Raw genomic sequence first — 115343 nt, 5'->3', positions numbered from 1 at the left:
AAACTGAAGATTCTAAAAAACAAATTCTGTTTGAAGGAATTAAAGCTTTTAAAAACTACTTAGAAACTAAAATTGTTATCGAATAATTTAAAATTTCACTATAAAGTCTGCACTTTCTTAGAAATACTTCTCCTTTGTGGAATAAAATCTTTGTGCATATTCTGCCTAAATAATTACATTTACAAAAAAATAGCATTATGGTATTAAGTAGATTTTGGTTAGTTATTTTTATTTCTTCGATTGTTTTTATTGTAGTCAGTTTATTTACTGCCAATACTTATACGATTGATTCTGTTTTAAATGGAAAGAAAGACGATCCTGTTTTAGTTTCTGAAAAATATATTCATGAACTTCCGGCTTTTCTTAGAGACAGCATTAAAAAAGCACCGGATCAAACCATGATTATCAATCGTGACACACTTAATGCTGACACGACTTATGTTTATAAAAGCAAGACTGTAAAAATATACAGCGGTCTTCAAAAATCTGATGGTTTACTGCCAACTTGTAAAAGTACTTTAGTTGATTTAATCCTGCCGCTTATTGCCTATTTGGCTTTCTTCTGTGGATTAATGGAACTTTTAATCGTTTCCGGAGCTTCTGGAAATCTGGCAAAACTATTAAGTCCTGTTTTTGTAAAAGTATTTCCAAGTATTCCTAAAAATCATCCTTCAATATCGTACATGACTTTAAACTTTGCTGCCAATTTCCTCGGATTAGATTCGGCTGCAACTCCATTTGGATTGAAAGCCATGGAAAGTTTACAGGAAATAAATCCCGATAAAGACAAAGCGAGCGATGCGCAAATCATGTTTATGTGTCTTCACGCTTCAGGTTTAACTTTAATTGCTACTTCGATTATCGGATATCGTGCGGCTGCAAATGCAAGCAATCCTGCCGATGTTATGCTGCCTTGTATCATTACTTCTTTCATCGGAACTATTGCTGCGTTTTTAATTGTGGGAATTAAACAAAAAATCAATTTCAAAAGCGCTTCTCTTCTTATCGTCTTAATGGGATTAATTGCCGCCATTGTTGGTTTGCTGATGTATGTTAATCATTTGGACTTAATTGGAAAAAACTATTTTACCTCTAACCTTTCGGGATTAATTTTAATTGCCATTATTGCTTTTACTTTGATATTTTCATTTAAAAACGAAAAGAAATTCAGCGAAGCTAATACAACTGTTTTTGACACTTTTGTCGTTGGTGCAAATAATGGTGTTAAAACCGGAGTTACTATTTTTCCTTATGTTTTGGGAATGCTGGTAGCTATTTCTTTATTCAGAAACAGCGGTTTATTTGAAATTATCAGCGACGGAATTGCATTTATTTTTTCGAATATGGGAGTAAGTAAAGAAATCACAAATGCGTTACCTGTGGCCATGCTTCGTCCTTTTAGCTCTGCTGGTTCCCGTGGATTCTTAATTGACTCGATGAACACTTTTGGAGCCGATTCTCTAACGGCAAGATTAAGCAGTATTTTTCAATGCAGCGCCGAAAGTACTTTTTATGTAATCGCAGTTTATTTTGGTTCGGTTAATATCAAAAATACCCGTTATGCGTTAGGCACCATGCTTTTAGTGGATCTTATTTGCGTGATTACGGCAATTTTTGTGGCAACTTGGTTTTTTTAAATTATGTGGCATGTATCAAAATTAATCTGTTTGCTTATTGGAAATGGTCTTAAATGGATTTATTATGGAGGAAAAAAGCCAATGAGTGAAGTTGCAAAAGAAGACAATGAGATAATTGGATTTGTAATAATCGCTTTTATTTTCTTCTTTTTATATTCATCTAACAAATCAAAAATATAATTAATGAAATTGAAATATCTTTTCATTCTATTAGTTTTTACAAGCTGTCAAAAAGAACAAAAGACAGCTCAAACAGCTGATTTAAATCATACGCAAATTCCAGAAATAGCTGTTGCAGATACAAAAGAAGCCGAAGAACGCTCCCTAAAAACAGACACAATTCTTCTTTCAAACGAAAAAGATGCTGAAGTGACTCATATCTTAGCCAATCTTATCGATCAAAAAGCAGACAAAGACAGCGTTATTACTTCAAAATTCAGACTTGACTTTTATCGGAATAAAAACAAAGCAGCATCTTCAAAAGTTAGTATTAGAAATTACGAAAAAGGTTCTGAATGGAGCGGATCTAACGGATTGACATATTCTTCAGATAAAAATTCTTCTTTTATAAAAATTGATTTCGGATATCCGGCTTGTGGATATACGTACGAAAACTATCTCTATTATTTCAAAAAAGGTAATTTACAGCTTGTACATCAATGGCAATCCATGTCAGACAGCGGCTGGGGAACCTGGACAGAATTTATGGGGGATGTTTCGGGAAAAGATCCTGAGAATTTTTACTGCAAAATTGTTTCTTATGGTCCAACAGACGACGATTCTGAAGATTCGGGAATTGTAACTTATTCTGACTCGACTTCATTTTCACTAAAAGGAAATCATTGGAAAAAGAAATTACTGTCGGCAAAAGACAAACCTTATTTTGAAAAGAAAATGACTTTTAACGAGTTTCACCGGCAAGATTAAACACACAAAAACTGGACTGAAGTCCAGCTCTACAATATTGATCGAGCCGTTGGCTCTTTTTTAGTTGTGCAAACAAGATAATGGATATAAAGTTCCGCAGGAACGATTCATTTTGTAGGGCTGGACTTCAGTCCAGTTCAAATATATAAATGAAAGGTTTGATTTTTTTTGTAAGAAAATTTATATTTTTATAAAAATTACAACCGTTAATAATATAAAATGTCAAACACCTTTCATCAAGTTTATATCCAAGCAGTTTTTGCAGTTAAGTATAGAGAAGCACTAATTACAAATGATTGCAAATCTAAAATATTAAGCGTAATAGGAAATCTAATAAATGAAACTGGCTGTAAAACTATAATAGTAAATGGAACTGAAGATCATGTTCATTGTCTTCTAGCTCTTAAACCAACTGTTTCTGTTTCGGATTTGATGAAAGTTGTAAAAGGCAAATCTTCAAAATACATCAATGATAATAAACTGACAAAATACAAATTTGAATGGCAGGAAGGTTATGGTGTATTTTCATATAGTAAATCTCACATTGATGCTGTTTATAAATATATTGCCAATCAAGAAGAACATCATAAAAAACAAACTTTCAAAGATGAATATTCCTCATTTTTAAATAAACGTGATGCTAAATTTGATGAAAGATGCATTTTTGAAAATTTAATATAATTCTAAACCATACCACATCGATCTAAACTGGACTGAAGTCCAGCCCTACAATATGAATCGTTCCTGCGGAACTTTATGTGAAATTATCATCATGCTTGATGTTATACAAATGGACTGAAGTCCAAGCCTACAAAATAGACAGTTCTTCCAGAACTGGAAAAAAAAGAGCCAACGGCTCGAACCATATTGTAGGGCTGGACTTCAGTCCAGTTTAAATATAATAAGCACGTACAAGCCCCTTATTCAAATTCTTTCTTAGATAAATAATTTCTAACTTTGTAAAAAACAAAGAAATGATTGATTTTATATACCAAGATCCTTACCCAATTTTAAAGGATGATACGCAGTACCGCAAAATTACTTCTGATTTTGTAAAAGTGGAACAATTTGGAGAACGCGAGATTTTAACCGTTGATCCAAAAGGTCTAGAATTACTGGCTGAAGAAGCCTTAACCGATGTTTCGTTCATGCTTAGAACGACACATTTGCAAAAACTAAGAAACATTCTTGATGATCCTGAAGCAACAGACAATGATCGTTTTGTAGCTTACAATTTACTTCAAAATGCTTCGGTTGCTGCCGAAGGTCAATTACCAAGCTGTCAGGATACGGGAACAGCAATTGTAATGGCAAAAAAAGGCGAAAGTATCTTTACGGGTGTTGATGATGCTGAATGGTTAAGTAAAGGAATTTTCAATACGTACCAAAAACGTAATTTACGTTATTCTCAAATTGTGCCAATTTCGATGTTTGAAGAAAAAAATTCAGGATCGAACCTTCCGGCGCAAATTGATATTTATGCTAAAAAAGGAACTTCTTATGATTTTCTTTTTATGGCAAAAGGTGGTGGTTCTGCAAATAAAACTTACTTGTATCAACAGACCAAATCGCTATTAAACGATAAGTCTATGGATGCTTTTGTAAGAGCAAAAATTAAAGATTTAGGAACTTCGGCTTGTCCTCCTTATCACTTGGCTTTGGTTATTGGGGGAACTTCTGCGGAAGCAAACTTAAGTGCTGTTAAAAAAGCATCTGCAGGATATTATGATCATTTGCCGACTTCTGGAAATATGGCAGGTCAGGCATTTCGTGATTTAGAATGGGAAGCACGAGTTCAAAAAATCTGTCAGGAAAGTGAAATTGGAGCTCAGTTTGGAGGAAAATATTTCACACATGATGTTCGTGTAATTCGTTTACCTCGCCACGCTGCTTCATGTCCGGTTGGATTAGGAGTTTCTTGTTCTGCCGACAGAAATATCAAAGGAAAAATTACAAAAGACGGAATCTTTGTTGAGCAGTTAGAAGTAAATCCAAAACAATTTTTACCAGAAACAGCTCCGCATTTAGAAGCTCCGGTTGAAATTGATTTAGATCAGCCAATGGCAGATATTTTGGCTAAACTATCTCAATATCCTATTAAAACACGTTTAAAGCTAAACGGAACTGTAATTGTTGCCCGTGACATTGCACACGCAAAAATTAAAGAATTATTAGATGCCGGAAAACCAATGCCGGAATACTTTAAAAACCATCCGGTATATTATGCAGGGCCGGCAAAAACTCCGGAAGGAATGGCTTCAGGAAGTTTTGGACCAACAACTGCCGGACGTATGGACGTTTATGTAGATGAATTCCAAAAACATGGCGGAAGTATGATTATGCTTGCCAAAGGAAACCGTACTAAACAAGTTACAGATGCCTGCAGCAAATATGGCGGATTCTATTTAGGCTCTATTGGAGGTCCAGCGGCTATTTTAGCGCAAGATAATATACTAAAAGTTGAAGTTGTTGATTTTGAAGAATTAGGAATGGAAGCCGTTCGTAAAATCACCGTAAAAGATTTCCCTGCTTTTATTATTACTGATGATAAAGGAAATGATTTCTTTGAAAATTTATAAGTTTTTGCCACAAAGGCACTAAGACAGTAAGATTTCTTAAAATAAAAACCGCCCAATGAGGCGGTTTTTATTTATGTCTTACTTAAAAATTTCTTTGTGTCTTAGTGCCTTTGTGGCATTAAAAAACTAAGCGCTTTTATCTTCTTTTTCAAAAGCTATAAAATGCGATATCTCTCCTTTCAAATTATAAATTGGAGTTGCATCGACACTGCATTTATAAGTTCTGCCGTCTTTTTTATAGTTTTGGATTGTTTTCTTAAAAGGTTCTTTCAATTTTATTGCTTCTTGAATTTCTTTCAAAACAGTTTTACAAGTCGCCGGACCCTGAAACATTTTAGGTGTTCTGCCTAAAACTTCTTCCTCATAATATCCTGTCATTCTCTTGATTCTGTTTGATGCAAAGACGATTTTTAAATCTAAATCGGTAATAAGAACTACTTCGTCTTTAATTCGTTCCTCGATTTTAAGGTTTTTATCGTTCCAGGTAAATTGACTTGAGATTTTATTTACCTTTTTCATATCGGCAAAAAAGGCCTTCAATTCATTTAAATACTCATAATGAAGATCTAAGGCCAAAATAGGCACCCAAGTCCGGTTTGTTGATTCTTCAGAGCTATTCTTTTTCATATTAAATGAATTTTAGAAATCCTTTCTCTCAAACTTACAACTAAAGTTACAAAATAAATTACGGGAAAACCTCATTTAGTAAATTTTTACTAAAATTAAAATGCAAACTTTAATTGTACCACAACGGCCTTTTTTTCTTCGTTATTCAGGTTGTTGAGCGAAATTCCAAGCAATCGAACAGAATCTTTCATTTTTTCCTGATACAGCAGTTCTTCTACAATCTCCATAATCAAACTTTTATCTGAAATAAAATACGGTAATGTTTTACTTCTTGTCTGCTGGGTAAAGTCGCTGTATTTGATTTTTAGTGTAACTGTTTTACCCGAAATATTGTGTTTTTTTAGTCGCTTTTCTAATGAAACAGCAATTCTTTCCAACTGTTCAAGCATGAAGATTTCTGAAGATAAATTAACATCAAAAGTATGTTCTGCAGCTACAGATTTAGTAATTCGATATGACTTTACTTCGCTGTTATGAATTCCGCGGACTACTTTATAATAAAAAGCTCCGGATTTCCCGAAATGTTTTTCCAGAAATTCCAGCGATTTACCTTTAAGGTCCAGTCCGGTAAAAATTCCGAGCTGGTACATTTTTTCAGTAGTAACTTTACCAACTCCATAGAACTTTCGAATTGGCAATTCTTCCAGAAAAGGTATAATTTCGTCTGGATTTACCGTTTTTTGTCCGTTTGGTTTATTGACATCACTGGCAATTTTGGCCACAAACTTATTTACAGATATTCCTGCCGAAGCTGTCAATCCAACTTCATTTAAAATCCGGAGTCTGATTTCCTTCGCTAATAAACTGGCACTTGGATTTCCTTTTTTATTTTGGGTTACATCGAGATAAGCTTCATCGAGCGAAAGCGGCTCAACTAAATCTGTGTATTCGTGAAAGATTTTATGGATTTTAGAAGAAATCTCTTTATATCGGTCAAATCTAGGTCGCACAAAGATAATTTCAGGACAATATTTTTTCGCCAAAACACCGCTTATGGCACTGCGTACACCAAATTTCCTGGCTTCGTAACTTGCTGCTGAAACTACTCCTCTATTTTCTGAACCTCCAACAGCAACAGGTTTCCCGCGTAGAGCAGGATTATCCATCTGCTCTACCGAAGCATAAAAAGCATCCATATCAATATGGATTATTTTTCGATATGTTGGCACATCTGACATTATGCAAATTTAAACAGTAAAGCAATAAAAAGAACGCTGCCAATAGTTATAAATAGTATCAATTTTTAAAGATTAACAACTAAATGATCCTAAACAAATCATTTTATTTATTTTTGTAGTTTACTCGAAATTTTAAAAAATGCGAACATTTGTTATAGGCGACATACATGGAGGATTACTCGCACTTGAACAAGTGTTGAAAAGAGCCGAAGTTACTACACGAGATACTCTTATATTTTTAGGCGATTATGTTGACGGCTGGAGCCAGTCGGCAGAAGTTATTGATTTTTTAATTGACCTTAAAACTAAACAAAACTGTATTTGCATTAGAGGAAATCATGATCAGCTGGCTTTAGACTGGCTGGAAAACAGACATGAAGATTTAGATGAAGAAATGTGGTATAAACATGGCGGAAAAGCCACTGTTGAAGGGTATTCTAAAATTTCTCCGGAAAGAAAAAAAGAACATATCGCCTTTTTTGAATCACTGAAAGATTATTATCTCGATGATGAAACCCGCCTTTTTGTTCACGCAGGATTTACCAATTTAAATGGTGTTGTCTGGGAATACTTTCCAAAATTATTTTATTGGGACAGAACACTTTGGGAATCTGCATTAGCTTTAGATCCAAATTTAAAACCGGATGATTTATATTATCCAAAACGTTTTACGATTTATAAAGAAATTTATATTGGCCATACTCCTGTTACCAGAATTGGAGAAACGGTGCCTATAAACAAAGCCTGTGTATGGAATGTTGATACAGGAGCAGCTTTTAAAGGCCCTTTAACTATCATGGATATAGATACGAAAAAATTCTGGCAAAGCGAACCATTAAATGAATTGTATTCTAACGAAAAAGGTAGGAATTGAGATATAAAAAATTAAATTTGCACAGCAAAATAATTAATATTTAAGTTTATGAAAAAAGTTATCACATTATTGTTTTTGGTATCGTTCGGATTTATTCATGCGCAGAAAGCTTTTACCGGCAAAGGCGATATGAGAGTAAACGTAGGTGCTAATCTACAAGATGGAGGTTCAGGAATTCAGGGATCTATTGATTTTGGTTTAGGAGAAAATTTCTCTTTTGGATTTGTTTCCAGTTATTTACTTGGAGTAGATAATTACAATGGTTTCTACCACGGAGGCCCAACTTACTACACTGATCACAAGCCAGAATTTCAGGATCGTTTTGATGCAAAAGCAAGAATTAATGCTAATTTAAGCAGTGTTATTGGGGTTGAGCAGTTAGATGTTTATCCTGGTTTAAGTTTAGGTTTACGCAACTTTGGAGGACACATTGGCGGACGTTACTTCTTTACTGACGGATTTGGTGTGTTTACAGAACTTGGCTTTCCAATTGCAAAATATAGTAACGAGAATGATGTATTTGATCATTTAAACAATCAGGTTACTTTTAGTTTAGGAGCTTCTTTCAATTTGAACTAGTTTTTTTAACCACAAAGATTTACGCTAAGTTTGTCGTTTTAATCTCGCTAAGATGCAGATTCGCAAAGTTTTATAAAAAAAACCGCTCAATTGGGCGGTTTTTTCTTTTTTATATTAAGATGACTTAAACTTATTTACTTAGTAAAATACTCCAGTCTGCTCCGCTGTAAATTTTATGCTTTACCGAGAAACTGCCTTGATTTACAGCTAGTGAAAAATTTAAAAGGCTGTTAAAATACGTAACGTCTGTTCCTGCCGGAACTTCTCCAAAAGTATTTACTAATTTTAGTTTTCCTTCGTAAGCTTTTTTAGTTCCGTTGAAAATCTGGATTTTAACAAAATCTCCTGCTTTCAAACCAAGATTAGCAAAAGTCTTTTTGTCAATATTTGTCCAAACATTTCCGTATTGAATATCCAGAATTGGAATTCCGCCTTTTATAACGCCGTTTTCAAATACTGGTTTTTGGTAATCAATTTTAACTACTTCACTTGGTAATTTTGGTCCAACTTCTTCAAAAGTAATCGTTTTTGATGCTAAACGCGCTCCGGTAAAAGCATATACATCACGTCCGTGAAACGTATAGGATTCATTTGAATTCTGGCGACGGTTTTTTACCTCATCAATTTCACGAACTTCCTGAATTCCTAATTGTTCTGCAATTAGAGTCAAAGTTCCGTTATCCGGAGTTACAAAATAATGCCCGGATTTTGTCAATAAAACTACAGAGTGTCTTGCGGTACCAACTCCCGGATCACAAACTGATACAAAAACAGTTCCTGCTGGGTAATACTGCGCTGTCTGCGACAAACGATATGCTGCTTCCCAAATATTAAAAGCCGGGATTTCATGTGTTAAGTCAAATATTTTCAAATCAGTCGAAACACCCATTGCAACACCTTTCATAGCAGAAACTGCTCCATCTTTCAAACCAAAATCTGATTGAAAAACCAATACATTATTTTGCGAAAAGCCATTAAATGTTATAGCAAGCAAAAAAAGTAATACTTTTAATTTCATTTTTTCTCTTTTTAAATTTACGCAAAGATATTTCATTAAAATCAAAAAATGATATGACTAACTTATAAAAAACAAGATTATATAAATTGATTTTAGTTTTTTACAATTACATTTGCATTTTATTCTTTATCCTATATAAATAGTAGGTAATTTATTTTTGCATTCCTTTTATTATAAAACCATTTTATTATGAGAAAAAAACTAAAACTGATCATAACTCTCGTTCTTACTTTGTCGAGTAGTTTATTTTTTGCCCAAAATCAAGAAATTAACGGAACCATTACAACCGAAACAGGAATTCCGTTAGAATTTGCAACAATTCTTGTAAAAGGTTCTCAAATAAGTACTACGAGCGATGCGCTGGGGAAATTTAAAATTAAATCTTCAACAAATAACCCAACACTTATTATATCGCTATTTGGCTATCAAACCAGAGAAATTGTGGCAAAAGATCATTTTGTAGATATTCAGCTGGTTTTAGAAAATAATAGTTTAGATGAAATTGTGGTTGTTGGAAGCAGAAACCCAAAGAAAAGCAAACTGGAAACTGCAGTTCCTGTTGATGTTGTAAATCTGGCGAAAATTAGAAACACAACACCTCAGACTACAACAAATGATATTTTAACTTATTTGATTCCGTCTTTTAATTCAAACAGACAATCTTCTGCAGATGGAACAGAACATATTGATCCGGCTTCTTTAAGAGGTTTAGGCCCAGATCAGGTTTTGGTTTTAATTAATGGGAAAAGAAGACACACAACTTCATTGGTAAACTATCAAAATACGGTTGGAAATGGTTCTGTAGGTACAGATTTAAGTGCAATTCCTGCTTCGGCAATTAAACGAATTGAAGTTTTGCGTGATGGAGCGGCAGCGCAATATGGTTCTGATGCTATTGCAGGTGTTATAAATTTGGTTTTAAAAGATAATGCGGGTTTAGAAGCAAATGCTACTTATGGTTCAACATCGAGAGATGACGGACAAACTACCAATTTAAACCTGAATTACGGAACAAAAATTGGTAATAAAGGTGGTTTTATAAACTTTACTGGTGAATTTAATGACCGTCAGAAAACAAATCGTTCTCAAAATAACACTTTGATTATTTTTGATCAAACTTCTATAGGCAATGGCCCTGGTACAACTTCTTATGATTTTGCAAACGATCCTGCAGCATCTCGTCAGTTTGATGATAATTTATTAGCTCAAAATGGTTTAAAACGTGATGATTTCAATTTCCAGATTGGTGATGCTAAAATCCAAAATTTACAAGGTTTCTTTAATGCTTCGATTCCATTAAACGATCAAATTGAGTTTTATGCTTCCGGAGGTGTGAGCCACAGAAAAGGAACGGGTTACGGGTTTAGACGTTTACCAAGTGAAACAGAAAGTGTTGTGGCTTCAATTTTCCCTTTTGGTTTTCAGCCTGAATTAAACTCTGTTGTTACAGATCTTTCTTCTTCTTTTGGTTTCAAATTTAAATTTGGCGAATGGAAACTGGACTTGAGCAATACTATCGGTGAAAATAAATTTGTTTATGAGGTATCAAACACAAACAATTTTTCTTTAGGCGATGCAAGCCCGACAGAATTTAAAGCGGGAAATCATTCTTTTCTTCAAAATACTGTAAATGCCGATATTTCGAGATTGTATAAAGATATTTTCAACGGATTGAATGTTGCTTTTGGTGCTGAATATCGTTTTGAGAAATACAAAATTGTTCCTGGTGAAGAGGCTTCTTATATCGACGGCGGCGCACAATCCTTTCCCGGATTTTCTCCTTTGAATGAAGTGAACGAAGATAGAAACAGTGTGGGTGTTTATGCTGATGTTGAAGCAGATATTACAGATAAATTTTTAGTTGGAATTGCTGGGCGTTATGAAGATTATACTGATTTTGGAAATACGATTAATGGAAAATTATCGCTGAGATATAAAATTCTGGAAAATCTTTTTGTTCGTGGCGCTATTAGTTCTGGTTTTAGAGCGCCTTCTTTACATCAGCAATATTTTAATAATATTGCAACGGATGTTGTTGACGGGGAACTTTTGAATTCGGGTATTTTTAGAAATGACAGCGATGTAGCGAAACAGCTTGGAATTCCGAAATTGAAAGAAGAGACTTCAAGAAATTATAGTTTTGGGGTTGTTTTTTCTCCAACAAAACAATTGCATATTACGGCTGATTATTACCACATTAGAATTGATAACAGAATTATTTTGACCGGAAATTTAGGAAATGATGCTTACGGAGACCCAGTTCCTGAACTTCGTGATTTGTTTGCTCAATATGGTGCGCAAACGGGGCGTTTCTTTACAAATGCAATTAATACTACTACAAACGGTCTTGATGTGGTTATTGATTATGATTTAAATGCGGGACGTGGTAAATTGAATCTTTCATTATTATACAATTACAACAACAATCAGGTTGATAATCAATTAAACAATATTCCGTCGATATTTAATGGTCAGGAAGATGTGTATTACGGGCCGCAGGAAAGAAGTTTGATCGAATCGAATACTCCTAAACACAAGGGGACTTTTGCTGTAAATTACAATATCGACAAATGGAACTTTTTATTGAGAAATACTTATTTTGGAGAAGTTATTCGTGACGGCTTCCCTTTTGGAGGAATCCAGAAACACAACGGGAAAGTGGTTACAGACTTGACTCTTGCATACAAAATAACTCCAAAAGTTCAGATTTCTTTGGGTGCGAACAATTTATTTGATGTTTTCCCGGATAAACAAATCTACGAGAACAGTTATTTTGGAGTGTTTAAATATGCACCGGTTCAAATGGGAACTACGGGGGCTTATTATTTTGGAAGAATGAGTTTTAGTTTGTAGGTGTTTAACCGCAAAAAGCGCTAAGGTTTTTATTTCTGTATGAAAGAATCTCGCAAAGCTTAATCGCAAAGTTTATTAATTGGCACCTGCTTTAGCTGGAGGAAGTATAAGATTTACACACAAAAGGGCTTTAGCCAAACGGTTATGTTTGGCTAAAGCCCTTTTTACTTTGCTTACTTTACATCCAGCTAAAGCTGGACGCTATTGAATTTTAAATATTAAACTTTGCTCCCGAAGCTTCTGGACTGCGGCTTTTCGAGATTAAAAAAGCCCCGCGGACTTTGCAAAAAACCTTAGCGAACTTTGCGTTAAAAATCTCTGCGAACTTTTCGGTTAAAAAAAGAAAAAAGCCCCGCAAACTGCGAGGCTTCTTATCTACTAATTCGGATTTTTATTTTTTAGCAAATTTCTTCACAATTTTCTTATCACCGTTATTTAATTCGATAAGATAAATTCCTGTGCTTAACTTACTTACATCTATTGAACCTGCAACTTGTCCTGAACCAAGCTGTTGCCCTAATGTATTTAAGATTTTATATGAATAACCTTTTTCTTCTGAAAGTGAAACGTTTAATTGGCTTTCAACCGGATTAGGATATACTGTAAGTCCAGATGCTTCAGTAGTTTCAATTAATCCTGCAGCAATTTCTTCTGCAGCAACTGTTCCAGAAGCTGTAATGTTTATAGAGTAATCTTCAACTTGTCCATAAGAGAAGCCTTCACAAGATGTTGGAACCCCATTGTATTTCATAGAAATTCTTAATCTTGTTGTTCCTAAAGCAGCTGTAGCAGGAATTGTAATTGTTCCTGTTACCGGAGTCGTTTTTGATGCAGTTTTAGTCCACACTGTTTCTCCAGAATCTGAAAAATCTCCGTCTTGGTTATAATCGATGAATACTCCATAACCTTCGTTATAAATTGTCGATGTCCAGCTTGGCGTTATTGTAATAGTATAAGCAGTTCCTCTTGCTGCATTTGTAGAAATAGCAGTATAGTTTTCATAACCAGTTGTTCCTGTTGAAGTATTATTAATAGTTCCAAAAACAACTTTACCAATTCTTTCGTCGGCTGCACTGTTTCCTTGAGAAGAACAATATGTTACAGAAGCTGCAGTTGTTGTTACGTTTACTGTATTACTGGCAGTTGAAATGTTTCCGGCCGCATCTTTAGCTTTTACACTAAAAGTATAAGCTGTTAAAGCCGTTAATCCAGTTACAGTATATGAAGTTGTAGTCGAAGAACCTTTAAGTGTTGTCCCTTGGTAAATATCATAACCTGTAACCGCAACATTATCTGTAGAAGCTGTCCATGTTAAATTTGTAGTTGTCCCTGTAGTTCCAGAAGCTGCTAAACCAGTTGGCGCAGATGGTGCAGTTGTATCAGTAGAGCCGGAATATGCGGCACCAACACCTATAGCATAAAAAGCATTTGTAGTTGCAATAACTTCTGCAGAACCAGCTCCGTATAAATCAATAGCCGACTGTATTCCGTAAGTTCTTGCATTAGCATAAGTTGAGTTTGCTCCTAAGTAAAAATCTTCTAAACGAAAAGCAATTTTTTCAGCTTTATCGATAGTGATTCCAGTTACATTATAAGCATTTCCAAGATCATTTGTTCCTGATTTACCTACTGATAAGATATAAAACCAGTGATTTAAAACACCTGAGTTTGTGTGTACTCCGCATTGATCGTTACTACTAGTTGGCGTACAGTTTACATTTACCCAATTCGTTCCTCCGTAAGTGTCCGGCTGTCCTTCTGCATTTGGATCACTCATAGAACGTAAAGCAATGTGTCCGCTTCTTCTTTCAATATCTTCACCCACCAGCCAGATTGATTTTGTTGGTGCTGAATGATATTCAATACAAGCCGCCCAGATATCAGAGAAAGCTTCGTTCATGGCACCAGACTCTTTTTGGTATGCTAAGTTTGCTGTATAAGTACATACGGCATGACCAATTTCATGTCCGGCAACATCAAGTGAAGTTAAAATATCAAATCCACCTGTACCGCTTCCATCTCCGTAAGTCATTACGCTTCCGTTCCAGAATGCATTATTATTGCTTGAATATCCGGCTGCAATTAAATTATAATGAACATAACTTTTAATTTTTGCACCGGCATTGTCAAAACTGTTTCTTCCATGAACAGATGACCAATAATCATAAGTCATTTCAGCTCCCCAATGTGCATCGAGTGCCCCATTGTCTTTGTTGGTGTTATTATATTCGGCTGCTGTCCAGTTATTATCAGCATCTGTAAAGTTTGTTGTTGGATAAGTAGCAGTTCTGGCAGAATTATAAGTTTGAATCCCTGTTCCGCGAGTCCCATCTAGCAAAATATAAGATGAACCGCTTAAAGTAGTTTGTATTGTCTGCGTTCCGCTGTAACGTGTTGCTGCATTTGCTGCAACAAATGCCATTTTTGATGCAGTTTCATTCTTTTTAGCTGTATCTGAAAATTTACTTCCATGAACATTATCATTTAAGTGTTTGATTGTTGCATTATAAAACAATGCTTTTCCTGTTTCGGCATCAATATAAAGATCACCACGGCTTAAAGGTTTTGTGGCATAAATATCAAATTTATAGGCAAGACGAACTTTATCTCCAGCTCTTTTTTGACCTTGCTGTTCCATGTCAGGAAGCAAAACCAATTCTCCTTTAGGTTTTTCGTAACCCAATTCTGCAGCATCTTGCGGTTTATCCCAAAGATATTCTGCTGCACGGGTATAACCCAATGCCTTATTAAAAGCATCTTGTGCAGAAAGTGAAGGAGAGAGTTTCGCATTTTCGATGTTGTAATACTCACCGTTCATCGAAACTAATTTTCCATCTTTTGAATGTAAAGTATAATTGGCAAATTCTACTTTAATTCCTTGTTCATACAGTTGAAATTTCTCATGTGTATAACCTTGTTTATCAGATTCTGTTTTAATTTTTGTAAAGGATTGAGAATCTTTTAAACCTAATTGTTCTTTGAAAACTTTTTGTGATTCAGAACTTTTGTAATTCGAAAGCTCATTAAACGTAATTAAGTTTGGCTGTCCGTTTTCTGAAACACTTTTCTGCCCGACACGTTTGTCGTCTGTTTGAACTTGGGCAAAGGCAGAAAAAGAAAAACTAAGAACAATTGCGGTCACAATAATTTTTGGTAATTTTTTTTTCATAATAAGTGGGGGTTTTTAGGTTTGGTTAAAATAATTTTCGAAAATCAATTAAAGTAAGTAAATACTTGAATTTCAAATAAAAGTATCTCAATTTTGTTAGATAATCGGTAAAATTTGCTGTTAATCGATAAAATGCAACATTTTTTACGTAAATTTAACTTTTATATAACAAAGCATAAGAATTTATCAACAAATATGTGCGAAAATTAATATATCAATTATTTTTAATGTACTGAAATACAGACAAAAGGCTTCAAATTGGTCAAAATAGAAATAAAAAAACCGCCTTTTGGGCGGTTTTTTTATTCTTAATATGTACAAATTGATTATGCTCTGGAAAACTTTCTTTTTAATCTAATGATAAACTCTTTCAATGTAATTTCATCATCTCTATTTGAATCATCTTCAACTAATTCAGAAATATCCTTTTTTCTATAAGGAAGAAATAAGAAGAAAGTAGAACTACTCGACTCATTTGTTGTTGTATTTGAAAACATAGCCAATAAGTAATAGAAAACCAAAAGCCTGACAAATATAAAAATCTTTCGAAAACCTTTATTTAAATGATATTTATTGTTTTCTCTGATAGCTTTAATAGTAAAATAAATCAGTTGAACGATAAAAAGCGGTATAAGAAAGTCTGATAAATATACTAAACTGTAAATATTAATTAAACACATTAACGACACTATTATAATCGAAATGGTCATATTTGCTATAAAAAAATAGCTTCCCCATTTAATATCTATTTCAAACTTTTCCAAATGTGCGTGTTTTTAGTTCACAGCAAATCTAAATAAAAGATTACTTGTTATTGGGTCTAAAATTATAAAAAAAGAGAATCTTCATTATGAAAGATTCTCTTTTATATAAATTAATTCAAGTTGCTAGTTAATAAAGTGTAGTCTCTACGGGACAAAATTGACATGAATAAACTGATTTCTACCAATATGTAATCTCTCCGAGATATTTTTTTGTTACTCCGTTAGGAGTTAAATATTGGCAGCAGAATAATAAAATCTGCCAGAAAAAATGAGGCTGTCTCAAAAGTCGAGACAACCTCTTTTTTATTCGGATACCTATCGGAGAAATTTTCCATTTACGCGATTCTCAACAGCTTGATTTTACTTTTGAGACAGCCTCTAAACTTTTTTAGAGCCGATTTATTTATTGAATTATTAAACTAGCAACTTTAATAAATTAGTTGAAAGATTAAAATCAGATATCCATTTCGGGAATTTCGCCTTCAATTATCAAATCTGCTTCGGTTGAAGCAACAATATGCTCAACTGAAATACCTGGCGCTCGTTCTAAGAGCTTAAAACCTTTTTCTGTTACTTCGATAACTGCAAGTTCTGTTACAATCTTTTTGACGCATCCTACGCCAGTTAATGGCAAAGTACATTTTTTTAAGATTTTAGATTCTCCTGCCTTGTTCACATGCATCATCGCAACAATTATATTTTCGGCGGAAGCTACTAAATCCATTGCGCCTCCCATTCCTTTTACCATTTTTCCCGGAATTTTCCAATTGGCAATATCTCCGTTTTCAGAAACTTCCATTGCGCCTAAAATAGTTAAATCTACTTTCTGGCTGCGGATCATTCCAAAACTAAACGCCGAATCAAAAAAACTGGCTCCCGGCAATGTTGTAATAGTCTGTTTTCCTGCATTAATAATATCCGCATCCTCTTCGCCTTCAAAAGGAAAAGGTCCCATTCCCAAAACTCCGTTTTCACTTTGAAATTCAACAGCAATATCTTCTCTGACATAATTTGCAACCAAAGTTGGAATCCCAATCCCAAGGTTTACAAAATATCGGTCTTTAACTTCTTTCGCGATTCTCTTCGCTATATCTTCTTTACTAAGTGCCATACTTTTAATGTGTCAATTTGGAAATTAGATAATGTACTTTGCGTAATCTAAATAATTATCTAATTATCACATTTTCTGATTATCTAATTCTTTACTCTTACGGTGCGCTGCTCAATTCTCTTTTCAAACTTTTCTCCCTGAAAGATACGCTGTACCATAATTCCCGGAATATGAATTTGATTTGGATCTAAAGTTCCAACGGGAACTAGTTCTTCAACTTCGGCAATGGTAATTTTTCCGGCACCAGCCATACAAGCATTAAAGTTTCTGGCTGTTCCTTTAAAAATTAGGTTTCCGGCTTCGTCACCTTTCCATGCTTTTACAATCGAGAAATCGGCTTTGAAAGCTTCTTCCATGATGTGCATTTTACCGTTGAATTCACGGACTTCTTTTCCTTCGGCAACTTCAGTTCCGTAACCGGCTGGAGTAAAAAAGGCAGGAATTCCGGCTTGAGCGGCGCGGCATCTTTCTGCCAAAGTTCCTTGTGGCGTTAATTCAACTTCCAATTCTCCCGAAAGCATTTGGCGCTCGAACTCTGCATTTTCACCTACATAAGATGAAATCATTTTTTTGATCTGTTTCTTCTGCAAAAGCAGTCCTAAACCAAAATTGTCTACACCTGCATTGTTTGAAATACAAGTTAAATCTGAAATTTGGGTGTTTACCAATGCTGCAATTGTATTTTCGGGAATTCCACATAAACCAAATCCGCCAAACATAACTGTCATTCCGGTTTCAATTCCTGCAATAGCATCCTGAACATTATTAACTTTTTTTGTTATCATAACAAATGGTCTTTATTACTGTAATATTTTTGATAAAAATAAGATTTTTAGATTTAATTATATCGATTTCGTAATCATTTTGATGAATTTTATTTTAGCTGTATATAAAGACATCTCGTATAGATTAAATATCGGTAGAAAATTTATTGGTCGTAGTGTTTTTTGTCCCGAAGGGCAATGTCATTAAGTTAAGCTTTTAGAGAATAAAATTAATTTCTCAAAGCCTTAACGCAATATTGTCATTTCGACCGAAGGGAGAAATCGCACTCGAGACTCGACAAAGATTGGCGATTATGCATGAGGAGTTTCTAGTGTGATTTCTCCCTTCGGTCGAAATGACAAAACCTTTACGACTTGGCGTCTTTGCGAGAGATTTATTCGCCATAGCGTTATAGATTTTTCCTAAACTTAATGACATTGCCCGAAGGGACTATACGTGAAGTTTATCAGGAATCTGAAAAGATGTAGTCCCTACGGGACACCTTCGAAATCTTCATTACTGCCAGCTACCGATATTTAACTCCTAACGGAGTTAAGCAACATGTTTTATAACGACGTCTCAAAAAAAATTGTATTCCAAAAAAAAATCCTCTTGTATTCTTCCATACTTAGAAGATCACAAGAGGATTTATTATTTAAAAAACCAAACTTAAACTATAGTTCAAATTCGTCTGTATTTTGCTCTGTTTCTGTTGTATCTTTTACAACAGCTGGTCTTTGGTAACAATCTACTTTTATAGAAAGATTTGCCGGACGTTCAAATTCTGATTTTGAGATTTGAAGGTTTTCATCTTTATAACAAAGTTTCATGAAATAAGCCCAAACTGGTAACGCTGCAGTTGCACCTTGTCCGTAGGTTAAGCTTTTGAAACGTGCTGAACGGTCTTCACATCCTACCCAAACTCCGGTTACTAAGTTTGGAACCATTCCCATAAACCAACCGTCTGACTGGTTTTGTGTTGTTCCTGTTTTACCAGCAATTGGGTTTTTGAACATATATGGATATCCTGTCCAGCGGTTATCTCCGCTTCCTCCGCCCTGCGTACGTAAACGTGCTCCAGAACCGGTTTCTGTTACACCTTCTAATAATTTGATTACTGCAAAGGCAATATCTTTATTTAAAACGTCGTGAGATTCTGGAATTGGCTCGTAAATAACCTCGCCGCTTTTGTTTTCAATTCGGCTTAAAAACTGAGGTTTTACATAAACTCCCTGATTTGCAAATGTGCTGTAAGCTGCAACCATATCTTCAACAGTAATATCTACAGCTCCTAATGCGATTGAAGGCTGTACCGGAATTTCAGTTTTTACACCTAATTTTCTAGTCAAATCTACAACGGCTTCAGGACCAGTTCTGTCAATCAATTTTGCAGAAACTGTATTGATCGAGTTTGCCAAACCTTGTTTTAAAGTTACCATTCCGCGGTATCTGTTGTCAGAGTTTCTTGGTTCCCAGTCTTCTGTTACGTGGTGGCGTCCTTTATGAATCATAAATGGCCCGTCAAGAATAGAGTCGCAAGGAGACATATTTAATTCTTCAATCGCCGTTGCATAAACAAAAGGTTTGAATGTAGAACCTACTTGTCTTGCTCCCTGACCTACGTGATCGTATTGGAAATATTTGTAATTGATTCCTCCAACCCAGGCTTTAATATTTCCTGTTTGAGGTTCCATTGCCATTAATCCTGACTGCAGGAAATGTTTGTAATAACGAATAGAATCAAGCGGTGTCATAATTGTATCGCGTTCTCCTTTCCAGGTAAACACACGCATTCTTGTTTTTACTTTGAAAGAAGCAATAATATCATCTTCGCTTTTATCCATTTCTTTCATTTGCGCCCAGCGAACAGAATTTTTCATTGCCTGCATCATGATTCTGTCTGTCTCTGCTTGTGTAATATTTACGAAAGGTGCATTTTTATTGTTTTTCATTTCAATAAAAAACTGCTGCTGCAAATTTTTCATATGCTCAGAAACTGCCTCTTCTGCATATTGCTGCATTCTTGAATCGATGGTAGTGTAAATTCTTAAACCATCTTTGTAAATATCATAATCAGATCCGTCTGGTTTTTTATTTTCAGTAACCCATTTTTTCATGTAATCACGAAGATATTCTCTAAAATATGTTGCCGTTCCTTCACGGTGGCTTTCTAATTTGAATTTCAACGCGATTGGTAAAGCCTGTAATCTTTCTTTTTCAGCCTCAGTAATCATTTTTGCTTTTGCCATCTGCGAAAGCACAACATTACGACGATTCTTAACTCCTTCAGGATTTCTAACCGGATTGTATAATCCTGAGTTTTTGAACATTCCAACCAAAATAGCTGATTCGTCCATTGTTAAATCTTTTGGATCTTTTGAGAAATAAGTCTGTGCTGCAGAACTTACTCCAACAGAATAATTCCCAAAGTCGTAAACGTTGCAGTACATAGCAAGGATTTCATTCTTGGTATATTGTCTTTCCAAACGAATGGCAATAATCCATTCTTTTATTTTTTGTACAATTCTAAAAGGAAGAAACTTCGAACCTTCGCCATGAAATAATTGTTTTGCAAGCTGCTGCGTTAATGTACTCGCTCCACCGTTTGTTCCTAAACTAGAAACGGCTCTTAGAGTTCCACGTCCGTCAATTCCTGAATGTTCGTAAAAACGAGCATCTTCTGTAGCAACTAAAGCTTCAACTAAGCTTTTTGGTAAATCGGAGTATTTAAGCTGCGATCTGTTAGTTTTGAAATATTTACCAATTACAACTCCATCTGAAGAAATAATTTCGGTAGCCAAATTAGAATCTGGGTTTTCTAAGTCTTCAAAAGAAGGCATTGAACCAAAAAATCCCCAAGAGGCAAATAAGAAGAAAGCCAGAACGCCTAAAAGCGAATAGGCAAAAATTCTCCAGAATTTTTTTTTGTAGTAATTAATATCCTTTACGGTATTGGTTTGATTGTTTTTTTTAGCAGCCATAACTATTTTTCTAATCTTTTTGTTCTATTCTAAAACCTACGTCTGTAATACCTTCTAAAGTCTCGACTCCAGGAATTTTACCTGATTCTCTAACTGCTTGTTTGATATGAACTTTGTACTTTCCTTTAAACTTGACATTTTCTTTGTAGTATAGTTTACTTTCTTTAATATCAGAAAAACCATTTCCCATTAATGTTCCGTCCGGATTTGCCATTTGGTACTCTAAAGTATCAACTTTTGTAAAACCGCTTGGCGTTTCCATAGCCACAATTAAAAATAAATTATTGAAAGGATAATTGTTGTTATCTCTCAAATTTACAAACAAATTGTACTTTTTGGTAGAATCTAAAACGGGCAGGTCAAAGGTTACAACGCTGTCTTTGTGCCAGGCACTTCCAACAGACTTGTACTCGTCGAATACTCTTTTTTTATCGCACGAAAAAAGAAGTATCGCTGCCAAAAGAAGAATCCCGCTATTTTTTATTCTCATTTTTTGTGATAATTATAGGTTTTCTAGGTTCAGCTGGTTTATTTTCATTTGAATTTGGCTTGTTCGAATTGTTGTTTTTATTCGGATTCTGCTTGTTCTTATGATTTGGTTTATTTGGGTTGTTTTGTTTATTCTGCTGCTGATTTGGATTTCCTCCAGCAGGTTTATTATTGTTATTATTACTTGCCTGTTTTGGTTTTTCAGGTGCTGCAGCAACTGCGTTTTCAGTATTTTTGCGTTTACGGTTTGGTTTTTTCTTTCTTTTAGGCTGATCGAAACGGGTTAAACTTTCCTGACCCATTGCGTTATTAAAGTCTTTTTCAGGCTCTAAGGTAACTTCGATTGCAAAATCTTCTAAAGAAGAAACTTTATTTTTTTGCTTATTTTCGGCTATAATTTCTTTTACCTGATCAATTTTTAAAACGTGCCAGTTGGCAAAATTATTAGTGTATGCAAACCACATTAATCCTTTAAAAATATCTTGTTTCTGGCAGACAGCATCTCCTTTTTCGGTTACCAATTTAGTATCGTAATCCGGAAAATCCTTCAATGCATCCATATAAGTATCTAACTCATAGTTCAAACAGCATTTTAGTTTACCACATTGCCCGGCTAATTTTTGCGGATTTAATGATAATTGCTGATAACGCGCTGCCGATGTATTGACACTTCTAAAATCAGTAAGCCAGGTAGAACAGCAAAGTTCACGGCCACAAGAACCAATTCCGCCCAGACGAGCTGCTTCCTGACGGAAACCTACTTGTTTCATCTCAACTCTGGTGCTGAATTCTTTTGCAAAATCTTTAATTAAAAGTCTAAAATCGACTCTGTCATTTGCAGTATAGTAAAAAGTTGCTTTTGATCCGTCTCCCTGGAATTCAATATCTGAAATTTTCATTTCTAGTTTATGCTGAATCGCCAATTCGCGGGCGCGAACTTTCATTGGTTCTTCGCGATCACGCGCTACAGACCAAATGTCAATATCTTTTTGAGATGCTTTTCTGTAAATTTTTGGAATCTCGTTACTATCAGGATTTACTCCTTTTTTCTTCATTTGAATTTTGACCAATTCTCCTGTCAAAGTAACAATTCCAATATCATGTCCCGGTGAAGCAACAGTTGCTACAATATCACCAATACTTAAAGTTAATTTTTCTGAATTTCTAAAGAATTCCTTACGTCCGTTTTTAAAACGAACCTCAACACAATCAAAAATCGCCTCTCCATTAGACGGACTCATGTTAGAAAGCCAGTCAAAAACCGTCAATTTATTGCAGCTGTCGGTGCCGCAAGTCCCATTATTTTTACAACCTTTTGGTGCGCCGCCATCTGAGGTTGAACAACTTGTACATGCCATAATTATATATGTAGTGCTGCTAAAACACAGCTTAAGTTCATAAACGTTTGATCGGTAAAGATAGTATTTTTTTTATTTGGCTATTTACAGATTAGTTCTAAAGGGATGTTAAATGACTAAACAACTGATTATTAAGCAAAAATATTGTAATCGAATTATCAATCGTACTTTGATTGTTTTATTTTGAAATCTTTAACTTACAATTTTATAAATTTTAAAACGTTATACTTCCTCCAATAAAAATTTAGGAATAACTTTGTACGCTTGTCAAAATTGTATTATGGCCAAGACAATAATTATTGATTTTTTAAACATGAAAACATTTCTTTTATTTATAATATTACTTCCTTTCGTTAGTTTGACTGCTCAAGTCAATGACAATAAGAAAGATACATTATTTTTTAGTATTGATAAATATTACACCTTATCTCCTTCGATCGAATTAAAGCTGTCGAATGAAAATTACAACAGGAAACTGGCGTTTGAAAAAATGCAGTTTAGACAGACTAATACAGATGGTTATATTTTTTTTAATACTGATTCTGTTTCAACAAAAGACATCAAACCCAAAAACATAGTCTCCATAAAAGATTATATTGAAAACAGAAAGTTTTATCATGACGGAAACTCTAATAAAATAGTAGATAAGTGGAAACTAAAAGATTCTTTAACAGACAAATACGTGATTTTTTTCGTTGGCAATAATGAACTAATACAAGCTAAAAGTTTAGAATATATCTCTTACTATCCTATACAGAAAGATTCAAGAATTATTGAGAATAGAAGAAAGGATACGCTTTTTTTTAAATTAGATAATAAATACATCTATGAAACCCAGCCTTCTACTACTCCAAAAAAGTATTTATTAAAAGACAGCGGCAAGTCTAAGACTGGTACATTTTTCTTTGAAGAATTTGACGAGCAAACCAGGCCCAAATTTAAATCTAAAAAAGCACTTGATTTAGAAAGTTTTATACATTCAACACGATTTTACAATGCAGAGCAGCAAATAATAAATGATCGGGATTTGTCTAACTATTTTAGCAATTATATTATTTTTCTAGACAAAGAGGTCGAAAATAAACACGATTACATTCAGATTAAATCTTCTGCAACTATAGAATAATCACACCGTTCAAACAATCCGAAAAAGAAATGAAAGGATTGGTTGAAATAAATATTAAAAACCCATATTTTAAAATAGTGAAATATGGGTTTTCTTTTTTTATGTAATATTATTTTCTAAGTCTCTTTAACGGTGATAATCTTTACCGGGCAAGCCTTAGCTGCCAATTCACAACTTTCTACAATTGTATGATTAGGCGATTTTAAAGTAAAAAATCCTTTTGCGTTTACAGAATGAATCAAAACTGATTTTCCGTCTTTTTTTGACATTTGAAAATGAACCGGATCCATCTCAACACAGTAATTACAACCAATACATTTATCTCTTTGTAAAGTAACAATAACCATTATGCCTCAACGATTTTATATAATTTGTCCGACATTCTAATTCTAAACGGAAGCTTAAAAGTACAATCGTCACCTTTTGTTGCTTTTTCTGCTTCAAAATCGTTTACAAACATTTTGTCGATAATCATTTCCTGAGCGCCTGTACTTGGTCCTGTTACCAAAATTTTATCTCCAATTTTGATGTCATAAGCTTCAATTTTAAATTGGCCAACATTGGCTTTTGGGAAATAGTGCGTTCCTTTTCCAACATAAACTTTTTTCTGCGTTGCTGCAGATCCCGGAATATCACTCCACTCTCCTAATTCCTGGCCCAAATAATATCCTGACCAGAATCCACGATTGTAAACGGTTTCTAAAGCCTGCATCCAAACTGCGGTTTTTTCTTTTGAAAATGTGCCATTATAATATGCATCGATAGCTTCGCGATACGTTTTGATAACGGTTGCCACATATTCTGGAGCACGGCCGCGGCCTTCGATTTTTAAAACCTGAATTCCCGAATCGATAACCTGATCTAAGAAATCAAGCGTACATAAATCTTTTGGCGACATCATGTATTCGTTATCCAATTCAATTTCAAAACCAGTTTCCTGATCGATAACCGTATATTTTTTTCGGCAGTTTTGTTTGCACGCACCGCGATTAGCAGATGAATTATGCGAGTGCAAACTCAAATAACATTTTCCCGAAACCGCCATGCATAAAGCTCCATGACCAAAAATTTCTATTTCAACTAAATTCCCGTTTGGGCCTTTTATCTGTTCTTTCTCAATTTGAGCCGCAATATTCTTTACTTGACGTAAGCTTAATTCCCGGCTTAAAACCATAGTATCGGCAAATAAACTGTAGAATTTTATAGTTTCTATATTCGTTATATTCAGCTGGGTTGAAATGTGAACTTCCATTCCAATTGATCGTGCCATAGCAATTACAGCCTGATCAGATGCAATTACAGCCGTAATATTGGCTTCTTTGGTTTTATTCAATAATGTTTTTACAACTGATAAATCGTGATCGTAAATAATCGTGTTTAAAGTAAGATAGCTTCGAACCTTTTTTGCCTCACATCTATTCGCAATTTCTTTCAAATCCTCAATGGTAAAATTCACCGTTGAACGTGCACGCATATTAAGCTGTTCAACTCCAAAGTAAATAGAATCTGCACCATTATCTAGTGCAGCCTGTAGTGACTCAAAATCTCCGGCTGGAGACATGAGTTCGATTTTGTTGGTATCTGTCATTTTTGATTTATTATTCAAATGACAAAAATAATGTGGGTATAGATGAGATTCCTATGATTTTTATCATAGTCTAATTTTAAAAATTATTCGCAGTATATCATTAAAAAAGCCCACGATTGAAACCGTGGGCTTTGTTCTATATTATCAAAATTTAACGTAAATGCCGCAACACTCATATTAAATTCAATCTAAAATCTTGTATATTTTATCAGACAATCTAATTCTGAAAGGAACCTCAAAAGTAACTTTATCACCAATTTTTGCTGTTGAAGCTTGAACTTCATTAACAATCATTTTGTCTAAAACCAATTCTTGATTACCTGTAGTTGGTCCAGAAATTAAGATTTTATCTCCAACGTTCAACTCTTGATTTTCAACAGTAAATTGCCCAACTTGTGCTTTCACATAATAATGCTCTGCTTTTCCAAGAAGTACTTTTTTCACTTTTACTTTCTGACGAATATCAACTGGTTTTTCGGCTGCTGCCAATACAGTATTTGGCAATTCGCCTGAATGTTTGAATTTTAGATTTTCAGATTTTCCTTTTCTGAATACTTTATTTCCAACTTGTTTTCCGGTTCTTAAACGAACCTGATCAACCAAAGGCATATGAATAATCTCTAAACATTCTGTAGAACAGCAGTTTTCCATTACAGCCTTACATTCATCACACTGAATAAACAATAAATGACAACCGTCATTTTCGCAATTTGTATGATTGTCGCAAGGTTTTCCGCATTGGTGGCATTGTGAAATAATATCATCGGTGATTCTTTCGCCAAGACGATTATCAAATACGAAGTTTTTACCAATGAATTTGCTTTCTAAACCTTCTTCTTTAAGCTGTTTGGCGTAATTGATAATTCCTCCCTCTAATTGAAACACATTTTTAAAGCCTTGGTGTTTAAAATAAGCACTTGCTTTCTCGCAGCGAATCCCTCCGGTACAATACATTACCAGATTTTTATCTTCTTTATGGTTTTGAAGCTGTTCGTTAATTATTGGTAAACTTTCTCTAAAAGTTTCAACATCTGGAGTAATCGCATTCTTAAAATGTCCCACTTCACTTTCGTAGTGATTTCTAAAATCAACAACAATCGTATTTGGATCATCTAAAATCTCGTTGAATTCTTTGGCTTTCAAGTGAACGCCAATATTTGTTACATCAAAAGTATCATCGTTCAAACCGTCGGCAACGATTTTATGACGCACTTTAATAGTTAATTTTAAAAAGGAATGATCATCATGTTCTACAGCTTCATTTAAACGAATGCCTTTCATGAAATCATAAACTTCAAGAGTTGCTCTAAAAGCCTCCAAATTTTCGGCAGGAATACTCATTTGAGCATTTATTCCTTCATTGGCAACATAAATTCGGCCTAAAGCATCAAGTGCGTTCCAGGCTAGGAATAAATCATCGCGAAATTTTTTGGGATCTTCAATTTTGGCATACGCATAGAAAGACAACGTAAGACGTTGTTTACCTGCATCATCGATCATGACAGCTCTTTCTTCTGCGCTCAAAGTGTTATACAGTTGCATGCTATAAACAGTTTTAAGTTAAGAATATATAATCGAATTCTATTTTTCTGAGCGAATTCGGGCGCAAAGGTAGGCTTTTCTTTGCAATTTTAAAACAATTAAAAAGCACCAGTTTTGAACCATATAGGTAATATAAGTTCATTTCATTTTTTCTTACAGATTCTAAATCCCATTATTTTGCTTTACAGATTTATTCCGCTGCTAAAAAACAAACATTGTTTATCAATACGTTACAAAATATTTCTTACATTTATAAAGCACAATTTTAACATTTATGATTATGAATGCTTTAAAACTACCCAAACCACTCTTCCCAATTCTTTTATTTTTAACCATCTTCAGCTCTTGCAAAAAAGAAGAAAAGAAAGCCCCGCCTCCCATGCAGGCACCGTTCGTAACTGTTAAAAGTGAAGATGTCCCCATCTATAAAGATTTTGCCGGACAGACTTTTGGAGATTTAGACATTGAATTAATCGCCAGAGTTGATGGAATTTTAACCGGAATTCATTTTAAAGAAGGTCAACGAGTTAAAAAGGGACAATTATTATACACCATTGATCCGCTGGAATACGATACAAAAGTGGAACAAGTGCGCGGCCAGGTAGCTGCAGCACAAAGCAATGTTGTAAATGCCGAAGAAGAATTAAAAAGAATTCGGCCGCTTGCAGATATGAATGCCGTTAGTAAAAGAGAATTAGATGCGGCTGTAGCCAAAGACAAAGCAGCAAAATCTAACTTAAACAGCATTCAGGCAAGTTTACGAAATCAGCAGATAGAAAGAAGTTACTGCAATATTCAATCCCCAATCGACGGCGTTATTGGTCTTTCAAATGCCAGATTAGGAGACTATATTACCAAAATTGGAAACGACTCTAAATTAAATACCGTTTCAAAACTAGAAAAAGTCAGAGTTCAGTTTACAGTTAGCGAATCCAATTACTTGCAATATCAAAAACAAGTCAAAGACGGAGAGCGAATTACGGATCTTGCATTAATACTTTCTGACGGAAGTACACATCCATACAAAGGAAGTCTCAATTTTTCCGACACCAAAATAGACCCAACAACAGGAACCGTAACCATTGAGGCACAATTTCCCAACCCGGACGGAACTTTACGATCCGGACAATTTGCTAAAGTTCGCGTTTTACTTCGAACTCAAAAAGATGCCATTGTGGTTCCTCAAAAAGCTGTAACCGAAATTCAAGGGCTTTTTCAGGTTTCTATTATTGACGATAAAAACACCATTCAAACCCGAATGGTCGAAGTTGGACAGAAAATTGGTGTCGACTGGATTATTACTAAAGGTTTAAAGCCCAACGAAAAAGTCGCCATTATTGGCAATCAGTTTATTCAGCCTGGATCAACTGTTGTCCCGGTTCCTTACGTAGCCGATAAAGATAAAAAGCAAATTGCATCATCTCTAAACAATTAAACTATGGATAATTTCTTTGTAAGACGACCAATCGTTGCTATCGTACTTTCCATATTTATTGTTCTTATTGGAGGACTTTCGATCCTGTCAACACCCATTGCACAATATCCTGAAATTGCACCGCCATTAGTCCAGGTTTCTACAAGCTACCGTGGAGCCAACGCACTAAATGTTGAACAAGCCGTTGCAACACCCATCGAACAAAAAGTAAATGGTGTTGAAAATATGCTTTACATGCAGTCGACCAATACAGGTGACGGAAGTATGACCCTTTCGATCACTTTTGATATGGGAACAGATCTGGACAATGCCACAATGTTAACCCAAAACAGAGTTGCCGAAGCCACCAACAAACTCCCAAATGATGTAAAAACAACCGGAGTTACAACCAAAAAGTCATTATCAATGCCCATGTTGATTTTATCTTTGTATTCTCCAAACAAAACTTTCGACAACAACTTTTTGACCAATTATGCGAGCATCAACATTGTAGATGCACTCGCCCGTATCAAAGGTGTTGGAGAAGTTACCCTTTACGGAGGAAGTAATTATGCCATGCGAATCTGGGTCAAGCCCGATATCATGGCCAAATACAACTTAACGGTTCCCGATATTATACGATCAATCCAAGAACAAAATGCCATTGCACCAGGAGGAAAATTTGGCGCTCCGCCAGCAACCGAAAACAATGAATTCACCTATAACGTAATGCTGAAAGATCGTTTGGTAAATCCCGAAGATTTTGAAAACATCATTTTAAAATCAAACATCAGCAATCAGCAGGTTCGATTGAAAGATGTTGGAACCGTAACACTCGGAACCGAAAGTTATGCATCAATTGCCAAACTCAACGGGAATCCCGCAGGAACTATCGGAATCAAACAAATGCCGGGTTCCAACGCTCTTGAAGTTGCCGAAAATGTAAAAAATACAATTGAACAGCTCAGCAAAAGATTTCCTCAGGATTTAAAATATGCCGTTTCTTTAGACACGACTTTGGCCATTTCAGAAGGAATCAGCGAAATCATGCATACTTTGGTCGAAGCCATTATTCTGGTAATTCTGGTAGTTTTTATATTCCTGCAAAACTGGCGTGCGACCTTAATCCCGCTTTTAACCGTTCCTGTTTCTTTGATTGGGGTATTTATGCTTTTCCCGTTACTCGGATTTTCTATAAATGTACTTTCCCTATTAGGATTAGTACTCGCCATTGGGATTGTCGTCGACGATGCCATTGTGGTTGTTGAAGCCGTAATGCATCACATTGAGCAGGGAATGTCTCCTCGTCAAGCTACAAATCAGGCAATGCGCGAAGTTTCGGGGCCGGTAATTGCAATTGCGATTGTGTTAACAGCCGTTTTTATTCCTGTTGCTTTAACCCCTGGAATTACTGGAAGATTGTATCAGCAATTTGCAATTACAATTGCTATTTCAGTGATTTTCTCTGCATTAAGTGCTTTGACTTTAAGTCCGGCTTTATGTTCTCTTTTGCTAAAACCCAATCAGGAAACGAAAGGCTGGCTCGGAAAATTCTTCAAATGGTTTAATGTTAAGTTTGGTGCTTTTACCAATAAATACACAGGATTTTCAGGATATTTAATTAAAAAAACAGCCCGAAGTTTAATTTTTATCGGAATTGTAGTTGGGGCTATTATTCTTTTGGGAGGAAAAATTCCGGGTGGATTTGTTCCCGAAGAAGACCAAGGTTATATGTTTGTCAATATTGAACTTCCCGGTGCTTCTTCTTTAGAAAGAACCAGTAAAGTCATTCAAAAAGTAGAACACATTTTATCTAAAAATCAAGGTGTTGAATATTATACTTCGGTTGCTGGTTTTAGTTTAATTAAAAACTCGGTGGCAACCAATAACGGATTTTTCTTCGTTGCCTTAAAAGAATGGAAAGAACGCGAACAAGATGTTTTTCAAATTTTGAAAGAAGTCAACGGAAAAGTGGTTTTCGGAATACCCGAAGCTACTGTTTTTGCTTTTGGGCCTCCGCCGATTACCGGAATTGGAAACGCTGCCGGATTCTCGATGATGCTTCAGGATAAAGAAGGAAATACTCCGCAGTATCTTTTCCAGAATGCACAGCAATTTATGGCAGAAGCAAAAAAACGACCCGAAATAGGAACCATTCGAACGACCTTCAACCCAAATGTTCCGCAGATTAGCCTTGATATTGATCGGGAAAAAGTATCAGAACTAAACCTTTCTTTATCCGATGTCAATCTTGCCATTGGTGCCAGTTTGGGCGGACAATACATAAATGAATTCAATAAATTTGGGCGACAGTATATTGTTTTGCTTCAGGCAGATCCAAGTTTTACTGTAAATCCCGAAGACATTAATAAAATCTTTGTCCGAAGTCGGGATAATAAAATGATTCCTATTACGAGTATTGCTGCAATCCGCAAAGAAAGCGGGCCAGAATTTACAACTCGTTTTAACTTGTATCGTGCGGCCGAAATTGGAGGAACGCCCGCTCCCGGATTTACTTCGGCGGAAGCCATGACTGCATTACAGGAAACCGCTGCGAAAGTTCTCCCGGCCGGAATGGGTTATGAATGGGCAAATATGAGTTATCAGGAAAAACAAGCCGAAGGAAAAGGAAATACGGTTTTTATCATGGCGTTGTTTTTCGTGTTTCTAATTCTTGCTGCACAATACGAAAGCTGGAAATTACCTTTCAGCGTTTTACTCGGAACTCCTTTTGCTGTTTTTGGTGCTTTCCTCGGCTTATATCTCTGTCGATTATTAAGTCCCGATTATGTAAATAATGTTTTTGCTCAAATTGGTCTTGTAATGCTGATTGGTCTCGCAGCCAAAAATGCTATTTTGATCGTAGAATTTGCCAAAGAAGAATATGAAAAAGGAATGCCGGTTAAAGAAGCCGCATTGTACGCTGCTAAATTACGTTTTAGACCGATTTTAATGACGGCTTTTGCTTTTATCTTGGGAGTTGTTCCGTTGTTAACTGCAAGCGGAGCCGGAGCTCAAGCCAGAAAAGTAATGGGAATGACTGTTTTTAGCGGAATGCTGGTCGCCACCGTTTTAGGTGTTTGTTTGATTCCGGTGTTATTTGTATTTATTGAAACATTCGGAAAGAAAAAATCTGAGAAAATCGATGAACCTAAAGAGGAAGAAAAATGAAAAATCTAAAAATACTTTTAGTGTTATTTTTGATGGTTGTTTTTCCTTACGGATGCATGGTTGGGCCAAAATATGTTAAACCCGAACAACCTCAGGCAGATACTTTCCGTTTTGGCGATCAATCCAGAGACACAACAAAATCTGTTACAACCATAAAATGGTCATCGATATTTAACGATGATGTCTTGATTGGCCTGATAGAAAAAGGAATTCAAAACAATTATGATCTTAAAATTGCTTTGGCGCGTTTAGAACAGGCAAAAGCTAATCTCGGAATCGCAAAAGCCGATTTATTTCCTGCTTTTCAATATTCTGGTCAGGTAAATAGTGCCGAAACGATTATGCAGCCATCATCGGCATTAGCCAATATGTCTTGGGAACTGGATTTTTGGGGAAAATACCGTCATCAAAATAAAGCTTTGCAAAACGAGCTTTTAGCCACCGATGAAGCCCGAAAAGTGATTCTGTCGAATATTGTCAGCACTATTGCCATTTCTTACTTTGAATTGCGTGATTTCGACAATCAATTGGAGATTACGACACATACTTTGGAAACCAGACAAAAGGCGTACGACATTATTAACGAACGTTTTATAAGCGGTTATGTTGCTGAATTGGATAAAGTTCAAATTGAACAGCAAGTCGCGATTGCCGAAGCGAATATTCCGTTAATCAAAAGACAGATTACGGCTCTGGAAAATTCAATTTCTATTTTGGTAGGGCAAGTTCCGCAGCCCATTCAGCGTGGGAAAACGAATAGCGAATTATTGATTTTAACGACTTTCCCTACTTCAGTTCCATCGGCTTTATTAGAAAACAGGCCCGATGTAAAACGTCAGGAATATTTATACAAAGCAGCTTATGAAAGAATTGGTGTTGCGCAGGCATTGCGTTATCCGTCTTTTAATATTGCTGCCGTTGCAGGTTTTACCAGCGTTATGGTAGGTGATTTATTTAACGATGGTTCTTATATGCAAAATGTTGGCGGAGGAGTTACGGGTCCAATTTTCAACTTCGGAAAAAACAAACGCCGCGTTGATGTAAACCGCCAATTGGCCGAAGAAGCAAAATTCAATTTCCAGAAAACATATTTAACGGCCATTTCTGAAGTAGAAAATTCCCTTCAAAACGTGGCAATGTTCAAAGAAGAATGGACTGCCCGAAACCGACAGGTTGTAGCCGCACAAAAAAACTATGATCTTTCAAACGCAAGATATTACAATGGTTATGTTTCATATCTGGAAGTTCTGGACGCTCAAAGATCTTTGTTTGAAGCGCAATTAAGTCTTTCGCAATTAACCCAAAAACAATTAAGTTCAATGGTTCAGTTGTATAAAGCATTGGGCGGAGGATGGAATTGATTTTTTTAAAGTTGCTAAGGTTCTGAGATGCTAAGATTCTAAGGTTTCTCAACATTTCTAATAGAAGTTTATCTTTTTCTTTTTTATATCAGGTTATCATTCCGTAGGAATGTTTCATCGGTAGAAAAAAAATAGGAATCACCCACATCTGCGTTCCGTAGGAACGTTTGATCTTGTTAGATTATAAAAAAATGATATCAAAACCAAACGTTCCTGCGGAACGTAAAATAATGATAACAATATAATTTTCTACTGATAAAATGTTCCTGCGGAACAAGGAAATATATAAAATGAAAAGAGGGCTGTTTCAAAATTGAAACAGCCCTCTTTTTAATCTTTGTACCTCTGTACCTTTGCCTCTTTGAACCTAAAATCTTAGAATCTCAGTATCTCAGAACCTTAGTAACTTAAAAATTAACAGAATTCATTAAACGCATCTTGCAGGTTCTCAGCAATTAATTCAGCTGGGCGGCCTTCGATGTGGTGACGTTCTAACATGTGAACCAATTCTCCGTTTTTGAACAAAGCCATAGATGGCGATGAAGGAGGAAAAGGAAACATATGCTGTCTTGCGGCATCAACTGCTTCTTTGTCAACACCAGCAAAAACTGTAATAAGGTGATCTGGTTTTTTAGCCCCTTCTAAACTCATTTTTGCTCCCGGACGTGCATTTCTTGCAGCGCATCCGCAAACAGAGTTTACAACAACTAAAGTGGTACCTTCGGCTTTGATAGCATTCTCAACAGCTTCGGCACTATGTAAATCTTGAAACCCGGCAGCTGTTAATTCAGCTTCCATTGGTTTTACCATTTCTAGTGGATACATATTCTTGTTCTTTTAAATTTTTACTTCTGAACTGCAAAGTTACAAAGTTTACTCGCAACTACTTAATTTGAAGTATAAAGTTTTGTTATAGTTCGATATTAAATTTTAAATCGCACAGAATATCTTAGAACCTTCTAAGGTCTTCCCTATTTTGTCCATTGCAGTATGTAAGACTATTAAACAGCTACTTGTTTTATTTTTTTATCAGGGAATTGATAATTGTATTGTTTCAAATGACTGTTTTTGCCTCTCTTATGTCTGGTTGTTAAAACAGTCGATTTATTTTGTTCCGCAATTTCGATGGTTGAAAGATAATTGGTCAAATACTTTTTCAGTATTTGTATTTTATCGACTTCTATAGAGTAAATTGTTTTTTTTCCTTCGTTTTTTATATTTACCAGACTTGCTTTTTTTAATTCCAGCAAGTGCTTGGATATTGTTGATTGTGCCAACGGAATTAAGTCAACAATTTCGCCACAGGTTCTATTATCTTTTCTCCATAAAAGAGTCATAATTTGAATTCTTGCAGGATGACCAAGTGCTTTGCAAATCTTCCCAATCGCCTCTGTTTCTATATCAAATTTTAAACGTTTCGCAGTTCCCATATTCCTACCAATTAATTTGTTATCGTAAATAACCGATCATATCAAGCCTAAGTTATTTTTCATAGCTTTTTGTTCATTCTTTTTTGTCCGTTTTTTACAGGTTATTTGTGAATGGATTTCGTGTTATTTTTCAAATACAAAATTAATGGCATCATACCTTTTGAATCGCTTCAAAAAGTTATTAAAATAAAAAAATAAGGTATTTTTTATGTAATCAAATCATGATTCAGATTACGGTTTTCAAAGTATCCACTACTTTTTGCGATAAAAAAATTTAAGAAGGAAACAGCACTCAGGTTTTACAGCTTTAGGCAGATTCTTCGCCCAAACATTTTTATCTGAATAAAATTCGGAACAATGCTTTTATAAAAGGTCTTTTCGGACATTTTAAAATCACTTGAAAATCTTCAAACAAACTTGTTTCTTCATCTAAAAATTTGAAAATCAATTTTGGTTTTCCTTTTTTGAACAAAGATGAAAAAATAGAATTTCCTAGTTCATTATGGCGATGCAGAATATCTAAAAGCAATAAATCATAAAACCAGAATCGGCTTTTTTTATGAAACGATTTCATATTGAGCAATCCCAAAGTTTTGGGAGAAGTATTATCACAAAGAAATTTTATTAATTCTGAAGATTTTTTATCTGAGTTTTTAAAAGTATAACCTGTACTTGCTTTTGTCCATCCGCCGGCAGTTCCAATGTTTAAAACTCTTTTGGTGTTTTTCTTCCAAAATGGATAACACGTCATCGGGATACTTCCCTGCTCCTTTTCTATAATTTCATAATGCCGAATTCCCAGTTTTTTTAAATACTTCTGAATTTCATTTTCGTATTCTTCTTCCGTAAGCAGCTTTTCTGAAAACAAAGTATATTCTACCAAAGCTTCTGTTGTAGAAACAGGCAGAACATACATAAATCTTGTATTGCCTTTTTGTTCCACCGAAAAATCCATGAAAACAACTTCATCCGGATTAAAAGCTTCATTTTCAGTTTTTATAAACCAGCCTAAAAAATGCTGCTGCAAAACGGGATATTTGTTTTGACCTTCGGCGAAAGCCTTAGTATAAATGCTGTTGAATAAATAATTACTGGTATATCTATTTTCTACAGTACCAACAAAAACATGAGTTTCGAGTTCGTTGATATCAGTTATTTTTTCGTTTAGAAAAGTAATATTCGAATGTTTTGAAATTTCTTCAAAAACAAAATTATAAAAATCAATTCCTCTAATTTTATTGTATTGATAAGGCTTCAACATCAAATTACGTTTAAAGCCTTCATTGGCAAATAAAGCTAAATCCCATTTTTTAGAAATAACAGAACTCCATACTAAATTTTCTTTTTCCCAAAAACACCAGGTTCTGTCGTTTATTTTCTTCGAATCCTGATCTAAAAGCAAAATAGATTTGTCACTGAGTTTTCCAGACAAAACCATTTTATAAATAGTCATTAAAGACGCAAGGCCTGTTCCGGTAAAAATGTAATCGTAGTGTTTAATTTGCGAAGAATTCATTCTCAAAAATAAGAAAATTTATTCTTTCAGTTTTTCTAAAAGAAGTTTAAAATCCTTTGGGCTTAAATAGTTGTTGTACTGTAGTATTATTTCGTTTTTTTCATTGAGAACACACAAAACCGGATATACAATTTGATTATTGATGGTTCCAAGCTGCAAAGCCAGTTCATGAACGCCCACATTATTTCCAGTAGGTTTATATTTAAACACCTGATTATTAAAAGTAATATCTCGTTTTTCTTCGGCATTAAAATCAATGAAATAGAAATCTGTGTTTAGTTTTTCGATAATTTCCTGATTTTTAAACGTCGTAGTTTTCATTCGCTGGCAAAACTGACACCAATCGGTATGAATAAAAACGATGATTTTTTGTTTTTGAATTTGCAGTAAACTATCTACTTCCTCAAAAGTTCTGCTTTTTAATTGGCCGAATCCTGTTGAAGTTATTCCGAAGAAGAGGAATATTATAAATAGCTTTTTCATGTTGTTGTTTTTTGGCCCGCAGATTTCACAGATTGAACGGATTATATATCTTTCGTATCATTAAACTGGACTGAAGTCCAGCTCTACAATATAGTTCGTTCCGTTGGAACTTAAAGAGCCATAGGCTCGATTCATATTGTAGAGCTGGACTTCAGTCCAGTTTAATTATGAATTGCATTATTTCAATTTATATTTTTATATAATCTGCGGTTCATAAATTTACCTCAAAGTATATCGTAATCCTATAAACCCGCGAATAGTCTGATTTTGCCCATAAACATACGTTGTGTCAAAAGTTAATCCGTATGGATTATCTGGCGTAACCATGACTTTTCCAGCCGAATCATATTGTACATTTTTATCAAAAGGATCATTTGTTCTCGAAATCAAAAACGGATTATTCTGTTTTGGAGTAAAGTTCAGCAAATTTTTGATTCCGCCGTAAAGTTCGAAATTCTTCCAGCCTGCATAGGTAAATTGAATATTCTGAATACTGTACCAAGGCGAATTAGGATTTCTCGGATCGTATTCATTCAACAAAGGCAGTTTCATCGGGCTGTAAACATTTCCGGTATAATCCAATAGTAAATTCCATGGCTCTATTTTATAAGATACACTCCAGGTTCCTGTGAAATTTTCCGTTAGAAAAGGCCTTTCAGAAATTCCGTCCTGAACATTTTTATTGTCTAAAACCGTAGCACCCAGAATAAACTTTAAACCATTAGTAAAATTAACATCTACATTTGTGCTGATTCCCTGACTGATAGCATAGCCATCAATATTATCATAAATGATTTTATTAGGATCTGTTTCATAATCTGAAATAATTTTATTGCTGAAACGAGTATAAAAAGCCGTCGTTTCAATTCCGATAAAAGTTCCGTTATTAAGGTTTATTTTCTGAATATAATTCAAGTTTACATTTACAGATTGTTCGGGTTTCAAATCATTTTTAATTACAACTTCCCGTGAGCCCGTAAGTGCAGCGTGATCTTCGGTAAATAAATTCACAACGCGAAATCCAGTTCCGGCATTTAATCTGAAAATCGTATTATCGTTTGCTTTAAAGCGATATGCAAATCTTGGGGTAAAAATCGAACCGTGAATCGAATTATAATCGTAGCGCGCTCCCAGCAAAACCTGGCTCTTTGGTGAAAATGTAATTTCATCCTGAACAAAAATTCCCGGTAACCAGGTACTTTCAGCATCTTTTGTTGCCGGAGTATTATCGTCATAATACGAATATCGATTCGCAATTCCGGCAAGTAAATCATTACGTCCAATCTTTTTATCCCAAGTCAATTGCAGGAAGCCTATTTTTTGATTCGCAATAAACGATGTTGTTCCGTATCGGCTGTCTTGATAATGCACATTTCCAGAAAAAGAAAGCATCAGTTTTTCTTCAAACGGCAATTGGTAACTTCCTATTAATTCTCCTCTTTTGGTATAAATACTTTCGCCGTAAATTTCATCTCCGCCACGATATTTCTTCTCCCATCGAACATCGCCGCCCCAGCGGTCTTCATACATTCCGCGTGCAGCAATCGTAAACAGCCGATTATTATTTCGCTGGAAACTCCATTTATTAAAAATCGAAATACGGTCAGAAAGCGTAACATCTGTAAAATTATCGTTGTCTTTATCAACGACCAGATCATAATTGAAATAATTAATCCCTAAAAGAGAAGTCGCTTTTTTGCCGACATTAAATTTCATTCCCAAATCAAGATTATTTTCAAAATAAGTAGTTGTAAAATAATCCGCAGAAAACATTGGGGCATTTGTTGGGTTTTTGGTGATAATATTGATCAATCCCCCAACAGCCTCACTCCCGTAAAGAGAAGAAGCAGGCCCTTTTACAATTTCTATACGTTCCACTAAAGAATTGGGAATTCCAGATAAACCATAAACCGTTGAAAGACTGCTCACAATTGGCATTCCATCAATCAAAACTAATGTATAAGGACCTTCGAGTCCATTAATATGAATATCACCCGTATTACAAACACCGCAATTAAGCTGCGGTCGAACACCGTTTATATTTTGAAGTGCATCATAAATACTAGGCGTTGGATTTTTTTTGAAAAAAACCGGCGAATAAACCTCAACCGGAACGGCACTTTCTAAACGTTTCACCGGTTTTAAAGTTCCCGAAACTACTACTTCGTTAAGCTGGTTTTCATTGTCTTCTAAATCAATATCAAGATTGAGATTTTGTCCTTTTGTAATTGAAAATCTTTGGGTCACGGGTTTAAATCCTGTCGAGGCTACTTGAATTTTTCCATCTTCAATAGCAACATTTTCAAAAACATAGTAACCTAAACTATCTGAAACTGTTTTTTGTTTTGTTCCCAATAGTTGAACATTTGCGGCTTGTAATTTTTGTCCGTTGCCAGTTATAAAACCAGATATTTTCGAGGTTTCCTGAGCAAAAGAAAAATGTAAGTTAAATAATATCAATATCCAAATTGAATTTTTCATCATGGTAAAATTAATTTTAGACAAAACTAAAAATTAAATTTGACAAATATTTACTTTAAATTTAGAAATTTATAACTTTATTTATGTCAATATGTTATATTTCTATTTTAACACATAGAAACATAGATTTTTTTTTGGACTGAATTAAGAGTTTCAAAAAAGCTAACTTTCACACATAGCCATGTTTGTTAATGCAAGTGAAACGCCTTTTCAGAGCTATAAAAACTATGTCTCTATGTGTTTAAAAAATACATCCGTTAAAAATCCTCATCAATAAGATCTTTATTGATTACGGTTCCAGCAAAAGATCCTGTAGAAACCGCAATGACTACAGATCGCATTTGTGTAGTACAATCTCCGCTTGCATAAACGCCTGTAATATTTGTTTTCTGCATAAAATCAACTTTTAACAAACCTTGTTCATTTATATCACAGCCCAAATCCGCTGGCAGCGGGCAGTGCTGCTCAAATGGCGGTCTTGCATAAATAGCTTTTACGGCAGCTTTTTCCTGATTTTTGAAGATGATGTTTTCTACGTATCCTTCTTTGTGGTCAAAAGAATCTATTTCTTCTTCAAAAATTTGAACACTGTGTTTTTTAAGTATTTCCGTTTGTTCTAAAGTCAAAGTTGATTTTCCGTTCGTGCATAATCTCAAATCTTTTGTCCAGTTCGAAATTAATTTTGCAAAATCAAATGCCATTTCACCGTTAGCAATAACAGCTGTTTTCTCATTTTTAACTTCATAACCATGACAATACGGACAATGTAAAACCGAAATCCCCCAACAGTCTGCAAAACCATTAATCTCGGGAAGCAGATCTTTAACTCCGGTTGCAAACAGGATTTTTCTTCCACTAAAAATTTCACCGGATTCTGTTGAAACTTCAAATCCGTTTTCTTTCCTGAACGCTTTTACTGCAAGTCCTTTATAAAAATGAACCGTTTTATAAAGATCAACTTGTAATTTGGCTTTCGCCGAAATCACAGCAGGCTTTTCACCATCTTGCGTAATAAAATTATGAGAATGCGGCGTTTGTCTGTTACAAGGTAAACCACTGTCAATAACCAAAACCTGACGCAGAGAACGTCCTAAACTCATTGCTGCAGATAACCCGCTGTAGCTTCCGCCAATGATAATCACATCAAAACTCTTTTGTTCCATAACTAATACTTTTTAATGATTTTGTTTTCTATGTAATTTGTAATTAATCAAATGTCCGATAATCATTCCAATTCCGCCAAAATAAATGAGATCCAAATGAATCTCTAAGAATAAATCTGTCAAAATACTGATCCAGATTAAACTCATTGAAACAATCAAAATTAACGAAACCAAAAGACTTGATTTTTTCGTAATTTTGAGAATTGCAAATAAACCTGTCGAAGCAAATACTAAATCGATAATTGGGTTGTGACTTATGCCCAAAGGAAGGATTGTTAAAAGTGGAAAAATCAAACAATGAACCAGGCAGATCGTCGCGCTTGAAATTCCTAAAATATCGTAAAAGGATGAGGTTATTTTCTTCATTTGTTGTACATTTACTTAATGCAATTTTGTTGCAAATATACATATAAAAATCAATTGCAACATTGTTGCGTTAAATTTTTTAATTCAAAATAAAATGAAAGTTACACGTAACACTACAGCAAAGACAGCCGTTTTAGAGGTTTTTGAGAAATCGAAAACGGCGCTGTCCCACACCGAAATTCAAAAACAATTGAACAATGTCTGCGATCGTGTTACTATTTATAGAATTTTAGATCGTTTGGTTAACGACGATATCATTCATAAAATTTCGAATCTTGACGGTACAGTAAAATATGCAAAATGCAATCATTCGCATCAAAGAGTACACATTCATAACCATGCTCATTTTAGCTGTGAGAACTGCCATGAAATTACTTGTCTCGAAACTGTAAAGCCAAGTTATATTATGCCCCACAATTATAAAGTAAACGAAATAAACTTCACCCTTTCGGGATTATGCCCAAAATGTTTGAATTCTAACATTTAAGTTTTAGACAAGTCTAAAAATATTGTTGAGCGAATATAATTTTTCTATATATTTGGTAAATCAATATTTTAAAAATGACCAAATCATTAGAAGAAGTTAACCAATCGGTTGCTACAGAACATAAAAAAACAGGTTTCAGGAAAATATTAGCCTTTTTAGGTCCGGCATATTTAGTAAGCGTTGGATACATGGATCCCGGAAACTGGGCGACAGATATTGCCGGCGGAAGTCAGTTTGGCTACACTTTAGTCTGGGTTTTATTAATGAGCAACTTAATGGCTTTGCTTTTGCAGAGTTTAAGCGCAAGGCTTGGTATTGTAACACAGCGCGATTTGGCGCAGGCTTCCAGAGAAACCTATTCAAAATACATTAACTATATTTTATACTTTCTAGCCGAAATTGCGATTGCAGCCTGTGATTTGGCCGAAGTTCTCGGAATGGCAATTGGGATTAATCTGTTATTTGGAATTCCGCTTTTTGAAGGCGTTTTGATTACCGTTTTAGATACTTTCCTTTTATTATTCTTAATCAATAAAGGAATCCGTAAAATGGAAGCTTTTATTATCGCTTTGGTTGCCATTATTGGTTTCTCTTTCATTTTCGAAATGATCTTTGCAGAACCGGAAGTTTCTAAAATTATTGCTGGACTTGTTCCTTCTATTCCAAATTCGGCTGCTTTATATATTGCAATCGGAATTATTGGGGCAACTGTAATGCCTCATAATCTTTACTTACACTCTTCTTTGGTTCAAACCAGAAAATTCGACCGAAGTCCGGCCGGAATCAAACAGGCTTTAAAATACAATTTTATAGATTCTACAATTGCTTTGAATCTGGCGTTTTTTGTAAATGCTGCCATTTTAATTCTGGCTGCTGCGACTTTCCACAAAAACGGAATGTTTGAAGTTGCCGAGATTCAGGATGCGCATAAATTCCTGGAGCCTTTACTAGGAACAAAATGGGCGCCAATATTATTTGCTGTTGCCTTGATCGCTGCGGGACAAAGTTCAACTGTAACCGGAACGCTTGCCGGACAAATTGTGATGGAGGGTTATTTACATTTACGTATTCAGCCTTGGGTTCGCCGAATCATAACACGTTTAATTGCTATTGTTCCGGCTTTAATCGTTATCTGGATTTATGGAGAAAGTGTAACCGGAAAATTGTTAATCTTAAGTCAGGTTATATTGAGTCTGCAATTAGGATTTGCAATTATTCCTTTGATTCATTTTGTGAGTGATAAATCAAAAATGAAAGGTTTTCATATTTCAAGGACTACTCAGGCTGTTTCCTGGATTATTGCTTCGATTATTGTTTCATTAAATGCGAAATTAGTTTATGATGAAATTACTTCATGGCTTGAAAATTCAAATAATCCGATAGTTTTATGGCTTACTGTTGTACCGATTGCTCTTGCTTTTTCTGCATTACTGCTTTATATTGTGTTCAAACCTTTTATTGTAAAAGCTAAATCGAAGTTTGTGAATCATTCTCCGCATAATTTAAAATTACAGTTTTCCCCAAAAGAACATCAAAGCTTAAAAAACATAGCGATTTCAGTAGATTTTTCACATGCCGATGAAGCGGCACTGAACCAGGCTTTTGAATTAGGCGGAATCGACACACAATATACCCTAATCCATATTGTAGAAACTGTTGGTGCATTAATGTACGGAGTTCAGGTACACGACTATGAAACTACAATCGACAAAAAATTATTATTAGAATATCAGGATATGCTTTCGAAGAAGGGTTTTAAAATTAAAACTGAACTCGGTTTTGGAAAACCAACCAAAGTAATTCCGAAGATTATAAACGAAGGAAATTTTGACATTCTCGTTATGGGAACTCACGGCCATACTGGATTGAAAGATATTCTTTTTGGCACTACGGTAGATAAATTGAGACATAAAATTTCAATACCTTTGTTGATTGTTAAAAAATAGTTCTTTTTAGAGAGACAAAGGTTCAGAGGTACAAAGTGACAAAGATTTTCCCTCAATCTAAAATCTAAAATCAACACTCTAAAATCTAAAATCGAATGACTTTCTCAGAAGAAAATTATCTAAAATCTATATATCACTTAACTGCAGCTTTAGAAACTGAAGTCAGCACGAACGCCATTGCAGAAATAATGGAAACAAAGGCCTCGTCTGTAACGGATATGCTGAAAAAACTGGCAGAGAAAGATTTGGTTAATTATAAAAAATACCAAGGGGTTTCTTTAACCGAAAACGGAAAACTGGCCGCTAAAATGATTGTTAGAAAGCATCGTTTATGGGAAGTGTTTTTGGTAGAGAAACTAAATTTCAGCTGGGATGAAGTTCATGATATTGCAGAGCAGTTAGAACATATCAAATCTGAGCAGTTAATTAACCGTTTGGATGATTTTTTAGGAAATCCTACTGAAGATCCGCATGGTGACCCAATTCCGGATGCTAACGGCCGAATTATTAAAATTGAAAAACAACTGCTTTCTGAATTATCAGAGAATCAAACCGGAGTTTGTGTTGGTGTAAAAGATACTTCTTCAGAATTCCTAAAATATCTCGATAAACAAGGAATTGCTTTGGGTTCTAAAATTGAATTTCTTTCTAAAGAATCTTTCGATTTATCAGTAAAAATCAAGGTCGCCGGAAAGGAATTGTCTATTTCGAATAAAATTGCTTCTAATTTGTTTGTGAAGCTGGTTTAGCTGGTTATTCCGCAGAGATTCACGAAGAAGTTTCGCGGAGATACACTAAGATTTTATTCTTTTGTCAGACTGAGCGAAGTCGAAGTCCAGCAAAGTGATTCAGCAAACGGGGCTTCGACTTCGCTCAGTCTGACAAATCAGATATGTTTGCCTAAAATTATTATTTAAACAATTCCTTTTTCAATCATTTCCAACATCACCGGCGACGCGTTTTTAAATGTAGGCGGCTGCTCAATAATACTTCCAGCATTCTTTTTATTTACTTTGAAAGTAACGTCATTATCTGTAGTAAACAAAAGTGCAGTTAGAAATGGTTTTTTGATATATGAACCTAAAACCAACAACGCTTCATCTAAAGTGTGAATGCTTTCGATTTCTTCTGTTTTATAACGAGAAGTCAATGAAATGGAGAACGTATTATCTTCATTTAAAACTAAACGAAAATAGATATTCTTAATCTCCGTATCGCCCATCGTTTTGGCCAAAGTCAGTTTGGCGAAAGTTCCTGCCTGGATGCTTTCTTTAACTCGTTCACAAAAAAGGGCAAATATTGGTTCGTACATTTTTTTAAGGCTCTAAGGTTCTGAGATACTAAGGCTCTAAGTTTTTTAAGCCTTTGTTTATTATTTTACCGCAAAGTTACACTAAGATTTATAAATTTTTTCTTTGTGAACCTCTGTGCTATCTCCGCGCAACTTTGTGGAATAACTTATTTTCCTGTAAATTCAGCTTTACGTTTTTCTAAAAACGCTGTAGTTCCTTCTTTAAAGTCCTGAGTTCCGAAACATTTTCCGAACGATTTTATTTCGGTGTCGAATCCGTTTTTGCCGTCTTCAAAATTAGCATTGATTGCTTTAATCGCTTTTGCAATTGCAAACGGAGCGTTTTTAATGATTTTTTGAGCAATTACGTTTGTAAATGATAAGAGTTCTTCTTGCGGTACTACGTGATTTACTAAACCATATCGTTTCGCTTCTTCAGCAGAAATCATCGCTGCGGTCATAATCATTTCCATCGCACGGCCTTTCCCCACTAATTGCGGTAAACGCTGTGTTCCTCCGTAACCGGGAATCAATCCTAAAGTTACTTCCGGCAGCCCCATTTTTGCATTGTCTGAAGCCACTCTAAAATGACAGGCCATTGCCAGCTCTAATCCACCGCCTAATGCAAAACCGTTAACAGCTGCAATAACCGGTTTTTTAAGGTTTTCGATATAATCAAATAAAGATTCTTGCCCTTCACTTGCTAATTGTGCGCCTTCTATAACAGTAAAATTGGCAAATTCCGAAATATCAGCTCCCGCTACAAAAGCTTTTTCACCGCTTCCGGTTAAAATAATAATGCGAACATCATCACTTTTTCCTAATAATTTAATTGCATTACTTAAATCACTGATTGTTTCTTTATTTAATGCATTTAGTTTTACAGGTCTGTTAATTGTAATTGTAGCAACTTTTTCCTCAATAGAAATTAAGATATTTTCGTAGTTCATGACGCTGAATTTAAGAGTTTGTAATAGGTAAAGAAACTCTAAATGTAGTTCCTTTTCCATAAGTTGATTCAAAGGTAATTGTTCCTTTGTAATTTTCTATAATGTTTTTTATAATTCCGAGTCCAAGCCCCATTCCGCTGGTTTTGGTAGTAAATTTTGGTTCGAAGATTCTTCCGATATCTTGTTTTTGGATTCCAATTCCGTTGTCTTTTACCGCAATTTCAACATTATTGTTTCGTCTTTTTACCGTAACCACAATCGATTTTTGAAACTGGCTTTCGGGAATTGCCTGTGTCGCGTTTTTAACCAAATTGGTAATCACACGAATCAATTGTGTACGGTCCATTTTCGAAATGATTTCTTCTTCGTCACTTTCAAAAGAAATATAATCTTCATTGAAAATATCCAAAGCCAATTCGACAACCTCAACTACATTCAAGGTTTCGTTTTGCTGTGCCGGCATCGAAGCAAAGTTTGAAAATGCCGAAGCCACCGCTGTCATGGTATCAATCTGTTGAATTAAGGTTTCAGAGTAATCATTCATTTTCTGCTTTACATCAGGATCATTCGGATCGAACTTTCTCTGGAAACTCTGTACCGTTAAACGCATCGGCGTAAGCGGATTTTTAATTTCATGCGCTACTTGTTTTGCCATTTCGCGCCAAGCTTCTTCACGTTCACTTTGCGCTAGTTTAATGGCGCTCGTTTCTAGTTTATCAACCATTCCGTTATAAGCTTTTATAAGGAAATTGACTTCTTTGCTATTGGCTTCTAAAACAATTTTTTCGTTTTTCTGATCCAGATTAGTTTCTTCCAATCTGTCGGAAATTGTTTTTAGGGATTTTGTGATATATGTCGAAAGGAAATATGCCAATGCAAAAGCCACAATCAGCATAAAAGAATACACCTGGCTTAAGCGAATCAGGAAAGTATTCAACTCATTATCGTAATATCCGTCGTCTTCTAAATATGGAAGGTTTAATATTCCGAGCGGTTTGAATTTTTCGTCTTTTATTAAACTATATGATGATCTGTTTTTGACTCCGTCGATAGTTTTAATATCTACAAAGCGTTTTTCGATTGAAGAACGAACTAGTTTTAGAATATATTCTGGAATTGGCGGTGCAATTTTATCAACGGCAAAAGACTCTTTGGAAGACTTCAGCAGTTTTCCGTCAAGGCTGTAGATATTAATTTCGATTTTATGAATCTGCGCTAATTCGTGGATTTTATCTTTAAAAATTAAATCCAAATTTTGGGTTTTAAGCGGATAAGTCGTTGTAGAAAGCACATAATTGATATGTTCTTTTACCGCATTCTCTTTTCTTTCTAAACGTTCCTGGTGATATTCTTTGGCCTCGGTTTTAAACTGAATAATCGAAATCGAAGCCAATAAAAAAGATGCCACAACAATCAATACAATCATCGACAGGAAAATCCTGGTACGAAGTGAAAGCATTGTCATTTTGATGTTTAGCATGTTCTATTTGTTTTGTTTGTTTCAAGTTTCAGGTTACGCTGCGAATTGCAGCTTGAAACCTGAAACTAAAAAAACTATTTTTTGCCACAGATTAAAAGGATTATGAGGATTAAAAAAATCATTTAAATCCTTTTAATCTGTGGCAAAAAAAAGAATTAGTGAAAATTCGTGAAATTGCTTCGCCTGTTCGTTATCGCTCGAGTCGTGGCAAACTCTTTTTATTTTTTTTCTCGAATTCGTTTATAAAATCTGAATCCCAGCATTATTAAAACCGAGAATAAAATGATTCCGATTACGCCGTAAATCCAGTTGATGGCACTTTTTAAAACTACTAAAAAGACAACGGCAAATAGGATAATGGTTGCTCCTTCATTCCATAAACGCATAAAATTATTGGAATATTTTACCTCATCGTTTTGTAATTGTTTAAAAATCTGATGGCATTTTCCGTGATATAAATATAAAAGAAAAACGAAGCATAATTTTACGTGCATCCACGGCATTTTGACCCAGGCATTTCCTAAATCGGTAAAAAACAGCATCCAGAAAGCAAAAATACTTGCCAAAACCGCCGACGGCCATGTAATAATGTACCACAAACGGTAGGCCATTATTTTGTATTGCGCCTGCAAAATTTCTTTTTCCGGAGATGGTTTTTCATTGGCCTCGATTTGGTAAACAAACAAACGCACAATATAAAACAAACCTGCAAACCAAGTGATTACAAATATAAGATGCAGTGATTTTAAATAATTATAGTACTCCATCATAAAGTCTTTTTTCTTTACTCTTTCTTCTATTCTCTATTTTGCCCAATCATTAATCCAGTTACTAACCGTCTGACACCATTCGTCATTATCATTCAAACATGGAATTGCCAAGAACTCTTCACCTCCTTTTGCTTCAAAATCTTCTTTGGCACGCATTGCGATTTCCTCTAAAGTTTCTAAACAATCAGTAACAAAAGCTGGAGTTACAACTGCAATTTTCTTGATTCCTCTTGACGGCATTTTGTCGATTTCAACATCAGTATAAGGTTCAAGCCATTTATCGCCCGCTAATCGTGATTGGAAAGTCACACAATATTTATCTTTCGGAATTCCTAATTGTTCTACAACTAATCGAGTTGTTTCATAGCAATGTGTTCTGTAGCAGAATTCAGCTTCAGGAGTTCCTACTTCGCAGCACATTTCGTTGGTTACGAATTTTTTATGTGATTTTGTTTTATCTGTTTTACGAACGTGACGCTCTGGAATTCCGTGGTATGAAAACACTAATTGGTCATAATCATATCCTTGCAGATTCTTTTGGATTGAATCTGCTACATTTTTGATATAATCCGGTTTATTGTAAAATGCCGGAACATCGCTAAATTTCATGTTTGGAAATTTCTTCTTGCGGATTTCTTCTGCTAAAACTAAAATTGTCAAAGTCGAAGCCATCGCATATTGCGGATAAAGCGGGAAAAGTAAAACTTCGGTAACGCCTTGGTCGTGCAGTTTCTGCAAACCTTTTTCAATTGTCATTGACCCGTAACGCATTGCCAGCTCAACCGGAACATTGGCTAAAGGCTGTACTTTTTTGTGCATTCTTTCAGAAAGAACGATTAACGGAGAACCTTCTTCCCACCAAATTTTCGCGTAAGCGTGTGCCGATTCTTCTGGTCTTTTTCTTAATATAATACCACGAACCAACAATGCTCTCAATAAATACGGAACGTCAATCACATATTTATCCATTAAAAATTCATCTAAATACGGTTTTACATCTTTTGGTGTTGGACTATCCGGTGATCCTAAGTTTATTAATAATACGCCTTTCATGTTTTTTGCTTTAGGCTTTAAGCTCTGGGCTTTAAGCTTTTTATTTGTTTTTAAAAATTTCGTCAAAAGTATGATTTGAAACTTTTTAGAAATATGATAATTATTACTTTTTAATTATTGTAGAATATCTAAAATCAATATTGTTAAAAATTTTCACGCAGATCTCGGAGATCTTGCAGATTTTTTAATTCGTGCCAATCGTGATATTTGTGGCAAATAAACTTAAACATTCGCATTAATAGACATCAAGTATTTTTTTGGAGTTGTTGCAAATTTTTTCTTGAATGCCGCTATAAAGTGGCTTCCGGTACTATAGCCAATTTTAAGTCCAACTTCGTTTACGTTATAAGAACCGCTGTCTAAAAGTTTTCGGGCGAAATCCATTTTGTAATCAAAAAGGAAACCGTAAACCGTGTCGCCGTAAATTTGTTTGAAACCCATTTTTAGTTTCTTCAAGTTCAAACCAATTTCATCTGCCAGTTCTTGCAATCCCGGAGGTTCAGCCATATTGGCGATGATAATTTCTTTGGCTCTTCGAATTTTTAAAACGTTATCTTCATCAATCAAAAATGGACATTGTTCTGCGTTCGGATCTTCGGTTCTGTTAAAATATAAACTCAACAATTCGTATCCTTTTCCTTTATAGTAAAGGTTTTTTATGGACGGATGAAGGTTGTAATGAAACAGCTGGCTTAAGACAATAGCCATAGAAGGACTGATGTTTCCTTCATTATAATATTTTTTGTCCTTATTATCAGGACTTAAAAAAGTAATATAATCTGCTTCGGCAGAAAATAACGCGTGAAATTTTTTTATGGAAACAATTACCGAAATCACCCAGGAATTTGGAGCAAGCTCTAAATTCAATGGTAATTCTTTCTGCGGATTGTATAAAAGCAGTGATTTTTCTTCTTTCAATTCTAAAGCATAATTGCCCTGATTGAACAAAAATTTAGCATTGCCTTTTATACCGAAGTGAAACTGTATCAGGCCTGTACCTATTTCGTGCTGCGCATAAAAAGGCTCTGGACCATCGTTTTGAAAACGGATCAGCGTAAAGTCGTCTTCAATTTTTATAACTTCTTGAGAACTCATAGCGATATTTTTTTGAAACTAAAACCAAAAGAAAAGCAAAATGTTATTTAGAATGACTCTAAACAAATCATTTCAAACAAGTTGATTTTGCTACAAAAGTACTCCTTTTTGTATAAAATCAGACGTTTAGAATCAAAAATTCACGCAGCGATACAAAAAGTACTTTCAGCGTTACTTTTATAAACAGTATAGTGATAATTTTGTTAAACTTTTATGAAAGTGAATTTATGGAAAACAATAATGTACCGAAACACCTTTATTTTTACTCAGTTGGTCTGAGTTATAAAAAAGCTGATGCTGAGGTCAGAGGTCAATTTAGTTTGGATGCAATTGCTAAAACGCGTTTGCTGGAACAAGCTAAAAACGATGGAATAGAAAGTTTAATAGTAACTTCAACCTGCAACAGAACTGAGATTTACGGTTTTGCAGAACATCCATTTCAATTAATAAAACTTATCTGCGACAACAGCAACGGCTCTGTTGATGCTTTTCAAAGAGTTGGTTTCGTTTATAAAAATCAAGAAGCAATTAATCATTTATTTCGCGTAGGAACTGGTTTAGACAGTCAGATTCTGGGCGATTTCGAAATTATATCTCAAATAAAAACCAGTTTTACCCATTCAAAATCAATGGGTTTAGCCAATGCTTTTATGGAAAGACTGGTCAATGCGGTAATTCAGGCGAGTAAAAGAATTAAAACAGAAACAGAAATCAGTTCTGGTGCTACTTCGGTTTCTTTTGCTTCGGTTCAATACATTCTTAAAAATGTTGACGATATCAGCAATAAAAATATTTTGCTTTTCGGAACAGGAAAAATCGGAAGAAATACTTGTGAGAATTTAGTGAAACATACTAAAAATGAACACATTACTTTAATCAACCGAACTAAAGATAAGGCTGAGAAACTGGCCGGAAAACTAAATTTGATTGTTAAAGATTATTCTGAATTACACTTAGAACTTCAAAAAGCTGATATTGTAGTTGTAGCTACCGGCGCGCAAAACCCAACAGTTGACAAAGCGATTTTAAACCTTAAAAAACCATTGTTGATTTTGGATTTGTCTATTCCGAAAAATGTTCATGAAGATGTGGAGGAATTAGAAGGCGTAACTTTAATTCACATGGATTATTTGTCTCAATTGACAGATGAAACATTAGAAAACAGAAAATTACATATTCCGGCGGCCGAAGCAATTATCGAAGAAATAAAAGAGGAATTCATTATCTGGATGAAAGGCCGAAAATTTGCGCCAACGATCAATGCTTTAAAAGAAAAACTAAATGCAATTAAAAATTCGGAATTAGATTTTCAAAGCAAAAAAATTGCTGGCTTCAATGAAGAGCAAGCAGAAATTATCAGTAACCGAATCATCCAAAAAATCACTACTCATTTTGCAAATCATTTAAAAGATGACGACACCATGGTTGATGAAAGCATCGAATGGATCGAAAAAGTCTTCAAAATAAAAGCATCTTAAATTTTATATTTTAAACCATATAAGTTATATAAGTTCATTTAATTGCAAACGCTTAATTTTTGTTTTTCAATCAAACTGCTTAAATTACTTATATGGTGAAATTCAACAAAATGGCTGAAAAAACAATCAGAATTGGAACGCGCGACAGCGAATTAGCACTTTGGCAGGCACATACTGTCGAGAAAAAACTAAATGACTTAGGTTATAAAACCTCAATTGTTGCGGTTAAATCTCAAGGTGATATTATTCTGGACAAACCGCTTTACGAACTGGGAATTACCGGAATTTTTACTAAAACACTAGACATTGCCATGATTAATGGTGATATTGATATTGCGGTGCACTCTATGAAAGATGTTCCAACGGCTTTACCAAAAGGAATTGTTCAGGGTGCAGTTTTACCAAGAGCCAATGTTCTTGATATTTTGGTTCATAAAGGAAATCCTGATTTCGACAATAAACCAAGTACGATTGCAACAGGAAGTTTACGTCGTCAGGCGCAATGGTTTAACAAATACCCAAATCATACGGTCGTTGATTTACGTGGAAACGTAAATACTCGCATGCAGAAACTGCAGGACAATGATTGGGACGGAGCTGTTTTTGCTGCTGCAGGTTTAGAGCGAATTAACTTAAAACCTGAAAACTATATTAATTTAGATTGGATGATTCCTGCGCCTGCACAAGGAGCAATGCTCGTTGTGGCAATGGAAAATGACAATTATATACTTGATGCGCTTTCGCAGTTAAATGATATCGAAACTGAAATTTGTACGTATATCGAACGTCAGTTTTTAAGAACACTTGAAGGCGGATGTACTGCACCAATCGGAGCTTTGGTAACATATAATGAGGACGAAGATACTTTACATTTTCAAGGTGTTTTGCTTTCTATTGACGGAAAACAAAAATTGGAAATCAATAAAACCGTTGATATTTCAGAATGGAAAAAATTAGGTTTCCATTCGGCGCAGGAGATTTTGAATAATGGCGGAACAGAATTAATGCAGAAGATTAAAGAATCCCTGAAAAAATAATGGCAAAATCAGCTCAGATATTATCTACGAAAATATTATCTCCTCTTCAAAAACAAGAGTTGACAAAAGCCTGTATCGAAGTAATCGAAGCCGATTTTATCAAAACCGAAAACAAACCTTTTGAACTTAAAAACCTCAACGAAAGTTTAATTTTCACCAGTCAAAATGCTGTTCACAGTGTTTTATCAAATCCAAAATCAGAAGAGCTTAAAAGTAAAAACGTGTATTGCGTTGGCTTAAAAACAAAAATCCTTTTATCTGAAAACGGATTTAATGTTGTGGCTTATACGGGTTATGCTTCAGATTTAGCAGAAATTATCACTTTGATTTACCGTAATGAAAGCTATACTTTTTTCAGCGGAAACCTGAGAAGAGATACTTTGCCAAACGCTTTAAAAGAAGCCGGAATAAAATTGAACGAAATTCAGGTTTACGAAACGTCATTACAGCCTCAAAAAATAAAATCTCCAGTTGATGCCATTTTATTTTTTAGTCCGTCTGGTGTTGAGAGTTATTTAAAAGATAATTCAATTAAAAAAGAAACCTGTTTCTGTATTGGCGAAACCACCGCAGAAGTTTTACATAAAATTACCAAAAACATCATTATTGCAGATCAGCCAACAATTGAGGATGTGATTGAAGATGTAATTAACGAATACAAATAGCAATAAGCTTTAGGCAGTAAGCCATAAGCTAAAAATTAAAATAACAAAACGCTTAAAGCCTAAAGCTTAAAGCCTAAAGCAAAGAAAAAAATGTTAAAAAACGACCTATTTTTAAAAGCATTAAAAGGAGAAACTGTTCAGCGTCCGCCAGTATGGATGATGCGCCAAGCCGGAAGATATTTACCGGAATTTATCGAACTACGTGATAAATACGATTTCTTTACACGTTGTCAAACTCCTGAATTAGCTGCAGAAATTACAGTCCAGCCAATTCGCAGAATTGCTCCGGATGCTGCTATTTTATTCTCGGATATTTTAGTTGTTCCGCAAGCAATGGGAATTGAAGTTTTAATGAAAGAAAATATTGGTCCGTTTATCCCAAACCCGATTCGTTCTATGGCAGATGTTCATAGAGTTTATGTACCGGATATTCAGGAAAGTCTTGGTTATGTAATGGATGCCATTAAATTGACTAAAGAAATGCTGAACGACGAAGTACCGTTAATTGGTTTCGCTGGTTCGCCCTGGACAATTTTTTGCTACGCTGTTGAAGGAAGAGGTTCAAAAAGTTTTGATATGGCAAAAGGATTCTGCTTTTCAAATCCGGTTGCTGCACATACCTTATTACAAAAAATCACTGATACTACTATTTTATACTTAAAAGAAAAAGTAAAAGCGGGAGTTGATGCTGTTCAGATTTTTGATTCTTGGGGAGGAATGCTTTCTCCTGTTGATTATCAGGAATTTTCATGGAAGTACATCAACCAAATCGTTGAGGCTTTGGCCGATTTAACTCCGGTTATTGTTTTCGGAAAAGGATGCTGGTTTGCTCTTGGTGAAATGGGTAAAAGCCGTGCTTCTGCTCTTGGTGTAGACTGGACTTGTTCGGCTAGAAATGCTCGTTATTTGTCTGGCGGAAATATCACTTTACAAGGAAATTTTGATCCGTCAAGATTACTTTCTCCAATTCCAACAATTAAAAAAATGGTTCACGAAATGATCGATGAGTTCGGAAAAGATAAATATGTTGTAAATTTAGGTCACGGAATTTTACCAAATATCCCTGTAGATCACGCAAAAGCGTTTATTGACGCAGTTAAGGAATACGGTATTTAGTAGTCAGTTTTCAGTCGCAGTATTCAGTTACAATTGGCTTTCCTGCAAGGTTTTCAAAACCTTGTAGGTATAAAATAATAAACTATTGAAATAAGAAAGAACACCTACAAGGTTTTGAAAACCTTGCAGGAGATGAAAATGGGAAAGAATGAAATTAGAAGTTCTGGAAAAAGATCGTTATTATCATATTTATAATCGTGGCATTAACGGAAATAACATTTTTGAAAATGATGCTAACAAACTTTATTTTTTAAAGCAATTAGCAAAATATTCTGGAGATAAAATATCGATTTTCGCTTATTGTTTGATGAATAATCATTTTCATTTAGTAATTCGCCTGAATGTTGAAGAAAAAGAGGTAACTCAGGCTTTTTCAAATTTATTCAATTCTTATGCTAAAGCTTTTAATAAACAAACCCAAAGAACAGGAAGTTTATTCGAAAAGCATTTTAAAAGAATAAATCTAAAAGACGAAAATTATCTAAAGCAGGTGATTATTTACGTTCACTTAAATCCGAAACATCATTTTGATTTAGATTTTAAAGATTTCAAATTTTCATCATATCAAGCTTTCTTATCTAGTAAAGAAACAAAAATGGAGCGGGACGAAGTTTTAACTTTATTTGATGATTTAGAAAATTTCATTTTTTGCCATAATCAAAAGAATAATCTTTTAAATGAAACTTATACTTTTGAATGATTCAGGTATGTCCTGCAAGGTTTCCAAAACCTTGTAGGTTTATTTAGACAATTTTTATATATCATATGTCCAATTAATACCTACAAGGTTTTGGAAACCTTGCAGGAAACGTATAAATAATGTTAAACAAAGGTTTAAGAGACGAAGAAAAAATCAGAATTGATAACGTTCTTAAAACATTAAGAACACTCATTTTTGTGCCTTATCCTTTGAGTCATTTACAAAAATCAGATATTGAAAATCAATTAAAAGAGTTTGGACTAAATATTCAAACGTTAATAGATTATTCTAATGAAGAGTTAATTACCTTATTAACCCGTCTTCATTTTGACTGGGAACAATTAGAACAATTTGGTGATATTTTAATAGAATTCTCAAAAGAAGAAAACCATAATTTTGAAGAAAAAGCTTTAGCTGTTTATCAATATATTCAACAGGAAAGCAAAGTTTTTTCTTTTGGAATAAATGCTAAAATTGCTTCGCTAAAAAACAAATAAAAATGAGTTTTACAGATTGGAAAACAGACCGAATTGAAAATATTCTTCCCGAAGAGTTTTATAAACTAATTGACAAGAACAAAAATCACATTAAAAAAACTTTTCCGGTAACATTAGCTAATTCTGACTCTTTAGAAAAAGCTCATAATTTCCTAACAGTCAGTCTTGAAAAAGAAAAAAACAAAGAAGGATTTCATTTTTATGCCCGAGATATGAAAACCAACAATTTGATTGGTTATTTATGTGTAAAAAGCGTTGATTTTCGTATTTCAAAATGTGAACTGGGGTATTTCATTGACGAAGATTTTCAAGGAAAAGGGATTACATCAAAAATGGTTTCATATGCATTAGACTTTTGTTTTAATGAATTGAAAATGAATAAAGTTTTCATATGTACTTCTGAAATCAATCTGGTAAGTCAGCGAATTGCATTAAAACATAATTTTAAACAAGAAGGAATTTTACGAGACGAATTTAGAAACGGTGACGGCGAATTGCAAAACACTGTTTATTTCGGCTTGCTTAAATCAGAATACAATACTCATGAAAGATAAATTTTACGCATACATACAAAACCTGCAAGATCAAATCTGTGCAGGATTAGAAGCTGTTGACGGAACGGCAAAATTCCGTGAAGATCTTTGGAAACGTCCTGAAGGCGGCGGAGGAAGAACACGTGTTATTGAAAACGGTGCTGTTTTTGAAAAAGGCGGTGTAAACATTTCTGCTGTTCATGGGAAACTTCCTGAAACCATGCAAAAAATGTTTGGTGTAGGCGAAGCTGATTTTTTTGCCTGCGGATTAAGTTTGGTTATTCATCCCCAAAACCCGATGACGCCAACAGTACATGCCAATTGGCGTTATTTTGAAATGTATGATGAAAACGGAAAAGTGATCGAACAATGGTTTGGCGGCGGACAAGATTTAACGCCTTATTATTTGTTTGAAGAAGATGCTAAACACTTTCATCAAACTTGTAAAACGGCTTGTGACAAACACAATCCGGAGTTTTATCCGAAATATAAAAAACAATGCGATTCTTATTTTTGGAATGCACACCGAAATGAAGCGCGTGGAATTGGCGGTTTATTCTTTGATTATTGCAAAGCAAATGAGCAAATGTCAATGGAAAACTGGTACAATTTTGTAACCGAAGTTGGAAATAGTTTCCTTGAGGCTTATGTGCCGATTGTGGAAAGAAGAAAAAACTTAGAATACACTCCTGAAAACAGAACCTGGCAGGAAATCCGCCGGGGCCGTTATGTCGAATTTAATCTGGTTCATGATAAAGGAACTTTATTCGGTTTAAAAACAAACGGAAGAATTGAAAGTATCTTGATGAGCCTTCCTCCGCATGTGCAATGGGTTTATGATCATCATGCAGAAGCCGGAAGCGAAGAAGAGAAATTAGTAAATGTTTTAGAAAATCAGCGAGAATGGATCTAAAAATGATTTATATAACGTTTTTTGTCAGCGTTTTTGGGTGCTTTGCCCAGAATGATTCGCTGCGAAATCCGTATTTTAAATCATATAATGATAAAATTACCGCCAGTATTTATTATTTAGATACTTCTAATAGTTTTCAGATCGCTTCGGATGATCAGGAACCCAAAACATTTCTTAATCTTATTCCGAATCGAAGAGAACAAATTGGTTTTAATCTGAATTATAAGATCATTGATATTTCGGTTGGTTTTGCGCCTAAATTTCTTTCTGGCAATAAAGGCGATTCTCATTCCAAGCATTTTAATTTTAATACCCGTTTTTACTATAAAAAATGGATGCAGTCGTTTACTTTCATTAATCAAAAAGGATTTTATGTCAGTGATGATAATGTAACAGCACAACTGCCAAGAATGCGTACTACGAAAATTGGCGGAACGACATCGTATGTTTTTAATGATAAGTTCTCTTTTAAAACATTGATAAGCCAAAACGAATGGCAGACTAAAAGCTCAGGAAGTTTTATCCCGACTTTCTCATTTTATTACACCAACATTGACTTAAATGCTCCCGACACAACACCGGGCGACATCTATGTATTTACACTGGCACCATCCTACTTTTATAATTTTGCAATTAGTGACCGTATTTTGATTGGAGCAGGAGTTGCTCTGGGTGCCGGAATTAATGATATTGACGGAGATACCTCAGCTTTATATCAGGCAGATTTAAATTTAAAACTGGCTTATAATAATGACCGTTTCTTTGGTTATGCAAGTCTTAATTCAGTAAGTTTTTCTCAGGATGATAAAGTCGATCCGCGGCTCAACGATAATATTGCCACTTTAAAACTTTCTCTGGGTTATCGATTTAATCCTCCAAAAGAAGTGAAAAAGGTTTATGATAAAGTAAATGATAAAATAGGTTTGTAATGTTTAATCTAAAATAAGAAATTATGGAAAAGGTGAACGTAGAACAGTTAAATCGCATGAATTCAGGAAAAGGATTTATTGCAGCATTAGATCAAAGCGGCGGCAGTACACCAAAGGCATTATCGCAATATGGTGTTGAAGAAAACAGTTATACAAATGACGAAGAAATGTATACTCTTGTACATGAAATGAGAACCAGAATTATTAAAAGTCCGGCTTTTGACAGCCAATATATTCTAGGTGCTATTTTGTTTGAAAACACCATGGACCGCAAAATAGATGGAGAATGGACTGCTGATTATTTGTGGAAGAAAAAAAACATAGTTCCGTTTTTAAAAGTCGACAAAGGTCTTGCTGATCTTGCAAACGGAGTTCAGTTAATGAAACCAATTTCAAATCTGGAAGAATTGCTGACACGTGCTGTAGAACGAAATGTTTTTGGTACTAAAATGCGTTCTGTTATTAAAGAAGCAAACGCCGTTGGAATCCGCGAAATCGTGGAACAGCAATTTGAAGTAGGGAAACAAATCTTTGCAAAAGGACTTATCCCAATTATAGAACCTGAAGTTGATATTTACAGCACAGACAAAACAAAATCAGAAGAAATTCTAAAAGAAGAAATCATAAAACAGCTTAATAAATTAGATAAAAATGTAAAAGTGATGCTGAAATTATCTATTCCAACTGTGAATGACTTTTACAGTGAACTAATTTCTGATTTACATGTTGTACGTGTTGTGGCTTTATCCGGCGGGTATTCCAGAGAAGAAGCTAATCAAAAACTGGCACAAAACCACGGATTAATCGCAAGTTTCTCAAGAGCATTGTCTGAAGGACTTACTGCTGGTCAGTCTGACGATGAGTTTAACTCAAAACTTAGCACAACAATTAAAGAAATTTACGAGGCTTCGATCCAATAACAAAACTGAGCTTTAAATATAAAAAATCCCCGAAAGTTTAAATTTTCGGGGATTTGTATTTTATGGATTTAAAACTATTTAGCTATTATTTCTTCTGCTAAATCTAAGGTTTGCAAAATGATATTTTTGTCTGACTTTAAAGCGTTTAATTTAAGAGCAAAATTCAATTTGTTGTTGATCATTTTTTTAGGAGCTTCCATTGTTATGTCTGAAAATTGTTCTGAAACCCTATTTAATTTACTTACTTCTTCTAATTTAGCTTCTTCAGATTTACTGTATGCCTGAATCAGTTCGGCAATATTTAATTTAGCAAACATGTAATTTTTCTTCAAATCATTTTTTGCCTCTTTCGTAAATGTTCCATATTCAGTACCAAAATATTCTAATGTATTCGAAACCACAACAACATCTTTATCTTTTCTGATAAATACATCTCCATATTCTTTAGTTCCGGTAATGATATAATAATTATCTTTTTGAACCAGCATCTTTTTACGAATACCTAATTGTATCAGTTTATCAGCAAAAGTTGGGTGCGTGGAAGTAAAAATCAGAGAAAATAACGGAATTGATTTCTTTATCTTTTTATCTTTTACAACCTCTTCATAATTTTCATCATAGTCATACGATTTTGTCACAACCTCAACTTCTTTAAAACCATATAAAAAGGCACTTAAATCACCATCAAAAAGTGTTGCTGTCGCTTCTTCATCTACTATTGTCGAAATTAAATCGGTAATAATGGTGATGTCTTCTTTTAAAAGTTTTGGACTTTGAAATATATCTGCGGTTAATGATGGAAATTTTTCAAGTGCTGCTTTTGTATTGATATGATAAGACATATAGACCAAAGGTTTCTGCGCAGGAAAATAATTAAACACATTCTTATTTATTTTTCTATTCGTGATTTTGCCCATAATTTCTGCAAACTCTTGAGAATATTCAATAACTTCTTCTACTCGTGCGTTATTGCTGTCAAAATAAAAATCTAGATTAATACCTTTTATAAAATTTTCGAAGTTCTTCTGCATTGGCAAAAATTTATCATAACCTCCAAATATTGCCATTGGATAATTGTACACAGAGTATAAACTTGTCATTGCAGAACTGTAATTTATCCATGACGAAATATCGGCATTGGCATTTATTTTTTCTGAACTTGACGCAGTAAATCCATTTTCAAATAATGATTTTACAATCTCGCTTAGTTTTTCCGCTTGTTTTAGATTAAAAGCGGCTTCCTGAATAGTATATTCAGCACTAGGAGTATAATTCTGTGTATCATTATATGGCGCCGAGACTTCTTCTGTCGGAGCATCAATCATTATTGAAGTTTCAACTACTCTTTCCTCTACTGCCGGTGGTGAAACAGTCTCAATTCTTGTTTCTTCTATAGGCTCTATCATAACTTTAGTTTCCTCATATCCTACTTCAGTTGAATCAGATTTATAAGTATCATATTGATTAGAATAAGGCGTTCTTTGGGTTAATTCTAAAATCACTAAATAATTATCATTCCAAGCCAGTGTTTTGTTTTTGCCTTTTGGATTAAAAACAGCATATTTGCCAAAATCCTTAATGGCATTTTCAGCCGAATCATTTTTTGTATTCGCGCCAAATTCCTGTATTATTAATTGTTTAACAGCTTCTCTGTTCTTTACTGGAATTGTAACTTGATAATACGGAATACTGTCTGAGAATTTTCCGTGAATAGTAATTTTTTGATCTAACTGAATAACCGAAGTATACTTAGCAAAATCCAAGTCTGGTTTTTTGCTGCTATATTTGGTTATTATAGGATGATTCAAAATTTCGCCCACACTTACTTTTTTAGAAAGCTGGTTTCCGTTAAACTGTACAAAATAATCGTATTCATTTTTATTGATCTGACCAAAAGTCAAATACGTAGCAAGTAAAAAAAGTAAAGTATAAAATTGCTTCATAAGTAAAGGCGTTAATTAAGTTGGATTGTATTATTCATTAAAGTCGATTTTTTTAATACACTGTACATATTTTGCTTTAAAAAAACTGTTTTCTTGTTTTTTGAAATTTTGCTGTTTCCGTTTTCTACAGACTGAATATCTTTGTCAAAAGTATAAATAGCAATTATGCTGGCTTCTTCAAGATCTTTCTTTTTCTTTGGATCTTTAACCACTTTTTCGGGAACAGGATACGAGGCAGTTCTTTCGAAATTTTTTACGCTTCCGCTAAAGTGAATCTGATCACGCTGATTATTTATTGTATTAACAACTGCATTCAACGCTTTTAAATTAGCATAATTGAGTTTGATGATAAAAATGTAATTGTCAAAATCAGTTTTTGTTGTTACATTCGAGATTCCGTCAATTTTGGATGCTTTGGTCTTGAAATCTTCTAGTTTTTGGGTGATTTCCTGTTCGTTTGGAATTTTTACACCATCGACTTCTTCCAGCCAGATAGCTGATTTTGTCTTAAACCATGATTTCGAAAAATCGATCATTAATGTATATTCACCACTTTGATCATCGTGGTGTTTGATTCTTTCTGTTATTTCAAAACAACCTGTTAAGAGCAAACAGCAGCATAAAGTGAAAATTTTCTTCATTAGACAAATTTATAGGTAAATATTTTAAAAACTGCATTACAATAAAATTCTTAAATTTAAATCTGTAAAAATCTTAAATTTTTAGATAATATTAACGGATTCTGCTATTTGCTAAACGCCTTATTCTGTTGATTTTTCTTTAACTTTGCACCACTTATTAAAAAGTAAAATAATCCTCAAAAAAACAAAAAACAACTGCACTTTTAGAAATTAAGATTCTTCAATTCGATTTCAAAGAAATCAATCTGAAAATCTAAAATCTAAAATCTAAAATCTAAAATTATATGTTCCCATTACAAAGAAACCGTCGTTTAAGAACCAACGAATCAATTCGTTCATTAGTTCGTGAAACCAGCTTAAGTCCACAAGATTTTATGCTTCCAATGTTTGTTACCGAAGGAAAAGACATCAAATCTGCTATTCCTTCAATGCCTGGAATTTATCGCCACTCATTAGACAATACGATTAAAGAAGTAAAAGAAGCTTGGGATTTAGGAATTAAAGCGGTAAACATCTACGTAAAAGTAAGCGATAATTTAAAAGACAATAAAGGTACAGAGGCTTGGAATAAAGATGGTTTAATGCAGCAAACTATCCGAGCGATAAAAGATGCCGTTCCGGAAATGATTGTAATGCCGGATGTCGCTTTAGATCCATATTCTATTTATGGTCATGACGGAATTATCGAAAACGGTCAATTAATTAACGATGCAACGGTTGATGCTTTAACTCGTATGAGTTTAAGCCATGCAGAAGCTGGTGCAGATTTCGTGGCGCCAAGTGACATGATGGATGGGCGCGTTTTGGCGATAAGAAAAGCATTGGAAGAAAACGGACATCATAATGTTGGAATCATGAGTTATAGTGCTAAATATGCATCTGCATTTTACGGACCATTTCGTGATGCGTTAGATTCCGCTCCGGTTGATTCTCAAAATATCCCAAAAGATAAAAAAACGTATCAAATGGATTATGCTAACCGAATTGAAGGAATTCGCGAAGCTTTATTAGATGTTGAAGAAGGAGCAGATATTGTTATGGTAAAACCGGGAATTGCATATTTAGACATTGTTCGTGAGGTAAAAAATGCCGTTCATGTGCCAGTTGCAGTTTACCAAGTATCTGGTGAGTACGCGATGGTAAAGGCCGCAGCCGAAAGAGGATGGTTAGATCACGACAAAATTATGATAGAGCAACTTTATTGCATTAAGCGTGCGGGTGCGAGTATTATATCAACTTATTTTGCAAAAGAAGCTTCAATACTTTTAAATAAATAAGATGAAAAAAGTATTATTCTTATCTGCTGTTTTAGCATTTGCATCGTGTAAAAAAGAAGTTTCAGAAAGTACAGACCAAACCACAGAAGCTTATTCTGAAGGAGAATCGGCAAAAGCCGCAACACCTGAAGCTTTAGGAAAAGAAATTTTTGAAGGAAGAGGAAATTGTACTTCCTGCCATCAGACTGACCAAAAAGTCATTGGCCCAAGTATTCAGGAAATTGCTAAAATATATAAAGATAAAAAAGGTGATATTCCGACTTTTTTAAAAGGGAATGCTGATCCAATTGTTGATCCAAGTCAGTTTTCCGTAATGCAGACTAATTTTGCAGTAACAAAAACAATGTCTGATGAAGAGTTGAAAGCAATTGAAACTTACATTTACAGTCATTTAAAGTAATCTAACATTTTAAAGTTTACTGCTGACATACAGTTGTCACCACACGAATATAAATTTGAACTTAAATCAAAATTTAAGTAAAAATGGATATTCATAATTTTAGCATTATTGGAATTTCTGTTAGAACAACTAACGAAAATGGGCAGTCAGGACAAGATATTCCTGCACTTTGGAACAAATTTATATCAGAAGGGGTTGCTGATAAAATTGCAAATAAATTAAACAACGATATTATTTGCGTTTACACGGATTATGAAAAAGATCATAACAAACCTTACACAACCATTTTAGGTTGTCCGGTAGAGAATTTAGATTGTATTCCAGAAGGTTTGACCGGTAAAATCATTGAAAGTGATAATTATGACAAGTTTACTCCTAAAGGAAATCTTGCCGATGGAATTGTTTATAATGAATGGCTCAAAATATGGGATTCTGGTTTAAATAGAATCTTTACTTCCGATTTTGAAATTTATGGAAAAAAGGCTCAGGATCGTGAGAATGCAGAAGTAGACATTTATATTGCAGTTCAATAAATTAAAATAAAAACGGCGCCATCTCAGCGCCGTTTTCTATTATAAAATTACCAGATTTTTACTCGTTTCTCTGGACTTACAAACATTTTGTCTCCATTTTTAATACCGAAGGCTTCATAAAAAGCATCAACATTTTGAATTGGGACATAAGCTCTGTACATTCCCGGTGAATGCGGATCTGTTTTTACTTGGTTTTTAATCGCTTCGTCTCTAGACTTGGTTCTCCAAACGGTTGCCCAGGAAATAAAGAATCGCTGTTCTGGAGTAAATCCGTCGATTAAACCAGGATTTCCGTGTGCTTTCAAATACAATTGCAAACCATCGTAAGCAGCATTTATTCCACCTAAATCTCCAATATTTTCTCCTAATGTAAATTTACCATCAACATGAATTCCAGGCAATGGTTCTAAAGCGCTGTATTGATCTGCCAATTCAGAACCTAGTTTTGTAAATTGTTCCAAGTCTTGCGGCGTCCACCAGTCAACAAGATTTCCTTCTGCATTATAACGCGCTCCGGAATCATCAAAACCATGTGAAATTTCGTGGCCGATAACTGCTCCAATTCCACCATAATTTACAGCTTCATCTGCCTGGTAATTATAGAATGGCGGCTGTAGGATTGCTGCTGGAAACACAATTTCATTATACGATGGGTTATAATAAGCATTTACTGTTTGCGGAGACATTCCCCACTCAGTTTTATCAACCGGTTTGTTTAATTTTTCAATACTTTTCTTAAAATTCCATTTGGCTAAATTTCTCGAATTTTCATAATAACTTCCACCATCAGCAATGCTTTTAATTTCAAGTGCCGAATAATCTTTCCATTTATCAGGATAACCCACTTTTATGGTTATTTTATTCAGTTTTTCAATAGCTTTTGCCTTTGTGTCTTTAGACATCCAGCTTAAATTATTAATACGGTTCTGGTACGCCGTAATAACATTATGAATCATATCCAGTGCTTTAGTTTTTGCTTCAGCAGGAAATACTTTTTCTACGTATAATTTACCAAGTGCTTCACCAATTCCTCTATTTACGGCCTGCAGTGCTTTTTCTTCGCGAGGCAGTTGTTTTATTGCTCCTCTTAAAGTTTTACTGTAAAAATCAAAATTTGCAGTTTCAATATCTGTTGTTAATTTTGAAGCTGCTGTATTTAATAAATCCCATTTTAAATATTCTTTCCACTGTTCTACTTTGTTTTCAGTAAATACAGTTTGCAGCGCTTTCATATATTTTGGCTCTAAAACAACGACAGTATCCAATTTGGCCAAGCCAATTCCTGCAAAATAACTATCCCATTTTATAGCCGGTGTTAACTTTTGAAGTTCGGCAATCGTCATTGGGTTATACTGCAAACGGCTGTCTCTGCTTTCAACGCGGTCTAGTCTTGGTTTTGATAATTCAGTTTCAAAAGCCAGAATTTCTGCTGCACTCTGTTTTGCTTTTGCTGGAGATTCACCAATAAACTGCATCATCTTTGCAACATGAAGTTCGTATTTAGCACGCTTTTCTTTAGAATCTTTATCTTCTGAAGTGTAATAATCTTTATCCGGCAGTCCTAATTGGCTTACTGCAAGGCTTACTGAATTTTTAGAGCTGTTTTTTTCATCAGCTCCAATATAAATCCCAAAGAATCCGGAACCTCCCTCAGATTCCATTTCAACCAAAAATTTTTGAACATCTGCAACATTTTTAATTGCATCAATCTTTTTCAAATACGGTTTCAAAGGAGTAATTCCTGCTTTATTTCTGCCAACAGTATCCAAAACAGTCAGGAATAAGTTAACAGCTTTTCCCTGATCAGTATCTGATTTATACTTTGGGTTTTTTGATGCTTCTTTTAAAATAGACATTACATCTTTGTCGGTCTTTTTAATCAATTCATTAAAACTTCCCCAAGTTGTACGATCACCTGGAATTTCTGTCTTGTCCAGCCATGTTCCGTTTACATACTGGAAAAAATCCTGGCTCGGGCTGATTTTAGTATTCATGTAAGATACATTGATACCCGGTTCTTTTGCTGCGGAGTTTTGAGCTTCAATTGCTGTAAAAGACAGCATTACAGAAAAAGCACAAAACAAAGGTTTAGTAAGTTGTTTTTTCATTTATATATATGTTTCGAGTGTTTACACAAACATATCGTTAAAATTTGTAAATACATGTTAAAATTTATGCAATAATAATGTTTCAAATGTCAGGTATAACATTTTAATAGAAACCATCGATTATTTTCATGAATTAAAAGCTTGTTTTTTACTGATTATTGAAATTGTTTTTGGAATATTTGCTTAAAGATTTAAAGTCAAAATGAGAGCAAAAATTCAGAATGCCGTTTCAGGAAAAATTGAAGCTATTGGTTTACCCATTATGGCTTTATGCTGGGTAAGTTTTTTTTGGGGAACAACGTGGTTAGCTTCAAAAGAAGGGGTTAAGCATATGCCTGCATTGCAATTGGCAACAATACGTCAGTTTTTTGGCGGACTAATTTATGTTGGATATTTTATGCTGAAAAAACAGCCTTGGCCAAAAGGAAAACAATGGCGTACGATTATTATTTTGAGTATTTTGAATTTTGCTTGCAGCAACGGCTTGAGCACCTGGGGCGTAAAATATATTACCAGCGGATTGGGTGCCATCATCAGTGCGCTTTTCCCAATTTGGATTATTATCATTAATTTCTTTAATGGTGAACGAATTGCAAAAATGGCTTTGTTTGGAATTTTAATCAGTTTTGGAGGAATTTGTATTATTTTCATCGATTATATTGCTGACTTTTTAAGGCCTGATTTTCAATTCGGGATTTTTTTAATGACAGCTTCAACTATTACATGGGCTTTTGGAATTTTGGAAACCAAGAAAAAAGCGGCCAGTTTTAATCCGTATTTTAGTTTGGGACTGCAGATGCTTATTTCAAGTGTATTTCTTTTTGGAATTACAGAAGCCACAGGAGTTAATATTCCACTAAGCCAAATCCCTTCAGAATCCTGGTGGGCAATTGGGTATCTGGTAATAATTGGTTCTGTTTTAACTTTCATTGCTTTTATTTATACGCTGCAGCATCTTCCAACAGAAATCAGCAGTATTTATGTTTACATCAATCCAATTGTGGCGATGATTTTAGGCTCGATCATTTTTGACGAAACACTTACTCAGGCTATTGCAATTGGTTCAGTAGTAACCTTGACAGGATTGTATATGGTAAATAAATCTATTCGAAAACCTAAGAATTAATATACTATAACAAGATAGTACGCGGATGACACGGATTCGCTTTGCGAAAACGCGGATTTATACCGATTTTTTATTTTTATTACCTTGAATAAAATTGGCGATTTACTTTGTAGTCGTTCGCTCAAGATAACAACATTGTATTTAAACCTTTGGATTAATAATATCTATAAAAATCCGTATAAATCCGCGTTTTCGCAAAGCGAATCCGTGTCATCCGTGTGCTAATTTCACAATCACGTAATAGAAGCTCTTTATATTACAGGCTCTCTGTTAAAAACAACACGCAATTAGCTTTTTAAAAAGTGCTTTTCGTATTTTTGCGCCAAATTATTTTTATGAAATCGTTTCTTTACAAATACCGCAAATTCTTCATTGTATTAATTGTATTTTCTGTAGTCACTATATCTTTATTTTATTCGGCTTTAAAGCCACAAAAAGCACTTCCGATTTATAATCCTGCCGATGTAAATCCGGAATTGGTTGACAGCACCATTCAATACAAAAGCAAATACCATACGATTGCTGATTTTTCGTTTATCAACCAAAACGGAGATACGATTACTCAAAAGAATTATGAAGGAAAAATTTATGTTGCTGATTTCTTCTTCACCACCTGCGGATCAATATGTCCAAAAATGTCAACCAATCTTGTTGAAGTTCAAAAAGCTGTTTTAAACAATCCTAAAGTAATGCTGCTTTCTCATACTGTTTTTCCAGAAGTTGACAGTGTTTCGGTTTTAAAAGCTTATGCAGTAAAATATGGAGTTGTAGACAGTAAATGGAATTTGGTAACCGGAGATAAAAAAGAGATTTACACTATGGCCAGAAAATCTTACCTGGCTGTAAAATTAGGCCGCCCGGATCAGTTGTATGATATGGTACATACCGAGAATTTTGTTTTGGTTGATCAAAAAAGACGCGTTCGCGGATTTTATGACGGAACAAAAAAGGAAGATATCTCAAGATTACTGGAAGACATAGATTTCTTATCAAAAGAGTAAAATACCTTATTTTTAGAAAGATTTAGCATTTTCAAACCTGATTATTGCCTTGGGATAAAGATTTATTGCCTATTTTTGCAATCTAAATTCAATCTAAATAAGCTTGCAAAATACTATTCACACCCTGAAAAAAGGCGATAAAGCCATTATCAAAGATTTTGATATCGATTTGATTCCTTTAAAATTATTAGAGATGGGTTGTTTGCCGGGCAGCTTAGTCGAACTTTTACAAATTGCTCCCTTTGGAGATCCTTTATATTTAGATATTAATGGTTCACATGTTGCTATTCGTGTTGAAACTGCTCGTGAAATTGAAGTTGAACTTATCCTAAACAATTTATAATGAGTGTTCAGAATATCAATGTTGCCCTTATTGGGAATCCTAATACCGGAAAAACTTCTGTTTTTAACCAGCTTACAGGTTTAAACCAACAAGTTGGGAATTATCCCGGAATCACGGTTGAGAAAAAAATCGGTTTCTGTAAACTGCCCCATAACGTAAAAGCCAACATTCTGGATTTACCGGGAACATATAGTCTGAACGCAAGTTCGATGGATGAAAGCGTTGTAATTGAACTTTTATTAAACAAAAACGACAAATTATATCCTGACGTTGCTGTTGTAGTAACCGATGTTGAAAATCTGAAAAGAAATTTACTGATTTACACTCAGATTAAAGACCTAGAAATTCCAACGATCTTAGTTATCAATATGTCAGATCGTATGGTGAGCAAAGGAATTAGTTTAGATATTCCGCTTTTAGAAGAAAAACTAAAAACCAAAATTGCCTTAGTAAGTTCCCGAAAAGGTTTAGGAATTGATGAATTAAAAGAATTAATTGTTTCTTATAAAACGATTCCGCATGAACCGTGTTTAAATGCATCAGTAATTGATCCTGAATATTTTGAAAAATTGCAGCATGCATTTCCAAATCAATTAATGTACAAATTGTGGCTGGTAATTACGCAGGATGTCAATTTTTCGAATTTAGACCGAAATGAAATTCGGAACACTTTTACCAAATCACATTCAGAATTAAAACGTTTACAGCAAAAAGAAACCATCAAAAGATATCAGTTTATAAATGATGTTTTAAAAGAAGGTCTAAAAGTTGATACTGCAGCGGCAACAGATTTCAGAGCTAAACTGGACCGCATTTTAACGCACAAATTTTGGGGTTATATTATTTTCCTCGGAATTTTATTTATCATCTTCCAATCTATTTTCAGCTGGTCAACAATTCCTATGGACTTTATTGACAGCACTTTTGCTTCATTAAGCAGCTGGACAGCAAAAGAATTACCAAGTGGTATTTTAACCGATTTACTTTCGCAGGGAATTATTCCGGGAATTGGCGGTGTTATTATTTTTATTCCGCAGATTGCTTTCTTGTTTTTATTCATTTCTATTCTCGAAGAAAGCGGTTATATGAGCCGTGTGGTTTTTTTAATGGATAAAATAATGCGCAAATTCGGGCTTTCGGGAAAAAGCGTCGTGCCTTTAATTTCAGGAACAGCTTGTGCGATTCCCGCTATTATGGCGACACGAAATATAGAAAACTGGAAAGAACGCCTTATTACGATCTTAGTAACGCCATTCACGACTTGTTCTGCAAGATTACCGGTTTACGCGATTATGATTTCGTTAGTGATTCCGAATAAACGAGTTCTTGGATTTTTAAACCTGCAGGGGCTGTCGTTGATGTTATTGTATTTATTGGGATTTGTAACGGCAATAATCTCTGCCTATATTTTAAATAAAGTTTTAAAACTGGATTCGAAAACGTATTTCGTAGTCGAAATGCCAAGTTATAAATTACCGCTTTTCAAGAATGTTGGAATCAATGTTGTCGAAAAAACTAAAGCTTTTGTTTTAGGCGCGGGTAAAATCATCTTAGCAATATCGGTTATTTTATGGTTTTTGGCTTCTTTCGGGCCCGGAAAAGAATTTAATGATGCGGAAAACATCGTAAAAGAAAGATTTGCCAATACAACTTTAAATGAAATTCAGTTTGAAAATGAAGTTGCTTCTCAAAAAATAGAGAATTCATACATCGGGATTATGGGTAAAGCTATTGAGCCTGTAATTTCTCCGCTTGGTTACGACTGGAAAATTGGGATTGCGATTATCAGCTCTTTTGCTGCCCGTGAAGTTTTAGTGGGAACACTGGCTACTATTTACAGTGTTGGAGACAGCGATAACGAATCGACAATTAAAAGTAAAATGCAGAAAGAAGTAAATCCGGAAACGGGAGAAAAAATCTTTAATTTTGCTTCTGGTATTTCATTGTTATTGTTTTATGCTTTTGCAATGCAGTGCGCCAGTACATTAGCCATTACAAAAAAAGAAACAAATTCATGGAAGTGGCCTGTAATGCAGCTTTTCTTTATGAGCGGTCTTGCTTATATTACAGCACTTTTAGCGTATCAATTTTTAAAGTAAAATGTTATGATACAAGAAATTATAGCTTTTGCCATATTATTTATCGCCGTTGGTTTTTTGATTAAAAAGTTCTTTTGGAAATCTAAAAAGAAAAAAGACTGTGGTGATGGCAATTGCGGATGTTCATAGATTTTGAGTTTTTAAGTTGCTGAGATACTAAGCTTCTAAGATTTATCTCATTTTTTCGCAGAGTTTCACCAAAAATAAACACAAAGCTTCACAGAGATTTAAAAGTTCTTTGTGAAGCTTTTTTATTCTATAAAAACCTATACCTTAAAGAAATACCTTTTTTTAATGTTTAAAAAACTTTTATGGCTTAGTTATCGATACTGGGCAAATTAATTTTGCAGAATAAAATTCAAAAAAAATGACAAAATTTGAAAAAGAAGAAATTGTAAGAGACAATAGAGTTGCCAGATTATTATGGTTTTCTTTTGGCTTCTTGTGCGCTTTTGGAATAATGTGCCTTTTAAAATCTAAAGTCTAAAGCCGCATAAAAAGTTTTCAGTTTCAGTCACAGTTTACAGTCATCATATAAACTGAAAACTGTGACTGAATCCTGAGGCTTAAACCGAAAACTCACTTCACTCCTTCCCACTCTGCATAAAACTGTGCCAGGAAAGATTCCATAAAGCCGTGGCGTTCAGCAGCAATTTGTTTTCCTTTTTCGGTATTCATTTTATCTTTTAAAAGCAAAAGCTTTTCGTAAAAGTGATTTATTGTTGGTGCATTGTTTTTTTTGTATTCCTCTTTTGTCATGTTCGTTACCGGAGCAATTTCAGGATCATATAAGGCTCTGTTTTTAAATCCGCCATAATTGAACGCTCTTGCTACTCCAATTGCGCCAATTGCATCTAAACGATCCGCATCCTGCACGATATCTAATTCTATTGAAGAAAACTTCTTTTCAAAATTTCCGCCTTTATAAGAGATGTTTTCGATGATATTTACCACATGCTGAATTATATCTTCTGAAACGTTATGTGATTCTAAAAATAATCGGGCTGTTTTTGGTCCAATTGTTTCGTCTCCGTCATGAAATTTACTATCGGCAATATCATGAAGCAGCGCTCCCAATTCTACAACTGTTTTATCACAATTGGTATCTTTAGCAATTAAAAGTGCGTTTTTATAAACTCGTTCGATATGAAACCAATCGTGTCCGCCTTCGGCATCGTTTAATTTTTCTTTTACAAAAGCAATTGTTTTATTTATAAGTTCAGAATTATTCATAATGTGTTATTGTTTGTGGTGAAATGGCGTACAGATTTGACTGATTCAACAGATTTACGCTGGTGTTTTATAGTTTAAATAAAAAATGTTGATTGTTGAAGTTCTAAAACCTCAACAATCAACAATATTTTCAATATCAATATCAATTGCAAAAAATCAATTTTCAAATCTAAAATCAGAAATCTGCAATCTAAAATCTACAATCTACAATCTAGCCGGTTCAACCCATTTAAAGATATGACCTTCAGCAGGAATTACAATTCTTTCTGAAATTTTAGCCATACGAGCCGGTAATTTCATTAAGTAATCACGTGCTTTTTCAGCTTCATCTGTTAGGTTCGTGATTTTATCGATTTCCCATTTGTTAATTAACTTCTGCATGATTTCAACATAATCATTTGCTGTGTAAACTCCAATACGCTGCGCAGAATCAGAAAACTGTTCGAAAGCAGAACTTATCTTTTGACCAGATTCTCTTAAAAAATGAGCCGGCATAACGATTTTTTGTTTCATCATATATTGAAACGCCAGCATCATTTCGCTAGGGTCAACCTGAAAAATTCTGGTTACAAATTCGCTGTATGCATGATGATGACGCATTTCGTCACCTGCAATCATTTTACACATTTTAGACAACTTGTTATCACCAAATTTCTTAGCAATCTGAGATACTCTGTTGTGCGAAACATAAGTTGCCAATTCCTGAAAACTAGTGTATACAAAGTTTTTGTACGGGTCAGTTCCAGTTCCAATATCAAAACCGTCGTTGATTAAATGCTGTGTTGTCATTTCGATTTCACGCATATTAACACGACCAGACAAATACAAGTATTTATTTAAAAGATCACCGTGACGGTTTTCTTCTCCGGTCCATTGCCTGATCCATTTCGACCAGCCATTACCGCCGTTCTCCACCTGATCTACTCCTTCTACATCCATCAACCAGGACTCATATGTTGGAAGTGCTTCTTCGGTAATTGTATCACCTACAAGCGTTACCCAGAAATCGTATGGCAATTCTTTAGCAATTTCACGTAGTTCCTTTACCTCCTCAAAGAAATTTTCTCCTTCAGAATTAGGCAGGAAATCTGACGGCTGCCAAATTTTTTCTACCGGAATTAAATACTGTTCAACGAAGCTGTCAACGTTTTTTTCCAAAAACTGCATCACTTCTAATCTAATGTTTTTTATAGACATTACTTATTTTAAATTTGGGATTTATATTTTAGCTCGGACTAAAACTTAAACCTGTTTATACTCGTTTACTCCTTCAACAACCGCTTTTTCTGTTAATGCCATTAATTCGGCAAAATCATAATCTTTTACTGCCATCGCTTTGTGTGCTGTAAAAGTTAAGCGGTTTCCTAACCCAACCGGAAACATACCGTAACGAACCATTTTCCATGAATTATTAATACTTACCGGCACAACGTATGCAGATGGTGCATATTTGCATAGAATTTTTAAACCGCTTTGGGCAAATTCTTTAGGTTTTCCCGTTTTACTGCGGGTTCCTTCCGGGAAGATTACAGCAGATCTAGTGTTTTTTTCTATATATTCAGACAAGCCTTTGATTACTGGAATCGCTTGTTTAGGGTCTTTACGGTCAATTAAAACAGATCCTCCGTGGCGCAGATTAAAAGACACACTCGGAATTCCGCTTCCTAACTCCTTCTTACTTACAAATTTACAATGAAAACGTCTAAAGTACCAAATCATTGTCACGATATCGTACATACTTTGGTGATTGGCCACAAAAATAATTGGAACTCCGGTTGGAATAGTATCTACACCCGTAACTTTATAAGTTGTACCAACTAAATGTGTACATCTTAAAAGACCGAGATTTAAATAATCAACACTTTTTTTGTGAGCCTGATAACCAAAAAGATTAAGGCAAATCCATTGTATTGGGTGAAAAACCGCCAAACACAATCCAAAACATAAATAAAAAATTACGGAGATTGGATATGAGATTATCTTTTGCATGCTTGAAAAAATTTGAGGTCAAAAGTAGTAAATATATTTTTAGCGGTAGAAAAATTGAAAACAATAACCGTTTTTATGGTTTAATTGTACCTTTGCCCTTAAAATTGCAAATTTTTTCTGAATTAAATGAACTTTACATACCCTAAAAATGAACGCTTAAAGAGCAAAACCACGATTGGATTACTTTTTTCTGAAGGGAAATCAGTTTCAAAATATCCGCTTCGTTTGGTTTACCGTCAAGCGGAAGCTGCATATCAGGGTAATACAAAAGTGGGTGTTTCAGTTTCTAAGAAATACTTTAAAAAAGCAGTCGACAGAAATTATTTCAAAAGAGTGCTGAGAGAAACCTACAGACTCAACAAACATTTGCTTCTGGATCATTTAAATCAACCGTATTCTTTCATGCTTTTTTACCAGACAAAAGACAGATTATCTTACGAAGAAATCAATACCAAAACGATTCAATTGTTTGAGAAATTTGTGCAGCAGCTAAACAAAACTCCTGAATCTGAAACCAAAAAGGATTTATAAGCCCTCAAAGTCAACTTTGTACTCTAAATCAGATAAAAAATTATAAAAAATATTGTAGTTTTAGCACTAAATTGAAATTTTATGCGATACATTTTCTTTTTATCTGTAATTTTTTGTGTTCTTTCTGGATGCAGTAAAAGCGAATCTTTAAATGAAGATAGGGCAATTTCTATTAGTGCTGTAAAATTACCTCCAAAAAAATATGAATCCTCTGGTTCTGATAAAAATCTAGATACTCCTTCGCCTAAAATTGAACAAAAAATCATAAAACAAGCATCGCTTCGGTTTGAAACCAATGATTTAGAAGAAACGTACAAGCAAATTCAAACAGCGGTTAAACAAAGTCAGGGAAAAGTTCAAAGTGATTCTGAAGGAAAAGACTATGGCACGCTTTATCGAAATATAACGATTAGAGTTCCAAGCCAGAATTTTGATAATTTTATCAATACAATTTCAAAAGGAGTTTCGTATTTCGAGAGAAAAGAAATTACGGCAGAAGATGTTACGGAACAATATATCGACTTAACGACAAGATTAAAAAACAAGAGAAAGCTTGAAGAACGTTATCTTCAAATATTACAAAAATCCGCTAAAATTAGTGAAATCTTAGAAATCGAAAAACAGATTTCGATTATCCGCGAAGAAATAGAAGCCAAAGAAGGGCAGCTAAAATATTTAGAAAGCAGGGTTTCTGAAAGTACGGTTACAATTGAGTTTTTCAAAAACCTGCCGGAACAGGAAGCGGTGCAATTATCGTACGGATCGAAAGTCTGGACAGCTGTTAAATCAGGATTTTTTAGTTTGTCAAGTTTCTTTATATCAATTATCAGCATTTGGCCGTTTATTATTATAATTGTTGTATTAGCCTATTTTATTAGAAAGAGAATTAAAAGAAAAAAACCATAATCATGTATCCTTATTTCAAGAAGAAATTCATTATACCGACTGTTGCGGCAGGATTATTATTTATTGGAACCAGTTTCAAAGAGGACTTTTTTGAAATTGCGAAACAAATTGAAATCTTCACAACGTTGTTTAAAGCCGTAAACACGAATTATGTAGACGAAACAAATCCGGGTGATTTAATGGATAAAGCCATTAAAAATATGCTGGGAAGTTTAGATCCTTATACGGTTTACTTTAACGAACAGGATGTTGTAAATTTCAAAATCAACAACACGGGAGAATATACCGGAATTGGTGCAATGATCGCACGCAAAAAAGACCGCCTGATTGTTCGTGAACCTTATAAAAATTATCCTGCAGATAAAGCCGGACTAAAAGCTGGTGACGAAATCATCCAGATTGGTGATGTTTTGATTGCTGATTTTAAAGATGATGCTTCGCAATTACTAAAGGGAACTAAAAACACTAAAATCGCTATAAAATATCTTCGTCAGGGAAAAACTTTTACAACTGAATTGGTTTTGGATGAAGTGGATATTAAATCGGTTCCGTTTTATGGAAAGATCGATGAAAAAACGGGTTATATAGTTTTGGCACATTTTAGCAGAAAGGCTTCAGCCGAAGTTAAAGAGGCATTGGAAAAATTGAAAGCTGACGGTGCGAAACAGATTGTTTTAGATTTAAGAGGGAATCCGGGCGGACTTTTGAATGAAGCGATTGATATCTGTAATTTATTTGTTCCAAAGAATGAAGTTATTGTAACGACGAAATCAAGAATCGAAAAACATAACAATACGTATAAAACGACTAAAGAACCAATTGATACAGAAATTCCGCTTGCTATTTTGGTTAACGGAAGAAGTGCATCGGCATCTGAAATTGTTTCCGGGGCTTTACAGGATTTAGATCGCGCTGTGATTTTAGGAAGCCGTAGTTTTGGAAAAGGTTTGGTACAGCGTTCTGTTGACCTGACTTACGGAACTCAATTAAAAGTTACAATCTCTCGTTACTACACGCCTTCTGGCCGTTGTATTCAAGCGCTTGATTATACGCATAAAGATAAAAACGGTGCTGCCCAAAAAACAGATGCTAAAAACTTCAATGCTTTTAAAACCAGAAAAGGAAGAACGGTTTATGACGGCGGCGGCGTTTTGCCCGATATTGAATTAGATGAAGCTAAAATGAGCCCTATTACGAGCGCTCTGTTGAAAAATGACGGGATATTTGATTATGCAACTGCTTACTATTATAAAAATCAAAATTTGGGTGATAAAATACCTGTAGTTACAGATACTGATTATGCAGGTTTCAAACAATACCTGAAAGCAAACAAAATTAGTTTTGATACTGAAACAGAAGTTGCCCTGAAAAATACTCTGGCTGCTGCCAAAAGTGAAAAAATTGACGAAACGATTGCTCCGGAATATCAACAATTATTAGCCGCATTAGAGAAAAGTGAAAACACGCTGCTGGATAAAAACCAAAAAGAAATTAGAGGTTTAATTCAGGAAGAACTTATCAAAAGATACCAATACCAGGAAGGTTTGTATCAGTTTTATATTAAAAACAATTCAGAGATTAAAAGAGCAGTAAACGTATTGAATAACCAAACTGAATATAAAACGATTTTAAAAATGTAGAAAAATGAAACTTTCCCGGGTCCTGTTTTTATTTATTATTTACAATCTGGCGGCGCAGCAAAAACCAATCGAAACAGTATATTTTGATTTCGATAAGTATGATCTTACTGAATCGCAGGTCAAAGTTGTAAATAATTTTATAAAATCGATAGACACCGCCAAAGTCGAATCTATACAAATCTATGGTTACTGCGATGACCGCGGCACAGACAACTATAATTTTAAACTGTCTCATGACAGGGTAAATACTATTCAAAACTTACTGCTTTCATCAGGTTTTAAAGAAAGTAAGATTGTTATTCTCGAAGGCAAAGGCCGTGTAGTAGTTAAACCTGATACGGTTGAAAATCTTTATGAAACCCGTTTAAGAAACCGACGGGTTGATTTGATCGTTGTAAAACGAAATAGTTTTGGAAAAGAAGTTTATTCGACCTTTAAAGACAAATTAAAGGTTGGCGATAAAATTTATCTGGAAAACATTCTGTTTGACATGGGAAGTGCCGGGCTTACCAATAACTCTAAAAAAGAACTTGACAAGATTGCTTTAACACTTCAAAAACAAAAAAATATACAGTTTGAAATTAGGGGTCACGTTTGCTGTACACCCGAAATATACAACGATGCAATCGACAAGAATACCAAAGAAAGAAGACTTTCCTGGAACCGGGCCAAAACCGTTTTTTATTATTTAAGTTCTAAAAAAATTTCCAGAAACAGAATGCGTTATCAAGGCTGCGGCAACAAATTTCCTTTGAAAAGAGGCGATAACTATGATCGCCGAGTTGAGTTTTTGATTACTAAGATTTGATTTGTTCTGCCACGAAGACGCTAAGCTACAAAGTTTATTTACTTAAAGCTTTACTCTAAACTAAGTTGTTAATTGATTCTTTTAAAAACAGTTACAAAACAACAAAAAATATAAATTTCAATAATGCAACATTGTAGCATTATTCTTTTTGTGCTTATCCGCGAATCATTTCGATATGCTCAATATCATCCTCAAGGTATATTTCCCCTGACTGCACAAAACCATGACTTTCGTAAAATTTCTTTAAGTATAATTGTGCACCAATTGTAATTTTATCTTTTCCAAAATTGGATTTTATTGCGGCAATAGCTTCACTCATTAAATCATGTCCCCATTTTTTATCACGATAATTGGCACCAACAACTACTCTTCCTATTGAAGCATTCTCAAAACTAATTCCGGCATCGAATAAACGGGAATAGGCTGCAACTTTACCATCATATTCTCCAATTAGGTGCAGCGCTTTCTTGTCTTTGCCGTCAATATCTAAATAAACACAGTTTTGCTCTACTACAAAGATTTCACTTCTTAGTTTAAGTAAATCATATAGCTCGTTTACAGTTAATGCCTCAAATGGCTTTATTTTCCATTTTAATTCCATTTTGTACTTATTTTTTAATTTTAATAATCGTAAAAACAAAATTACACTAAATATTATCAAATAGAAATCCCGATTATAAAACTAAAATCGGGATTTACAAAAGTTACTTTTCTCCTCCTGCATGGTTTACAAAACCTTGCAGGTATTGAACCTTTTTTATCTATTTTATATTGTCAATTACATCTACAAGGTTTTGTAAATCTTGCAGGAGAAAAAAGCGCTTTACTTTATCATTTTTTCTTCATGATAATTTCCATGCTTTTATATTCTGCACCGTTTTTAACATCGAACATTTCCATTTTACGAGTTGTGGCATCAACAATTGTATAGATTTCTCTGTAAGGTGTTTTTTTACCATTTACAGGATTTACCATGTCGCCTTTCAATTCCATACTTTTGGTTTTTTCATCGTATTTCCCAATAGCCACCATCATTCCGGTTCCCATATTGTCGATAAAAGTTGAGGTATATTCTTTACTGGCGTTATTGTAAGCGAGTGTGCTTTTTCCTTCAAATGGTGCTCCCATAATTTTTCCCTGATAATTAGCTTCCTGATAGCGTCCGCCAAGGATCATTTTAATATTGGCAACAGAAGTAGATTTTTCTGGTTTTCCATTTGGTTCATACCAAAACGTCATCTCACAATTCCAGGTTCCAACTTCGTCTGTCATTAATTTGTGCGGTGCGCCGGGTGTTGCATAAGCCTGCCATGCTTTCATTTGTGCTGCTGAATCTAGTGGTGCTTCAGCAACTGTCTCTTCAGTTTTAATGCTGTCTGAACCTTTTGCTGTGACATCTTCGGTTTTTACTTCTTTTTTACAAGAAACAAAACATAGTGCAATAATTACTAATGTTGTGGTTACCTTTTTCATAAGTCTTTGTTTTTATGTTTGTTATAAAACAAAAGTAAGAAAAATAATAACGAGAGTTGTTTCAAGTTTCAGGTTTCAATGTTACAGGTTTATGCTGTGTGTATTTTAACCGCAAAGTTCGCTAAGGTTTACGCAAGGCACGCTATAGAAACCATATAAGTTATATAATATAATTTAAGTAAACCCTTAAAAATAACTTTGCGTTTCTTTGCGTAAACCTTAGCGAACTTTGCGGTTAAGAAAACTTGAAACTTCAAACTTGAAACTTCAAACCTGAAACAAAAACCTTAACGTTTGTCTATTTTTACAGATTTTATAATGGCTTCGAGATCGAACATTAGATCTCGTTCCTGATTTGAGGGTGAATAGCAAAATCCTTCGATAACCAGGATTCGGTTATAAACAGGATCTACGATTGCGTAATTAATAAAAGGTCCGGCCATGAAGTCGTTTTTTAGTTCCCAGGTTCCTTTGGTTTCAAAAGCTTCTTTTCCGTCTAATGATGTATTCGAAAAATAAGGCGCGTAAGCTTCGCCGGTAATCATTCGGGTTTTGGGTTCTCGCCCTTTGATATAATAACCTATTGAATCCCGCATTTTAATAATATTTCCAACTACATTTCCACGGGTTTTGAAGTTGTGCAGCGGAATTTGGTATATTAATAAACTGGTGTTACCGCTGATAATATCTTTTTTCAGCCAGATAAAATTCTTTTTGTGAAGCATGTATTCATATCCGGTGGGAATCTGGATATCTATATGGAATTTGTTTTTTATAACAGCCGGGTTTAAAAGTGATTTGCTGTTATCTTCCTGAATTTTCTCGATTTCGGCATCACGAATCATTTTGATGATTTGTGTCGAATTCAATTCGATACTGCAGATAATGTCATCAATAGATTTTCCGTAAATGCGGAAAGTATTGTGCGGCAGTGATTTATTGTGTATTATTTCAAATTTTTCTACCGCTGATTTTTTAACTACAATAATACTTCGGCTGTCGGTTACAAATCCTTCAAGAAGTTTTGCCGGATATTGATTAATTGTAAAAAGGGGCTCTTCCTGTGTTAAGCCTAAAACTGGAGATGCAAATTTATTTCGTATACTGTCGCCAACTTCTCCATACCATAACTGGTCGTCTATAATAATGGAGATTGTGTTTGTTTTTCCAGAAACAGGCTCTTGCTGCTTATCTGTTTTCAAACAAGAAATTAGTAAAAACGGAAGTATTATAAATAAAAAATGGGTTTTATTCATTTTCTTAATTTATGAAATAAAACCCAAATTTAAATAAGATTTTTAATTATCCGTTTATTTTAAGTTTCATTCCGGGTTTGATATCTTCATCTTTAATACCATTCCATTTTTTAATATCTGAAATTGTTACTCCAGGATATTTTTTAGAAATGCTGTACAAAGAATCACCTTTTTTAACGTAATAATCTTCACTCATAGTTTTTGCTGAAGGTGCTTTCTTTTTGAAAGAATCAACAGAATTTGATGCAACAGCAGTTGAAACAGGCTCTTGTATTTCTGTAACTATTTTAGAAACTACTAATGTTTTTCCTAAACCAATATTATTAGAAGTAAGATCATTTAATGTTTTTAAGTCCGCAATAGTCGTACCGAATTTTTTAGCAATGCTTCCTAAGTTATCTCCGGCTGCAACAACGTACTCAACAGTTTGTATTGAAACTTTATCACTATCATCTGCAGAAGCAATTGCTTCTCCAGTATTTTTCTCTATAACTGGTAATGTTTTTGGTTCCTTAACTGCTTTTACAGAAGAATCAATGTCTGATTTAATTTTTAACGTTTTGCCTAATGCAATTGCATTTGATTTAAGGTTATTCCATTTTTTTAAGTCTGAAATATTTACGTTGTATTTATCTGCAATTGAACCCAGGTTGTCTCCTTTTTTAACTTTATAAAACTCAATATCTTTTGAAACTTCTAAAGATTGAGTGTCTCTAACCGGTTTTCCTTTTGGAGCAATTTTCATTGCTAAACGAGTTGGAATTGTTTTAAATTCGGACTCGTGTTTTACGTAAGCATAAATTTTATCTTCATTAGAAAGAAAAGTTGCGATTTTATCTTTTGGCAAACGAAGAAAATGCTGTTCTCCCTGATAAAAAGGCACTACATTTAATTTATATGAAGGATTTAAAAGCTGAATCTGTGATTGGGGCATGTCTAACAAATCGGCAATTTGTTTAAACGACATTTGGTTTTTAATACAAACCGTATCTGTTTCAAAGTTTTTCACGACAGCCCTTTCAGGGTTAATCCCGTGTTCTTTGTGATATTCAAAAAGATACATTGTAGCATAAAAAGCCGGAACATACCCTTGAGTTTCTTTTGGAAGGTAATTACGAATATCCCAGTAACCCGTTTTTCCGCCAGAGCGGCGAATTGCTTTTGTTACGTTTCCTGGGCCTGAATTATAAGATGCCAAAACAAGTTCCCAGTCATTAAAAATGTTGAACATTCTGGTAAGGTAATCTGAACAAGCAGCTGTAGCTTTAAGAGGATCACTTCTTTCATCAATATAAGAATCGATTTTTAAAGAGTATTGTTTTCCGGTTCCGTACATAAACTGCCAAAGTCCGGTAGCACCCATTTTAGAAACTGCTTTAGGGTTTAAAGCAGATTCTACAACGGCTAAATATTTTATTTCCAATGGAACTTTTTCTTTTGCGAATGTTTCCTCGAATATTGGAAAGTAGTATTCTGATAAAGCCATTAATCGAGAAAACGATTTTTTACGATTCTTAAGAAATGACTTTATTATGTTTTCTAATCCCTGATTGTATTCAATCTCAAATGGCGATTTCTCATTCATTACTGCCAAACGCTGCTTAAGCAGTTCTGTTGGCAGTTCCTCATCTACAGTAACGTCCTTGTTAATGGTTTGAATGTCTTTTGTCAAATCATCATAGATATCTAAACTTACTAACTCATTCATCCAAAGACTGTCAACTTTTGCTGCCAGATCATCTTTTTTAAATGTGCTTTTAATCGAATCTAAATAGGACAACTTTACTTCCGACTTTATTTCTAATGAGGCAGTTGCAGATTCTTGTGCAAACATCGTCATCGAAAAAAGTGCCGTAACCGCTAAGGAGATTTTCTTTACAATCATATAACATTTATTTAAAATTCTATAAATCAACCAATTATAGAATTGTTATTTTTGCAAACTTATAAAGTTTAACGCTTAAAAATACGCAAAAAAATGTTAATTGTGATATTTTAGTCTAAAATTGCAGCAATTCCAGGTAAAATTCTTCCTTCCAGCATTTCAAGCATTGCTCCTCCGCCAGTAGAAACGTAGCTCATTTTGTCTTCAAAACCAAACTGTTTTACTGCTGCAACAGAATCACCGCCTCCAACTAGAGAAAATGCGCCATTTTTAGTAGCTTCTGCAATAAAATCACCTAAAGCGATAGTTCCTTTTGAGAATGTTTCCATTTCAAAAACTCCTAATGGACCGTTCCAAAGAATAGTTTTTGAGTCTAAAATCACTTTTTTGAAGTTCTCTAATGATTTTGGCCCTGCATCAAGACCCTGCCATCCGTCAGGAATTGCATTTACATCTACAACTTGTGTTTTTGCCGAATTTGAGAAATCATCTGCGGCAATTACATCAACAGGAATATGAACCTGAACATTTTTTTCTTTTGCTAATCTTAGAATTTCAAGGGCTAAATCTAGTTTATCATCTTCACAGATTGATTCTCCAACTTTTCCGCCCTGAGCTTTAACAAATGTAAAAGTCATTCCGCCTCCAATAATCATGTGGTCAACTTTATCTAAGATATTTTCGATAACTGTAATTTTAGAAGAAACTTTAGACCCCCCTAAAACTGCTGTTACCGGCTTTTCGCTATTTTTAAGTACTTTGTTTAAGCTGTCAATTTCTTTAGCCAATAAAGTTCCAAAAGTTTTATCGTTTGGAAAAAACTGTGCTATAATTGTTGTTGATGCGTGCGCTCTGTGTGCCGTTCCAAAAGCGTCATTTACATAAACATCTCCAAGTGAAGCTAATTCTTTTGCAAAAGCAGCATCTCCGGCTTCTTCTTCTGCATGAAAACGTAAATTTTCAAGTAATAAAACTTCTCCGGGCTGTAAGTTTTTAGCAGCTGTCTGAGCTGGTTCTCCAACACAGTTTTCAGCAAACTTAACCTGTACTCCTAAAATTTCAGAAGCAGTTTTTAAGATATGTTTTAAAGAATATTTTTCTTCAGCGCCTTTTGGCCTTCCTAAATGTGACATTAAGATTACACTTCCGCCTTGTGCTAAAATTGTATCGATAGTAGGTTTTGCTGCTTCAATACGTGTTGTGTCTGTTACATTAAAATTCTCATCCAACGGCACATTAAAATCTACACGGATAATTGCTTTTTTATTTTTAAAGTCGAAATCGTTTAAAGTTTTCATTTGATATTTTTTTAGTTTTTTAGAAAGAAAAACAAATATAGGACTTTTAAAGTACTAATAAATTCGAATAAACTAAAAAAGAGACAACAAAAAGAACGAAAACGTTATAAATTCACAAATAAATTGGTTTATTAAATATTAAAAACAATTATCTATAGTAATTTGATACTTGTTTAAATAAAAAAGCCTTTCCTGTCAACAGAAAAACAGAAAAGGCAAAAAATGAAATAAATAATTTTTTTGTTTTTGGACGTTGAATTAGTCTTCTGTCTGAATGTAACAAATAGACAAATTTTTCTGAACCGGAAACATTATAGTTTCATATTCATTTGTGATATCGGTGTTTTTTGAAACGAGATAATTCCCTTCAATAATTCCGAAGTAATTCAATAAAGGCGAATAAAAAGTGATTCCTATTCTATGTTTTGATGAATCTGTTATGTCTGTATTGATAATATCTAACTGATAATTGATAAAAGGAAAATAGTTGTTTCCTAAAACATCTGTTACACGATGGAAATTACCTTTTAACTGCTCGACATAACCATTGGCAGCAATTCCGGTTAGAAAATGCAATTGGTTTGCTTTTTCGTTTTCGCTTATTAATTCTCTAAATGTGTTTTTGGGGTTCAATTCTGAATTAAACTGCTGGCACTGCATTTGGTATTCTTTGAAAGTATCTTCAAAAACATATTTATCCCAAAGTAAAACTGACGTGCTGTCAATCACTATGCGATATGCGAGTTTTATCTTCGTTATTTTCATTTAATTTGAATTTAAAGGAACTTCGATTACGAGCAGCATAGCATTTTGCGACAAAGACTCCCACTCTATCGTTTCGGTTTTTTGGACTGCCAAACCATCTTTTGCTTCTAAAAGCCGGTTTTCAATTTCAAAAGCTCCATTAATAACGAAAACAAAAACGCCGTTGTCAGTATTCTTTAAAGTAAAAGTTCCCTCTTTTCTTCCGTCATAAATACCAATAAATCCATGTGCTCTTTCAATTTCAAACAATGAATACAGCTTGTTGTGTGAACTTAAATCGAATTTATACTGCTCAAAATAGTTTTTAAAATCCTGTTTTTCCATTTGAAATTCAAATTCTAAATAACTCACATTCTCCTTTTCGTATGGATTAAAAATTTCAACAGTTAATTCCTCATCTGCTGCCAGAACCCTAATCTGCTCCACATGCAAAAATTCCACATTACCAATATTATCCTTATATTCTATTCCGCCAAATAAAGGCAGCAATATCACATTTGTTTTTGAATTTATAAATCGAGTAATACGCTGCTGGGGGGCCAATATTACTTCATTTAAAACCTTTAAGGATCCAAATGCTTTACGGGATAATTCTTGGTAATGTTCAAAATTAAAAGTCGAAAAACGGTTGTATTTTTCTGAATTTAAAAATCCCCTGGAATCTGACTTGTAAATTTGTGCAGGAATTTGAGCTATCATAATAAATTATTATTTAAAATTAACCGGCAACGTTTATGGTATGCGTTAAAACAAAACCTTCGCTAACGCTTCCTGTTATTGTCGATAATTCATTTGCCACAGAATCTGAAAAGACATTATCTGAAGCATTATACGTGTAACCGGACATTCCTTTTGTATAACCGTTAGCAGTTGAAGCGTTTACTAAAACAACTGCACTGTTTGTTCCTTCCGGAAAAGCAATTTGTGTTACAAGCAGTGAAGTTCCGCTGGCGTTATAAATATGAACGTGAATATGAGTTGCTCTTCCAGAATACCAGCCCGGGAAAATTGAGGTAAATGTAACCAAACCGTTTGAATCGGTAGTTTGTCTTCCTCTTAAAAAGTGAACTGTAGTATAATTTACAGACTGCATTGAAGTTCCTCCGTATTCTGAATAATAACCGTCTTTGTCGCAATGCCAAATATCTACAATTGCATCTTTTAATACGGCACAGCTTGCATTTGTGTTTTTTATTGTAATTTTTATTGTGAAAGCCACACCTGTTCTGTCCATTGTAATATCAGATTTTACTAATGAAGATGGTGAAATGGTTGGAAACGGCCCCGCAGTTTCTGATGATGTAACTGAACAATCGCCTGAAGATGAACCTGAACCTGAAGACGATCCTGAACCAGAAGATGAACCAGAAGATGAATCTGTATCGGTTGAAGAATCTGATGAATCGTCATCTGTACTACATGAGTTTATGATTGGAATTGCCAACGAGCCAATTCCCACTAAACCCAAACCTCTTAAAAACTCTTTTCTTTTCATTGCTTTTTTGTTTAAATGTTATTTTAATTGAATGATTAACAGTTGTTTTCAAGTAAAATTATTCGAAATTAAAGCATTGTAAAAAGTTTGAGGTAAAAGTTGTTATTTATGAGGTAAACTGATGAATATTTCTTTTTTGTAGTAAAAGTCTTCAAAAAACAAAAGATCTACTTTTGGTCAAAAAGTTTTAAAAAAGCTTCTTCGTAACTAACGCTGATTGGAATTTCGGCCTGACCGATAAAAATTATCTTATTTCTTATTTTAGAAATTTTAGAAATGGGAATAATAAAAGAACGATGGACTCTTATGAATTCTGTTTCGGGCAATTTTTGAAGAATCGTTTTTAAGGTCATTCTCGCCACAACTGTTTTTTGATTTAAGATGTGGATTTTTAAATAATCATCTAAACCTTCGATATATAAAATATCTGAAAACAAAATTTTAATCAAACTATAATCGGCACGAATAAAGAGATACTGCTGTTCAATGTTTTGATTTTGCAGTTTCCATTGTGAAAAAGCCTTTTCGACCGCCTGCTGAAATCGGGAAAGAGAAATTGGTTTTAGCAGATAATCGGTTGCGCTGAGCGTAAAACCTTCAACAGCAAATTCAGAATAAGCCGTTGTAAAAATTACCATTGTTTTATGCGGCAGCTTTTTGTAGAAATCCAATCCCGAAATGGAAGGCATATTGATATCGAGAAACAATAAATCGACGGGATATTTTTTTAAATATTTAAATGCTTCATCAGACTTCGTAAAGGTTTTCTTCAGTTCTATGTACTCAATAGTGTCACATAAACTCTGAAGAATTTCTAATGCCAATGGTTCGTCATCTAATGCTATTGCTTTTATCATCGTATTTTAACGCTCAGGTTTACAATATATTTTTCTAATGAATCTTCAATTTTTAAATGGTGCTTATTAGGATATACTAACTTCAATCTTTCGATTGTATTGTGAAGTCCAATTCCTGAATCTGATTGTACCGAAAATGTCTTTTTATTAGAGACATATAAATTCAGCATTTCATCGTCGATATCAATTTTGACACAAATTTCGGAAGTCTGATCTGGATTTACTCCATACTTGAATGCGTTTTCAATAAATGAAATCAAAATGAGCGGTGTAATTACTTTACCAAAAGTATTTCCGGTTACATTATAATCTACGTTTACTGTGTTTCCTAAACGTGTTTTTTGAAGTGAAATGAAATTATTAATGTAATTGATTTCCTTGCTTAATTCAATAACCTCATCATTTGAATTGGTCATTATATAACGCATTAACTCAGACAGCTGAACTACAGCGTCTGCCGTTTTGTTGTCTTTTTTTAAAGCCAGTGCATAAATGCTGTTTAGGGTATTGAACAAGAAATGCGGGTTTATCTGTGCTTTTAAAAATGCCAGCTCCGATTTTACTTTTTCTTTTTCAACACTCTGCAATCTTCCGGAAATGGCAAAAAGCAGACTAGAGACTACGCCTATTAAATAAACAAGGGTTGTGTGTCCATATTGTGTAGGCGGGCTTCCGATGAACTCAAAAGGCATTGGTTCGTTTCTATGTGGAGGCGGCGGAGGCGGAAATCTCCCATCAAATGGTTTTGGATGATTTAATATTTTTCCGGGATAATCTCTAAAATCCAAAAAATTTCGGCTTGGGTGATCTAAAACAGTAGAAATCCAAAGAAAAAAAAGAAGAAAAATTGTTATTATAAGATAGTACAAAAGCTTTTTTTCTGAAAAGTATAATCTTGGAATTAAATAATAGTAGTTAAAGTAAAAGAAACAAAGGAGTGTAAAATAGATAAACAAATAAATACGATCATGTGCATTTGAGTACAAATGCGGCAGTGAAAAAACTGTATTTGTCGATGTGAATGCGTACGGTAAAAATAAAAAAGCGAGGCACAGAACTATATGTTTCGCATAAAGTGAAAATTTTGCTTTCATAAATCAAACTTGATTTATACCGTTTTGACAACCAAAATGATATGACTCAAATTTAATGCTATTGCATCTTTATTTCAAATTATTGCGGTAAAAACACATAATATTGCGACTCGCTTTATAATTTTGGGCTGTTCAGCCTATTTTAAAATAATCGTCTTTTGGCGATTAATCATGTACCGGACTCTGTGTACAAGGACAGTTACTGATGGCTTGCAAGAAATCGAAACCAATGGTTACCACGTGTGTTCCTGAATTGTAAGCCCCTAAATCGTTGAACATAATTTGATAAGAATATCCAAAGTAAAATTTAGATTTCATAAAACCTGCCATTGGCCCAATTGATAGCGGCTTTGGAAACTGGTCGTTTAAGAAACGGTATGAAACCCCTATCCAGTAATAGTCTTCGTAGCGATTGTATCTTCTGTATTTGAAGTTAAAATCGGTTGTTGAACGTTTATCACTTGCAAAATACTGATAGAAAATTGATGGCTCATATTCTATACGGCTGTTTTCTGCATCATGGAAAACATAACCAGTATAAACCTGATAGTTTGAAAGCAGGTTTGGTTCTACTCCACGATACTTAGATGTATTTTTCTTTAATACGTTATTCGCATTAAAACTCAAATAAAAGTCTTTATTTCGGTACAAGGCACTAATGTCAAAGTTGTTGTTTGCATTGTAACGATTATCTGTAACAGTAGGATCAATTACAGGATGATTGATTGTGGTATTAAACTCATCAGTATCAATTCTAAACGTATTGAAATTGTATGAAATACCAAAAGACAAATACTGTTTAGAATAATAGTCTAAGATAAGGTGATGCGCAAAAGAAACTTTAGCTCCGGTTTGCCTGGTATATCCGTTTTTATCGTTATAAAGCGATATACCCACACCCGAACGATCTAAGATTCTGAAATCGGCATAAAGCGACTGGTTCTGCGGTGCATCTTTAATTCCAACCCATTGTGTTAAACCATTGGCTCTAATTCTAAGGTTATCACCAATACCTGCATAAGCAGGAGAAAGCACAAAAGGGTTATCAGCCAGATACTGAGTAAAAACTGGTAGGTTTAACTCTTGGCTGTAACTTGTTGTTACAGCCATGAGTACTAAGGATAAAATAAACTTTTTCATTGTAATAATTTTTTTAGATAACATCATAAGGGGCTATATTTTGTTATCTGTATAAAGTGAAATGTCCAACAAACTCTCTTGCATCATTCACGTCATTAAGTTTAAGAACATACCAGTAATCACCTGTTGGTAATTCCTCGCCATTGTATCTACCATCCCATTTTTGACCATAATGATATTTAGCAATCTGACGTCCGTATCTATCAAAGATCGCAAACTCAAGATTAGTGTAAATATTTGTACAACCAGGTCCCCATCCATCGTGAGTACCGTTTGGTGTAAAGTAATTGTCAAGACAAACATCAATATATGTCATTGGAACCGTAATTGTATCTGTACATCCGTTTTGATCTCTTACAGTTATTACATAATCACCAGACTGGTAGATTTTGAATTTACTTTCAGATGTAAATGGACCACCGTTGATACTGTATTCATAAGCCGGTCTTCCGCCTATACCAACAACTGAAATTACGTTCATTTCCGGTTGTCCGGCAGCTAATTGAATATCTAATTCGTCAAATGCCTCGATTGTGAAACTTGCTGTTGGCTGAATACATCCGTTAGTATGTCTGGCATAAATTACGTGTGTACCAGGAGCAACATCTTTAAACTCATTCTCTAATTGATATGGACCAGCCTGAACGTCCAAAGCATAATCAACTTCGCTAGAATCTACAGATGGATCTATAGTTACTGTAACAGTATTAGTTTCGCAACCATAAACAACATCTGCTTTAGGGTCGATATCAACTGGCAGCGGCACAAGAACCGTAACTTCATAGTTACAACCATTTGCATCTTTAACATAAGCGGTATGGTTACCTCCTGCAAGGTTATCGAATGTATGTTGTGTTCCTGTTACCGGACTATAAGGACCTGCTAATACGTCAAGACTTACAGTATATGGAGCAGTTCCTCCTGTTATATCAATTGTAAACTCACCATTTAAATCTCCTTTACATTGTTCACCTAATATTGAACCTGGCGTAACTATAAGCGGCGCTGCAGGCTGCGTGATTATCACGTCTGTCATTACATAACATCCGTTTTCATCTTGTGCAATTACAGTGTATGTTCCTGGAGCAAGTTTTTCAAAAACACTGATTGTATCAAACTGATTCAAATCTGGTGAGATTGCATATTTAATAACTCCAGTTCCACCTGTTGCTGTTACTACAATTTTACCATTGTTTTCACCGAAACATGAAACATTAGTTGGTGTAAACTGAGCTTGTAAAGCAACCGGCGGTTCGTTGATTGTAATTGTAGCAGAAGTGTCATCGCAATCTCCGCTTTCAACTTTAACAATGTAATCACCAATTACTAAATCTTCAAAAATACCGTTGTCTTTAGGACCTTGGATAATGTTTCCTGCAGTATCCTCTAGTCTATAGATATAGTTTCCTAAACCTCCTTTAGCCTCAGCTACGATAACTCCTGTAGCTTCGCCTGTACATTTTACAACTGCATTTGTAACATCAACATCAATATCAAGCGGTTCAAGAGGATCAATTACGATTTCATTAGAAACATACCCAACACATCCAACAGCATCTTTTACAAAGTAGCTGTATTTACCAACAGCAACCGGGAAGGTAACTGATGCATTGAATGTTCCAATAGTTGTTCCAAAATTAGCATCAGTACTATAAGTATAAGGAGCTGTTCCGCCCACCGCACTTAAAGTAAGTGTTGCCTGAGTTAAACATGTTTGTGAAGTAGCTTCTACTAAAGTTGGAATAACTTCAGTTGGTTCACTAATCACAATGTTTGTTGAAGTTGCAGAACAACTAAATCCGTCAGTAACAGTGATACTGTAAGTTCCAGCGCCTAATCCTGTGAAAACTGGACTAAGCTGTGGTCCAGATGTAATAACTGGATTTGCTGAAAGAATATTTAAAGTATACTGATAGTTACTTCCTTGGCCACCTGTTGGAGGATCAACTGTAATTACTGCAGTTTTATCACCAAAACAAGTTAGTGTTGTAGCACTTGCTGCTGCAGTAACCACGATTGGTGCTGGAACAACTAATACTTCTGTTGCTGTAGCGATACATCCAACATTATCTCTAACGTTAATTGTATAGTTACCTGCTGATAATCCTGACCATACAAATTGAGCTGAGTAATCAACTAATGTTGTACCGTTCAATACCAATTGGTATTCGTATTTATTATCCCATCCACCTGCTGCTGAAGCAGTGATTTCTCCGTCGTTATTTCCTGTTACACAAGTAATATCAGATTTCGCTGTTGTTACTGTAAGAGCTGCTGTAGGCTGTTCTATTGTGAACAATGCAGAAACTGTACAGAATGGGTTATTTACTAGTGTTGCAACAACTGTGTATTGACCAGCAGTTAGGTTAGAAATTCTAACCGGGCCGGCATTTGCAGAAGTTCCATTGCTAGGAACTGGTCCTGTAATTACATAGTTGAATGCACCTGCATCATTTGTTGGGTTTAACTGATTGTCTACAAAAGTTAAATCAACGCTTCCGTTTGCAGTACCGTAACAGATTTGTCCGTTAACTGGCGTTACATTAATATCGAAAGTATTAGGATCATTAACATAATGTGCTTGTACAATTGAACATCCTGTTGCAGGGTTTGTAACGGTAATTAAATAATTTCCGATAGTTAGTCCTGTGAAAACTCCATTTGTATTCGATTGGTTATATGTGTTTCCATCAGTACCTGCAACATTATAATTTAATAATGCTGGTGTTCCTCCTATTGAAGTTACAGTTACTGTAATATCTTCATTAGAAATACAAGTTACTGCAGTATTTACAGCCACATTTATTTCATCTAAACGAATGAATGGATTAACAGTGATTGTTCCTGTACTTGATCCCATACATCCTTTATCATCGTAAACGTTTACAGTGTAATTTCCTCCAGTAAAGTCTGATTCTGTATAAGCATTGTCAGTACCTTTCTGAACCAGAATACCATTTTTAAAGAACTCATAAATTGTATAAGTTCCAGAACCACCGGTAACATTATTTACTGTAATAACTGCATAGTTAGAAGTATTTGTTCCTGTTGTACAATTGTATTGTGTGATAACTGGTGCGTTAACTGTAATTACATTTGGTTCTAGAATTCTAATATCCTCAGAATCAACACAGCCTCTTCCAGAAGTTACGGTTACAGTATAATCTCCAGCCTGAAGGTTATCAAAAATGTTTTGAGTTTGAGCTGGTATGTTAACCGCTGCTCCTAAAACTGTAGTTCCTGTTAATGTATACGTATAAACAGGGTTATCATTTACACCTGGTGCACTTGGCGCTATGTTAGCCATGATTGAACCATCTGAATTACCTCTACATGAAACATTAGTTCCAACTAAGGCTAATCCTGTAATAACTGTTGCCGGAGCAATTTCAATCGTAACATCAAAAGTACATGTAGTTAATACGTCTCTTACTCTGATAACGTGTGTACCAGGAGCAACGTTATTAAATACTGCCGGTGTTGTGTTTACAATTACACCTCCGTCTAAAGTATATCTATAATTTGCTGGTGCAGAACCGCCTGTAGCAGTTGCAGTAATTACACCATTATTAAATGTACAACTTGGTAATGTTGTAACTGTAGTCTCTAACTGTAAAGCTGGAGAAATAGTTACTGCAGCTGCTGCTGTTGCTGTACATCCGTTTGCATCTCTTACTGTTATATCGTATGTTCCAGCAGCGTTTACAGTAAATGTTGGACTTGTTTGGAAACCAGCTCCAATACTGTATTCGTAAGGTGCAACACCAGAACCAACAGTAACTGTAAATGTATATTCACCTGCTGCCGTAGGACATTGGCTTGTAACATTAGCTGTTATTGCACTTGGTAATGGATCTACCGCAATTGTTATTGGGATAAATGTTTCACAACCTTTTAAATCTAAAACATATGCTCTCCAGTTTAAGTTAACAGCCGGATCTAAAACAGCGCTATTACTGTTTGTATAATCTGCTGCTGTTGGTGTTCCTGCGCCTGCAACGAAAGCATATTGATAATTTGGCGTTCCTCCTGCTGCTGTTACGCTAACCTGAGCACCTGAATTACAATTAGCATTTACATTTGAAGCCACAGTCAATGTTAATGCTGACGGCTCACCAACAATTACAGAAGCAGAAGCTGTACATCCTGATGTAGTGTCTGTAACTTCTACAGTATATGTGCCTACTGGTAAGTTTGTTAAAGTTACTACTTTTCCAACTTGTGTCAGAGTTCCTGTTGCCGGCCCTCCAATTAAAGCAGCTGTATAAGCACCGCTAAAGTTATCAACATCAAATTTCACTGATCCATTTGAACCACCATTACAACTTACGTCATTAACTAACAGACCTGCAATTGTAATATTTTCTAACGGATCAACAGTGTAATACATCTCGTCTTTACATCCGTTTTCATCAGTTACCTGGAATAAATAAGTATCTGCTGTAAGACCAGTAAATATTCCGTTTGCTGCTCCAGAAACATTAGTAACTGCACTTGCCGGTAAAAGAATCTCGTAGTGTAAAGCACCAACACCATTTGAAACAGTTACAGTAACTGTACTTGTTGTGTTTGCGGCTGGTGTACACCAAATATCTGTTCCTGTTACAGAATCGATTGTTGGAGGATCTAGTGCCGGAATTGTAATACTTACCGGTACAGCAATTGTACAGTTATTAGCATCTTTTACATAAGCTGTAACTGTTCCTGCATTATACGTTGTAAATGTATTTGCTGCACTATAATTTGTTCCTCCGTTGAAACTGTATTGGTAAGGTGCTGTTCCTGTTCCTGCGGTTACATTGATTGTAACCACTGCCGGCTGAGCAGCATTTCCTGCACCACAAGTTAATCCTTGTGTCAGCACAGCTGTTGCAGCAAGAGCGGCAGGCTCAGTTATAGTGACTGGTATGCTTACTGAACTACATTGTTTAGCATCACGCACAACAATGTTGTATGTTCCTGCAGTTAATCCTGTGAATATATTTGAAGCCTGGAAAGCCCCTCCATTGATATTGTACTCATATGGAATAACTCCATTAGCAGCAGTAATAATGATACTTCCGTCATTATCTCCTACACAGCTTACGTTTGTTTGTGTAAATGTTGCTGTTGGAGTTGTTGTTGGCGTAACTACTACCGGAATAGAAACTGCCTGACATCCCTGACTGTCTGTTACTCTGAAAGTATAAGTTCCATCAGCTGCTGCAGTATAAGGTGATGTTGCTGCAACATATCCGCCTCCGTTAAAGTCAACCTCAAATCCTGCATAAGTATGAGTACCCTGAGTTGCCAATAATGTGATAACAGCAGATCCTGCACAAGTTAAATCTTGTGTTAAAGCAGCTTGTAATAATAATTCCTGATTCAATGTATAAGGGCTTGAAACGATACAGCCATTACCATCTTTAATATAGAATGTATAGTTTCCTGGCGCATTCAATACAAAATTAGGGCTTGACTGGTATCCGTTACCAATGCTGTATGTTGGAGTTCCAACATAAGTTCCTGTAATTGTAATTGGCACTGGTCCACCTGTGTAACAATACAATCCAGCTGATGAATTAATTGTTGGCAATGCATCTGTAGCAATTGTTACATCAAGTTTAGTTGTACATCCGTTTGCATCCATTGCATAAACATCCCATTGAGTATTTACAGTTGGGTCTAATACAGCGTTTGCAACAGTATCGTAATCTAAAACATTTGGAGTAACTCCATCCTGAACGAACACATATTTATAAACTGGAGTACCGCCTGAAGCAATAACTTCAATTTTAGCACCGAAATTACAATTTGCATTTACATTGCTCACCAAGTTAAGGTTTAGAACTGCTGGCTGAGCCACAACTACTGAAGCAGTTGCTGTACATTGTGTAACATCATCTGTAACTTCAAGAGTATATGTTCCAGGAACTAATCCTGTAACATTTACAGTATTTCCTGTTTGAGTTAATGTACCTGTTCCCGCAGTTAATACTGCTGTATAAGTACCTGTGTAATTTGCAACAGTAAATTTAACTGCTCCATTTGCATTTCCGTTACAAGTTACGTCACTTACTAACTGACCCGCAACTGTAATGTTAGTTACCGGATTAATAGTATATGATTCCTGATAAGTACAACCGTTAGCGTCAGTCACCTGGAATAAGTAAGTGTCTGCAGTTAATCCTGCAAATACCGCTGAAGTTTGTTTCGCCACAACAATTGGAGAAAGAATCTCATATTGAAGTGGTGTTACACCGTTGATTACGTTACTAATTGTAACTGTACTTGTTGTACTAGCCGCTGGAGCACAATAAATAGGTGTTCCTGTGATATCCATATTTGTCGGCGCATTTAACGCTGGGATAGTGATAGTAACCGGCACAGCAATGATACAGTTGTTAGCATCTTTTACATAAGCTGTAACTGTTCCTGCATTATACGTTGTAAATGTATTTGCTGTACTGTAATTTGTTCCGCCATTGAAACTGTATTGGTAAGGCGCTGTTCCTGTACCTGCAGTTACATTGATTGTAACAACTGCCGGCTGAGTCGCATTTCCTGTACCACAAGTTAAGCCTTGTGTCAGCACAGCTGTTGCAGCAAGAGCTGTAGGCTCAGTAATTGTAGCTTGTATGCTTACTGAAGAACATTGTTTAGCATCACGCACAACAATGTTGTATGTTCCTGCAGTTAATCCTGTGAATATATTTGAAGCCTGGAAAGCTCCTCCATTGATACTATACTGATATGGAGTAATACCATTTGCAGCAGTAACAATGATACTTCCGTCATTTCCTCCTATACAGCTTACGTTAGTTTGCGCTAATGTTGCTGTTGGAGTTGTTGTTGGCGTAACTACTACCGGAATAGAAACTGCCTGACATCCCTGACTGTCTGTTACTCTGAAAGTATAAGTTCCAGCAGCTGCTGCAGTATAAGGTGATGTTGCTGCAACATATCCGCCTCCGTTAAAGTCAACTTCAAATCCTGTATAAGTAGTTGTTCCTTGAGTTGCCAATAATGTAATACTAGCTGATCCTGCACAAGTTAAATCTTGTGTTAAAGCAGCTTGTAATAATAATTCCTGATTTAATGTATAAGGGCTTGAAACGATACAGCCATTACCATCTTTAATATAGAATGTGTAGTTTCCTGGTGCATTCAATACAAAATTAGGACTAGCTTGGTATCCGTTACCAATACTGTATGTTGGTGTACCAACATAAGTTCCTGTAATTGTAATTGGCACCGGACCTCCTGTGTAACAATACAATCCAGCTGATGAATTAATTGTTGGCAATGCATCTGTAGCAATTGTTACATCGCGTTTAACGATACATCCGTTTGCATCTTTTGCGTAAACATCCCATTGAGTGTTTGTTGCCGGAGCTAATACAGCGCTTGCGCTATTTGTATAATCTGCAGCTACTGGAGCAACACCATCCTGAACGAATGCATAAGTATAGTTTGGTGTTCCACCTGAAGCAATAACTTCAACTTTTGCACCAAAATTACAATTTGCATTTACATTGCTCACCAAGTTAAGGTTTAGAACTGCTGGCTCAGTTACAATTACTGAAGCAGTTGCTGTACATTGTGTAACATCATCTGTAACTTCAAGAGTATATGTTCCAGGAACTAATCCTGTAACGTCAACTATATTACCTGTCTGAGCTACTGTACCTGTTCCTGCTGTTAATGCAGCAGTATAAGTACCTCCAAAGTTCGCAACTGTAAATTTAACTGCACCATTGCCGTCTCCGTTACAAACTACATTACTTACTAATTGACCTGCAACTGTAATATTAGTTACCGGATCAACAGTATATGATTTTTGATCTTTACATCCGTTAGCATCAGTTACTTCAAATAAGTAAGTATCCGGAGCTAATGAAGTGAATATTCCGCTGGCAGCACCTGAAACGTTTGAAGTTGCACTAGCAGGTGATAAAATTGCGTAAGCTAAAGTACCAACACCATTTGTAGTGGTGATTGTAACTGTACTTGTAGTACTTGCCGCTGGAGCACAATAAATTGGTGTTCCTGTAATATTTGTAATTGTTGGCGGATTTAACGCTGGAATATTAACACCATTTGTTAAAGTAAATATACATCCTTTAGCATCTTTAACTAAAACGTTGAATGTTGTTCCGGCAAAAGCTTCGTATGTATTTGTACTTGTATAAGTTGTTCCACCATCAAAACTGTATAAATATGGAGCAGTACCATCTGCAGCTGTTACAGTAACTACTGCTTTTGTTGGTACATTTCCTGCAGCGCATGTTAGTCCTGTTGTTAAAACAGAAGTTGCTGTTAAAGCTGTTGGTTCTGTTATTGTAATTGGTGCGCTTGGATAATCACAAGATTTAGCATCTCTTACAGTGATAATATATGCAGTACCTGCTGTTAATCCTGTAAATACATTTGATGTTTGGAAAGTTCCACCATCTAATTGGTATTGGTAAGGACCAACACCTGAAGTAACATTTACAGTAATAGTTCCATCTGAACCTCCATTACAGCTAACATTTGTTTGAACTGTAGTAAATACAGTAGATTGGATAGGATCTAATGTTAAAGTAGTTGTCGCCTGACATGCTGTTGGCAATTTAGCATCACTAACTCTAAAAGTATAATTTGCTAAAACACTAGTTGATAGAACATTTGATGGCATTAATGTATATGTAAGACCACCATCTGTAGAATATTCATAAGTGTATGCTGTATTGTAACCTCCTGTTGCTGTTAATGTAATTTCAGCATTTGGAGTTACGGTACAATCTAACTCTTTAGTTAATGCAGCATTTAATTGTAATTGCGGTTTAACTTCATAAGTAGTTGTAGCGGTACAGCCATTACCGTCTTTAATTACTAAAGTATAAGTACCTGAAGCATTAAACGTAAAGTTTGGACTTGTTTGGAAAGTGCTTCCGTTTACGCTATAAGTAGCCCCGCCAACAATTGCAGGATCAACTGTTCCAGAAATTGCAATTGTGAATGGATTACCGTCATAACAAATTTCAGCAGGAGCTGTAATTGTAGGATCAGCATCTTTATTTAATGTAACAGCTGCGAATTTAATACAGCCATAAGCATCTTTTGCATAAGCAATATAATTTCCTGCATTTCTGTTAAATGTATTTGCAGAAGCCCAACCTGCAGAAGCTGCTGTTGGTGCAGGATCTGTAGACAATAATAATTGGTAAGTATATGGAGCTGTTCCGTCTTTTGCAACAGCTGTAATTATACCAGAGTTTGGATTACAATTTGCATTTTTAGTAACTGAAGCTGTAACTGATAAATCAATAGCAGATTCTGTAATGTTGAATGTATTTGTAGCAATACTACATCCTGCATTTGTACCACCTGCAGTTTCTCTAATTACAACAACATAATTTCCAAAGCCTAATGCACCTATGTTGCTAAGTGTAAGTGAACCATTAGCAGGAACCGTTCCTGTTCCAGTAACCCCTGTAGAAACCATAGTAAATGAGTTGAATATCTCATAACTAATTGGTGTTGCAATTGGGTATGTGCTATTTATTGTAAGTGAAACATTTCCGTTGTTGCTTCCTTTACAAGTAACATTATTAGCAGCTAATCCACTTACCGTTAAAGTAGAATTTGTAGGGATAGGCATTGTAGCTGTTTCATAATAGTAGCAGCCTGTTCCTGCATCGTGTACAATAAAAGTATATTTAACCCCTGGCAATAAATTTGGTATCGTTGTTTTTTTACTTCCTGGATTTACTCCTGCCGGAACTCCCAAAACGTCTTCATCATACCATGGTAAAGTTGTTGGAGCAGTATAAGTCATTCCCGGACCTGTGTAAACAGCAAAGTGGAATGGACCGTTACCTGTAATATTAGTAGATGCAGCACCAATAGCTACTACTGCTGATCCTAATGAAGAACAGTCTGCCGGTGGAGCTGTTACCGTAATATCTAAATCATCTGGCGGTGACGCAACAAATACATTCTGTTCAATATTTGTACATCCATTCGCATCAGTAATAATAATTTGATATAAACCAAAGTCAACAACTTCAAATACAGCTGTAGCTCCTGTTTGACCTGTAATTTGTTTATTATAACCGTTTACACCTGTTACGTGATAAGTATAGTTTGGTGTACCTCCAGAAACTGAATTAATAGTAATAGATCCTAAAGAAACCCCTCCAGCTCCACAAGTAATCGGAGTGATCGTTCTACTTACAACAATTGGTGTAGGCTGTGCAATAAAAATATTATCTGTATCTGTACATCCTTTAGCGTCAGTAACCGTAATTAAATAATTACCTGAAGTTAAACCAGACGTTTGCGTACCATAATTAACACCAGTAGTTGTGTTTAAAACAGTATATACAAATGGTGCCTGTCCTTTTGTATTATCAATTGTAATAGCAATTGCTGCAGTAGCATCTCCATTACAATTTATACTTTGTGTCTGTGTAACCCCTGTTATCTCTGGTAATACCGGAGTAGTAACGATAACTGCAGCAGATGTTGCTGTACATCCTCTAGAGTCAGTTACTGTGAAAGTATATGAACCTGCAGAGTTAGTAGTAAACACATTTCCTGCAAATGATCCTATGTTAGGAGAAGCTGTATAAGTAAATGGCCCGATTCCACCCGCTGGTGTCAAAGTAACCTGAGCATCTGTTGGTGCTGAACATGTAATATCTTTGTCTAATACAGCATTTAGTGTTAATGCGTTATTTACAATAACAACATTACTATCTGCAGTACATCCGTTACCATCCTTAATTCTAACCGTATAGCTTCCCGGAGTAGTAATAACAAAAGTATTTCCTGCCTGATATGAAGCCCCGCCGTTAATACTGTAGCTCAATGGTGCTACTAATCCAGCTCCCGGAGTCGCAGTAATAGTATAACTTCCTACACCAAAACATTGACCCGCAGCAGAAGCTGTAACAGTTGGAACAGCATCTTGAGAAATCGTAATATCTAATTTAAATGTACATCCGTTAGCATCAATTACATAAGCATCCCAGTTTAAGTTAACCGCTGGATCTAAGTTTGCATTATTGTTGTTAGAATAAGTTCCTGCCGAAGCGCCATCCTGAACAAATGAATATCTGTATATTGGTGTTCCTCCAGCTGCAGTAACTGTCACTGCAGAAGTACTCACAAAACAGTTTGCATTTACTGCTGTGTATGTAGCAGATAATGCAGCTGCCGGCTGATTAATTATTATTGAAGTGTTTGCAGTACAACCCGTCACTTCATCAGTAACAACAATTGCATAAGTATTAGCTGTTAAATTTGGTAGAGTCACCGTTCCAGTACTAACCCCCGTTACGGCTGTACCTCCATTAACTGTATAAGAATATGTAGAGCCGAAACCACCAACAGTTAATCTTATAGACCCTGTATTGCCTCCGTTACATAATACATCACTTAATTTACTCGCCAAAACAGTAATTGGAGTTACCGGATTAACTGTATATGATTCTGTATAATAACATCCGTTTGCATCAGTAACTTTAAACATGTAAGTACCTGGTGCAAGATTTGCAAAAGCATTAGATGTTTGTTTAGGAACGATTACCGGTGATGGAGCAATTGTTTCGTATTGTAAAGTCCCAACACCATTAGTCGCTGTTAAAGTAACAGTAGTTGTTGTAGCTGTACAAGTAACTGCCGGAGCAGCAAAAGTTAAGTCTGTAGGAGGGTTTAATCTCAATAAAGTTCCTGAACCTGTTACCGGACAGCCTTTTGCATCTCTAACTGAGTATGTATAAGGCTGGTTAGCTCCATTATCATTTAATGTTAATACATTATTTGAACTATATCCGCTTCCATTAAAACTGTATTCGTAAGGAGCAGTTCCAGTACCTGCAGTAACATTAATAGTAACTGTTCCTGCTACTTTAGCATTTGAAGCATTACAAGAGAATGGAACTTCAACTACTGTTGCGGCTAATGTTACAGGCTGCGTAATTGTAACCGCTGCTGATCCGGAACAGTTTTTACTGTCTTTTACGTAGAAAGTATAAGAACCTGCCGCTAATCCTGTAAATACCGGATTAGAAGTAAATGGTCCTGCAACATTGTTGCTATATGTAAATCCGCCTGATCCTCCGGCCCCTGTTAAAGTAACTGAACCATCTGCAGCGCCATTACAGCTTGCATTTACCTGAACAGCCGTAACTGTTGGATTTGTAATTGGAGAAACTGTAACAACTGCAGTTCTTGTACAGCTGTTAGAGTCTGTAATTACAAATGTATAAGTATCTGCATTTGCAGGCGTTACTGTGTATGTAAATGTAGGCCCCGTAATAGGTGCACTTGCAGCACTTGGTGTACCAGCACCTTTTTGTACTGTGTAAGTATATGTAGATCTACCGCCGCCAATTGTAACTGTAATTGTTGCGTTTGGAGCAGCTGTACAATCTAGTTCTTTTGTAACTGTACCTGCTGCTGTTAATTGCGGGTAAACTACTGTTGCAGCCGGAGCCGAAGTAATACAACCGTTTTTATCTTTTACATAAACTGTATAAGTTCCTGCAGCTACGGTAAAAATATTACTTGTCTGGAATGCTCCTGTTGAACCGGCAATTCCATAAGTTAATGGTGCTAAACCTGTAGCCGTTGCAGTAATAGTGAATCCGCTTCCAGAAGCAGTACATTGATTATTAACCGTTACGTTAGTTATTGCCGGCATTGCATCCAAAATAACTGTAACTGTAGATTTAGCAATACAGCCATTTGCATCTTTCACGTAAACATCCCAAACTAAATCAGCTCCAGAATTAGTATCTACTGTTAAAACATTACTAGCGCCATAAGCCGATGACGGTACTGTTGACGGGCTTTTCGCGAAAGCGTATGTATAATTTGGTGTGCCGCCTGTTGCAGTAATTGTAATTTGTGAATTATCATTATTACAATTTACATTAGTTCCTACTGCTGTAGTAATTGCTAGAGCAGCCGCTGGCTGGCCAATAACAATACTTGCAGAATTAGTACATCCTGTTGCAGTATCTGTAACCTGAACAGTATAAGTTCCTGCAGCAACATTTGATAATGTTAATGTATTTCCTGATTGTGTTAATGTTCCTGAACCTAAAGTTCCTGCTGTTAAAGTAAATGTATAAGCACCAACTGTGGCATTACCAGAAACTGTATAAATTCCAGATCCTGTTGAACCTCCTCTACATAAAACATCACTTGTTTTATTTCCTGTAATTGCAATTGGAGTAACCGGATTTACAATGTAAGGTTCTGTATAATAACATCCGTTTGCATCTGTAACTCTGAAAGTATAAGATCCAGGTGCAAGGTTTGCAAATGAGTTTGATGTTTGTTTAGCAATGATTACTGTCGATGGAGCAATTGTCTCATATTGTAAAGCTCCAACTCCGTTTACAGCCGTTACTGTAACTGTAGTAGTTGTAGCTGTACAAGTAACCGCTGGCGAAGCAAAAGTTAAATCTGTTGGAGGGTTTAGTCTCAATAAAGTTCCTGAACCTGTTACCGGACAGCCTTTTGCATCTCTAACAGCGTATGTATATGTCTGATTAGCTCCGTTGTCATTTAATGTTAATACATTATTTGAGCTGTATCCGCTTCCGTTAAAACTATATTCATAAGGAGCGGTTCCTGTACCTGCAGTAACATTAATTGTAACTGTTCCTGCTGCTTTAGCATTTGAAGCATTACATGTAAATGGAACTACAGCAACTGTTGCGGCCAAAGTACTTGGCTGTGTAATTGTAACCACTGCTGATCCTGTACATCCTTTACTGTCTTTTACATAAAAAGTATATGAACCAGCTGCCAATCCGTTGAATACCGGATTAGTAGTAAATCCTGTCGTCGCATTGTTGCTGTATGTGAATCCGCCTGATCCTCCAGCACCTGTTAAAGTAACTGAACCATCTGCAGCACCATTACAGCTTGCATTGGTCTGAACAGCCGTAACTGTTGGACTTGTAATAGGGTCTACCTTAGTTACCGCTGTAGCCTGACATCCATTAGCATCTGTAATTACAAATGTATAAGTATCTGCATTTGCAGAAGTAACTGTATAAGTAAATGTTGGTCCGGTAATAGGTGTGCTTGCTGCACTTGGAGCTCCTGCCCCTTTTTGTACTGTGTAAGTATATGTAGATCTTCCGCCGCCAATTGTAACTGTAATTGTTGCGTTTGGAGTAACTGTACAATCTAATTCTTTTGTAACAGAACCTACAGCCGTTAATTGCGGATAAATAACTAATGCCGCTGCTGTTGCTGCTGTACATCCATTTTTATCTTTTACAGTTACTGTATAAGTTCCTGCTGGTACTGTAAATGTATTTGATGTCTGGAAAGAAGTTCCATCAATGCTGTATGTCAACGGAGCCAATCCTGTTCCCGAAGCAGTAATCGTAAATGAATTTCCTGAACCTGTACATTGATTATTGTTTGTCGCAGTTACACTTGGTAAATTATCACTAACAATAGTAACAGTCTTTTTCGTTGTACAGCCATTTACGTCTTTTACATAAACGTCCCAAACTAAATCAGCTCCAGAATTAGTATCTACTGTTAAAACAGCACTATTTCCGTAAGTTGATGTTGGAACTGTTGATGGGTTTTTCGCAAAAGCGTAAGTATAATTTGGTGTACCGCCAGTTGCTGTAACCGTAATTTGTGAATTATCATTATTACAATTTACATTAGTTGAAACCGCAGTAAAATCTACAAGAGAACTTGGCTGAGTTATTGTAACTGAAAATGCTGACTGACATTTAGTTAATCTGTCTGTTGCAGTAATTGTATATGTACCTGCTGGCTGAGCAGCAGTAACATTTATTACTGTAGTTGTTTCAGAAACGTTATTTCCTGATTGAATAATAGTTCCTCCCGCATTTGTTATAGCGTAATCATAACCTCTGTTTTTAACACCGTTTACAGTAAACTGAAGTGTTCCTGTTCCTCCATTACATTGAATATTTGTTAACGCAGAACCACCAGTTATAATATCCGGAGTTCCATTTACTGTGTAAGGCAATGTGAAAGAACAGCCTGTTTTAATATCAGTTGCCTGAAAAACATAATTACCAGGTGTTAACGATTTAAATTCGCCATCTGAATTTATAGCAGAATCATATCCTGCAGGACCAGAAATTATCTGATAACGAATTGGTGCAGAAACATCTACTTTTACTGCAGCGATATTTACATGACCTCCAGGAGGATTTGTAGAACAATCATATCCGCTATCTGTTATGTTAATTCCTGTAATTCTGTCTAAAGCATCAATAGTAACCGATAGAGGCCCTATCTGACAATTATTTGCGTCTCTAATATAAGCAGTAACTACACCAGCCGTAGATGTAGAAAATGTATTTGTACTAGTAAAGTTTGCTGTTCCATTAAAGCTATAACTATAAGCACCTGTTCCCCCAGCGCCATTAACCGTAACTACTGCAGGTACTGTACCTGTACCGCTGCATTTAATAGTTGTAGCAGTTATTGTTCCTGATACAGCAGTTGGTTGAGTTAATCTTATAATAGCACTTGTAGAAGTACATCCTTTACTATCTCTAACCAAATAAGTATAATCAACATTTGGACTTAAATTAGAGTATAAAGAAGTTGATGACCAGCCTGCATTATTAAAATTATATTGATATCCTCCTGAACCACCAGCACCTATTAACTGTACACTTCCATTTGTTAAACCATTACAAGTAATTTGTGTTGGGTTGGCAGTAACGGTAGGATTTGTAATAGGGCTGACTATTGCATTAACAGTAGTAACACAACCTTTTGAGTCTGTAATTTCGAAAGTATAAGTATCTGCTGATGTAGCAGTATAAACAAATGAATTACCGGTTACAGGATTACTGGAGCCGTAAGCTGCAGAGCCTTTTTTAACTTTATAAGTAAAGGCACTTGTACCTCCAGTAATAGAAACTGTAATAGCAGCGTTTGGAGATGTAGTACAATCTAAAGTTTTAGATATTGTTGCACTTCCTTGTAATTCTGGGGCAATTATAATATTGCTAACTGCTGCTGTACAATTATTACTGTCTGTTACAACAATGTTATGTGTACCAGGGCCTACATTCGTAAATGTATTTGATGTTTGTGCAGCCCCGCCGTCTAAACTATAAGTTAAAGTTCCTGTTCCTGTAGCTGTAACAACAAGTGTTGATTGATTAGTAGTATCATAACATAAATCTGAACTCGCTGCCAAAGAAGCTGTAGGCGCTATTGGAGAAGTAATATTTACAGTTGCAGAAGCTGGAGAAGTACAAGAGTTTGTATCTCTAACCACCACAGTATAAGTTCCTGAAGCAACATTTGTAAATACATTTGAAGTTTGAAATGGTACTACAACTGTAGTTCCGTTAGATTGTCTCAACTCATATTGATAACTTGGTGTTCCTCCAGTTACTGCAGCCGTAATCGAAGCACCGTTTGTACAAGTAGGCTGAGCCGTAACCTGTGCTGTAACCGCTAATGCTGCAGGCGCAGTAATAGGCTGCGAAAATGGGAAACTACAAGTCGATGCGCTATTGTTGAAACGTATCTGAATTGCGTATGTTTGACTTGTTAAACCTGTTACTGTTACAGGAGATACTTTAGAGTTCACCCAAGTAGCTCCATTATTCATAGAATAATCGAATCCATAAGGAAGATTAAAGTTTTGTGCTGCCAATGTAATTTCTCCATTGTTTCCTCCATTACAAGTAACATTTTTAACTCCTGTTATAGAAGCCGAAAATGCTTTATTACTGTCGATAACAATAGGGAAATCTTTTTGAGTAATACACGATTTTGGAATCTGACGTACCCAGATATCATCAATTACTAAGTCATTTCCACCATATTCAATACTTCCGGAACGAATTCTAAAAGTAAGGTTTGTGTTATTTCCAGGGTTTAGTGAAATGTTTATCGGAACCCATTTTGTTCTATTTGGGTCATTTGCTGCTTCGGCAATTTTACCCGTATCCTGAGTAGCTACAACATTACCAGAACCATCAACCAGCTCAAATCTTACAATTGGAGCTGCTCCACTAGCACCAGTATTTAATAAGTTACCCACATACAAAGAGACCATTACCGGCTGATTTGGGATAACATCAATAATTGGTTTGCTATATAAAACTCCGTAAGGTCCAGCTGCTCCTCCAATGTTTACTAATAAATATCTTCCGTTTGCATCTCCAACACCTGCTAAGTTATTAGGGTTTGTTGTATGATCTTTAAAGTGGTACCATGCTCCTGTGTTATTACTAGCAGGATCATCACTTCTCCAAAAGAAACTCGTAACTGAATATTGGTTATCTTCAACAGAACGAGTTGGAGTTCCATTTAAAGAACAAGTATATGGCGGGTTTACTCTTTGGTCGTTGAAACAGTAAGCCGCCGCAATACCCGGAGTTGTTGTAGTTCCTCCAGAACCAAAATCTTCTTGTAATAAATTACTATAAGTTGGTACTGAAATCAAATTATATTTTACGCTTACCGTATGTGATCCCGATGGAACATTTAAGAAAACATTCGGAGGAGTATTTGTATTTAAAACATTATCTAAATAATATTCATAACTATAATTTGCTCCGCTTCCATTTGTTACCGTTACTGTACTTGTTGCAGTTCCGTTACAATTAAATACCGGAGGGTCAACTGAAATTGTAGGGTCTGCCGGTTTTGGATCTAAAACAACACCCGGCATTGCGAATGTACAGCCTTTTGAATCTCTAACATAAAGTGTATAAGTTCCCGGTGCTACGTAAGCTTCATTCGAAGTTCCGTAAGTTGTACCTCCATCAAAACTATAAGTATAAGGTGGAGTTCCTCCTTGAGGGTTTGTAATACGTACTTTACCAAAACCATTACCAGAAGGATCACAACCTGCTAATTCAGAAACACCCGCAGAAGCACTTAATGCATTTGCAGGAGCTGTAATTGTTATATTCGTAGCAGGGTCAGTACAAGTTGTTCCTGATAAAGTATATCTAACTACAACATTGTAAGTTCCGCCTGTTAGATTAGAGAAAACTGGAGTACTGCTAAATGTAGCCCCATTATCAATACTATATTGTAAAGTATATCCGTTTGCGTTTGTAACATTAATGTTTATTTGAGCTGTACCACCGTTACAATTAATTTCAGTATTTGTTACAGTGTAAACTGGTTTAGGATTTCCTGTAACTGTAATCGATGTTGTTGCCTCACAGTTATTAGAATCAACTAAACGAATATTGTATGTTCCTGCTGTTGTAAAAGTAATTTCATTTGAAGTAAGGAAAGTAGCAGACCCGTTTACAAAGAAGAAATATGGAGCTGTTCCTCCAGAACCTGATAAAGTAATTTTACCATCGCTGCATGCCGTAAGCGGAGTTGTTAAGGCAGCCGTTGCAACTAGAGGAGCGGCAATATTATTTATAGGAATAACACTTGACACATCACAAGTCGGGGATGGTGTACCACCAACAGCTGCATTTGTAACTCTTACCCTATATGTAATTCCGGGATTTAAATTTGCAAAAGTATAATCTGAAGCCGCAATAGGACCAGCACTGTTAACAAGGACATTTGTCGCATTATTATATAAGTAATAATAATATTGCGGATCAATATTAAGAGCGCCAACTTTTATACTTCCTTTATCTCCATAACAAGTTGGCTGCGTAACAGCTGTGCTAATCTGTAAATCTACTTTTCTAATAAGAATATTTGGAACAGTAAAAATACATGGATTAGTAGTTACACCTACTTGTCTAATGTGAACAGTATATGAATTTGGGTTTGTAATATTAAAAGTATTACTTGCCTGATATGCTCCAATCGTTCCATTAGGATCTGTACTGATAGCATATTCGTACCCTGCCGGCACTCCGCCAATCGTAATACTTCCGGAAACACCACAAATAATATCCTTATGCGTTTCTGTTGGAGTTAACAAATTCGTATAAACATTAAAATAAAAACGGTTGAAACATCCTCCCGCATAATTTAATGTTACTCGAAATTGTCCCGCCTGGTTTGCTGTATAATTTTGTCCGGTACCTACACTGGCCCACGTACAGGCTGTATTTTCGTTGGCACAATTCTGATTCGTTACAGCAGCACAGCTTCCTTCATCTAATTTTTCCCAAACAATACTTGTTGCATCAGAAATGCTTGTAGTAATTTGTCTGACTGCATTTGAACCGCACAAGAAAATATTTGGTAATTTTTTTCCATCATTAGAACAAGTTACTACCTGATCTGCAAATGGTATTACCGGATTCTCTACTGTGCTTCCAAATCTTGTTACAACAAATGATTGATAAATTGATCTACAAGGTGCAGCTGCAAGATTGTAAACATAATACGTTCCAGGATCTTTTACATTTAATGTTTGTCCTGTACCTATTTGATTTGTTCTTGCTTCATCACTATACCACGTATAAGATGTATAACCATTAGCAGCTGTTAAATTAATGTTCTCCCCACATAAAGTAACATTCGAAGTATATTTACAACCATCTACCCCAACTAAAAAGTTTGTAGCTTTTGGAACTAAAATACATCCTGTATTGGTATTAACACTCGGGTCATCAGAAATTATAAAACTAGTGTTTTGCTGCCCTTTGTATGTAGCATAAGCAGAGTTGTCAATACTGTTAGAACAAGCCTCGCTTAAACTTTGACAATCAGGAACAACCTGAACCTTGAAACTAATAATTTTTTCAGGATCACCAACTTTAACAACGTTGTTGTTTACTGCAAAAACAATATTTCTTGTTGCAGCATTATAACTTTGTACCGTTACCCCTGTAGGTAACGAAACAATATCTGCCGGATAATTAAAAATAATATTAATAGGCAGCTGGTCTCTAATCGTAAACTCGGTGGCATTATCATTACCTGTATTTTTAAAACCAATTTCATAATTTAACTGCTGGCCTAAAGTAACATTTTGGCCTCCAATATCTACCCCGGCATTATTTTTTACAATTTTAGTTAAAACAATTTTCGGTTCAATAATTTCAACGTTAAAAGCATTGAAGAAAAGTCCATAACCATCTCCTACAGTACTAAGCTTTAATTGTGCCGAAGTATCGTTGTTTTTAATAATTGAATTTGAAGCATTATTAAGGTTTATAATACCTGCTTCAAAACCAAGTGTATTACCGCTGTTTGGAGTTCTCGCTGTATAAGGCCCGTTAGTGTCATTAATTGTACTATTGAAGAAGTTATTAACTGGGCGCTCTGCAGTAAAAATATCTGTATTATTTATAGAATATTTATCTCCTGTAAGATTAACATCTCCCTCTAAAGCAGCAAAAGCTAATTTTGCTTTTACAACTCCTGTTGGAATAGTTTTGAATCCAGAAATATCATAAGTTACCGGTGCGCTGGATGCCTGGATCCAACTAAGACCGTCAAAAGATGTAATATATTTTGCAGACGATTTTGGATCCTCATATACTATAAATAAATTCCAGCCCGCTGCAAAACCACCATTTATACCACCTCTTCCTGAAATAATATTTGCTGCGGTGTAAACTCCTTCAGGATTTGCTAATGCCTGCACTAATGCTGTTGCATCATAGTAATATGCATACGGCATCTGACTACCGTTTGACGTTGTAGGATAGTAATCGTAAATTAACGACCCTGTAATATCATTATAAGTAGTCTGGCCAGGAAGCTTAAACTTAATCGAACCTAAATTGGCACGATTTACAGTCCCATTAGTTACAGAAGCTTGACTGTAAACACCAGCCCAATAAAGCCCCGCGTAAACAATCTTATAACATTCTCTACTTGTTTGTGGAATAGCTAAAGTAGCAGAACTTGAACTAAAAGTGGTATTATCACTATCGACATCAATATATTGCATATTAAGGTCGTTATTGTTCTGGTTCGTAGAATTAAAGGCATCGTTTGGTCGTTGGCCATTACTATTGTTATCTCTATTCAAAATATTATTACCTATCAAAAGCATGTCACCTTTTAAACTCGTGTCAAAACGAGGGGCGAAATTCTTTTGAGAGAACATAATAAAACTCTGTATAAAAAATAATACAGTTAAAACTAATTTTAAAGTAGTAGGTTTTTTCATATTACTATGGTTTCAGTTTAACTGTTGTTTTTTGAAGGGGCATTCAAAAAACAACATTCAATCTTAATTTAAATTTATGTTTTACTTTCCTTCTTCTTTTTTCAAAGAAGCTGCCGTCTAATATCTATTAATTCTCCACTTTTACGATTGCCATTTTTCCGTTGTATGGTGATTTTCCTTTAGCTTCTAATGCCTTAGTTGCTTCTTGCAGACCATCGAATTTCTCGTAATAGATATAATATTTACTTGTTGTTATATTGTAAAAGAAATTAATATTTGAAACTCCAGATGCAACAGCTTTCGTTAAGAACTCATCACGTTTTTCAACACTGCTGTGTACTGCAAGAATCATATAATAACCACTTTCAGAATTTTTAATATTCTTAATAATCTGCATATTTGACTGGTCTTCACCAAAATCAAAATCTGCAGCTGTGAGCGGTGTACTGCTTACTTTCGTTGTTTCCTTAATACGTTTAAGGGCAGCTAAATCCTGAGCATATCTACCTTGATCATTTTCGTATGCCGCACGCTTAATTCTACGTTTTTTCTCAATTTCAGTTTCAGCTTTAATACGCTCTAAATCGGCAAGTAATGCTGCACCTTCCAGTTCCATTTTTAACTGCGCTGCTTTCAATTCGTTTATCTTCTCAAGATAAGCTTTGTTTAAAGCATCATTTTTGTTTGGAACTTTTTTAAGTCTTTCGTTATATAAATTCGTCAGCTTAGCAATCTCGTCTTTCTGTGCTTTACTAGCATCTGCCAGCTGTGATTTTAAAGCTTCTATCTGACTGTTTTCTGCAGCTACACTTTTGAAAGGTTTTGGTTCTTTATAAATACCTTTTTCACTTAAGTCGTTCTCTTCTTTTAAATCATTCAGGTCTTTTTGTTTATTAGCTATCGTCGATTTAAACTGATCTAATAAATCATTTTGTGTTTTACCTGAACTTTCAATTGACTGAGTTAAGCTTTCAATAGCTTTTGCTGTTTCATCTTTTGACGCTGCTGCAGCTCTGGCCGCTGCTGCTTCTGCATCAGCTTTTGCTTTCTCTGCGGCTAGTCTTGCCTGACGTTCTTCTTCTTCTTTTAATTTTCTTGCTTCTTCGTCAGCTTTTTGTTTTTCTGCCGCTTCTGCATCTGCCTTAGCTTTTGCATCTGCCGTTAACTTAGCTTGTAATGCTTCTGCGTCAGCTTTTGCTTTGGCATCAGCAGCTAATTTTGCTTGAAGTGCTTCTGCGTCGGCTTTTGCTTTGGCATCAGCTGCTAATTTTGCTTGAAGTGCTTCTGCGTCAGCTTTTGCTTTGGCATCAGCTGCTAATTTTGCTTGAAGTGCTTCTGCGTCAGCTTTTGCTTTGGCATCAGCTGCTAATTTTGCTTGAAGTGCTTCTGCGTCGGCTTTTGCTTTGGCATCAGCAGCTAACTTAGCCTGTAATGCTTCTGCGTCGGCTTTTGCTTTGGCATCAGCTGCTAACTTAGCTTGTAATGCTTCTGCGTCAGCTTTTGCCTTGGCGTCAGCTGCTAGTTTTGCTTGAAGTGCTTCTGCGTCGGCTTTTGCTTTGGCATCAGCTGCTAACTTAGCTTGTAATGCTTCTGCGTCAGCTTTAGCTTTGGCATCAGCAGCTAATTTTGCTTGAAGTGCTTCTGCATCGGCCTTAGCTTTTGCGTCCGCAGCTAACTTAGCCTGTAATGCTTCTGCATCAGCCTTTGCTTTTGCGTCCGCAGCTAACTTAGCCTGTAATGCTTCTGCATCAGCTTTTGCTTTGGCGTCTGCTGCTAATTTTGCTTGAAGTGCTTCTGCGTCGGCTTTTGCTTTGGCATCAGCAGCTAATTTTGCTTGAAGTGCTTCTGCATCGGCCTTAGCTTTTGCCTCCGCAGCTAACTTAGCCTGTAATGCTTCTGCATCGGCTTTTGCTTTTGCGTCTGCAGCAAGTTTAGCTTGTAATGCTTCTGCATCTGCCTTAGCTTTTGCGTCGGCTGCTAATTTCGCTTGAAGTGCTTCTGCATCGGCCTTAGCTTTTGCGTCGGCTGCTAATTTCGCTTGAAGTGCTTCTGCATCGGCCTTAGCTTTTGCGTCAGCCGCTAATTTAGCCTGACGTGCTTCTTCAGCTTCTCTTAATTGTTTTTCTTCTGCTTCTGCTTTTGCTTTTGCAGTTGCTTCTGCATCGGCTTTAACTCTTGCGTCAGCAATTAATTTCGCTTGTAAAGCTTCCATATCTGCTTTTGCTTTCGCTTCTGCAGCTAATCTCGTTTTTTCTGCTTCAGCATCAGCTTTTGCTTTTGCATCAGCTGCTAATTTAGCCTGACGTGCCTCTTCGTCAGCTTTCACTTTTGCATCGGCAGCTTGTTTTGCTTGTAGAGCTTCTGCGTCAGCCTTAGCTTTTGCTTCTGCTACAAGTTTTGCCTGTAATGCTTCAGCATCGGCTTTTGCTTTGGCGTCGGCTGCTAGTTTAGCCTGAAGTGCTTCTGCATCTGCTTTTGCTTTTGCTTCTGCATCAAGTTTTGCCTGAGCCTCTGCATCTGCTTTCGCTTTTGCATCAGCAACTAATTTAGCTTGAAGTGCTTCTGCATCTGCTTTTGCTTTTGCTTCTGCAGCTAACTTAGCCTGGGCTTCTGCGTCGGCTTTCGCTTTTGCATCGGCAGCTAATTTTATTTTTAATGCTTCAGCATCGGCTTTTGCTTTAGCTTCTGCAGCTATTATTGCTTGTCTAGCTTCTGCATCTGCTTTCGCTTTTGCATCAGCTGCTAATTTTTCTTTTAGGGCTGCTTCTTCTGCAGCTTTTGCTTTAGCAGCAGCTGCCGCTTTAGCTCTATTTGCAGCATCAATCGAAGCTTTTGTTTTTGCTTCAGAAGCGGCTTTTGCTTTAGCTTCTGCGGCTAATCTAGCCTGAAGCGCATCAGAATCTGCTTTTGCTTTAGCATCTGCAGCCAAGATTGATTGTAAGTCTGCCTCTTCTGCTTTTGCTTTAGCATCTGCTTTACGTTTTGCCTCTGCAGCATCAGCTTTAGCTTTCGCATCTGCAGCTAGCTTTATTTTAAGTGCCTCTGCATCTGCCTTAGCTTTTTCAGCATTTAATTGTGCTTGTGTTTTTTGCGGAGCCGGCGGCGTTGCAGCAGTTGCTTGTTTCGCTTTAGCTTCTGCATCTGCCTTAGCTTTCGCATCGGCCGCAAGTTTTATTTTTAATGCTTCAGCATCAGCTCTTGCTTTATCTGCAGCTAATTGTGCTTGTGTTTTTTGTGCAGCTGTTGCTGATGGTTTGTTTGCTTGAGCTTGTACTCTCGCAGCGGCAGCAGCGTCCACTCTGGCTTTATTATCTGCAGCTAATTTTATTCTTCTTGCCTCAGCATCAGCTCTTGCTTTATCTGCAGCTAATTGTGCTTGTGTTTTTTGTTGTGCAGCAACGGCTCTGTTTGTTGTTGCTGTCTGCGCTCTTGCTGCTGCTGCTGCATCAGCTTTAGCTTTAGCATCGGCGGCTAATTTTATCTTAAGAGCTTCGGCATCAGCTTTAGCTTTGTTATCTGCTTCTAATTTTGCTTTTGCAGCAGCATCGGCATCAGCCTTCACTTTTTCTGCAGCGGCAAGTCTGGCTTGTTTTGCTTCGGCATCGGCTTTTGCTTTTGCTTCTGCTGCTAGTCTCGTTTTCTCAGCTCCATCTACTCTTGTTACCGGAGCCGCATTTGTTTTTGGTTTGGCAATTACTGGTTTAGATGTCGTTCTCGAAGGATCTATTAATGCTCCCTCTTCATCATCACCATAATAGTAATTTCTATTTTTAAATTTATAAGCAATTGCAAATTCATGAGAACCTCCCATATTTGTAAAATTGCCCATTCCTCTTTCATAGTTATATTCGATTGCAATGCTAGGTGAAATATTAACCCCTAAACCTGCAGAAACTCCATATAGAGTATTGTAACCTGCCTGCGCCCAAACTCCTTGTTTCAGCGAAAGCATTGCAAGCCCTGAAAGAACCGTTTTATCTTTTTTAATTTCTGTTTTTACAATTCCTGAAAATTTACTTTGTTCAAAAAAACCATAACTGTCAATGTAGCCGGTGTACATGGCATGTAATTCGATTGCTCTTTCCGGATCTTCTTTTACAACACCTGAACCAAAATTGTAAAGAATTAAATTGTTTACCGATAATCCAAAATCCATAAACGCTGTTCCGTAGTTAATCCCCGGATTTACGGTAAGCATTGTATTTGAGGGATAATCCCCGTTTAAAATATCCGTATCATCAGATATAATTTTTCCTTTGTCTAAACCGCTTTGGTATACGCCCGCGTTTAAACCAAAAGTAAGGTTACTGTCTTCCTGCAAAACGATATTATGAGCAAAATTGACAACTCCGCCAAAAACGGTCATTAAACCATAATTTTGCTGGAATAAACCAATTGCAAAAGCTTCATTTTCTCTGAATCGTCCAGAGTAATTGGCTAAATATGTTTGCGGTGCATTGTCAAACTGCACCCATTGTCTTTTATTATAGAAACTTGCATATGCGTTTGTTTCGCGAACAAAACTAAATGCAGGGTTTATTAAATATCTATTAAACTTTAATGAATTTCTGATAGGTAATGAAAACGAAACAACTCCATTCTCATTTTGGTCCTGAGAATAGAGTACATTAGAAAAACCGTAAAATAAAGTTATGAATAGTAAAATTTTCTTCATTATTTAATCACAGTTATTGATCCTTTTTTTTCACCTGTGTCTGATTGAATGACATAGTAATAAACTGGATTTACATTTTTAAAATCTTTTATTAAAAAGCTGCTTTCCGGATCGTAATTGCTGCCAACATCATCATACATCACCTCTCCATTTGAACTTAAAATTATTAGTTTGGTCGACGCCGTTTTATAAACATCTGGGATATTCCAGTAAGGATAAGTGCCGCCCAGCTTAACAATATTTGGAATAACTGAGGTTTTTGCATCATTTTCTGAAGTAACTCTAAATGTAAATTCTTTTGAAGCTATACATCCTGATTCCTGTGAAATTTTAACTTTATAAAGACCTCTTACGGCTACCAGATAACTTGCGCTGCTGGCTCCGCTTATTGCATTATTATTTAAAAACCATTCGAATTTTGGAGTCACTGCATCAGTAGTTACAGATACATTTAATGTTTCTCCTTCTTTAAGCTCATAAGTATCCGGAACATCTATACTCGCCGTGAAACTATTGCTTTTTAAATCAATACTTCCTGTTGCTTTACAACCGCCAAAATCAACCTCAACTGAATAAATACCGGATTCATTTGTAGTAATACTGCGAGATGTTTGTGCAATTACAACACCATCTTTTTTCCAAACGTAACTGTTACCCGATGTTGCCGTTAAAACAGTCCCTGATCCGTTTGAACAAAAAGGATTTCCTAAGCTGGAATCTACCGTTACTGCAGATCCTCCGCTTGAAGATACTACTGTAACACGATTAGAACTAAAGTTATCATCATCACAGCCTCCATAATTTATCTGGGCATAATAAACCCCCGGGGCATTTGCCACTAACGTTGTACCACTTTGTCCAGCAATTAATACATCATCTTTATACCATTTATACGTTAAATTTGGATAATTGGCAGGAGATGAAGGTACATCTGCAGGTGTTGGGTTGTAAACTGAAAGACTTAAATTTCCGCCTGAACAAATAGTTGCATTGGCTTCTTTATTATTAATAAAAAATTTATCTGTATAAATTCTGTAAAAAGCAGGAAACGATGTCTGATCCTGGAAATTCTTAAACCTCTGACTGTAAACAGGCGTTGCTGTATTACTTTTAACGCGAAGGCTGTATGTGTTTGATCCTTTTAAATCTGTAGGAATAGCAAACTTTATGGTTTGCTGCTGCGCTGAAGGATCATCTACAAACGAAATTTTTGTTGTAGCAGTAGGGGTTGTAAAACTTCCCAAATCATCTGAAAGTTCTACTTCAAAAGTAGTACCTGCCGGAAAATTTAAGTAGCTGAATGTGGCGTAGTATTCATTAAAAGGTGTTCCGTTTACTATTAAACCAGCACAA

The 115343-nt window shown here is 35.3% G+C and carries 84 protein-coding genes (2 of these 84 only partly in view); 38 read left to right on the top strand and 46 right to left on the bottom strand.

All coding sequences use genetic code 11. The features are described from left to right. From LUU93_RS07705 to LUU93_RS07680, 6 genes are all read left to right on the top strand, one after another. A protein-coding gene (locus tag LUU93_RS07705) for a winged helix DNA-binding domain-containing protein (RefSeq protein WP_232679964.1) crosses the window boundary here: on the top strand, positions 1 to 86 show its 3' end. Its footprint begins 988 nt before the window's first position; the window shows 86 of its 1074 coding nt (coding positions 989-1074); its start codon lies off the left edge, out of view; the stop codon is at positions 84 to 86. Positions 87 to 197: 111 nt separating this feature from the next. After that, complete coding sequence (locus LUU93_RS07700; protein ID WP_232679962.1) at positions 198 to 1637, top strand: nucleoside recognition domain-containing protein; 1440 nt, start codon at positions 198 to 200, stop codon at positions 1635 to 1637. Between the two features lie 3 nt (positions 1638 to 1640). After that, the gene (locus tag LUU93_RS07695) at positions 1641 to 1817 is read left to right on the top strand and encodes a hypothetical protein (RefSeq protein WP_232679961.1); all 177 of its coding nucleotides are present in this window, start codon (positions 1641 to 1643) and stop codon (positions 1815 to 1817) included. Positions 1818 to 1820: 3 nt separating this feature from the next. After that, a complete protein-coding gene (locus LUU93_RS07690) occupies positions 1821 to 2564 on the top strand; it encodes a hypothetical protein (protein WP_232679959.1) in 744 nt (247 codons plus the stop codon). 219 nt (positions 2565 to 2783) lie between these two features. Continuing rightward, positions 2784 to 3245: an IS200/IS605 family transposase gene (gene tnpA, locus LUU93_RS07685; RefSeq protein WP_232679957.1), complete on the top strand. Its 462-nt coding sequence runs from the start codon at positions 2784 to 2786 to the stop codon at positions 3243 to 3245. 293 nt (positions 3246 to 3538) lie between these two features. Next, complete coding sequence (locus tag LUU93_RS07680; RefSeq protein WP_232679955.1) at positions 3539 to 5143, top strand: fumarate hydratase; 1605 nt, start codon at positions 3539 to 3541, stop codon at positions 5141 to 5143. A 126-nt stretch (positions 5144 to 5269) separates the two neighbouring features. Here the strand turns inward: LUU93_RS07680 and LUU93_RS07675 are convergent, their stop codons facing one another. Both LUU93_RS07675 and dinB read right to left on the bottom strand, forming a co-directional pair. Beyond that, positions 5270 to 5770, bottom strand: coding sequence for a PAS domain-containing protein (locus LUU93_RS07675; RefSeq protein ID WP_232679953.1), 501 nt, complete (start codon positions 5768 to 5770; stop codon positions 5270 to 5272). A 95-nt stretch (positions 5771 to 5865) separates the two neighbouring features. Continuing rightward, complete coding sequence (gene dinB / locus LUU93_RS07670; RefSeq protein ID WP_232679950.1) at positions 5866 to 6948, bottom strand: DNA polymerase IV; 1083 nt, start codon at positions 6946 to 6948, stop codon at positions 5866 to 5868. Positions 6949 to 7087: 139 nt separating this feature from the next. Between dinB and LUU93_RS07665 the strand changes: the two genes are divergently transcribed. After that, entirely contained in the window at positions 7088 to 7822 is a 735-nt protein-coding gene (locus LUU93_RS07665; RefSeq protein WP_232679948.1) for a metallophosphoesterase family protein, read from the top strand. 48 nt (positions 7823 to 7870) lie between these two features. Next, on the top strand, positions 7871 to 8401 hold the full coding sequence (locus LUU93_RS07660) for a DUF6646 family protein (protein ID WP_232679946.1): 531 nt from the start codon (positions 7871 to 7873) through the stop codon (positions 8399 to 8401). Positions 8402 to 8531: 130 nt separating this feature from the next. On the opposite strand, the gene LUU93_RS07655 is transcribed toward LUU93_RS07660, so the two are convergent. After that, positions 8532 to 9419 (bottom strand): SAM hydrolase/SAM-dependent halogenase family protein, encoded by an 888-nt coding sequence (locus LUU93_RS07655; protein ID WP_232679944.1) that lies wholly within the window; start codon positions 9417 to 9419, stop codon positions 8532 to 8534. Positions 9420 to 9608: 189 nt separating this feature from the next. On the opposite strand from LUU93_RS07655, the gene LUU93_RS07650 reads away from it, so the two are divergent. Beyond that, positions 9609 to 12272: a TonB-dependent receptor gene (locus tag LUU93_RS07650; protein ID WP_232679942.1), complete on the top strand. Its 2664-nt coding sequence runs from the start codon at positions 9609 to 9611 to the stop codon at positions 12270 to 12272. 391 nt (positions 12273 to 12663) lie between these two features. Here the strand turns inward: LUU93_RS07650 and LUU93_RS07645 are convergent, their stop codons facing one another. The 7 genes from LUU93_RS07645 to LUU93_RS07615 all read right to left on the bottom strand — a co-directional run bounded on the left by LUU93_RS07645 (position 12664) and on the right by LUU93_RS07615 (position 22909). Then, positions 12664 to 15441 (bottom strand): M4 family metallopeptidase, encoded by a 2778-nt coding sequence (locus tag LUU93_RS07645; RefSeq protein WP_232679939.1) that lies wholly within the window; start codon positions 15439 to 15441, stop codon positions 12664 to 12666. A gap of 326 nt (positions 15442 to 15767) precedes the next feature. Further along, positions 15768 to 16205: a hypothetical protein gene (locus LUU93_RS07640; RefSeq protein ID WP_232679937.1), complete on the bottom strand. Its 438-nt coding sequence runs from the start codon at positions 16203 to 16205 to the stop codon at positions 15768 to 15770. A gap of 454 nt (positions 16206 to 16659) precedes the next feature. Then, a complete protein-coding gene (locus tag LUU93_RS07635) occupies positions 16660 to 17316 on the bottom strand; it encodes a CoA transferase subunit B (RefSeq protein WP_232679934.1) in 657 nt (218 codons plus the stop codon). Between the two features lie 83 nt (positions 17317 to 17399). Continuing rightward, positions 17400 to 18101 (bottom strand): CoA transferase subunit A, encoded by a 702-nt coding sequence (locus LUU93_RS07630; protein WP_232679932.1) that lies wholly within the window; start codon positions 18099 to 18101, stop codon positions 17400 to 17402. 654 nt (positions 18102 to 18755) lie between these two features. Next, on the bottom strand, positions 18756 to 21062 hold the full coding sequence (locus tag LUU93_RS07625) for a penicillin-binding protein 1A (protein WP_232679930.1): 2307 nt from the start codon (positions 21060 to 21062) through the stop codon (positions 18756 to 18758). 10 nt (positions 21063 to 21072) lie between these two features. Beyond that, positions 21073 to 21552: a gliding motility lipoprotein GldH gene (locus LUU93_RS07620; protein ID WP_232679928.1), complete on the bottom strand. Its 480-nt coding sequence runs from the start codon at positions 21550 to 21552 to the stop codon at positions 21073 to 21075. Beyond that, positions 21536 to 22909, bottom strand: a complete 1374-nt coding sequence (locus LUU93_RS07615) for a PSP1 domain-containing protein (protein WP_232679926.1) — start codon at positions 22907 to 22909, stop codon at positions 21536 to 21538. The genes LUU93_RS07620 and LUU93_RS07615 overlap by 17 nt, the downstream gene beginning before the upstream one ends. 313 nt (positions 22910 to 23222) lie before the next feature. Here LUU93_RS07615 and LUU93_RS07610 point away from each other — a divergent pair, with 313 nt between their 5' ends. Further along, positions 23223 to 24035: a hypothetical protein gene (locus tag LUU93_RS07610; RefSeq protein ID WP_232679923.1), complete on the top strand. Its 813-nt coding sequence runs from the start codon at positions 23223 to 23225 to the stop codon at positions 24033 to 24035. A gap of 116 nt (positions 24036 to 24151) precedes the next feature. On the opposite strand, the gene LUU93_RS07605 is transcribed toward LUU93_RS07610, so the two are convergent. The 3 genes from LUU93_RS07605 to trhO all read right to left on the bottom strand — a co-directional run bounded on the left by LUU93_RS07605 (position 24152) and on the right by trhO (position 27165). Continuing rightward, complete coding sequence (locus LUU93_RS07605; RefSeq protein ID WP_042563582.1) at positions 24152 to 24382, bottom strand: ferredoxin; 231 nt, start codon at positions 24380 to 24382, stop codon at positions 24152 to 24154. Next, positions 24382 to 25623, bottom strand: a complete 1242-nt coding sequence (locus LUU93_RS07600) for a peptidase U32 family protein (RefSeq protein ID WP_232679921.1) — start codon at positions 25621 to 25623, stop codon at positions 24382 to 24384. The genes LUU93_RS07605 and LUU93_RS07600 overlap by 1 nt, the downstream gene beginning before the upstream one ends. Positions 25624 to 25806: 183 nt before the next feature. Further along, positions 25807 to 27165: an oxygen-dependent tRNA uridine(34) hydroxylase TrhO gene (gene trhO, locus LUU93_RS07595; RefSeq protein ID WP_232679919.1), complete on the bottom strand. Its 1359-nt coding sequence runs from the start codon at positions 27163 to 27165 to the stop codon at positions 25807 to 25809. A gap of 280 nt (positions 27166 to 27445) precedes the next feature. Between trhO and LUU93_RS07590 the strand changes: the two genes are divergently transcribed. From LUU93_RS07590 to LUU93_RS07580, 3 genes are read left to right on the top strand one after another with little or no spacing between them, the layout of a single operon-like run. Further along, a complete protein-coding gene (locus LUU93_RS07590) occupies positions 27446 to 28600 on the top strand; it encodes an efflux RND transporter periplasmic adaptor subunit (protein ID WP_232679916.1) in 1155 nt (384 codons plus the stop codon). Between the two features lie 3 nt (positions 28601 to 28603). Continuing rightward, positions 28604 to 31750, top strand: a complete 3147-nt coding sequence (locus tag LUU93_RS07585) for an efflux RND transporter permease subunit (RefSeq protein WP_232679914.1) — start codon at positions 28604 to 28606, stop codon at positions 31748 to 31750. Next, a complete protein-coding gene (locus LUU93_RS07580; protein WP_232679912.1) occupies positions 31747 to 33111 on the top strand; it encodes an efflux transporter outer membrane subunit in 1365 nt (454 codons plus the stop codon). Before LUU93_RS07585 ends, LUU93_RS07580 begins: the two co-directional genes overlap by 4 nt. Before the next feature lie 414 nt (positions 33112 to 33525). Here LUU93_RS07580 and LUU93_RS07575 read toward each other — a convergent pair whose 3' ends face one another. From LUU93_RS07575 to LUU93_RS07545, 7 genes are all read right to left on the bottom strand, one after another. Continuing rightward, on the bottom strand, positions 33526 to 33936 hold the full coding sequence (locus tag LUU93_RS07575) for a BrxA/BrxB family bacilliredoxin (protein ID WP_008465639.1): 411 nt from the start codon (positions 33934 to 33936) through the stop codon (positions 33526 to 33528). 176 nt (positions 33937 to 34112) lie between these two features. Next, positions 34113 to 34541, bottom strand: a complete 429-nt coding sequence (locus LUU93_RS07570) for an ArsR/SmtB family transcription factor (RefSeq protein ID WP_232679910.1) — start codon at positions 34539 to 34541, stop codon at positions 34113 to 34115. 334 nt (positions 34542 to 34875) lie between these two features. Beyond that, positions 34876 to 36057 (bottom strand): lycopene cyclase family protein, encoded by a 1182-nt coding sequence (locus tag LUU93_RS07565; protein ID WP_232679908.1) that lies wholly within the window; start codon positions 36055 to 36057, stop codon positions 34876 to 34878. An 18-nt stretch (positions 36058 to 36075) separates the two neighbouring features. Then, positions 36076 to 36540, bottom strand: a complete 465-nt coding sequence (locus tag LUU93_RS07560) for a thioredoxin family protein (protein ID WP_232679906.1) — start codon at positions 36538 to 36540, stop codon at positions 36076 to 36078. Positions 36541 to 36759: 219 nt separating this feature from the next. Then, entirely contained in the window at positions 36760 to 39021 is a 2262-nt protein-coding gene (locus LUU93_RS07555; protein WP_232680087.1) for a TonB-dependent receptor, read from the bottom strand. A gap of 257 nt (positions 39022 to 39278) precedes the next feature. After that, the gene (locus tag LUU93_RS07550) at positions 39279 to 40184 is read right to left on the bottom strand and encodes an NAD(P)/FAD-dependent oxidoreductase (RefSeq protein WP_232679904.1); all 906 of its coding nucleotides are present in this window, start codon (positions 40182 to 40184) and stop codon (positions 39279 to 39281) included. 12 nt (positions 40185 to 40196) lie between these two features. Then, on the bottom strand, positions 40197 to 40550 hold the full coding sequence (locus LUU93_RS07545; RefSeq protein WP_232679902.1) for a MerC domain-containing protein: 354 nt from the start codon (positions 40548 to 40550) through the stop codon (positions 40197 to 40199). Between the two features lie 94 nt (positions 40551 to 40644). Between LUU93_RS07545 and LUU93_RS07540 the strand changes: the two genes are divergently transcribed. The 3 genes from LUU93_RS07540 (at position 40645) to LUU93_RS07530 (ending at position 43732) form a co-directional block, all read left to right on the top strand. Next, positions 40645 to 41037 carry a Fur family transcriptional regulator gene (locus tag LUU93_RS07540; protein WP_232679900.1) on the top strand — a complete coding sequence of 131 codons (393 nt, stop codon included), beginning with the start codon at positions 40645 to 40647 and terminating at the stop codon, positions 41035 to 41037. 74 nt (positions 41038 to 41111) lie between these two features. Further along, on the top strand, positions 41112 to 42983 hold the full coding sequence (locus LUU93_RS07535) for an Nramp family divalent metal transporter (RefSeq protein WP_232679898.1): 1872 nt from the start codon (positions 41112 to 41114) through the stop codon (positions 42981 to 42983). Between the two features lie 95 nt (positions 42984 to 43078). Further along, positions 43079 to 43732 carry a metal-dependent transcriptional regulator gene (locus LUU93_RS07530; protein WP_232679897.1) on the top strand — a complete coding sequence of 218 codons (654 nt, stop codon included), beginning with the start codon at positions 43079 to 43081 and terminating at the stop codon, positions 43730 to 43732. Between the two features lie 164 nt (positions 43733 to 43896). Here LUU93_RS07530 and LUU93_RS07525 read toward each other — a convergent pair whose 3' ends face one another. The 6 genes from LUU93_RS07525 to LUU93_RS07500 all read right to left on the bottom strand — a co-directional run bounded on the left by LUU93_RS07525 (position 43897) and on the right by LUU93_RS07500 (position 49622). Beyond that, on the bottom strand, positions 43897 to 44295 hold the full coding sequence (locus tag LUU93_RS07525; protein ID WP_180856182.1) for a hypothetical protein: 399 nt from the start codon (positions 44293 to 44295) through the stop codon (positions 43897 to 43899). A 146-nt stretch (positions 44296 to 44441) separates the two neighbouring features. Beyond that, entirely contained in the window at positions 44442 to 45224 is a 783-nt protein-coding gene (locus LUU93_RS07520) for an enoyl-CoA hydratase/isomerase family protein (protein ID WP_232679895.1), read from the bottom strand. A 10-nt stretch (positions 45225 to 45234) separates the two neighbouring features. After that, a complete protein-coding gene (locus LUU93_RS07515) occupies positions 45235 to 46650 on the bottom strand; it encodes a sensor histidine kinase (protein ID WP_232680085.1) in 1416 nt (471 codons plus the stop codon). A 272-nt stretch (positions 46651 to 46922) separates the two neighbouring features. Beyond that, the gene (locus LUU93_RS07510; protein ID WP_232680083.1) at positions 46923 to 47471 is read right to left on the bottom strand and encodes a CopD family protein; all 549 of its coding nucleotides are present in this window, start codon (positions 47469 to 47471) and stop codon (positions 46923 to 46925) included. Between the two features lie 36 nt (positions 47472 to 47507). Continuing rightward, positions 47508 to 48527, bottom strand: coding sequence for a ferrochelatase (gene hemH / locus LUU93_RS07505; protein WP_232679894.1), 1020 nt, complete (start codon positions 48525 to 48527; stop codon positions 47508 to 47510). Between the two features lie 222 nt (positions 48528 to 48749). Further along, positions 48750 to 49622: a helix-turn-helix domain-containing protein gene (locus tag LUU93_RS07500; RefSeq protein WP_056207368.1), complete on the bottom strand. Its 873-nt coding sequence runs from the start codon at positions 49620 to 49622 to the stop codon at positions 48750 to 48752. 227 nt (positions 49623 to 49849) lie between these two features. Between LUU93_RS07500 and hemA the strand changes: the two genes are divergently transcribed. From hemA to LUU93_RS07450, 10 genes are all read left to right on the top strand, one after another. After that, a complete protein-coding gene (gene hemA, locus LUU93_RS07495) occupies positions 49850 to 51100 on the top strand; it encodes a glutamyl-tRNA reductase (protein WP_232679891.1) in 1251 nt (416 codons plus the stop codon). Positions 51101 to 51210: 110 nt separating this feature from the next. Further along, entirely contained in the window at positions 51211 to 52137 is a 927-nt protein-coding gene (gene hemC / locus LUU93_RS07490) for a hydroxymethylbilane synthase (protein ID WP_232680081.1), read from the top strand. Then, complete coding sequence (locus tag LUU93_RS07485) at positions 52137 to 52802, top strand: uroporphyrinogen-III synthase (protein WP_232679889.1); 666 nt, start codon at positions 52137 to 52139, stop codon at positions 52800 to 52802. The genes hemC and LUU93_RS07485 overlap by 1 nt, the downstream gene beginning before the upstream one ends. 90 nt (positions 52803 to 52892) lie before the next feature. Next, positions 52893 to 53918 (top strand): uroporphyrinogen decarboxylase, encoded by a 1026-nt coding sequence (hemE, locus tag LUU93_RS07480; RefSeq protein ID WP_232679887.1) that lies wholly within the window; start codon positions 52893 to 52895, stop codon positions 53916 to 53918. A 148-nt stretch (positions 53919 to 54066) separates the two neighbouring features. Continuing rightward, a complete protein-coding gene (locus LUU93_RS07475; RefSeq protein WP_232679885.1) occupies positions 54067 to 54618 on the top strand; it encodes a transposase in 552 nt (183 codons plus the stop codon). A gap of 119 nt (positions 54619 to 54737) precedes the next feature. Then, the gene (locus LUU93_RS07470) at positions 54738 to 55115 is read left to right on the top strand and encodes a hypothetical protein (protein WP_232679883.1); all 378 of its coding nucleotides are present in this window, start codon (positions 54738 to 54740) and stop codon (positions 55113 to 55115) included. A gap of 2 nt (positions 55116 to 55117) precedes the next feature. Further along, positions 55118 to 55669, top strand: a complete 552-nt coding sequence (locus LUU93_RS07465) for a GNAT family N-acetyltransferase (RefSeq protein WP_232679881.1) — start codon at positions 55118 to 55120, stop codon at positions 55667 to 55669. Next, positions 55659 to 56561 carry an oxygen-dependent coproporphyrinogen oxidase gene (hemF, locus tag LUU93_RS07460; protein WP_232679879.1) on the top strand — a complete coding sequence of 301 codons (903 nt, stop codon included), beginning with the start codon at positions 55659 to 55661 and terminating at the stop codon, positions 56559 to 56561. The genes LUU93_RS07465 and hemF overlap by 11 nt, the downstream gene beginning before the upstream one ends. 2 nt (positions 56562 to 56563) lie before the next feature. Then, entirely contained in the window at positions 56564 to 57490 is a 927-nt protein-coding gene (locus LUU93_RS07455; RefSeq protein ID WP_232679876.1) for a DUF4421 family protein, read from the top strand. Between the two features lie 32 nt (positions 57491 to 57522). Continuing rightward, entirely contained in the window at positions 57523 to 58410 is an 888-nt protein-coding gene (locus tag LUU93_RS07450) for a fructose bisphosphate aldolase (protein WP_232680079.1), read from the top strand. Between the two features lie 74 nt (positions 58411 to 58484). On the opposite strand, the gene LUU93_RS07445 is transcribed toward LUU93_RS07450, so the two are convergent. Both LUU93_RS07445 and LUU93_RS07440 read right to left on the bottom strand, forming a co-directional pair. Continuing rightward, the gene (locus LUU93_RS07445) at positions 58485 to 60353 is read right to left on the bottom strand and encodes a hypothetical protein (RefSeq protein WP_232679874.1); all 1869 of its coding nucleotides are present in this window, start codon (positions 60351 to 60353) and stop codon (positions 58485 to 58487) included. Between the two features lie 11 nt (positions 60354 to 60364). Next, positions 60365 to 60994 (bottom strand): hypothetical protein, encoded by a 630-nt coding sequence (locus LUU93_RS07440; protein WP_232679872.1) that lies wholly within the window; start codon positions 60992 to 60994, stop codon positions 60365 to 60367. 284 nt (positions 60995 to 61278) lie between these two features. On the opposite strand from LUU93_RS07440, the gene hemB reads away from it, so the two are divergent. The 3 genes from hemB to LUU93_RS07425 all read left to right on the top strand — a co-directional run bounded on the left by hemB (position 61279) and on the right by LUU93_RS07425 (position 63204). Continuing rightward, the gene (hemB, locus tag LUU93_RS07435) at positions 61279 to 62271 is read left to right on the top strand and encodes a porphobilinogen synthase (RefSeq protein ID WP_232679869.1); all 993 of its coding nucleotides are present in this window, start codon (positions 61279 to 61281) and stop codon (positions 62269 to 62271) included. Between the two features lies 1 nt (position 62272). Beyond that, entirely contained in the window at positions 62273 to 62671 is a 399-nt protein-coding gene (locus tag LUU93_RS07430; protein ID WP_232679868.1) for a c-type cytochrome, read from the top strand. A gap of 83 nt (positions 62672 to 62754) precedes the next feature. Beyond that, positions 62755 to 63204: a GyrI-like domain-containing protein gene (locus tag LUU93_RS07425; protein ID WP_232679866.1), complete on the top strand. Its 450-nt coding sequence runs from the start codon at positions 62755 to 62757 to the stop codon at positions 63202 to 63204. A gap of 47 nt (positions 63205 to 63251) precedes the next feature. Here the strand turns inward: LUU93_RS07425 and LUU93_RS07420 are convergent, their stop codons facing one another. After that, positions 63252 to 65312, bottom strand: a complete 2061-nt coding sequence (locus LUU93_RS07420) for a M13 family metallopeptidase (RefSeq protein ID WP_232679864.1) — start codon at positions 65310 to 65312, stop codon at positions 63252 to 63254. Positions 65313 to 65514: 202 nt separating this feature from the next. Between LUU93_RS07420 and LUU93_RS07415 the strand changes: the two genes are divergently transcribed. The 5 genes from LUU93_RS07415 (at position 65515) to LUU93_RS07395 (ending at position 70010) form a co-directional block, all read left to right on the top strand. After that, entirely contained in the window at positions 65515 to 66438 is a 924-nt protein-coding gene (locus LUU93_RS07415; RefSeq protein WP_232679862.1) for a DMT family transporter, read from the top strand. A gap of 335 nt (positions 66439 to 66773) precedes the next feature. Beyond that, complete coding sequence (locus LUU93_RS07410) at positions 66774 to 67439, top strand: SCO family protein (protein ID WP_232679860.1); 666 nt, start codon at positions 66774 to 66776, stop codon at positions 67437 to 67439. 103 nt (positions 67440 to 67542) lie between these two features. Next, on the top strand, positions 67543 to 67782 hold the full coding sequence (locus tag LUU93_RS07405) for a FeoA family protein (protein WP_232679858.1): 240 nt from the start codon (positions 67543 to 67545) through the stop codon (positions 67780 to 67782). Continuing rightward, entirely contained in the window at positions 67782 to 69881 is a 2100-nt protein-coding gene (gene feoB / locus LUU93_RS07400; protein WP_232679856.1) for a ferrous iron transport protein B, read from the top strand. Before LUU93_RS07405 ends, feoB begins: the two co-directional genes overlap by 1 nt. A 6-nt stretch (positions 69882 to 69887) precedes the next feature. Then, positions 69888 to 70010: a FeoB-associated Cys-rich membrane protein gene (locus tag LUU93_RS07395; protein ID WP_232679854.1), complete on the top strand. Its 123-nt coding sequence runs from the start codon at positions 69888 to 69890 to the stop codon at positions 70008 to 70010. Positions 70011 to 70460: 450 nt separating this feature from the next. Here LUU93_RS07395 and LUU93_RS07390 read toward each other — a convergent pair whose 3' ends face one another. From LUU93_RS07390 to LUU93_RS07380, 3 genes are all read right to left on the bottom strand, one after another. Continuing rightward, on the bottom strand, positions 70461 to 71114 hold the full coding sequence (locus tag LUU93_RS07390) for an HD domain-containing protein (RefSeq protein ID WP_232679852.1): 654 nt from the start codon (positions 71112 to 71114) through the stop codon (positions 70461 to 70463). Between the two features lie 204 nt (positions 71115 to 71318). Continuing rightward, a complete protein-coding gene (locus tag LUU93_RS07385; protein ID WP_232679849.1) occupies positions 71319 to 72311 on the bottom strand; it encodes an acyl-ACP desaturase in 993 nt (330 codons plus the stop codon). A gap of 45 nt (positions 72312 to 72356) precedes the next feature. Further along, a complete protein-coding gene (locus LUU93_RS07380; RefSeq protein ID WP_232679847.1) occupies positions 72357 to 73103 on the bottom strand; it encodes a lysophospholipid acyltransferase family protein in 747 nt (248 codons plus the stop codon). A gap of 126 nt (positions 73104 to 73229) precedes the next feature. Between LUU93_RS07380 and rnpA the strand changes: the two genes are divergently transcribed. From rnpA to LUU93_RS07360, 4 genes are all read left to right on the top strand, one after another. Next, entirely contained in the window at positions 73230 to 73634 is a 405-nt protein-coding gene (gene rnpA / locus LUU93_RS07375) for a ribonuclease P protein component (protein ID WP_232679844.1), read from the top strand. A gap of 81 nt (positions 73635 to 73715) precedes the next feature. Further along, positions 73716 to 74540: a DUF4349 domain-containing protein gene (locus LUU93_RS07370; RefSeq protein WP_232679842.1), complete on the top strand. Its 825-nt coding sequence runs from the start codon at positions 73716 to 73718 to the stop codon at positions 74538 to 74540. Positions 74541 to 74542: 2 nt separating this feature from the next. Further along, positions 74543 to 76180 (top strand): S41 family peptidase, encoded by a 1638-nt coding sequence (locus LUU93_RS07365; protein ID WP_232679840.1) that lies wholly within the window; start codon positions 74543 to 74545, stop codon positions 76178 to 76180. 4 nt (positions 76181 to 76184) lie between these two features. Next, entirely contained in the window at positions 76185 to 76988 is an 804-nt protein-coding gene (locus LUU93_RS07360; RefSeq protein WP_232679838.1) for an OmpA family protein, read from the top strand. 154 nt (positions 76989 to 77142) lie between these two features. On the opposite strand, the gene LUU93_RS07355 is transcribed toward LUU93_RS07360, so the two are convergent. The 14 genes from LUU93_RS07355 to sprC all read right to left on the bottom strand — a co-directional run. Continuing rightward, positions 77143 to 77589: a GNAT family N-acetyltransferase gene (locus LUU93_RS07355; RefSeq protein ID WP_232679836.1), complete on the bottom strand. Its 447-nt coding sequence runs from the start codon at positions 77587 to 77589 to the stop codon at positions 77143 to 77145. A 230-nt stretch (positions 77590 to 77819) separates the two neighbouring features. Then, positions 77820 to 78461 carry a DUF1579 domain-containing protein gene (locus LUU93_RS07350; RefSeq protein WP_232679834.1) on the bottom strand — a complete coding sequence of 214 codons (642 nt, stop codon included), beginning with the start codon at positions 78459 to 78461 and terminating at the stop codon, positions 77820 to 77822. Between the two features lie 287 nt (positions 78462 to 78748). Further along, positions 78749 to 79717 carry a DUF4837 family protein gene (locus LUU93_RS07345; RefSeq protein ID WP_232679832.1) on the bottom strand — a complete coding sequence of 323 codons (969 nt, stop codon included), beginning with the start codon at positions 79715 to 79717 and terminating at the stop codon, positions 78749 to 78751. 46 nt (positions 79718 to 79763) lie between these two features. After that, the gene (locus LUU93_RS07340) at positions 79764 to 81602 is read right to left on the bottom strand and encodes a LysM peptidoglycan-binding domain-containing protein (protein ID WP_232679830.1); all 1839 of its coding nucleotides are present in this window, start codon (positions 81600 to 81602) and stop codon (positions 79764 to 79766) included. Between the two features lie 110 nt (positions 81603 to 81712). Then, positions 81713 to 82900, bottom strand: a complete 1188-nt coding sequence (locus LUU93_RS07335) for a phosphoglycerate kinase (RefSeq protein ID WP_232679828.1) — start codon at positions 82898 to 82900, stop codon at positions 81713 to 81715. A 258-nt stretch (positions 82901 to 83158) separates the two neighbouring features. Next, positions 83159 to 83665: a hypothetical protein gene (locus LUU93_RS07330; protein ID WP_232679826.1), complete on the bottom strand. Its 507-nt coding sequence runs from the start codon at positions 83663 to 83665 to the stop codon at positions 83159 to 83161. Beyond that, positions 83666 to 84364 (bottom strand): pirin family protein, encoded by a 699-nt coding sequence (locus tag LUU93_RS07325; protein ID WP_232679824.1) that lies wholly within the window; start codon positions 84362 to 84364, stop codon positions 83666 to 83668. A gap of 19 nt (positions 84365 to 84383) precedes the next feature. Continuing rightward, on the bottom strand, positions 84384 to 85160 hold the full coding sequence (locus tag LUU93_RS07320; RefSeq protein WP_232679822.1) for a dioxygenase family protein: 777 nt from the start codon (positions 85158 to 85160) through the stop codon (positions 84384 to 84386). Positions 85161 to 85327: 167 nt separating this feature from the next. Beyond that, on the bottom strand, positions 85328 to 86017 hold the full coding sequence (locus tag LUU93_RS07315) for a LytR/AlgR family response regulator transcription factor (RefSeq protein WP_232679820.1): 690 nt from the start codon (positions 86015 to 86017) through the stop codon (positions 85328 to 85330). Beyond that, positions 86014 to 86805: a sensor histidine kinase gene (locus tag LUU93_RS07310; protein WP_232679818.1), complete on the bottom strand. Its 792-nt coding sequence runs from the start codon at positions 86803 to 86805 to the stop codon at positions 86014 to 86016. Before LUU93_RS07310 ends, LUU93_RS07315 begins: the two co-directional genes overlap by 4 nt. 471 nt (positions 86806 to 87276) lie before the next feature. Then, positions 87277 to 88251 carry a PorP/SprF family type IX secretion system membrane protein gene (locus LUU93_RS07305; protein ID WP_232679816.1) on the bottom strand — a complete coding sequence of 325 codons (975 nt, stop codon included), beginning with the start codon at positions 88249 to 88251 and terminating at the stop codon, positions 87277 to 87279. Between the two features lie 43 nt (positions 88252 to 88294). After that, positions 88295 to 109315 carry a T9SS type B sorting domain-containing protein gene (locus LUU93_RS07300; RefSeq protein WP_232679814.1) on the bottom strand — a complete coding sequence of 7007 codons (21021 nt, stop codon included), beginning with the start codon at positions 109313 to 109315 and terminating at the stop codon, positions 88295 to 88297. A gap of 127 nt (positions 109316 to 109442) precedes the next feature. Next, complete coding sequence (locus LUU93_RS07295) at positions 109443 to 113990, bottom strand: PorP/SprF family type IX secretion system membrane protein (RefSeq protein WP_232679811.1); 4548 nt, start codon at positions 113988 to 113990, stop codon at positions 109443 to 109445. Then, positions 113990 to 115343, bottom strand: the 3' portion of a protein-coding gene (sprC, locus tag LUU93_RS07290) for an immunoglobulin domain-containing protein (protein ID WP_232679809.1). 125 nt of this gene lie beyond the right edge of the window; the window shows 1354 of its 1479 coding nt (coding positions 126-1479); its start codon lies beyond the right edge, outside the window; it ends in the stop codon at positions 113990 to 113992. The genes LUU93_RS07295 and sprC overlap by 1 nt, the downstream gene beginning before the upstream one ends.

The sequence above is a fragment of the Flavobacterium soyae genome (assembly GCF_021245985.1).
Classification (GTDB): Bacteria; Bacteroidota; Bacteroidia; order Flavobacteriales; family Flavobacteriaceae; genus Flavobacterium; species Flavobacterium soyae.
The sequence above is the reverse complement of the archived record's forward strand: the minus strand, read 5'-3'. Positions and strand labels throughout refer to the sequence as shown.

What these genes read in the sequence shown, in the direction of transcription:
- LUU93_RS07700 (WP_232679962.1), top strand. Translation starts at nt 198, where the DNA reads ATGGTATTAAGTAGATTTTGGTTAGTTATTTTTATTTCTTCGATTGTT.
- LUU93_RS07695 (WP_232679961.1), top strand. Translation starts at nt 1,641, where the DNA reads ATGTGGCATGTATCAAAATTAATCTGTTTGCTTATTGGAAATGGTCTT.
- LUU93_RS07690 (WP_232679959.1), top strand. Translation starts at nt 1,821, where the DNA reads ATGAAATTGAAATATCTTTTCATTCTATTAGTTTTTACAAGCTGTCAA.
- tnpA (WP_232679957.1), top strand. Translation starts at nt 2,784, where the DNA reads ATGTCAAACACCTTTCATCAAGTTTATATCCAAGCAGTTTTTGCAGTT.
- LUU93_RS07680 (WP_232679955.1), top strand. Translation starts at nt 3,539, where the DNA reads ATGATTGATTTTATATACCAAGATCCTTACCCAATTTTAAAGGATGAT.
- LUU93_RS07675 (WP_232679953.1), bottom strand. Translation starts at nt 5,770, where the DNA reads ATGAAAAAGAATAGCTCTGAAGAATCAACAAACCGGACTTGGGTGCCT.
- dinB (WP_232679950.1), bottom strand. Translation starts at nt 6,948, where the DNA reads ATGTCAGATGTGCCAACATATCGAAAAATAATCCATATTGATATGGAT.
- LUU93_RS07665 (WP_232679948.1), top strand. Translation starts at nt 7,088, where the DNA reads ATGCGAACATTTGTTATAGGCGACATACATGGAGGATTACTCGCACTT.
- LUU93_RS07660 (WP_232679946.1), top strand. Translation starts at nt 7,871, where the DNA reads ATGAAAAAAGTTATCACATTATTGTTTTTGGTATCGTTCGGATTTATT.
- LUU93_RS07655 (WP_232679944.1), bottom strand. Translation starts at nt 9,419, where the DNA reads ATGAAATTAAAAGTATTACTTTTTTTGCTTGCTATAACATTTAATGGC.
- LUU93_RS07650 (WP_232679942.1), top strand. Translation starts at nt 9,609, where the DNA reads ATGAGAAAAAAACTAAAACTGATCATAACTCTCGTTCTTACTTTGTCG.
- LUU93_RS07645 (WP_232679939.1), bottom strand. Translation starts at nt 15,441, where the DNA reads ATGAAAAAAAAATTACCAAAAATTATTGTGACCGCAATTGTTCTTAGT.
- LUU93_RS07635 (WP_232679934.1), bottom strand. Translation starts at nt 17,316, where the DNA reads ATGGCACTTAGTAAAGAAGATATAGCGAAGAGAATCGCGAAAGAAGTT.
- LUU93_RS07630 (WP_232679932.1), bottom strand. Translation starts at nt 18,101, where the DNA reads ATGATAACAAAAAAAGTTAATAATGTTCAGGATGCTATTGCAGGAATT.
- LUU93_RS07625 (WP_232679930.1), bottom strand. Translation starts at nt 21,062, where the DNA reads ATGGCTGCTAAAAAAAACAATCAAACCAATACCGTAAAGGATATTAAT.
- LUU93_RS07620 (WP_232679928.1), bottom strand. Translation starts at nt 21,552, where the DNA reads ATGAGAATAAAAAATAGCGGGATTCTTCTTTTGGCAGCGATACTTCTT.
- LUU93_RS07615 (WP_232679926.1), bottom strand. Translation starts at nt 22,909, where the DNA reads ATGGCATGTACAAGTTGTTCAACCTCAGATGGCGGCGCACCAAAAGGT.
- LUU93_RS07610 (WP_232679923.1), top strand. Translation starts at nt 23,223, where the DNA reads ATGAAAACATTTCTTTTATTTATAATATTACTTCCTTTCGTTAGTTTG.
- LUU93_RS07605 (WP_042563582.1), bottom strand. Translation starts at nt 24,382, where the DNA reads ATGGTTATTGTTACTTTACAAAGAGATAAATGTATTGGTTGTAATTAC.
- LUU93_RS07600 (WP_232679921.1), bottom strand. Translation starts at nt 25,623, where the DNA reads ATGACAGATACCAACAAAATCGAACTCATGTCTCCAGCCGGAGATTTT.
- trhO (WP_232679919.1), bottom strand. Translation starts at nt 27,165, where the DNA reads ATGCAACTGTATAACACTTTGAGCGCAGAAGAAAGAGCTGTCATGATC.
- LUU93_RS07590 (WP_232679916.1), top strand. Translation starts at nt 27,446, where the DNA reads ATGAATGCTTTAAAACTACCCAAACCACTCTTCCCAATTCTTTTATTT.
- LUU93_RS07585 (WP_232679914.1), top strand. Translation starts at nt 28,604, where the DNA reads ATGGATAATTTCTTTGTAAGACGACCAATCGTTGCTATCGTACTTTCC.
- LUU93_RS07580 (WP_232679912.1), top strand. Translation starts at nt 31,747, where the DNA reads ATGAAAAATCTAAAAATACTTTTAGTGTTATTTTTGATGGTTGTTTTT.
- LUU93_RS07575 (WP_008465639.1), bottom strand. Translation starts at nt 33,936, where the DNA reads ATGTATCCACTAGAAATGGTAAAACCAATGGAAGCTGAATTAACAGCT.
- LUU93_RS07570 (WP_232679910.1), bottom strand. Translation starts at nt 34,541, where the DNA reads ATGGGAACTGCGAAACGTTTAAAATTTGATATAGAAACAGAGGCGATT.
- LUU93_RS07565 (WP_232679908.1), bottom strand. Translation starts at nt 36,057, where the DNA reads ATGAATTCTTCGCAAATTAAACACTACGATTACATTTTTACCGGAACA.
- LUU93_RS07560 (WP_232679906.1), bottom strand. Translation starts at nt 36,540, where the DNA reads ATGAAAAAGCTATTTATAATATTCCTCTTCTTCGGAATAACTTCAACA.
- LUU93_RS07555 (WP_232680087.1), bottom strand. Translation starts at nt 39,021, where the DNA reads ATGAAAAATTCAATTTGGATATTGATATTATTTAACTTACATTTTTCT.
- LUU93_RS07550 (WP_232679904.1), bottom strand. Translation starts at nt 40,184, where the DNA reads ATGGAACAAAAGAGTTTTGATGTGATTATCATTGGCGGAAGCTACAGC.
- LUU93_RS07545 (WP_232679902.1), bottom strand. Translation starts at nt 40,550, where the DNA reads ATGAAGAAAATAACCTCATCCTTTTACGATATTTTAGGAATTTCAAGC.
- LUU93_RS07540 (WP_232679900.1), top strand. Translation starts at nt 40,645, where the DNA reads ATGAAAGTTACACGTAACACTACAGCAAAGACAGCCGTTTTAGAGGTT.
- LUU93_RS07535 (WP_232679898.1), top strand. Translation starts at nt 41,112, where the DNA reads ATGACCAAATCATTAGAAGAAGTTAACCAATCGGTTGCTACAGAACAT.
- LUU93_RS07530 (WP_232679897.1), top strand. Translation starts at nt 43,079, where the DNA reads ATGACTTTCTCAGAAGAAAATTATCTAAAATCTATATATCACTTAACT.
- LUU93_RS07525 (WP_180856182.1), bottom strand. Translation starts at nt 44,295, where the DNA reads ATGTACGAACCAATATTTGCCCTTTTTTGTGAACGAGTTAAAGAAAGC.
- LUU93_RS07520 (WP_232679895.1), bottom strand. Translation starts at nt 45,224, where the DNA reads ATGAACTACGAAAATATCTTAATTTCTATTGAGGAAAAAGTTGCTACA.
- LUU93_RS07515 (WP_232680085.1), bottom strand. Translation starts at nt 46,650, where the DNA reads ATGATTGTATTGATTGTTGTGGCATCTTTTTTATTGGCTTCGATTTCG.
- LUU93_RS07510 (WP_232680083.1), bottom strand. Translation starts at nt 47,471, where the DNA reads ATGGAGTACTATAATTATTTAAAATCACTGCATCTTATATTTGTAATC.
- hemH (WP_232679894.1), bottom strand. Translation starts at nt 48,527, where the DNA reads ATGAAAGGCGTATTATTAATAAACTTAGGATCACCGGATAGTCCAACA.
- LUU93_RS07500 (WP_056207368.1), bottom strand. Translation starts at nt 49,622, where the DNA reads ATGAGTTCTCAAGAAGTTATAAAAATTGAAGACGACTTTACGCTGATC.
- hemA (WP_232679891.1), top strand. Translation starts at nt 49,850, where the DNA reads ATGGAAAACAATAATGTACCGAAACACCTTTATTTTTACTCAGTTGGT.
- hemC (WP_232680081.1), top strand. Translation starts at nt 51,211, where the DNA reads ATGGCTGAAAAAACAATCAGAATTGGAACGCGCGACAGCGAATTAGCA.
- LUU93_RS07485 (WP_232679889.1), top strand. Translation starts at nt 52,137, where the DNA reads ATGGCAAAATCAGCTCAGATATTATCTACGAAAATATTATCTCCTCTT.
- hemE (WP_232679887.1), top strand. Translation starts at nt 52,893, where the DNA reads ATGTTAAAAAACGACCTATTTTTAAAAGCATTAAAAGGAGAAACTGTT.
- LUU93_RS07475 (WP_232679885.1), top strand. Translation starts at nt 54,067, where the DNA reads ATGAAATTAGAAGTTCTGGAAAAAGATCGTTATTATCATATTTATAAT.
- LUU93_RS07470 (WP_232679883.1), top strand. Translation starts at nt 54,738, where the DNA reads ATGTTAAACAAAGGTTTAAGAGACGAAGAAAAAATCAGAATTGATAAC.
- LUU93_RS07465 (WP_232679881.1), top strand. Translation starts at nt 55,118, where the DNA reads ATGAGTTTTACAGATTGGAAAACAGACCGAATTGAAAATATTCTTCCC.
- hemF (WP_232679879.1), top strand. Translation starts at nt 55,659, where the DNA reads ATGAAAGATAAATTTTACGCATACATACAAAACCTGCAAGATCAAATC.
- LUU93_RS07455 (WP_232679876.1), top strand. Translation starts at nt 56,564, where the DNA reads ATGATTTATATAACGTTTTTTGTCAGCGTTTTTGGGTGCTTTGCCCAG.
- LUU93_RS07445 (WP_232679874.1), bottom strand. Translation starts at nt 60,353, where the DNA reads ATGAAGCAATTTTATACTTTACTTTTTTTACTTGCTACGTATTTGACT.
- LUU93_RS07440 (WP_232679872.1), bottom strand. Translation starts at nt 60,994, where the DNA reads ATGAAGAAAATTTTCACTTTATGCTGCTGTTTGCTCTTAACAGGTTGT.
- hemB (WP_232679869.1), top strand. Translation starts at nt 61,279, where the DNA reads ATGTTCCCATTACAAAGAAACCGTCGTTTAAGAACCAACGAATCAATT.
- LUU93_RS07430 (WP_232679868.1), top strand. Translation starts at nt 62,273, where the DNA reads ATGAAAAAAGTATTATTCTTATCTGCTGTTTTAGCATTTGCATCGTGT.
- LUU93_RS07425 (WP_232679866.1), top strand. Translation starts at nt 62,755, where the DNA reads ATGGATATTCATAATTTTAGCATTATTGGAATTTCTGTTAGAACAACT.
- LUU93_RS07420 (WP_232679864.1), bottom strand. Translation starts at nt 65,312, where the DNA reads ATGAAAAAACAACTTACTAAACCTTTGTTTTGTGCTTTTTCTGTAATG.
- LUU93_RS07415 (WP_232679862.1), top strand. Translation starts at nt 65,515, where the DNA reads ATGAGAGCAAAAATTCAGAATGCCGTTTCAGGAAAAATTGAAGCTATT.
- LUU93_RS07410 (WP_232679860.1), top strand. Translation starts at nt 66,774, where the DNA reads ATGAAATCGTTTCTTTACAAATACCGCAAATTCTTCATTGTATTAATT.
- feoB (WP_232679856.1), top strand. Translation starts at nt 67,782, where the DNA reads ATGAGTGTTCAGAATATCAATGTTGCCCTTATTGGGAATCCTAATACC.
- LUU93_RS07395 (WP_232679854.1), top strand. Translation starts at nt 69,888, where the DNA reads ATGATACAAGAAATTATAGCTTTTGCCATATTATTTATCGCCGTTGGT.
- LUU93_RS07390 (WP_232679852.1), bottom strand. Translation starts at nt 71,114, where the DNA reads ATGAATAATTCTGAACTTATAAATAAAACAATTGCTTTTGTAAAAGAA.
- LUU93_RS07385 (WP_232679849.1), bottom strand. Translation starts at nt 72,311, where the DNA reads ATGTCTATAAAAAACATTAGATTAGAAGTGATGCAGTTTTTGGAAAAA.
- LUU93_RS07380 (WP_232679847.1), bottom strand. Translation starts at nt 73,103, where the DNA reads ATGCAAAAGATAATCTCATATCCAATCTCCGTAATTTTTTATTTATGT.
- rnpA (WP_232679844.1), top strand. Translation starts at nt 73,230, where the DNA reads ATGAACTTTACATACCCTAAAAATGAACGCTTAAAGAGCAAAACCACG.
- LUU93_RS07370 (WP_232679842.1), top strand. Translation starts at nt 73,716, where the DNA reads ATGCGATACATTTTCTTTTTATCTGTAATTTTTTGTGTTCTTTCTGGA.
- LUU93_RS07365 (WP_232679840.1), top strand. Translation starts at nt 74,543, where the DNA reads ATGTATCCTTATTTCAAGAAGAAATTCATTATACCGACTGTTGCGGCA.
- LUU93_RS07360 (WP_232679838.1), top strand. Translation starts at nt 76,185, where the DNA reads ATGAAACTTTCCCGGGTCCTGTTTTTATTTATTATTTACAATCTGGCG.
- LUU93_RS07355 (WP_232679836.1), bottom strand. Translation starts at nt 77,589, where the DNA reads ATGGAATTAAAATGGAAAATAAAGCCATTTGAGGCATTAACTGTAAAC.
- LUU93_RS07350 (WP_232679834.1), bottom strand. Translation starts at nt 78,461, where the DNA reads ATGAAAAAGGTAACCACAACATTAGTAATTATTGCACTATGTTTTGTT.
- LUU93_RS07345 (WP_232679832.1), bottom strand. Translation starts at nt 79,717, where the DNA reads ATGAATAAAACCCATTTTTTATTTATAATACTTCCGTTTTTACTAATT.
- LUU93_RS07340 (WP_232679830.1), bottom strand. Translation starts at nt 81,602, where the DNA reads ATGATTGTAAAGAAAATCTCCTTAGCGGTTACGGCACTTTTTTCGATG.
- LUU93_RS07335 (WP_232679828.1), bottom strand. Translation starts at nt 82,900, where the DNA reads ATGAAAACTTTAAACGATTTCGACTTTAAAAATAAAAAAGCAATTATC.
- LUU93_RS07330 (WP_232679826.1), bottom strand. Translation starts at nt 83,665, where the DNA reads ATGAAAATAACGAAGATAAAACTCGCATATCGCATAGTGATTGACAGC.
- LUU93_RS07325 (WP_232679824.1), bottom strand. Translation starts at nt 84,364, where the DNA reads ATGATAGCTCAAATTCCTGCACAAATTTACAAGTCAGATTCCAGGGGA.
- LUU93_RS07320 (WP_232679822.1), bottom strand. Translation starts at nt 85,160, where the DNA reads ATGAAAAGAAAAGAGTTTTTAAGAGGTTTGGGTTTAGTGGGAATTGGC.
- LUU93_RS07315 (WP_232679820.1), bottom strand. Translation starts at nt 86,017, where the DNA reads ATGATAAAAGCAATAGCATTAGATGACGAACCATTGGCATTAGAAATT.
- LUU93_RS07305 (WP_232679816.1), bottom strand. Translation starts at nt 88,251, where the DNA reads ATGAAAAAGTTTATTTTATCCTTAGTACTCATGGCTGTAACAACAAGT.
- LUU93_RS07300 (WP_232679814.1), bottom strand. Translation starts at nt 109,315, where the DNA reads ATGAAAAAACCTACTACTTTAAAATTAGTTTTAACTGTATTATTTTTT.
- LUU93_RS07295 (WP_232679811.1), bottom strand. Translation starts at nt 113,990, where the DNA reads ATGAAGAAAATTTTACTATTCATAACTTTATTTTACGGTTTTTCTAAT.